Here is a 115343-nt window from a genome sequence, read left to right on the forward strand (position 1 = left end):
CGACGGCGGCAACCGCGCACGACGCCAAACCCCTGCCGGTGCATTCCGCATCAATCCAATAGCCCAGATTGGCGTTCTGGAAAGGACCGCGGACAATGCCGGTCAGTGTGATCATTCCTTGAATGCCCCGGCTGCCGGTGACGACCCATGGCACTTCGCTGCCAGCGGCATAGAGGCCGAGCTTGGCCTGTATCGAAGCCTCCTGGCCTCCCACGGTGAAGAAGTCATCTCCACGGGTGGGCTCCCATTGCTCCAAATGCCTTCGATTACGCAGATAAGCAGCAGCCAGGTCTTTCGCGTCTGAAAGCTCAACAGGGCGCAGGTTCACCCGTTCGCCGCCCGCTCTGCCCGCGCCTGGGGAGACGTATCGTGTGAGATTCATCCCCAGACTCTACCGGCGCCTGCCCAACAATTGCGCAGGTGCCTACAGAGTGATAACTTTTCGCGTGATCGTGAACTTTCGACAGGAGGTGAGCCCCATGAACGCAGTATCCATAGTGGGCGCTCCCTGCAGTCCACGATCCCGCGACTGAGCTGGTCGCGAGTGGGAGCGTCCGTCACGCACTTCGCGAAAGGCGACTCCCATGGACACATCAACTACTTCATCACTTAACGCCAGCCCGACGACGGCGCCCGGGTTACCGGCGCCCGTCCAGTCCCAGCCACATGTCGACGCCGATTCGGCCGTCACGGGACCGGCAACGCCCCGACGGGCCTTGGTCCTCGGTGGCGGCGGCTCAACCGGCAACGCGTGGCTGATCGGAATTATCGCCGGCCTGTTCGACGCCGGGCTGGACGTCACCACCGCAGACCTGACCATTGGCACCTCAGCAGGGTCCACCGCCGCAGCCCAACTCGCCGGCGCCACCCCAACCGAGCTGTTCGATGCCATCGTTGCCGCATCCCCGCCGGAACCGGCGAAGAATGTACGGGCTGGCCGGGTTGGGGCTGGCGTGGCCGGGTTTGGCGTGGTTGGGTCTGGCGCCAGGCCAGTAGCGGACCAGATGGAACGGACCGGCAACATCATGAGTGCTTCCACGGACATGGCCGATATGCGCCGGCGATTGGGGGCAGCAGCCATTGACATGGCCGAAGCCCTGGAAGGCTGCAGCGCACGATGGCGTGACACAGTGGCAACCCGCTTGCCCCAAGCGCAGTGGCCGGAACGGACAATCCTCCTGACCGCGGTGGATGCCCGGACGGGTGATCCGGTGGTATTCCACCGCCACAGCGGAGTGGATCTGGTAGACGCAGTTGCCGCCAGCTGCGCCAGCGGCTTCGCCTACAGCATCGGCAGCAACCAGTACATCGACGGCGGATACCGCGCCAACGCCGAGAACGCAGATCTGGCAACTGGGTACTCACGGGTGCTGGTGTTGGCCCCTTTCGGCGGCCGTACGCGGACTCCGTTGGAGTGGGGCATGCACCTCGCTGGGCAGGTGGACGCGCTGCATGCCAACGGCAGCCAGGTTGAAACAATCTTTCCTCACAACGAATCCCAGTACATGTTCGGCGTCAGGGCGATGGATTTGTCCTTGCGTCCGTCAGCGGCCCGAGCAGGATTTCAGCAAGGCAAAGCGCTGGCGCCCCATGTGGCCGATTTCTGGAGCTCACCGGATCTTCCCGGTTGATGGATGCTTTGCCTCGTTTAGGGGTTGGGTGGTTAAAGGGGAAGAGCCCCGACCTGTGGTCGGGGCTCTTGCCTTAATGGTTGTCCGGCGGTGTCCTACTCTCCCACACCCTCCCGGGTGCAGTACCATCGGCGCTGTGGGTCTTAGCTTCCGGGTTCGGAATGGGACCGGGCGTTTCCCCCACGCTATGACCGCCGTAACTCTGTTACCCGTCCCGGCCCCCTTGTTTTTGGTGGGGGTGGGTGGGAAATCTTTGTGGTTACAACTGTGGTGTTGTTATTTAGTTGTTGGTTCCGGCAACCCTTGGTGCGGGTTGTTGTTCGGGAACCACATAGTGGACGCGTGCAGTGTGTTGTGTGGTGTAAGTTGTTGGCCTATTAGTACCGGTCAGCTTCACGAGTCTTTAGTCCTCGCTTCCACATCCGGCCTATCAACCCAGTGGTCTGGCTGGGGGCCTCTCACACATAAATGTGTATGGAAATCTCATCTTGAAGCGAGCTTCCCGCTTAGATGCTTTCAGCGGTTATCCCATCCGAACGTAGCTAATCAGCGATGCACTTGGCAGTACAACTGACACACCAGAGGTTCGTCCGTCCCGGTCCTCTCGTACTAAGGACAGCCCTTCTCAAATTTCCTGCGCGCGCAGCGGATAGGGACCGAACTGTCTCACGACGTTCTAAACCCAGCTCGCGTACCGCTTTAATGGGCGAACAGCCCAACCCTTGGGACCTACTCCAGCCCCAGGATGCGACGAGCCGACATCGAGGTGCCAAACCATGCCGTCGATATGGACTCTTGGGCAAGATCAGCCTGTTATCCCCGAGGTACCTTTTATCCGTTGAGCGACGGCCATTCCACAATGTACCGCCGGATCACTAGTCCCGACTTTCGTCCCTGCTTGAGATGTCTCTCTCACAGTCAAGCTCCCTTGTGCACTTACACTCGACACCTGATTGCCAACCAGGCTGAGGGAACCTTTGGGCGCCTCCGTTACTTTTTAGGAGGCAACCGCCCCAGTTAAACTACCCATCAGGCACTGTCCCTGACCCGGATCACGGGCCGAAGTTAGATGTCCAAAGTGACCAGAGTGGTATTTCAACGATGACTCCACCCGAACTGGCGTCCGGGTTTCAACGTCTCCCACCTATCCTACACAAGCCACTCCGAACACCAATACCAAACTATAGTAAAGGTCTCGGGGTCTTTCCGTCCTGCTGCGCGTAACGAGCATCTTTACTCGTACTGCAATTTCGCCGAGTTTATGGTTGAGACAGCGGGGAAGTCGTTACTCCATTCGTGCAGGTCGGAACTTACCCGACAAGGAATTTCGCTACCTTAGGATGGTTATAGTTACCACCGCCGTTTACTGGGGCTTAAATTCTCAGCTTCGCCACACAAGGTGGCTAACCGGTCCTCTTAACCTTCCAGCACCGGGCAGGAGTCAGTCCGTATACATCGTCTTGCGACTTCGCACGGACCTGTGTTTTTAGTAAACAGTCGCTTCCCCCTGGTCTCTGCGGCCCACACCCGCTCACGGAGAGCAAGTCTCCATCACGGGGCAGGCCCCCCTTCTCCCGAAGTTACGGGGGCATTTTGCCGAGTTCCTTAACCATAATTCTCTCGATCGCCTTGGTATTCTCTACCTGATCACCTGTGTCGGTTTGGGGTACGGGCGGCTAAAACCTCGCGTCGATGCTTTTCTAGGCAGCATAGGATCACCGGATCCCCCCATACGGGAGTCCCATCAGATCTCAGGAACGTGCTCGAAGCACACAGGAACGGATTTGCCTATCCCTGACCCTACATCCTTAGACCGGGGCAACCATCGCCCGGCCCGGCTACCTTCCTGCGTCACACCTGTTAATACGCTTACCTCCCGGGATCAGGTCCCGCGCTCGGCCAAAACCCACAACACCACAAGGGTGAGCGGGCAGGCTCCGGGCGGTTAGTATCCCCCGCTTGGCATGGGCGGTTTTTCGCCGGTACGGGAATATCAACCCGTTGTCCATCGACTACGCCTGTCGGCCTCGCCTTAGGTCCCGACTTACCCAGGGCAGATTAGCTTGACCCTGGAACCCTTGATCATTCGGCGGACGGGTTTCTCACCCGTCTTTCGCTACTCATGCCTGCATTCTCACTCGTGTAGGCTCCACCGCTGGTTTCCACCGCGACTTCACTGCCCACACGACGCTCCCCTACCACTCCACACCCCTGAACCACGAAGGCTAGGGCAATGTGTGAAATCCACAACTTCGGCGGTGTACTTGAGCCCCGCTACATTGTCGGCGCGGAATCACTTGACCAGTGAGCTATTACGCACTCTTTCAAGGATGGCTGCTTCTAAGCCAACCTCCTGGTTGTCTTCGCAACTCCACATCCTTTCCCACTTAGCACACGCTTAGGGGCCTTAGTTGGTGGTCTGGGCTGTTTCCCTCTCGACTATGAAGCTTATCCCCCACAGTCTCACTGCTGCGCTCTCACTTACCGGCATTCGGAGTTTGGCTGACGTCAGTAACCTTGTAGGGCCCATCGGCCATCCAGTAGCTCTACCTCCGGCAAGAAACACGCAACGCTGCACCTAAATGCATTTCGGGGAGAACCAGCTATCACGGAGTTTGATTGGCCTTTCACCCCTACCCACAGCTCATCCCCTCCATTTTCAACTGAAGTGGGTTCGGTCCTCCACGACGTCTTACCGTCGCTTCAACCTGGCCATGGGTAGATCACTCCGCTTCGGGTCTAGATCACGCCACTACACTCGCCCTGTTCAGACTCGCTTTCGCTACGGCTACCCCACACGGGTTAACCTCGCGACGTAACACTAACTCGCAGGCTCATTCTTCAAAAGGCACGCCGTCACAACTACTATGCGATCACTCGCGGTTGCTCCGACGGATTGTAAGCACACGGTTTCAGGTACTGTTTCACTCCCCTCCCGGGGTACTTTTCACCTTTCCCTCACGGTACTGGTCCGCTATCGGTCATTAGGAAGTATTTAGGCTTATCAGGTGGTCCTGACAGATTCGCACGGGATTTCTCGGGCCCCGTGCTACTTGGGATACTCTCCAGGCTGCACACAACATTACGGTTACGGGGCTCCCACCCTCTCTGGCCGGCCTTTCAAGACCGTTCACCTATGCCTGCACATCACCCCAACGGTCCGGCAGAACCATCACGGAAAGTCCCACAACCCCGCCCATGCAACGCCCGCCGGCTATCACACATGGAACGGTTTAGCCTGATCCGCGTTCGCTCGCCACTACTAACGGAATCACTATTGTTTTCTCTTCCTGCGGGTACTGAGATGTTTCACTTCCCCGCGTTCCCCCCACGCACCCTATGTGTTCAGATGCGGGTCACACAATCACCTTGCAGCGTTGTGCGGGGTTTCCCCATTCGGACATCCTGGGATCAACGCTCGGTTATCAACTCCCCCAGGCTTATCGCAGATTCCTACGTCCTTCTTCGGCTCCTAATGCCAAGGCATCCACCGTGTGCCCTTAAAAACTTGACCACACAAAGATCAAAAACTTACTCGAGAGAACCACGACCACAAGGGCCAGGTTCATTCATAAGAAATTGCTGTAGAAACACACACACCAACCCCGAAAGGCCAGCCATGCATGTCTCAGATGCTCGCGTCCACTATGTAGTTCTCAAACAACAACCCCATCAACCAGACCACCACCACCCCACACAGGGACACGCGGCAGAACCGGAAGCAGGAACAAAAGAAACACCAGAACGATGCCCTCTGCATTGCTGCAAAAAGGTCCTGTTGCCTCAGGACCCAACAGTGCGCCAAACACAACCCCCACAAACCATGCACCCCGGCAGCGTTCCCAACAACACCCACCCCCACAAAAAGCAGAGACACATGCTGCCGTACTGGCACCAGGACACAACCGGTAAAGGCCATGCCAAACAAGTTTGATTCGTTGATATTCCACCCATGAGCACCCACCGCAGAACAGACGCCTGCGCAATGGGCAACACTGACAACCACCACGAACTGCATACACAGAACACGGAACAGCTGCTAGCAGCTCCTTAGAAAGGAGGTGATCCAGCCGCACCTTCCGGTACGGCTACCTTGTTACGACTTAGTCCCAATCGCCGGTCCCACCTTCGACGGCTCCCCCCACAAGGGTTAGGCCACCGGCTTCGGGTGTTACCAACTTTCGTGACTTGACGGGCGGTGTGTACAAGGCCCGGGAACGTATTCACCGCAGCGTTGCTGATCTGCGATTACTAGCGACTCCGACTTCATGGGGTCGAGTTGCAGACCCCAATCCGAACTGAGACCGGCTTTTTGGGATTAGCTCCACCTCACAGTATCGCAACCCTTTGTACCGGCCATTGTAGCATGCGTGAAGCCCAAGACATAAGGGGCATGATGATTTGACGTCGTCCCCACCTTCCTCCGAGTTGACCCCGGCAGTCTCCTATGAGTCCCCGCCATAACGCGCTGGCAACATAGAACGAGGGTTGCGCTCGTTGCGGGACTTAACCCAACATCTCACGACACGAGCTGACGACAACCATGCACCACCTGTAAACCGACCGCAAGCGGGGCACCTGTTTCCAGGTATTACCGGTTCATGTCAAGCCTTGGTAAGGTTCTTCGCGTTGCATCGAATTAATCCGCATGCTCCGCCGCTTGTGCGGGCCCCCGTCAATTCCTTTGAGTTTTAGCCTTGCGGCCGTACTCCCCAGGCGGGGCACTTAATGCGTTAGCTACGGCGCGGAAAACGTGGAATGTCCCCCACACCTAGTGCCCAACGTTTACGGCATGGACTACCAGGGTATCTAATCCTGTTCGCTCCCCATGCTTTCGCTCCTCAGCGTCAGTTACAGCCCAGAGACCTGCCTTCGCCATCGGTGTTCCTCCTGATATCTGCGCATTTCACCGCTACACCAGGAATTCCAGTCTCCCCTACTGCACTCTAGTCTGCCCGTACCCACTGCAGAACCGGAGTTGAGCCCCGGTCTTTCACAGCAGACGCGACAAACCGCCTACGAGCTCTTTACGCCCAATAATTCCGGATAACGCTTGCGCCCTACGTATTACCGCGGCTGCTGGCACGTAGTTAGCCGGCGCTTCTTCTGCAGGTACCGTCACTTTCGCTTCTTCCCTACTGAAAGAGGTTTACAACCCGAAGGCCGTCATCCCTCACGCGGCGTCGCTGCATCAGGCTTGCGCCCATTGTGCAATATTCCCCACTGCTGCCTCCCGTAGGAGTCTGGGCCGTGTCTCAGTCCCAGTGTGGCCGGTCACCCTCTCAGGCCGGCTACCCGTCGTCGCCTTGGTAGGCCATTACCCCACCAACAAGCTGATAGGCCGCGAGTCCATCCAAAACCACAAAAGCTTTCCACCACCTGACATGCGTCAGACGGTCATATCCGGTATTAGACCCAGTTTCCCAGGCTTATCCCAGAGTCAAGGGCAGGTTACTCACGTGTTACTCACCCGTTCGCCACTAATCCCCCAGCAAGCTGGGATCATCGTTCGACTTGCATGTGTTAAGCACGCCGCCAGCGTTCATCCTGAGCCAGGATCAAACTCTCCGTTGAAAAAAACAAATCAAACAGACACAACCACACCCACCGGAAATAACGGCCGGCACGGCTGCACAAAATTCGAAACCAGCTGAAAACCAGACCACCACACACGGGGGTGCGCAATGATCCAGCCATAATTTCAACCAATCAATAAAACAATCGGTATCAACAAACTTGGCACACTATTGAGTTCTCAAACAACAGACCCCCCAAAACATCACCCACAGCACACCACACAAAGCAGCGCACCCAACAGGGCCATTGGAAAAGAAGAGTTATTTTTGGCCGCCTACCGAACCGTACACACCTTCCGGCTTTCCGTTTCGCACCCGGCGACTCAGAAAACAATACACGCCCCCAACCCCCAACGCAAATCCACCCCCACACCCAACCCCACCCACACCAAACCCACCCCCCAAAACCCCACCAAACCGCCGTCGGGCGCTGGCTCCTAACGCGTCATCAGCTCCCGCAACGCAGCGCTGACGGCACCGGGATTTTCCTCGGCCATGAAGTGGCCGCCGTCAAAGGTCATGTGACGGAGGTCAGGCGCCCAGGCGCCCCAGAGAGCGGCAGCGTCATAGCCCAGCACAGCTCCCCAATCCTGCTGCATCACGGTGACGGGCATCTCCAGAGTGCGTCCGGACTCACGGTCGGCCCGATCATGCGTTACATCGATGCCGGCAGAAGCGCGGTAGTCCGCAACGATCGATGCCACAGCCCCACGTGATGCCCTCAGATACTCCTCCCGATAAGACTCCGGAATCGCGTCAGGGTCAGCGGTCCACCCATCCAGGAATGAGGCGAAAAACGCATCGGCCGTAGCTTCAATCATGGACTCCGGGATTCCGGCAGGCTGGGCCATGAGGTACAGGTGCCACGCCACCTTGGCATCGGCACCCCGGAGAATGTCCCACATGTCCAAGGTTGGCAGCACGTCCAGTGACAAAAGATGGGTCACTGCGTCAACGTGATCCAGCCCAGCGCGAATGGCAACCAGCGCACCGCGATCATGACCGGCGAGGGCAAAACGCTGATGGCCCAGGGCCCGTGCTGCTGCAACGACGTCAGCCGCCATGGTGCGTTTGGAGTAGGTCTCTTCTCCGTCCTCCAGGGGCTTATCACTCGCACCGTATCCTCGAAGGTCCGGGCAGATGACTGTGTAATCCGCCACCAGGTCGGCGGCGACGTGACGCCACATCAGATGCGTCTGCGGGAAGCCATGCAAAAGTACGACGGCGGGTCCACTCCCCGCGACGGCAACGTTCAGTTCCACATGGGGTGCTGCAGGGACGCGATGGTAGGTAGCTTCAGGCAGCAATTTCAACGTCATGGGGGTCTCCTTCTCCGGATGTGTTCCCCTACTATCCCGCCACCGAATCAGCGGCGAATCAGCCGACTCTGCCGGTTGCTTGTCGGGGCCCGTGACTACGATTGACCCGTGAGTACGCCGCAGATCCGAGTCCTCGGCCCCATCGAGGTGAGTGTTGACGGGGTCCGGTTGGAACTGTCCAAGCGCAGGCATCGGGAGATCATCGCGATCTTGGTCGCGCTGCGGGGCCGGGCCATTCCCACCGCGGACCTTGCCGAAGAACTATGGGATGGCATGCCACCGAACGGAGCAGTGGGAGCCATCCGAAGCTTCGTTGGCGAGCTGCGGCGAATCCTTGAACCACACCGGAAGCCCCGAACCTTGGCCTCCGTCCTGGTCACGGTTGCTGACGGCTACGCGTTGCGGCTCGACGCCGACGCGGTGGACGCCTGGCGCTTTGAAACGACCGTAGCCAGGGCAGTTGGGGCCGATCCCGCCGACGCTGATTCACGTTTGTCTGCTGCCCTCGCGGAGTGGAACGGAAGCCCATACCAGGAATTTTCCGAGCGTCCCTGGGCGGTACCTGAGGCGACGCGGCTGAGCGGGCTGCGGCAGACCGCCGTCGAACGCTGTGCCGAAGCCCGCCTCGCAGACGCCCGGCCAAACGAGGCTGCGGCCATCCTGGAAACGCATGTCACGGCCAACCCGTGGCGCGAGGAAGGATGGCGATTGCTGGCTCTGGCTCTGTACCGGAGCCGCCGCCAAGGCGACGCTCTTGCCGTGCTTCGCAAGGCACGACGTCAGCTGTCCGACGAACTCGGGCTGGACCTCAGCCCCGCCCTCGCAGATCTGGAGACCCGGATTCTCCGCCGGGACCCACAATTGGATCGGCCAGAGCCAGCCAATTTGGCCCCGATTGCCAGCGCCTATTCCAGTGGCGGCGTGCGGGCCCAACTGGAGGCTTCGAATGCGGTGTTGGGCAGCCTTGCGGTCGCCGGCGATCTCCAGACAGCCCGTCAGCAACGTCTTGCTGCCATCAAGGCGGCCGCCGGCCTCAACGATCCCGAACTCGCCGCGAGAATCATCGGAGGTTACGACGTCCCCGGGATATGGACTCGAACAGACGATCCCGCGGCTGCTGCCGCTGTGGTCGCCGCAGCTGAGGCTGCCTTGGCTCCACCCGCCCACCTCAGCGACCGCAGCCGGGCCCGCCTTCTCGCGACGATCGCCATGGAGTCCCGCGGAACGGCGAGCAGACAGGCCGAAGCGGCCGAGGCCGTTGCGTTAGCCCGAAATGTAGGCGACAGCCACCTTCTTTGCTTTGCCCTGAGCGCCCACTTCATGCAGGCATTCGCCTACGCAGGCCTGGCAAAGCACCGCGATGACATCGGCCGGCAGCTGATAGCAACAGCGTTCGACGCCGATTCACCCACCTTTGAGATTAACGGGCGCCTGATTCGGATGCAGGCCCTGTGCGCTTTGTCCGACGTTGATTCCGCCCTTCGTGAAGCCAATGCAGTGGATCAACTGGCCGTGCGGCACGAGCGCCCCTTGGCAGCGGTCTTCACCCAATGGTTCCGCTGGACGTTCCTCGACGGCGGTGCGACGCCTCCTGTACCTGAGGAAATGCCAGGCTTCAGCGAGGGAATCCTTGCGTTTGCGTCGTTCACCCGACAACTACGCAACGGGGAGGAACTGGTTGACGGGGACTTCGGCCCCTACGAACCATGGGTGCGTCCCCTTCTGTTGCTGCGCTCCGGTCACCAAACCATGGCAGCAACCGCACTTCGGCAGCTATCGGATCCGCCCCGGGACCTCTTGTTGGAGGCAACTTGGTGTGTGATGGCCCAGACTGCCTGCGAACTGCGTGAACCATCCATGATCGGCCGGGCCCTTACGGCACTAACGCCAGCCAGCGGAGAACGAGCAGCCGGGAGTGGTGTGGTTGATGCCGGCAGCGTTGACCACTATCTGGGAATGCTCCGGGCTGCAGGGGCTGGCCCGGGGTAGGCCCTGGTGGGGTGTGTGGGGTGTGTGGGTGGTGGTTAAAGGGGAAGAGCCCCGACCTGTGGTCGGGGCTCTTGCCTTAATGGTTGTCCGGCGGTGTCCTACTCTCCCACACCCTCCCGGGTGCAGTACCATCGGCGCTGTGGGTCTTAGCTTCCGGGTTCGGAATGGGACCGGGCGTTTCCCCCACGCTATGACCGCCGTAACTCTGTTACCCGTCCCGACCCCCTTTTTGGTGGGGGTGGGTGGGAAGACTTTGTGGTTACAACTGTGGTGTTGTTATTTAGTTGTTGGTTCCGGCAACCCTTGGTGCGGGTTGTTGTTCGGGAACCACATAGTGGACGCGTGCAGTGTGTTGTGTGGTGTAAGTTGTTGGCCTATTAGTACCGGTCAGCTTCACGAGTCTTTAGTCCTCGCTTCCACATCCGGCCTATCAACCCAGTGGTCTGGCTGGGGGCCTCTCACACATAAATGTGTATGGAAATCTCATCTTGAAGCGAGCTTCCCGCTTAGATGCTTTCAGCGGTTATCCCATCCGAACGTAGCTAATCAGCGATGCACTTGGCAGTACAACTGACACACCAGAGGTTCGTCCGTCCCGGTCCTCTCGTACTAAGGACAGCCCTTCTCAAATTTCCTGCGCGCGCAGCGGATAGGGACCGAACTGTCTCACGACGTTCTAAACCCAGCTCGCGTACCGCTTTAATGGGCGAACAGCCCAACCCTTGGGACCTACTCCAGCCCCAGGATGCGACGAGCCGACATCGAGGTGCCAAACCATGCCGTCGATATGGACTCTTGGGCAAGATCAGCCTGTTATCCCCGAGGTACCTTTTATCCGTTGAGCGACGGCCATTCCACAATGTACCGCCGGATCACTAGTCCCGACTTTCGTCCCTGCTTGAGATGTCTCTCTCACAGTCAAGCTCCCTTGTGCACTTACACTCGACACCTGATTGCCAACCAGGCTGAGGGAACCTTTGGGCGCCTCCGTTACTTTTTAGGAGGCAACCGCCCCAGTTAAACTACCCATCAGGCACTGTCCCTGACCCGGATCACGGGCCGAAGTTAGATGTCCAAAGTGACCAGAGTGGTATTTCAACGATGACTCCACCCGAACTGGCGTCCGGGTTTCAACGTCTCCCACCTATCCTACACAAGCCACTCCGAACACCAATACCAAACTATAGTAAAGGTCTCGGGGTCTTTCCGTCCTGCTGCGCGTAACGAGCATCTTTACTCGTACTGCAATTTCGCCGAGTTTATGGTTGAGACAGCGGGGAAGTCGTTACTCCATTCGTGCAGGTCGGAACTTACCCGACAAGGAATTTCGCTACCTTAGGATGGTTATAGTTACCACCGCCGTTTACTGGGGCTTAAATTCTCAGCTTCGCCACACAAGGTGGCTAACCGGTCCTCTTAACCTTCCAGCACCGGGCAGGAGTCAGTCCGTATACATCGTCTTGCGACTTCGCACGGACCTGTGTTTTTAGTAAACAGTCGCTTCCCCCTGGTCTCTGCGGCCCACACCCGCTCACGGAGAGCAAGTCTCCATCACGGGGCAGGCCCCCCTTCTCCCGAAGTTACGGGGGCATTTTGCCGAGTTCCTTAACCATAATTCTCTCGATCGCCTTGGTATTCTCTACCTGATCACCTGTGTCGGTTTGGGGTACGGGCGGCTAAAACCTCGCGTCGATGCTTTTCTAGGCAGCATAGGATCACCGGATCCCCCCATACGGGAGTCCCATCAGATCTCAGGAACGTGCTCGAAGCACACAGGAACGGATTTGCCTATCCCTGACCCTACATCCTTAGACCGGGGCAACCATCGCCCGGCCCGGCTACCTTCCTGCGTCACACCTGTTAATACGCTTACCTCCCGGGATCAGGTCCCGCGCTCGGCCAAAACCCACAACACCACAAGGGTGAGCGGGCAGGCTCCGGGCGGTTAGTATCCCCCGCTTGGCATGGGCGGTTTTTCGCCGGTACGGGAATATCAACCCGTTGTCCATCGACTACGCCTGTCGGCCTCGCCTTAGGTCCCGACTTACCCAGGGCAGATTAGCTTGACCCTGGAACCCTTGATCATTCGGCGGACGGGTTTCTCACCCGTCTTTCGCTACTCATGCCTGCATTCTCACTCGTGTAGGCTCCACCGCTGGTTTCCACCGCGACTTCACTGCCCACACGACGCTCCCCTACCACTCCACACCCCTGAACCACGAAGGCTAGGGCAATGTGTGAAATCCACAACTTCGGCGGTGTACTTGAGCCCCGCTACATTGTCGGCGCGGAATCACTTGACCAGTGAGCTATTACGCACTCTTTCAAGGATGGCTGCTTCTAAGCCAACCTCCTGGTTGTCTTCGCAACTCCACATCCTTTCCCACTTAGCACACGCTTAGGGGCCTTAGTTGGTGGTCTGGGCTGTTTCCCTCTCGACTATGAAGCTTATCCCCCACAGTCTCACTGCTGCGCTCTCACTTACCGGCATTCGGAGTTTGGCTGACGTCAGTAACCTTGTAGGGCCCATCGGCCATCCAGTAGCTCTACCTCCGGCAAGAAACACGCAACGCTGCACCTAAATGCATTTCGGGGAGAACCAGCTATCACGGAGTTTGATTGGCCTTTCACCCCTACCCACAGCTCATCCCCTCCATTTTCAACTGAAGTGGGTTCGGTCCTCCACGACGTCTTACCGTCGCTTCAACCTGGCCATGGGTAGATCACTCCGCTTCGGGTCTAGATCACGCCACTACACTCGCCCTGTTCAGACTCGCTTTCGCTACGGCTACCCCACACGGGTTAACCTCGCGACGTAACACTAACTCGCAGGCTCATTCTTCAAAAGGCACGCCGTCACAACTACTATGCGATCACTCGCGGTTGCTCCGACGGATTGTAAGCACACGGTTTCAGGTACTGTTTCACTCCCCTCCCGGGGTACTTTTCACCTTTCCCTCACGGTACTGGTCCGCTATCGGTCATTAGGAAGTATTTAGGCTTATCAGGTGGTCCTGACAGATTCGCACGGGATTTCTCGGGCCCCGTGCTACTTGGGATACTCTCCAGGCTGCACACAACATTACGGTTACGGGGCTCCCACCCTCTCTGGCCGGCCTTTCAAGACCGTTCACCTATGCCTGCACATCACCCCAACGGTCCGGCAGAACCATCACGGAAAGTCCCACAACCCCGCCCATGCAACGCCCGCCGGCTATCACACATGGAACGGTTTAGCCTGATCCGCGTTCGCTCGCCACTACTAACGGAATCACTATTGTTTTCTCTTCCTGCGGGTACTGAGATGTTTCACTTCCCCGCGTTCCCCCCACGCACCCTATGTGTTCAGATGCGGGTCACACAATCACCTTGCAGCGTTGTGCGGGGTTTCCCCATTCGGACATCCTGGGATCAACGCTCGGTTATCAACTCCCCCAGGCTTATCGCAGATTCCTACGTCCTTCTTCGGCTCCTAATGCCAAGGCATCCACCGTGTGCCCTTAAAAACTTGACCACACAAAGATCAAAAACTTACTCGAGAGAACCACGACCACAAGGGCCAGGTTCATTCATAAGAAATTGCTGTAGAAACACACACACCAACCCCGAAAGGCCAGCCATGCATGTCTCAGATGCTCGCGTCCACTATGTAGTTCTCAAACAACAACCCCATCAACCAGACCACCACCACCCCACACAGGGACACGCGGCAGAACCGGAAGCAGGAACAAAAGAAACACCAGAACGATGCCCTCTGCATTGCTGCAAAAAGGTCCTGTTGCCTCAGGACCCAACAGTGCGCCAAACACAACCCCCACAAACCATGCACCCCGGCAGCGTTCCCAACAACACCCACCCCCACAAAAAGCAGAGACACATGCTGCCGTACTGGCACCAGGACACAACCGGTAAAGGCCATGCCAAACAAGTTTGATTCGTTGATATTCCACCCATGAGCACCCACCGCAGAACAGACGCCTGCGCAATGGGCAACACTGACAACCACCACGAACTGCATACACAGAACACGGAACAGCTGCTAGCAGCTCCTTAGAAAGGAGGTGATCCAGCCGCACCTTCCGGTACGGCTACCTTGTTACGACTTAGTCCCAATCGCCGGTCCCACCTTCGACGGCTCCCCCCACAAGGGTTAGGCCACCGGCTTCGGGTGTTACCAACTTTCGTGACTTGACGGGCGGTGTGTACAAGGCCCGGGAACGTATTCACCGCAGCGTTGCTGATCTGCGATTACTAGCGACTCCGACTTCATGGGGTCGAGTTGCAGACCCCAATCCGAACTGAGACCGGCTTTTTGGGATTAGCTCCACCTCACAGTATCGCAACCCTTTGTACCGGCCATTGTAGCATGCGTGAAGCCCAAGACATAAGGGGCATGATGATTTGACGTCGTCCCCACCTTCCTCCGAGTTGACCCCGGCAGTCTCCTATGAGTCCCCGCCATAACGCGCTGGCAACATAGAACGAGGGTTGCGCTCGTTGCGGGACTTAACCCAACATCTCACGACACGAGCTGACGACAACCATGCACCACCTGTAAACCGACCGCAAGCGGGGCACCTGTTTCCAGGTATTACCGGTTCATGTCAAGCCTTGGTAAGGTTCTTCGCGTTGCATCGAATTAATCCGCATGCTCCGCCGCTTGTGCGGGCCCCCGTCAATTCCTTTGAGTTTTAGCCTTGCGGCCGTACTCCCCAGGCGGGGCACTTAATGCGTTAGCTACGGCGCGGAAAACGTGGAATGTCCCCCACACCTAGTGCCCAACGTTTACGGCATGGACTACCAGGGTATCTAATCCTGTTCGCTCCCCATGCTTTCGCTCCTCAGCGTCAGTTACAGCCCAGAGACCTGCCTTCGCCATCGGTGTTCCTCCTGATATCTGCGCATTTCACCGCTACACCAGGAATTCCAGTCTCCCCTACTGCACTCTAGTCTGCCCGTACCCACTGCAGAACCGGAGTTGAGCCCCGGTCTTTCACAGCAGACGCGACAAACCGCCTACGAGCTCTTTACGCCCAATAATTCCGGATAACGCTTGCGCCCTACGTATTACCGCGGCTGCTGGCACGTAGTTAGCCGGCGCTTCTTCTGCAGGTACCGTCACTTTCGCTTCTTCCCTACTGAAAGAGGTTTACAACCCGAAGGCCGTCATCCCTCACGCGGCGTCGCTGCATCAGGCTTGCGCCCATTGTGCAATATTCCCCACTGCTGCCTCCCGTAGGAGTCTGGGCCGTGTCTCAGTCCCAGTGTGGCCGGTCACCCTCTCAGGCCGGCTACCCGTCGTCGCCTTGGTAGGCCATTACCCCACCAACAAGCTGATAGGCCGCGAGTCCATCCAAAACCACAAAAGCTTTCCACCACCTGACATGCGTCAGACGGTCATATCCGGTATTAGACCCAGTTTCCCAGGCTTATCCCAGAGTCAAGGGCAGGTTACTCACGTGTTACTCACCCGTTCGCCACTAATCCCCCAGCAAGCTGGGATCATCGTTCGACTTGCATGTGTTAAGCACGCCGCCAGCGTTCATCCTGAGCCAGGATCAAACTCTCCGTTGAAAAAAACAAATCAAACAGACACAACCACACCCACCGGAAATAACGGCCGGCACGGCTGCACAAAATTCGAAACCAGCTGAAAACCAGACCACCACACACGGGGGTGCGCAATGATCCAGCCATAATTTCAACCAATCAATAAAACAATCGGTATCAACAAACTTGGCACACTATTGAGTTCTCAAACAACAGACACTACCGGCACCACCCACACCCACAAGGGTCCAGGATCGCTCCGGAGCAACTTTTCAAACTTACCCGAACAACCAGATCTTGGCAAATCATCGTTCCCGCGATTCCCGATCCAATCTTCGGCCCCACCCTGCACAGGAACGCTCGAAAGCGAACCATTTTTCAGGCTGTTATCAAAGGGGTTCGGCCTCCGCGGCTCTCAGCTCCAGGCTGTCTCACTCGCGGCGACTCAGAAGACATTACACGCCCACCGGCCCCGGCACAAATCACCATCGGTACCAGCCAAAACCCCGCCCACACGGGCCAAAAGGCCCCATCGAGGCCTCAAACCAACCAAAATCCGCCGGAAACAACCCGAGTGAAGCCCGTCACACCATCAAGATCCGCCAAGGCCTCCGCCCCGACACAAAGCCGACAACCGCCGTCGAACATTCGACCGAACCCGAGGGAAGTGAGAGAGCGACAGCGTGAACCCCGAGGGAAGTGAGAGAGCGACAGCGTGAAACCCGAGGGAAGTGAGCGAGCGTCCACCCCAAACCCGAGGGAAGTGAGCGAGCGTCCACCCCAGCCAACGCCCGCACCCAGCCATGCAGTCTTCGCCACACGCCAGGAAGCAGGCTTAAACGCAGAAAAGGCCAGCAACCATGACGGTTGCCGGCCTTTTCAGAGCTTCGTGATTACCAGGAAGACTTGGTGATGCCCGGGAGCTCACCGCGGTGAGCCATGTCGCGGAAGCGAACACGGGAGATACCGAACTTCTGGAGCGTGCCGCGGGGACGGCCGTCGATCTGGTCGCGGTTACGCAGACGGATCGGGGAGGCGTTGCGGGGCAGCTTCTGCAGGCCGAGGCGTGCAGCTTCGCGTGCTTCGTCAGTCGCGTTGGGGTCAACCAGGGTCTTCTTCAGTTCGAGACGCTTGGCAGCGTAACGCTCAACAATGACCTTGCGCTGCTCGTTGCGAGCAATCTTTGACTTCTTTGCCATGTGTTTAGCGCTCCTCTCGGAATTCGACGTGCTGGCGGATCTTGGGGTCGTACTTCTTCAGGACCAGACGGTCCGGGTCGTTACGACGGTTCTTGCGGGTTACGTAGGTGTAACCCGTGCCCGCGGTGGACTTCAGCTTGATGATGGGACGTACGTCCTTGTCCTTTGCCATTAGAGCTTTACTCCTCGTGCCAGGATGTCGGCGACGACTGAGTCGATGCCGCGGACGTCGATTGTCTTGATGCCACGGGCTGACAGGGTCAGCGTGACATTACGGCGCAGGGACGGAACCCAGTAGCGCTTCTTCTGAATGTTCGGGTCGAACCGACGCTTGTTGCGACGGTGCGAGTGCGAAATGCTGTGTCCAAAGCCCGGCTCGGCTCCGGTCACTTGGCAGTGTGCTGCCATGACTCTCCTCCAAAGATTGAATGTAACGGCGTGCAGATGTTCCTGCGTTACCGTGCGAAAGGCAGCGTCCGCATCCGATTCCAAACCATTTCGGTAGTTTCCGCAGCAAGTGCGGCGAAGAAGGTTGGCCTCAGGACCGGGCAGTGATGAACACTGGAACAGGTCCTGGGATACCGGGCGAATACAGGAATGCACGCAACTTGAGCCCCTAACTACCGGCCACCGGGATGTCGGAAAAACCGACAGTCACCACCAACCGGAGCAATTGCACACGAACCGCACTACCTAGCGCCTAACTATTCTACGGGCCAGGCCAAATTAAGACCAATCCGGCATCATAAGCCCTCCACGCCCACCGCCCGGACCACCGCGCCAACACTGGCGGGTCGCCCGCAAGACCGGGCTAGAGCGGCCTGATCAATTCGGGATACTTAGGGCTCAAACCGTCGCCGGAGGAGACACCTCGGACGCGGCGGGCCACCCACGGCGCCGCGGATTCCCGGAACCAGCGCGCATTGGCCTTGAGTGCTTCAACCCGGTTCATCAGACGCGCCGGCGCCAGTTCGGGGACCTCGATGACGTGCTCGTGCTCAAGGACATCAAGCACCCGCTTCGCCATGTTGATGTGGCCGGCGGTGGACATGTGCATCCGGTCCTCGCCCCAAAGCCGCCAATCGTCGTATTCGTCAAAGCGCCAATAGTCCACCAGTAAGGCGCCGTGGTTCTCGGCTATTTCGCGCACCAGTTCGTTGTAGATCGCGGTTCGGCCGCGCATGGCGCTGAAGACTTTGGAGCCCTTTGCGTCAAAGCCGGTGAAGAGGACAACCGTGGCGCCCGCCGCACTTAACTTGGCGATACCGGCGTCGTACTCCTCAAGAAGCGAGTCAATATCGATCTTGGGCCGCAGGATGTCGTTCGCCCCTGCGTACAGGGTCACCAACGTTGGATTCATGGCGATGGCGGCGTCCACCTGTTCTGCCATGATCTGGCGGAGCTTCCGGCCGCGGATCGCGAGATTCGCGTAGCCGAAGTCCTCGTTGCTGCTTGCCAGCTGCCCGGCTACGACGTCGGCCCACCCTCGAACGCCATTGGGACGGTGGGGATCGTCGTCGCCGACGCCTTCAGTGAAGGAGTCGCCCAGGGCAACGTAACGGGCAGAAAAATCCATGCCGTCAGTCTGCCACCTCAACGCCCGAGGCCACAAAGCACTCTTACGAGTCCCGAAGGATCCAGTGGTTGTTGTCCAGGCGGGCCACAATTTTCTCACCGATCCGGGCGAGGTCTGCGACGTCGTCCGGGGTCAGCGAATCAAGCATCAGCGTACGCACGGATTCCACGTGTCCCGGGGCAAGGGAAACAATGGTGGACATGCCGGCCTCGGTGAGGTGCGCAACGGTCACACGGGCGTCGCCGGGGTGCGCCTGCCGCTCTACCCAGCCACGCTTCTGCAGCTTGGTCACCACATGCGACAGGCGCGACAAGGAGGCACTCGTTCGCGCAGCAAGCTCGCTCATGGGAAGGTATCGGCCTTCGGTTTCGGAGAGCATCGCCAAAACGTTGTAGTCGAAAAGAGACAGTTTACCGACCGACTGAAGCTGGGTGTCCAACGCCGAGGGAAGCAGGGTGTTGATGCTCAGCAGGGCCAGCCAGGCACGGCGTTCGTCGGCGTTCAGCCAGCGGGGTTGAGTCATGAACCCATCTTAGGAGAATTCACAGCCTCCTTAGGTCCGGGCAGCGGCCCAACCGATAGGCTGGCGGCATGTTCGTAGTCTCGTTGACCTACAAAGTTCCCGACGAAATTGTCGACTTCCACCGTCCGGGCCACATGGCCTGGCTTAAGGACGCTTTCGACGGCGGCATCTTCCTTGCGTCCGGACGCCGCGTCCCAGCCACGGGCGGCGTGCTGCTGTCCAAGGTGGACCGGGCCACGTTGGATGCATCGTTGGCCAAGGACCCGTTCTACAGCAATGGTGTGGCCGAGTTCGAGATCATCGAATTCACGGCAACCAGCGTTGCTGAGGGTTACGAAAACCTGCTGGACAGCTGAGGCGCCGGCGCCTTCGCAGTACCCAGTCGTTCGGGCAGCACCACCGGCATGAGTTCCGGCCAGCGCGCTTCCACGTGGTCGCCGCTGGATACGCCGCGAAGCCGACGCGAAAGCCAAGGTCCGACGTCGCGCCTCAGCCAGGCGACGTCGTCGGCGATGCTTTCGGCGCGGGTCCGCGGACGGGGAGCCGCGAGCCTGGGCGACTGGAGTGAGTGCCGCGCTCCGAGCACTTCGAGGACCTTTTTGGCCATGTAGCTGTGGCCGCGCGTGGACATATGCAGGCGATCGGGTGCCCACATCCGCGGGTCCTGGAATTTCTCGAAGCACCAGTAGTCCACCAGGAGCGCCTGGTATTTCGCGGCGATGCGCCGAATATTGCGGTTGTAAATTGCCGTGCGGACTTTGAGCGGCTCCAGCAGGGGTGACAAGGGAACGTTGTAACCCGTGAACAGCAGCACCGTGGCCCCACTGGCTGTGATCCGTCGGACGGCATCTTCATAGTCCTTGATCAGTTTGGCCATGTTGGGCCGGGCCATCAGCAGGTCATTGCCGCCGGCGTAGAAACTGACCAACGTGGGATTCATGGCGAGGGCGGGCTGGATTTGTTCGTCGGCGATCCTTTGGAGGCGCCTGCCGCGGATGGCCAGATTGGCGTAGCGCACTGTTTCGTCGTGCCGTGCCAGTTCTTCTGCCACCCGGTCTGCCCAGCCCCGGCAATGGTTGGGAAGCCTGAGGTCGTTGTCACCAACACCCTCAGTAAAGGAATCGCCGAGTGCCACGAATCTGGTTTGTTCCTTCACTGGGTGGCCTTTTCCATGAGCTTCTTCAAGCCACCCTTGCGCGGGACCTTCACAGGTTGGGGCCAGCGTGGGCTGAGCGCGTCGCCCAGCGTGACGCCCCGCAGTTTCCGTCCGAAGAGCGGGACCACCCAGTCATTGACCCAGCGACGCTGCCGGCGTTCCCATTCGCGTATGGACAAACGCGTGGGCGGGTCCCAATCCTTGGGCGAGAATTTGTGGGGGACGTTGAGATGGTCCAACACCTGCGCGGCCAGGTACTTGTGGCCCGCTTTGGACATGTGGAGGCGATCCGGGGCCCACATCCGCTGGTCTTTGTAAGCGTCAAAGCACCAGTAATCAACCAGGACTGCGCCGTACTTGGCGGCGACCTCACGGACCCTTTGGTTGTAGAGGGTGTTGCGCTTTTTGAAAGGCTCCAAAACCGCTGAGACTTTCACGTCAAACCCAGTGAACAGCACCAGCGTTGCCCCGGTTTCACTCAGCCGGGCCACCAGCAGCTCATAGTCGTTGAGGAGCGCCTCCATGTCCGTACCAAAGTCCAGAATGTCGTTGCCGCCCGCGTAGAGCGTGATGAGCGTCGGCTCCATGGCCACCGCAGGCTCGAGTTGTTCGTCAATGATGTGGCGGAGTCTTTTGCTGCGCACTGCCAGGTTGGCGTACTCCCAGCCCGGCTCTGCTTTCGCCAACTTCTCGGCCACCCTGTCCGCCCATCCGCGGACCCCGTTGGGCAGGACCTTGCTCGGGTCCCCGACGCCCTCGGTGAAGGAATCCCCGATGGCGACAAACCGCCGTCGAGCCTTAACTCCGTCCCCGAATTCCTCCCGCACCCCACCGAAGCTACCCGCTCCCGGTTACACCAGAACCAACCCCAAATGAACAAGCCCGAGGGATGTGAGAGAGGATCACCCCCCAAACCCGAGGGATGTGAGAGAGCGACGAAGGAGCAGCACGCCGAGGATGGCCGGCCATCGGCCACCCAGTGGCGGACTAAGCGATCAAGCCGGCCTTAGCCCTCTGCTTTGCCCCGGCGCCAGTAGCCCATGAAAGCCACCTGCTTACGATCGATGCCAACGTCCCGCACCAGGTAGCGCCGCATTTCCTTGATGACAAAGGCTTCACCGGCGATCCAGGCATAGAACGGCAGGGCACCAGCGGGAAGGGTGGGGTTCTTGGTTGCTTCGATGGCTGCCGAGTCCATGCGCTGCGGCGTTTCCCAGAGGATGTCCTGGTCCACGTTGACGTCTTCGGGCTCGGGGCCGGCTGCGGTCCCGGCACCCTTGATGCCTACCCAGCCCGGCACGGGAACGGCCTTGGCGACGGCTTCCTTGAGGAGTTCTCCGTGAGGACGTGCGCGTCCGATGGCCGCACCGCGTGCAAGCCAGGTGATTTCGATGTCGGCTGCGGTGTTGATGTCCTGGAAGTCGCCGGCTTCTGGTACTTCGAGGAAGGCGTGGCCGGTCATGTCCGCGGGGAGGCTCTCGAGGATGGCGCTGATGGCCGGGACCGCGGTTTCGTCGCCGGCCAGGAGCACGCGCTGGGCCATGCCCGGACGCCATTCGATGCCACCATATGCACCGGCTGTGGTGCACTGGGCTGCGCGGTTGTTTGGGCCGATGATGGTGAGGGCGTCTCCCGGTTTTGCGGCGAGAGCCCAGTTGGCGGCTGGTCCGCCGTGGCCGGCGTCGTCGAAGTGCATGACGAAGTCGATGTCGATCTCCGGGTACACGGCGTCGAGGCGCTCGGAACGCACGGTGTAGGTGCGCATGTCACCGCGGACGGAGGGGTCCATGGCGAGCCATTCCTGGTACCAGCCGGCTTCTTCCATTTTGAAGGGAGGCAGCGGAATGACGTTTCCGGACGCGTCAAAGGACGGGATCATCAGCTTCACGCGGAGATCCAGCGTGTCTCCGGCAACGCCGAAGCCGCGCAGTGAGTAACCGCCGAAGGTGATGCGGCGGAAGTTCGGGCTCAATTCCTGCACTGCCGTCACGGTGACGTCGAAGGCGAGGGTCATGGGCTCCACGGCGGCGCTTGCTTTTGCCTGGGTCGGTTGTGCACTCATGAGGCGATCTCCAGTTCGTTGGTTGAAGCGGGGCGTGCGTGGTGGCGTCCGATGGGGACGATCAGCGGCGTGCCTGAAATGGGGTCCGGAACCACACGGGATTCCAGCCCGAACACGTTGTAGACAAGTTCTTCGGTGACAACGACGGGCGCCGGCCCTTCGGCCACGATGCACCCGCCCTTCATGGCGATGACGTGGTCCGCGTACCGTGCTGCGAGGTTGAGGTCGTGGAGCACGATTGCCACGGTGGTTCCCCGGCTGCGGTTGAGGTCCGTGATCAAGTCCAGGACTTCCACTTGGTGCGCGAGGTCCAGGTAGGTGGTGGGCTCGTCCAGCAGCAGGACTTCCGTTTCCTGCGCCAGGGCCATGGCGATCCATACGCGTTGACGCTGTCCGCCGGATAGTTCATCGATGCTGCGGTCAGCGAGTTCCAGCGTGGAGGTGGCGTCGAGCGCGCGCTGCACGGCGGCGTCGTCGGCTGCGCTCCAGCTGCGGAAGAAGCCTTGGTGGGGGTACCGGCCGCGGCCCACGAGGTCGCGCACGGTGATGCCGTCCGGAGCGGTGGGGTGTTGCGGGAGCAGGCCGAGCGTGCGGGCGAGTTCGCGGGCGGGGCGGGTGTGGATGTCCTTGCCGTCGAGGGTCACCGCGCCGCCGGCGGGCTTGAGCAGGCGGGACAGTCCGCGCAGGAGGGTGGACTTTCCGCAGGCGTTGGCTCCCACGATCATGGTCACTTTGCCCTCGGGAATCTCGGTGCAGAGTCCCTCCACCACTTTGCGTGCCTCGTATTGGAGCGTCAGGTCCTGGGCATTAAGGATGGCCATGTCAGGCCTCCTTTCGGTTCGACGTGACCAGCAGCCACAGCAGGAAGGGAGCACCGAGGGCGCCGGTGATGACGCCGACCGGGAGGACGGTTCCGTCGAGGATGACGGGAGCGATGTTGGAGGCGAAGAAGTCGGCCAGAAGCACGATCAGCGCACCGGTAAGGGCCGACGCCGGGAGGCTCGGTTTGCGGACGAGCCGGCGGGCGATCGGACCTGCAAGGAACGCGACGAATGCAACGGGACCGGCAGCGGCGGTTGCGACGGCGGCAAGTCCGACGGCGGTCAACACCAGTCCCAGCCGGGCGGCATTGACCTTGATCCCAAGGCCCGCAGCGGCGTCATCGCCAAGCTCGAGAATGCGCAAAGGGCCTGCCAGGGCAATGACGGCGGGAATCAGGACGAGCAAAGAGACCGCCAGGACACCTGCCCTGTCCCAGGTTGCGGAGTTCAAAGATCCGTTGAGCCAGATGAGGGCATCGGCTGCGGTACGGATGTCAGCGCGGGTCATGAGGAAGTTGACCACTGCGTGCAGGGCTGCGGCGATGCCGACGCCTGCCAGGATGAGACGGTTGCCGGCGGCATTGCCGCGGCTGCCTCCACCGGCGCCCGAACCACCGCGCGAGATTGCGTAGATGATGGCTGCGACCCCCAGCGCACCGCCGAGCGCAGCCCCCGAAACGACGGCCCCGGAAGCGCCGAAGATGACGATGGCCGTCACGGCTGCCGCGCTGGCACCGTAGCTGATGCCGATGATGTCCGGGCTGGCCAGCGGGTTCCGCAGCATGGTCTGGAAGAGCGCACCTGCCAAGCCGAAGGCAATGCCGATCATGGTTCCCACTACCGCGCGGGGCAGTTTGTGCTCCATGACGATGAAGCTTGCACCGGGGATCTTCTCCCCACCGGTCAGGTGGTTGATGACGATCTTAAAGAAGTCCGGAATGGTCACGGTGTAGCTGCCCAGAAGCACGTAGACCGCGAACATGACCACTACAGCGAGCCCGAGCACAAAAGTGGGGCCCAGCACCCGCCGAAGTGACAAGTGATGGTTATGTTTGCCGGCATTATTGGCATTAAGTGCCAGCTCGGTGGGTAATTGATGAACAGTTGTCACAGCCCGGCCCCCTTGCCGCGGCGGATGAGCCACACGAACACAGGGGCCCCGATGATGGCCGTCATGATTCCTGCGGGGACTTCGCCGGGGAGAAGGATCACGCGGCCAATGATGTCGGCGCTGATCAGCAGGATGGGGGCCACAACGGCGGAGAACGGCAGGATCCACCGGTAGTCCGGCCCGGTCAGCGAGCGGACGGCGTGCGGAATGACGAGGCCCAGGAAGGCGATCGGTCCGGCCACGGCAGTGGCGGATCCACAAAGCAGGACGATGCCCAGCCCGGTGATGCCACGGGCCAAAGCAACGTTCTGGCCGAGGCCACGGGCAATGTCGTCGCCCAGTGCCAGGCTGTTCAAAATGCGACCGCCGGCCAGGATGATCAGGGCCCCGGTGGCGAGGAACGGCAGCGCGGGAAGGAGGACGGACCAGTCACGTCCGCCGATGGTACCCACCTGCCAGAAGCGGAAACGATCGAACGTGTCCTGGCTCGAAACCAGGATGACGTTCATCAGGGAGAACAGGCCTGCGCTCAGGGCCGCACCCGCGAGGGCGAGTTTGACCGGCGTCGCGCCATCACGTCCCAGGGAAGCAACGGCGTAAACCACGACGGCGGCCACCGCGGCGCCGATGAAGGCGAACCAGATGTAGCCGGACAGCGAGCCGATACCGAAAACGTAGATCCCCACGACCACGGCCAAGGCAGCGCCGGCATTAAGTCCCAGGATCCCGGGATCGGCAAGCGGGTTGCGGGCCACGCCCTGCATGGCTGCGCCGGCAAGGCCAAGTGCCGCTCCGGCAAGCAGGCCCAGGACGGTGCGGGGAATCCGGGCAATGACCACGGCGTGGTTGCCGTCTGCCGGATTGAAGTCGGTGAGTGCTTCCCAAACAGTGGTGAGCGGAAGCCCGCGGGCGCCGATCGCCAAGGATGCGGCGCAGACAGCGGCGAGTACGACGACGGCCGCCAACAGCCAAGCGGTGCGCTTGCCTGCGGTGCTGCGGGAACCGGTTCCCCCTCCGGTTCCAGCAGTTTCAGGGGCGATGCCTCCCGGGCCCGGCACCGAAGTGCCGTTGCCCCGCCCCTGGACTGCCGTCGTCGTACTCAGTTTCATTGCAGTTACTTGCCCGCTGCGTCTGCTGCTTTACCCAGCTGCGGCAGGAACGTATCCAGTGCCCACGGCAAGCTCAGCGGCGATGAGGCGGAGATGGAGAGCGTCAGAGTGTTGTCCGAATCGGCAACCAGGGCGCCCTTCTTGATGGCCGGGATCTGTCCGAGCAGCGGATCAGCCTTGATGGCATCTGCCGTGGTGGCGTCCGGAACCCAGGTGACGAAGATGTCGGACTCGAGCTCGTTGGCCTTCTCAGCGGACCACGGGATGAAGAACTCAGTAGTCGACTTGGTGTTCTGCTCAACCACGGGAGCCAGCTTCATGCCGATTTCGGAGAGGAAGCGGGGGCGATTGTCGATAGCCGTGTAAACGTTGGCGCCGTCGCCCTTGGCGGGCTCGAGGTTGCCGTAGATGAAGGTCTTGTCCTTGATCTGCGGGAACTTGGAGACCTTGTCCTTGACGGTGGTCTCAGTGTCTTCGATCAGCTTCTTGGCTTCGGCTTCCTTGCCCAGTGCCTTCCCGATCAAGGTGGTGCTTTCCTGCCAGGGGGTGCCGTAGGCGAGCTCCGGCTGTGCCACGACGGGGGCGATTTCGCTGAGCTTCTTGTAGTCAGCTTCTTCAAGGCCCGAGTATGCAGCCAGGATAACGTCCGGATTGAGCTTGGCGATCTCGGTGAAGTTGATGCCGTCTGCTTCGGAGAACTGGACCGGAGCCTTGTCGGTGCCAAAGCCGGCGCCGAGCTTCTCCAGCGCTGCGTCCTTCCACGGGGTGGAGCCTTGCTCGTTGTTGCCCCATTCGTTCTTCGGGACACCTACGGGAACAACACCCAGGGCGATCGCGATATCGTCATTGACCCACGAGACAGTGACTACACGCTTGGGCTGCTCTTTGATGGTGGTCTCACCAAAGACGTTCTTGATGGTCACGGGGAACGCCGAAGACGCTGCCTGCTCAGAAGCCGGAGCGGACGTTGCCGGACCAGTGGAGCAGCCGGTGAGGGTAAGAGCGACGGCGGCCAAAGCGGCCGTCGCGGTTCCTGCTGTTTTCAGCAGGGCGCGGCGTGGGAGAAGGGAAGCCACGGGACTCCTTAAGTAAGTGATGCGAACCTAAGTAAGGCTAGCCTAGCCTGCCGATAATTAAGAAACGTTTGCGTCACCTAATCCGGCATCCTTCTGAATTGGGACGCAGATCACACGCTCTCTCACATCCCGCGTCCTTCAACCGAACCCTCTCTCACATCCCGCGCCCTTCAACCGAACCCTCTCTCACATCCCGCGCCCTTCAACCGAACGCTCTCGCAGTGGACAGCTGCCCGAAAATTTTGAAAGTATGGGCGACAGCGGGCTACCGCTTCTTACGGATATGAACGAGGGGATGAGCGTGCGCACTGTTTCAGTTGCTGCAGCCATGGTTGGCGAGGTGGCCGCATTGGCCTGCTTGGCACTCCCCCACACGTCGGCATCTTTTTAGGCACTAACCCAGCCCTCATTTTGGGGTCTCTTTGCAGTGCCCTCCTTCTCCGATGACCGACGTCTTCTGCCCATTCCCGCGCGCCCTCCAGAAGCGCGCGGACGTCGACCATTTCCGAAAGAAGCTTTGCCATGCAGAAAATCACTGCCCAACAAATCCGTTCGTCGTTCATCAACGCCAGTCGCTCAGAGGCTGCCAAGGTCAATCTCCCCCGCGACTTCGAAATCCTCGACTGGGACAATCTGGAGTTCCTGGGGTGGCGGGACGAAAAGATGCCCCAACGCGGCTACCTCGTGGTTCCACATCGGGGCAAGCTCACGGGGATCCTGCTCCGGACTCCTGAAGGTGGTTCCGGCAAGAGGCGCGTTGTCCTCTGCGAACTATGCCGTGACGTTTTCTCCAAAGACGACGTCTACCTGTGGGTTGCCAAGAAGGCCGGACAATCCGGCAAGGACGGCAACACCGTGGGGACATTGATCTGCGCCGAGTTCGGCTGCAGCACCAATGTACGCAAAGAACCGCCCGTCAACGAGATCAACCCGGACCCGGCCGCCGTCGTTGTTCGGCAGATCGCCGGGCTGGAGTCCAGGACCGAACAGTTCCTGGACCGCGTCCGGGCTAAGTAACTCGATCCAGCTGGCAGTAGTGGTTGCTATGTGAGCTCATACCAACCACTACTGCCAGTCAGTTGGGCTGGCGTCGTCGTAGAGCGCGCCTAGCGCAGGACGATGTCCACCGGGTTGGCTTCGGACCGCCATGCACCAGGCTCGGCCGGTCCGGCGATCACCGGAGCCGTCAGCACGCCGGAACGGTTGGTGCGCTTGTCGCGGAGGATTTCCGTGACGGATCCAAGGTGCCGGGACAGGTCAATCACGTTTTCGGGGGCAGCAAGCAACAACTGGAACCCGAATTCGTGAAGCGCCTTGATGCCTGCACCCGCGAATTCCTCGGACGCCAATACGAAGGCTTCGTCCATCATCACCGTGCCGTACGTCGTGAAGCCCTGCTCGGCGATGCCCAGCTGGTAACTCAAGGCCGCGGCCATGATGAACGCCGTGAAACGCTGGCGCTCACCGCCGGACATGGAGCCGGTATCGGCATGCATGAAGACTTCGGTCTTCCGCTTGGCTGCCTTGCCGGTGCCGGCTTTGCCCGATTTCGAAGCAACTTCACGGTGCTCCTTGCACTGGATGAACAGGTGCCCTCGGACGTCCAGCACTTCGGCACGCCACCGGCGATCCTCAGGCGTCTGCGATCCAAGCCGCTTCACCAGCGTTTCCAACGACTTGTAACGCGCGGTGAGTTCGGCGTCGTCGTCCATTTCTGTGGCTGAAGCAGCGCCACGCGAGGGGCGAGCGTGCTTCGCCTTCAAGGCGTTTTGAATCGCATCCTTGAACTGTTTGGCGGTGGCCGGGAGCGTCTGTTTGATGTCCAGTTCCAGGAAGCTGCCCTCGTGGAAATTGACCTGCGACAGAATGCCGTTGAGGGGCAGGATACGACTGGTGATGCTGCGGCGTTCCTCGTCCAACAAGTGCAGGAGCGTGCTGAACGACTCGTGGGTGCGCTGGTTGAAGAACAGCCGGAACTCGGCCTCCTGCGCGGGCAAGCCATCGCTCACAATCGCGTGATACCGGGATTCGAAGTCTCCGGCAGCACCGATCGACGTACCGTGGTCGGCGCTGATGGCACTTCCCCAGTCCCGCACGAAGGCTTCAAACAAGCGGGTCAATCGCTCGGCCGTCGCCTGTCCGCGCGATTCCGCGGAATGCAGTTCGTCGAGCAGCTTGTTGCGGACACTGTTGGCCAGGTTGTCGAGCTCGTACAGTTCAGAGACCTCACCGACACCCTCAAAGTACGGTTCCAGCGCGGTGACGGTAGAGGCCGACGGCGGTGCTTGCTCGAGCTTCAGCCTCGCCGCATCGAGCAGGCCGTCAGCCGTGGTCATCTTGTGGTCGAGTGCTTTGTATTCGCTCTGCAGGACGGCGGCGGTACCTGTGGAGGACTGGTGCTTCTCCCGCACGGCTTCGATGTTGGCACGCAAAGGCTCAAGGTCCGCCTGCGCTGCCAAAGCATCCGTCAGGCGCTGTTCAATCCTGGCAAGTTCGTCCGCTGCGACGGCTGCGGAAACTTGCTCCCACGGCCGCTCATCCTCAGCCACACGGCGGAGCGCCTCGAGCTGCCGGGCCATGCCCTGGTGCGAATCCTCACGGCTCTGCGCAAGTTCCGCAGCTTTCGCGAGCTCGTTCTCCAATTCGCCCACGCGGGCTGCCACAAGCTCCAATTTGGAAGCGTTGTCGAAGCCCAGGACGTAATCCTGCCGGCTCGTGAAACGGTCGTCTTTCTCAACGGTGTGACGGTTGCGCTTAACTACGCCACCAAGGCTCAGGCCCTTGTCCATCGACGCAAGCTGGTCGGGATCCTCCACGCACGGATAGGCGAAGTCCACGGCGATCCGCTCGCGGATCCACTCTCCGGCGTCCGCGTTGGCCCCTGAGGTGAGGATGCTCAACTTCGTCAAGAGGTCGCCGTCGGACACGTCTTCCACAGCCAACGCGCCGCCGGCCAGCGGCTTGGACACATCAACGGCGCGGAGGGCGCCACGGACGGCGTTGTCGTTCAGGTACCGAGTGACTGCGGCGAAATGCTCACCCGGAACCAGCAACGTGGTGGCAAGGTTACGGAGGGCTCGCTCGGCGGCCGGACGCCATTGGTCCTGGCCCTCGGCGAGGTCGATCAACTCGCCGCCAAACGGCATCCGCTCTTCCGGGACGCCGGTTGCGGCCGCGATGGCAGCGCGGTTTTCAATACTCGACGGCGGCAACAGGGACTTGCGCGACCGCAACGACAGGAGTTCCTGCTGGGCCGCTGCGAGTTCACGCTTTTTGGTGGCGTGCCCGTCGAACGCCTCAAAACGAAGCTCCTTCAGGGCCTCCGAATCGTCCTTCAGCTCTGCTGATCGGGTGGCTGCCTGCTCGTGTGCCTGGTCCCACCCTTCGGCGGACCACTCCAGGTTCAACCCGGCATCGGCCAGCGCCTTCCGGGCCGAATCCTCCACCTGCTGACGGAGCTTCAGCCCAACCCTGGCGTTCTCCAACGACTGCTCAATGGCCGAAATCGCGTTGCCGCCACGGTTGTTGTAATCCAGTTCAAGATCACGGAGGTCCTTCGCCAAGGCGTCACGCACCGTGCGTTCGGCGGCGAGTTCCTGCGCTTTGGACTGGGCCAGCTCCTTGAACCGCGCCAGCGTCTTGGCATGAACAGTAACCGCGAGCTGCTGCTTGTAGGCCTCGAACTCCTCGCCAGCCAACTCCCGGAGGCGATTCGCGTCCAGCAGAGCTTGCGCATACTCCTTATTCAGCCCCGGAACGGGTGCCAACTGGTCGCGCTGCTGCCGCACATCCTCCAACCGCTGCCGGATGGACATCAGGTTGCTGAATTCCTCCACCACATCATCAGCGGCAGCCAACGTGGCCGGAGCATCGAGTACCTGATCGCGGAAGAACGTATTCACGCTGCCGCCCAAACCCTTACCGGCCTGGATCACGCGAAGCAGTGGCAGCGCCTGGTCCGAGTTGATACCCAGGAGCCTCCGGAAACGCTCGGCGAACGCCTTGTGGACGTCGAAAACCTGGCCATCCGGGAAGATCGATTCCAGCGCGCCCTTGGTGAACCGCTTCTGCGCGATCCCTTCAATGGCTTCAAGGTCCAACGGCTTGCTGTCGATCACATAGAAGCGCCCGACGCTCGACTCCGTGCCGTTCTTGGGAAGATCGAACAGCGCCGACACCGTCACCTTCGTGCCGGCCGCGTTATCAAACGTCAGTGCGACGGCGGACCACGTGGCACCCGGGCGCTGGAAGGCACTGGCCGAGCTGTCGCCCACCGCTTTATCACCCACCTTGCCGCGCATGTAGGTGAATGTGGTCCTCTTGTCCTCCACAGCACCACCGGACCGCTGGGCAGCAGCCTCATTCGAGCGCGGACGGGCATCAAACACGCGAAGCATCGCATCAAAGAGCGTCGACTTACCTACGCCCGAGTTACCCGTCAGGAGGGTACCTTTGCGGTCCACATGCATGGTGTGGGCCCCGTGGAAGGTGCCCCAGTTGACCACCTGCACAAGTGCCAAACGCATTTGGCCCGGGTTTGTGAGCTCACCGAGCGGGAGCATGCTTGCGATGGTCACTTCGTGGTCCCTTCAGCGTCGGTTGCATCGCTGTCCGCGGCGGCACCGGACCCGTCACCGTCAGGGTCCTCGTCCAGGTCGTCACTTGAGGGCGTGGGTTGGTTGGAGTCGGAGTCCAGGTCCAGGAGGGGTTCTGTTCCGGACTCGTCGGCGGCTACTGCTATCAGGGCCTCGATTTGGGCTGGGATGTCGCCGATGTTCTCGAAGGGGAGGGCCAGCGGCAGGGCGTTGCTGATGGTGTAGCTGTCGTCCAGCGGCGTGGGAAGGAGGAGTTGTCGGGCCAGGAGTTTGGTGATGGTGCGGGTGACCACGTCGGAGTCTCGGAGGGCGTCTTGTTGGCCGGCCGGGGTGTAGTTGGCCACCAGGTCCGAGATTTCTTCACGCGTAATCGTCGGGTCCGTCTGGGCAGTGACGTGGCGATCCAGCAGCAGGCGAAGCCGGAGCAGGACGATGGTCTCCACGCGGCTCAGGGCACGCTGCTGCCGGAGGATGCTCGACCGGGAGCTTGCACCGATGATGTCGGGATCGACGGGACGGAGGACCGCAATTTTGCGGTCGTGATCAAGCTGGAGGGTGAGGAACAGTTCGGACAGGCGACTGCGGAGGATCAGCTGGTTGTCCAAGAGGGTGGTCCACAATTTCTCGTCGCGACCGCCGTCGATGTACGGGCCCTTAAGAAGCTTCACCAGTGCATGCCGCACCTTCATGGGGAGCACGCCGGTGTCGCCGGGGAACAGCGCTGCACCGTCAACGAAGGAGTCCCGCGGTGTTACCCGGAACGGATCCGCATGGCTTATTTCGGCCGCCGGTTCAGCGGACTCTGCCGGCCCGGTCAAAGGCTCAGCCGTCTCAACACCAACCTCAGCCACCTCCTCGGTGACCTCGTCCGCTTCGGCGCCATCCGCCGTCGTGATTTCCTCTGTTGTGATTTCCTCAGTCATCAGAATCCTCATTCAGCGTGACGACGGGCAGGTATGCCGAGCGGATGCTGCCGTCGATTTGTTCGAAGTCGATGTGTTCCCAGGCGGCCCGGTCGAAGGCGGCGCCGCCCTGTAATGCCATGGACAGCAGGGTGCGTACTGTGTTGATGTGCCGTTCCTCGGCGGGCAGGTTTTCCCAGGCGTCGCCCAGGGTGGCCGCGCCGGCCATGGCTGCACGGATAACGGCAGGCTTGGCCTTGCCGGTGCGCGCAGACCGCACCCGGTCGGAGTCGCTGAACGCGATGGGGTCCGCCAGGCGCGGGGGTGTGGCGAATTCGTCGGGGTCGAACAGTTTGACCATTGCCAGCGACTCGAACCCGGCGTTGAACAGGACTGGCCCTGGGATCAAGCCGGGCCGGTCCCGCTCGTACGGCATGGAGCGGATGGCTTGCTCGGCTTCGGCCAGCACCTTGCGGAGGCTGACGGATTGCCGGACGTCGTCGCTCTGGATATACGTATTCAGGCTCTCGGAAAGCTTGCCGTAGATACGTTGGATCTGGCTGTGCTGCGTTCGCAGTTCAGCCACCAGGTTCTTGAGCGTCTCGCGGTCTTCGTGGGAGAGGTCGTCGGCGAATTGCCTGCTCAGGACTTCGCCGATCGCCGAGCGGAAGCGCAATTGTTGCTGTGGGTCTTCCAGGAAGGCCGTGAACGACCGGAAGGTGCGGCCCTCGGGGCTTTGGCGCAGCCGCTTGTCGGCCTCCAAAACCTGGGCCATGGTGGCACCCTTGCTCAGGGACTCCTCAATGATCTGGTTGCGGAGCTCGCCGACCAATTCCTCGATGCGGTCCCGCATTTTCTTGTAATCCGCGGGCAGGCTGGCGGCGAGGTCCAGGATGTTGCCGGCAGCTTCCACAGCATCTTCGTCGTCCAGAAGGCCATCGAATTCGCCCGAGCTGATGTCCTCCACCAACTGCTGCCGCTCCTGGATTTCCTCCTCCAGGGCTTCCAGCCGCGCGCTCTGGTCCGGATTGGTTTCGTTGGCCAGCTTCTCCACATCTCCCAGAAGCGTGCCGAGCCGCGATCCATTCAGCGTGGAACGCTCGCTGGAAAGGCTGTCCAGGAACGCCAGCACGCGGGCGGCGGGTTCTGTGACTTCGTAGACGATCTGGCCGGACTGGTTGCGTCGGGTCAGGAACTGCTTGCGCGTCCATTCGTCGCCGAACAGCTTGCCGTTCTGCTGACCGCCCAAGGCCGGGTCCTGGCGCCGAAGCTGCTCAAGGAAAGCGTCGACGTCGGCATGGAACTCTTCGAGCGGAAGCTGCGGCCGGGTGCGGGTAAAGGATGCCTGCAGCACGGCGATCACCCACGGCGCCGATCGGGTCAAAGCCCACGCAGGGCCTTTGGTCAGCTGTTCGAGGTCACGGAGCCTCGCGCTGATGGCGTCGGCGGAGGACATGGCTGAACGGGACAACTACTCTCCTTCAGCTGCTGCGAAACCTGGCTGGCAGCGGAAACTGCCCCGTACAAGGTTAACGCAGAGCGTCAGAGCCTCCCCACCGCAACCATTTCGTAACCTACCGTGCGGTATGGTTTCGATCCCGTATCAACGGCTTCGGGAGGCGTTTCGCCTCTGGCCGGAAAGCCCGCCCACCCCTAGTGTCAGAACATCGACGCAGCCACGCCGCGCCGACCCACGCACCGTCGCTCCGGGGGGAACCATGGATTTCGATTTCACTGCGCTGGAAACAGGCACCTACGTAGTTATTGGAACGCTGGTCTTTGCTGCACTGTTGGTGGCATTCATCGCAGCAGCAGCAATGGCCACCATCATTCTCGTTGGCACCATGGGTATGGTCTGGTATGCCGTCAAAGGCATTCTGGGTGGCCTTGTCCATGGCATTAATTTCGCGTGGGACCGTCTGGTCCACCACGCAGGACAAGTGGAAATTCCGGCCGAATTCCAGCCCCAGATTTCCTCTGGCACGGGTAGCTACCCGCGGGTAGCATTGAGGGACAGCTGAAGGGTTCCCACCCACGGCGGACCCTGGCTCCATCCGGCACAACCGGCTAGAGGAGTTATTCCATGACGTCCGCCACTGACAACAGTCTCGCCGCCGCAAGCGTCAACGCCACCGCAGAAGAAGCCCGCGCCGTCGCCGAGGCCGCGCGGGAAACCGAATGGAACCGGCCCAGCTTCGCCAAGGGGCTTTACCTGGGCAGCTTCGACCTCAGCCTGATCCACCCGTGGCCTCAAGCACGGGCAGACGATGTGGAGCGGGGCGAGGAATTCATGGGCCGGCTCCTCACGTTCGCCAAGACCATGTCCGGACGCGTGATTGAACGCGACGCCAAAATTCCCGACGAGTACCTCCGGGGGCTCGCCGATCTGGGCGCTTTCGGTATGAAAATTCCGCGCGAATACGGTGGCTTGGGTTTGTCCCTTGTCTATTACGGCCGCGCCCTCGCCCTGCTGGGATCGGTACATCCAAGCCTCGGCGCCCTCATTTCTGCACACCAGTCCATCGGCGTCCCTGAGCCTGTGAAGGAATTCGGCACACCGGAACAGAAACAGGAATACCTGCCGCGCTGCGCCGCCGGTGCCATTACCGCATTCCTCCTCACAGAGCCCGACGTCGGCAGTGACCCCGCCCGCATGGGCGCCACAGCCGTGTTGTCCGACGACGGCGGTTCTTACCTTTTGGACGGCGTCAAACTGTGGACCACCAACGGTGTGATCGCCGAACTGGTGGTGGTCATGGCCCGGGTCCCATCACACACCGATCCTGATGGGACCGAGCACAAGGGCGGGATCTCTGCGTTCGTTGTGGAAATGGATTCCCCCGGCATCACGGTGGAGAACCGCAACGCTTTCATGGGGCTGCGTGGAATCGAAAACGGCGTGACCCGTTTCCACCAGGTCCGGGTCCCCGCGGCCAACCGGCTCGGCCGAGAAGGCCAAGGACTCAAAATTGCTCTCACCACTCTCAATACGGGGCGGCTCTCCATCCCTGGCCTGTGTGTTGCTGCCGGAAAGTGGAGCCTGAAGATTTCCCGCGAATGGTCCAACGCCCGGACCCAGTGGGGGCGTCCAGTGGGCCAACACGAGGCAGTGGGAAAAAAGATCGCGTTCATCGCCGCCACCACTTTTGCACTGGAAGCGGTGTTCGAATTGTCCGCCGAGATGGCCGACGCCGGCCAAAAGGATGTGCGCATCGAGGCTGCGCTGGCCAAGTTGTGGTCCACGGAATTGAGCTGCCGGATCGCCGATGAACTTGTCCAGATCCGTGGCGGCCGGGGCTTCGAAACCGCCGACTCCCTTGAGGCCCGGGGCGAGCGTGCTGTTGCCGCCGAGCAACAGCTCCGGGACCTCCGCATCAACCGGATTTTCGAGGGTTCCAGCGAGATCATGAAACTCCTGATCGCCCGCGAAGCCGTGGACGCACACCTTGCCGCCGCGGGCGACCTCGCCTCAGCGGATGCGAGCCTGCAGGACAAGGCGAGGGCCGCCGTCGGGGCCTCTGGCTTCTACGCGAAATGGCTGCCGAAACTTGTGGCGGGCGCCGGCATGGATCCCCGGTCCTATGCGGAATTCGGGCGCTTGGCCAAACAGCTGCGATTCGTTGAGAGGTCCTCGCGGCGGCTTGCACGGCAAACCTTCTATGGCATGGGCAGGTGGCAGGCGAAGCTCGAGCACAAGCAGGCGTTCCTGGGCAGGATCGTGGACATCGGCGCCGAGTTGTTCGCTATGGCCGCGTGCTGCTCGCGGGCTGAAATGCTGCTCCGCAAGCACCCGGAACAAGGCGCCACCGCATTCGAACTGGCCGAGGCCTTCTGTGAGCAGGCCCGTGTGCGGGTGGACGAATACTTCGACCAACTGTGGAGGAATACTGACGACGGCGATCACGGTCTCTCGCGCAAAGTCCTCGCCGGTGACTACGCCTGGCTGGAGGCCGGAGTCATGGACCAGTCCGAAGGTACCGGACCGTGGATCGGCGATGCGTCGCCCGGGGCCTCAACCAAGGAGAACCTGCACCGCAACTATCGGTGACGCGTTAGCGGACGTCCCCGTCCACGTAGAACCATCGTTTGCCTTCCCGGACAAAGCGGCTGACTTCGCGCTGGACGCCGCGTTCGCCGTCGAGCCTGTAGTGCGCAGCGAACTCTACGGTGCCCGTCGTGTCCAAGGGGCCGCCCTCCGACGTCGAGACGATGTCCAGCCTGCGCCACAGCATGTCCGCATCGAGGTCGATGGATTCCGGCCGGGTAGAGGCGTGCCAGGTACTCAGGATGTAATCGGGGTCCAGGACAACGAAGGCCGAATAGCGCGAACGCATGAGTTGTTCGGCGGTGGGCGCATCGGCGTCACGGCGGTGGAACCGGGCGCAGCAATCGACGTATTGATCCCCGGAGAGGCAGGGGCACGCGCTGTTGTGGAGTCTGGCAAGGTCAGGGGTCACGAGGTCCCAATCTGGGGCTGTAAATGAGAGCTGGGCAACATATTTTCCCACGCCATATAACAGCTTTGAAACAACCCCGCCAGAGTAGGGGGCGGCGCGTGATTCCGTCGGTGCTGGACCTTAGGCTGGATACGCAAGCTGGGTGGGCAATGCGCGCATCACAAAACGACAGCCAGGGGAGGCTACGTGGAGGATCCGACAACACTCGCCATCAACCTGACGTATTTGGGAACATTGGGACTCGCTGTCCTCATGTTCCTGGGTCTCGGGTTGATCATCATCATCACTCTGGTAATAGCCGGAGTTGGGCGACTGCTGTCGATTGTGCTCCTGGCCATGGTGGGGATCTTCCCCAAGAAGGAAACCACTCCCATCGTCCAGTTGCCCCCACGCCCGGCGCGCGTCCCTGATCCTGTGACCGGCGTCGAGTCTCCAGCAGCTGTTGCATCGCCTCTGGATGACCTCGCCTATCTTGAAACTGGATCTACCGCGGCGCAGGCTCCCACGGCGGTCGCTACGGCAAAGCCTGCTGCCTCTGCGCCGGCAGCTCCGCCAGCGGCGAAGCCCGCCGAGGCCGCCACCCCTGCCGCACCTTCCGCTCCTGCCCAGCCCGCCGCCCCCAAGCGCGACCTCCTGGGAGATGTTCGACGGCGGCTCTCGGGTGCGTCAACCGCTGTCAAGGACGGCGCGTGGAAGGCCAAGGTAGACCCCCGCAACCTTCCCAAGCCGGCGGAGGTCAAGTCGGTGGTCGAAAACCAGGCCGCCCACCATCCGATTCTCGTGGCAGCCACCAAGGAACCGCCGGTTTTGGCGAAAGACTGGGCTGATGCCGTGGCCGAGGCCGACCGCCGTGCAGCCGCCCGCGCGCAGGCTGAGCAGCCTCCCGCCATCAAGGTGACTGTCCGCGACGTCGGCGAGCCCACGCCGTCGCCGTCCAATGGGAAAACGCCAGACCCCAACACGCCGGATGCTTCGGCAAAACTGGCTGGCGGTGGCAGCGACAAAAACGGCTCCAGTAACGACGGTGGCGGCTCCACCGGCAGTGGCACCGGCAACGGCGCAAAGAAATCGGGCCCGAACACTTCCAAGAATGGGAAGTCTCCGAGCCCGATCCGAAAAGGTTCGCTCAGCAGCGCCAGCCGCAACTCCTAGTTACGGCTACGCGGCCAACTGCCGGAAAGACGCGCCGTGGTAAATCAGCGGCTTGGACTCCGGGTTGATGGTGGTCGCCTTGACCTCCAGCACCACGATCGCGTGGTCCCCTGCGGGCGTCTCCGAGACAACTTCGCATTCGAAGCCCAGCACGGCGCCGTCGATCAGCACTGCTCCTGAGTCGCTGACGCTGGTGTCCAGCCCGGCAAAACGGTCGCGGGTCTTCGACGCCAGCTGGAGTGCGGCGCCTTCCTGCCCCTCGGCAAGGACCGAGACACCCAATCGTTGGGCCTGGCGGAGCTTCGGCCAGGTTGTGGAGGAGTTCTGCACGGCAAACATCACCAGTGGCGGTTCCAACGAAACACCCACGGTGAAGGACGAGGCCACCAAGGCTTCCGGCGTGAAGTCCACCATGGCGCTGAAGGCAGCAACTCCGGACGGGAACTGCGCAAATGCAGCCTTGATGGCCGCCGTTTCTTCCACTGTGGTCTGTGTCATTCCGCTGTCCCCTATTCGTGCGTTGCTTGAGTTCCTCTCCCATAATTCACCTGCTTCCGGGAAGGGCAATATTTGTTGATTTGAAAGACATTTGTGTTGCCGCGTGTCAAGAAATGTCGCGAAGTAAGGCCTCTTCCGTTACTTCGCAAGACGAAAAACGAAGAAGTTCTACCGCTTGCATTTATGCCGCAGACGGCCGTGTGTAGCCTCGATTGAACATCCCGTCCGTGGCCACCGACTCACGCCTGGACACCAGCACCGCCCATCAGCACCGTCCCACCACAGGAAGCCGACATGAGCCTCAACGAGCTACGAACGCTTGGACGCACTGGCGCCCTGATCAGCCCGCTCACGCTGGGCACCCTCAACTTCGGCACCGGCGCCGCACCCACGGGTCCCGCCGAGAGCATCCGCATTATCAAAGCGGCGCTGGACGCCGGCATCACCAGCGTCGACACCGCGGACATCTATTCCCAGGGCGAGGCCGAAACAGTGGTTGGCCAGGCCATTCACAGCCGGCGCGACGACGTTTTCCTCGCCACCAAGTTCCACGGTCAGATGGGTTCCAACCCGGCGCATGCAGGCAACTCGCGCCGTTGGATTGTCCGGGCTGTTGAGGACAGCTTGCGGCGGCTGAACACAGACAGGATCGACCTCTACCAAGCGCACCGCCCGGACTACAACACCGATCTCCTGGAAACCATCACTGCGCTGAACGACCTCATCCGGCAGGGAAAGATCCTGTACTACGGCACGTCCGTATTCAGCCCCGCCCAACTTGTTGAGGCCCAGTGGATCGCCAACACCAACCACCTCACGCCGCCCGTAGTTGACCAGGTGCCCTATTCGCTTCTGGTGCGTGCCAACGAACGTGACGTTTTCCCCATCACCCAGCAGTACGGCGTCGGGGTTCTGAGTTATGGACCGCTCGACGGCGGCTGGCTGGCCGGCGGCTACCGCGTGGGTGCGGGCCAGCCTGAAAGTTCGCGGTTCTCCGCTCTTCCCGGCCGGTTCGACGTGAATGCGCCGTTCAACCAGGGCAAGCTGCACGCGGCCGACGCCCTCGCGCAGCTCGCGTCCCGGCATGGGCTGACCCTGATCCAGCTCGCTGTGGCTTTCGCCCTGAATCACCCGGCCGTCACCAGCGTCGTCATTGGGCCGCGCACCGAAGAACATCTGACGGACTATTTGAAGGCCGCAGACGTGGTCCTGAGCGAGGCCGTTCTGGATGAAATCGACGACATCGTCGCACCGGCCGTGAACTTCCTTGAACGCGACGCCGGCACAGTTGCCCCGCACCTTGAGTACCCGGAACTACGACGCCGGTAGCCTCGTTCAGTTGTGAGGCCCGCTCTGCATGCTTTGGGCTTCCTTTTGTGCGCAGAGCGGGCCTCGCAACAGACTCTTGACGGGGTTCGGCCGCGGCGTGATCCTTGTCCTAAGTGCTGCGGCACTCCGCAGCGTCTAGCTTCCAGTAGAACGCCGCCGTCCCATGTCCAAGCACCATCTCAAGCAAAGTGCAGCGAAAGCCGCCACTCCAGGGCAGCCGACCGAAGGTCCCCTGACCCACGAAGAACTGCAACTCTCCGGCCGGAACCATTCCATGCCGTTGGAGGCCCTGCACGACGACATCACGCCGGCCGGGCTGCACTACCTGCTGATCCATTTCGACATCCCGCACGTTCCCGCCGACTCGTGGCGGTTAAGGCTTGGCGGGGCTGTGGATCACAACCTCGAACTGAGCCTTGAGGACATCAAGGCCAGGCCCGCCGTCACCATGCCTGTGACCATGGAATGTGCAGGGAACGGCCGGTCCCTCTTGGAACCGCGGCCGTTGAGTCAGCCGTGGGTCCTCGGCGCTGTGGGCACCGCGGAGTGGACCGGAACTCCCTTGGCACCCCTGCTGGAGGAGGCAGGTTTGGCGAGTGACGCCGTCGAGCTGGTCTTTACCGGCGCCGACGTCGGTGTCCAGGGCGGCGTCGAAGAGCCGTACGCACGCAGTCTTTCGATCGCAGAGGCAATGCATCCCGAGGTCATGCTTGTCTACGCCATGAACGGAAGTCCCCTGCCAATCCAGCACGGTTTCCCGCTCAGGCTGCTGGTGCCCGGGTGGTATGGCATGGCCAGTGTGAAGTGGTTGACGTCGATCGAGGCTGTGACGTCGCGGTTCATGGGTTTCCAGCAGGCGGTTGCTTACCACTATCTGCAAGGGCCCGATGGGCCTGGGCTGCCCGTCACACACATCCGGGTTCGATCGCTGATGGTGCCTCCCGGGATTCCTGATTTCTTCACCCGGCGCCGCATTGTCGACTCCGGTCCGGTCATGCTGCACGGCCGCGCCTGGTCAGGCCACGGCGAGGTGGAACGGGTGGAGGTAGGGATCGACGGCGAGTGGATGCCCGCCCATGTGGACCCGCCCGTGGGTGATTTCGCGTGGAGGTCGTGGTCCATGGTGTGGGTCGCGAGTCCGGGCGAGCACGTGCTGCGCTGCCGGGCTATGGATACGTCCGGCGCGCTGCAGCCCACCGACCAAGTGTGGAATTACCAGGGCATCGGGAACAACATGGCACAACGGGTTGAGGTGACGGTTCGGTAGCTTTTCCTCGTGGGCCCGCTCCGAGCTCCGAGCTCCGTCGCGCCGAGAACGCTGGAACGCTGCGTAATCGCCGGAACTTTCCCTACGATCTCGCCGCTTTCGTGTGTTCTCGCGGGGCAGGCGGACCCCGGTTAGACTCGTTCCAATCATGAGTATCCCGTCTTCCTCCCCAGCGAACGTCCGCGTCGACGCCTGGTTGTGGGCGATCCGCGCCTACAAAACCCGCTCCGCCGCCACGGCCGCCTGCCGTGCCGGACATATCCGCATCAATGGGAACCCTGTCAAAGCGTCGCAAAGCGTGATCATTGGCGACACCATCCGGGTCCGGGAATCAGGCTGGGAGCGGATCCTCGAAGTCCGGCGCCTCATCGCCAAACGTGTCGGAGCCGAAGCCGCCTCACACTGCTTCACCGACCACACTCCCCCGCGCCCAGTCGCTCCCAAACTCGGCCTTCCCCAGCGCGACCGCGGCGCCGGCCGGCCCACCAAGAAGGACCGCCGGGATATGGAGAAGCTGCGGGGGTAGGTGGTTGCTGGCCGCAGCTGGCACTTATCCACAGGTCGCTCTTTCTGACATGAAACTTTCCCAGCCCGCTGCTTAGACTGACCGGCACACCGCCAAAACAGCTGCTGGGGAGCCTGTCATGCCACGCCTTTCGTCTGCCACTTTTCCGTTAGTCCTGGCCCGGACGGGAGCTATAGCAGTTGGACTGGCGCTGCTCCTCACGGGTTGCCAGGGCGGCACCACACCCAGCGCGCCACCCTCCGAACCGAGTTCGACGACGGCGTCGCCCACCACCAGCGCTTCGGTTCCTGCGGCTTCGGCTACTCCGGAAAGTCCGCCGACATCCGCCGTGTACAAACCCGCGGACGCCAAGGGGAAGGCCGAGAATGTGCCTGTTCCCGTTATGCCGGAGTTGGCGAAGGAGAACTCGAAGGCTGGGTTGGAGGCGTTTATTGGGTACTGGTACGCGACCTTGAGCTATGCCTACGAAACTGGGACAACTGAAAAGTTGGTGCCTCTTAGTAGTCCCACCTGCGCGCTATGCACTTCCCTCCGTCAAGGCATCGATGCCGGCTGGAAAGACGGGAAGTGGATCGCCGGAGCCACCATCAGATCGGCGACGGTTGAAGCTACTTTTGATCCATCCGCGTCTACGCAGATCGCCGCCATTCAGGTTATCCAGGAACCAATCGAAATAAGGGATGAAGACGGGTCTCTGTATCAAGACCCGACCGGTGCAACGAACTCCGCGAGCCGTGCGGCGATGACGTTTGATGACCAGCGCTGGGTGCTCGTCGACCTTGGTCTGATTCGTTAGTTCATGCAGAATTTCACTCGGAGCATCGGCGTTCTTGTGAGTGCTGCCTGCTTGATGGTCCCGCTTCAATGCGTACCTGCCCTAGCTAAGGAGCCGAGAATTGACATCGGCTACGTCGAGAACGGGCTGGAACTTACTGGCACTCAGTGGACCAGGGACCCTGTCACTGGCGAGTTCACTCCCAACATCAACGGTTCGCCTGCCGCAGCCGACGACCCAAATCAGTACAAGGCCGACTTTCGCTGTCGCCTCGGCGGACCCGGCGCACGTGAGATGGGCTGTCTGACTCTGGAATGCCCGCCCACAACACCCGACGGCGAAAAGGGCTCACCGGTCATCTGGTTAATGGCTCCAAAAGGTATCTCGAATCCGACGTTCACTGACTGGCAACCAGTCGACGGTAAACCTGCGTGCCTGTATGACGTCGAGCCGGAAGATGCCATGGCCAACATCGCCGCCCGCATCCTGACCGACTTCCAACAACTACCCGTCAACCCAGGAACCCTCGAAGCCCAACCGTTCCCGCACACCCTCAAAGGCGGACCCACCAACTTCTACACCACCACCGCTGAACAAGGCTTCGACGTCACCATCCTCGGCCAAGCAGTCCACCTGACCGCAACACCGGCCAACTACACCTACACCTTCGGCGACGGCACCGCGCTCGGACCCACCCCGGTGGCCGGCTACTCCATCCCCGCGGCCGACTGGCTCACCAGCGAGACCCGCACCAGCCACACCTACACCGAAACCGGCAACTACCAGGCCACCCTCACCACCAGCTTCACCGGCACCTACTCCGTGAACAACGGCCCACCCCTACCCATCAACGGAACCCTGCACATCACCACACCAGCCAAAACCATCCACGTCTGGAAAACAGAAAGAGCACTCGTCGCCGACACCTGCCAGGAAAACCCCAACTCCTGGGGCTGCCCCGGAGCAACGCGCTAGTCACAGCCAGGCGCCGCCCCCAAACGGGACGACGTGTCATGACGCTGTGCCCGAATTCGCGGCATTTCAAAGGTTTGCACGCCGCACTCTCACCCGTCGCCGAGAGTCGCTCAGAACGATATCCATAGGTGCTGGCGCATCACTACGACCCGTTCGAACAGCCAACCTAGGCTGTTCGAAACACCACCCAACTCACAGGGAGATCCCAAATGACACGAGCCCTATTTGTCCGCAAATCAGCCCCCGCCGGTCTACGCGCGGCGATCTTGGCTGTGTCAGGAGCGCTTCTCTTAACTGCTTGCCAAGGTGGAGGGGCTGCGTCCGACGCAGCCTCAGCCGATGCCTCGTCGGCCTTGCCGACGTCCACCATTCCGGAGTTGACGCAGGGTTCCATCGTTTCGGTCGACGGGTTGTACCTGCTCATGCCGGACTTCCACTGCCGGGATGATGGCCCCGGCTCCGAGGACACAAGATGCCTGACGCTCGAGTGCCCACCCACCGCTGACAGCGCAGCAGAAGGGCGGCCGGTTATCTGGAAGCGAGCCTTGAGAACAATCTCCAATCCTGGATGGCACGACTGGGTTCCCGTGAGCGCCCCGACCTGCTTTTATGATCCCCATGCCTGAGGGCTGCCCCGGCGCAGAGATGAAGTAAGCCGCGAGGTCTAGCCGCAGGTTACGAGAACCAGGTCCCCGGAGGGCCCATGAACAAGAGGAAGCTGAACACTGCACCCACGGCCACCAGCGTGACAACAACTGCAAGGATCGGGTTCCGCAGGACCCAAGCCTGGGCTTTCTCGAATCCACCTCGCGGCGATTCTCCCCCGGCTGCCAGACGCCAACCGCCGGCGAGGAGGCCACGACGGTCGAGCGACTTCTCCATCGGGATGGTGGCATAGGGGATGACGGCTGAACCTATGGCAAGGAGGCCGGTGCGCGTTGACCACTTCTGGTTGATCCAAGTGAAAGCAGCAGTTGCGGCATAGCAAAGGAAGACGAAGCCGTGGATTCCGCCAGCGATGCTCACTCCGACATCGGTGGTTCGCGTGACGTACTTAAGGAACAACCCGATCAGCAGCAACGTCCAAGTCACGGCCTCGGCAAAAGCAACGGTTCGGAACAAGGTGCGGGGCTGCATGGAGGTCCTCAGGTAGAAAACAGGAGACACGTAGTATTTTACCGGCCGTAGAACTTCCCTCGCTTCACGGCAACGGAAGTGCCTCCCGGTTCCGGATACGGGAATCGCCAAACTCGATGGCAACGGGCGCGATTTCCACCTCGGGTTCGTGCCGCGTGCGGGCTTTCCCGACAGCAATATGCGGAACCCAGCGGGGTGACCTGTAACCGAGGGCAGGTGAGCTCAGGATGAAGTCGTCAATATTGTCGAGCCCCAGGTCATCCAACAGAAGGTGCAACCCATGCAGCAGGAGCGCCTGGTAGTCGTGAACTTCTTGAGGAACATCCACTTCCAAGCCCATAACCCGTCCGCCACCCAAGGGAATCAGCCGGTCCGATTTACCAAGGAATCCGGCCAAAACAGGCAGTTCCGTCAACCAACTGGCAACTTCAGGGAGCACATGCTCAGGCTTCGCCGCTCCTTTGGTCCACGCCGCGATGTCCTGGGCCAGGTCGTCGAGAATCCCCACGTGAAGCAGTGTCAGGTGCAACCCCGAAGGATTGCGGAGGGCATCAACGAACCGGGCCAGGCCGTCATAGTCGGAGACTCCGTCGCCGATGCGGAGAACGGGCACCTCAATTGTGATGCGAGGTCCATGCGTTGTGCTTCCAGTGCGGTTGCTGGCCGTCATGGTTGCCATTATGCGCCGAACGCCAAGCGGGCGGGAGGCCGACGGCGGAACTCGCCTGCCGCCGTCGTGCTGGTGTCTTTACTTCTTGGAGCGGGCCTGGACGAGGTTGGCGAACGGAAGCCTTCCGAAAGCCGCAACAAACTCGGCGTGGTAGGTCGCTTCGGCGGCATTGACGTCGGAGGCGGGGAACTCCTTCCAGGCAACAATGAGGTCCAAAGCATCCCGCAGCTGCCAGATGAGCCGGGTATCCCAGACAACGGTGGGCCGTCCGCGGCCGTAGTCCAGGAATTCCTGGATCTGCTTGCGAAGCCCCCGGTTACCTTGGCTGCCGGCGCTCGCTTTGCCTATGTACAGCACGGAAGCATCCGCAATCCACTCGGCCTCCAAGGCTTCCCGCTTGAGCGAAGGGTCCTTCTTCTTGAACGTGCCGGCAGTGCTCTTGCTGAGGAATATGGGGTCGAAGTCAGCGGGGCACAGGATGGCGAAGACGCCGGGGCCTTGTGGAATCCTCATGGGATCGAGTTCGTCGAGCGGCCGGAATCCGGTGAAACCGTCCTGCGTGAGGGACTTTTTGGTGAAGAGCATGGTTCATTGTGTCAAGCTCTTAGGAAAGACACCCCTCCTGCGGGTACCTTGAAGCAGCCCCGGCCCGGGACATGCGGGGTGAGCGAGGGCCGGCCAGAGTGGCTATAAGACGCCAAACCGTGAAGCGGTTCTTTCAGCGTTGACAGCCCCTTGTGACCCGTGCCATATTCAAAGCGTGAACCTGTCAGACAGCCGGACAGCCGGACAGCAAGAGCCCCAGGGTGGGCATATGCCCATTTCCCGCATCTCCGCAGCTGAAGCGGTCTTCGCGGCACTGAGGCGTGCGATCGAGGGCGGCCAGTTCGATATCGGCACCAAGCTGAGCTCGGAGGCGACCTTGGCGGGCCAGTACGGCGTCAGCCGCTCCGTTATCCGGGAAGCGTTGCGATCCTGCAACACCCTGGGCCTCACCGTGACCAAAACGGGCAAGGGCACGTTCATTGTGGCCAACAAGGTCGCTAATGACCTTACCTTGGGTCAGTACAGTGCGCGTGATCTCAACGAAGCCCGCCCGCACATCGAGATCCCGGCAGCCGGGCTCGCCGCGCAACGAAGGACGGACGAGGAACTTGAGCACCTCAAGGAGATCGTCCAGGAAATGCTCAGCGAGAACGACCCCGAGGCCTGGGTGAACCTGGACGCGAGCTTCCACTCCGCCGTCGCCCGCGCCAGCGGAAACCGGGTGTTCGCCAGCGTCGTCTCGGACATCCGTGAGGCTTTGGCCCACCAGTCCGAGACCCTCAACCTGGTCGCTGACCGGCAACACCGTTCGGACGAGGAACACGTCGCCGTGCTCAATGCGATCGAAGCCGGAGACTCTGAAGCCGCAAGCAAAGCGATGGCCGCCCACCTGCAGGCCGTCAGCGTGGCACTGGACACGATCCTCAGCAAATGAATATTCCAAAGGACACCATGCCCGCCCCCGCAGCACCGGCCCACCAAACCGCGGCACAAAACCTCAAAGCGCCGCACCACGTCCCCCTCGTCGAAGTAACCCGCGACGGCCTGGTGGAGAGCATCCACTACGGCTCGCTGATTGCCCTCACAGAAGACGGCACCACCGCCGTGGAAGCCGGCGAACCGGACGCGCCGATGTACCCGCGTTCAAGCCTGAAGCCGCTGCAGGCCGTAGCGCTGCTCAAGGCCGGTTTGGACATCCCCCAAAACCTTCTGGCACTCACCGCTGCCAGCCACTCGGGCGCACAGATGCACCGCGACGGCGCCACTGAAATCCTGAAGCTGCACGGCCTCACCGAGGCCGCACTGGCCAACAGCACGGACCTGCCGTACGGCGTTCAGGAGCGCGAAGAATGGCTCCGTGCCGGTAACGGTCCCACCCAGATTGCACAGAACTGTTCCGGCAAGCATGCTTCCATGGCCGCAGTTTGCGTCATCAACGGCTGGCCTGTGGAGGGGTACTTGCACCCCGGGCACCCCTTGCAGGTCCTGGTCCGCGACACCATCACGGACCTCACCGGCGAGGATGCAGCAGCGGTCAGCACCGACGGCTGCGGGACCCCGCTCTTTGCGCACTCCTTGCACGGCATGGCCCGCGCTTATGGCCGCCTCGCCGCCGCCGACGAAAGCACCAACGAGGGCAAAGTCGCCCACGCCATGCGCCGCTTCCCAGAGATGGTGGCCGGCGAAGGCCGCGACGTCACCGCCCTCATGCGGGCCGTACCCGGGCTTCTGGCGAAGGACGGTTTTGAGGGCCTCCAGCTGGTGGGCTTCCCGAACGGCACCGGTGTGGCCGTCAAGATTTCCGACGGCGGCGATCGTGCCCGCATGCCTGTCACCGTTGAGGTTCTTCGCCGGTTGGGCGTCGACGGCGGCAGCCTGGGCACGCTTCAGAGCCCACCCGTGCTGGGCGGCGGCCTTCCGGTCGGCGAGCTCCGTGCGGCCCACATTTTCAGCAACTAAACCAAGGACAGCTATGACCACCGTCGATCAGGCGATCCCCCTCCGTTCCGAACACGACCTCTTGGGCGACCGTAATGTCCCCGCGGATGCCTACTGGGGCGTCCATACCCTCCGCGCAATCGAGAACTTCCCCATCACAGGGCAGCCCCTCTCCACCAACAAGCACTTGGTCCGTGGACTGGCCGCAGTGAAGCAGGCCGCGGCCCGCACCAACCAGGAACTCGGACTCCTGGATGCTGAGAAGGCGGACGCCATTGTGCAGGCCTGCCAGGACATCATGGATGGCATGCTCCACGAGCAGTTCATGGTGGACGTAATCCAGGGCGGCGCCGGCACCAGCTCCAACATGAACGCCAACGAGGTCATCGCCAACCGTGCACTGGAAATCCTGGGCCACCCCAAGGGCGACTACTCCAAGCTGCACCCGAACGACCATGTGAACCTGAGCCAGTCCACCAACGACGTCTACCCGACGGCGGTTAATCTGGCCACGATCTTCTCAGTCAAGGAACTCCTGGAAGCCCTCGAAGAACTCGAGCTGGCCTTCGCTGAGAAGGGCCGCGAGTTCCGGACTGTCGTCAAGATGGGCCGCACCCAGCTGCAGGACGCTGTTCCCATGACCCTCGGACAGGAATTCGGCGGCTACGCCGTGACCATCGGTGAGGACCGGGCGCGGCTGGACGAGTCCCACATGCTGATCCACGAGATCAACCTTGGCGCCACAGCCATCGGCACAGGGTTGAATGCCCCGGCGGGCTACGCCGAGGCTGCCTGCCGCCATCTGGGCGAAATCACCGGCCTTCCCCTCCTCACAGCCGCTGACCTCATTGAGGCAACTCAGGATGTGGGCGCGTTTGTTCACCTGTCCGGCGTGCTGAAGCGCGTGGCAGTGAAACTCTCCAAGATTTGTAACGACCTCCGCCTGCTGTCTTCCGGACCGCGTGCGGGTTTGGGCGAGATCAACCTTCCGGCCGTGCAGTCCGGTTCGTCGATCATGCCCGGCAAGATCAATCCGGTGATCCCGGAAGTGGTCAGCCAGGTGGCATACGAAGTCATCGGCAACGATGTCACCGTCACCATGGCCGCGGAGGCCGGCCAGCTTCAGCTGAACGCCTTCGAACCGATCATTGTGCACAGCCTGCACAAGAGCATCTCCCACCTGGAAGCAGCGTGCCGCACCCTTACGGCGCGCTGCGTCCGGGGCATCACTGCAAACACCGAACGGCTACGGCTTACCGTGGAGCAGTCGATCGGTCTCGTCACGGCATTGAACCCCCATATCGGTTACGCCTCCGCCACCGCTATCGCGCAGGAAGCGCTGGCAACGGGCAAGGGCGTTGCGGAACTCGTGCTGGAGCACGGTCTTCTGACCGCCACCCAGCTGGAGGAACTGCTGAGCCCCGAGCGTCTGGCAAATCTCAGCAAATAGGCCGACACTGGCCTGTAAATCCTCCAACCAGCCGTCCCGCCCCATGAGGCATACCCCCACGAGGCTTTGTTCTGCGTGCCCGGACTTCCAACCGGACGCGCCCAGGACACCCCCAACAGGACACCCCTAAGGATTCCAATGACCAACCCCATCACGGACCACACGGTCCCGGCCCAAGCGCACGCCAGCGAGAAAGCCCTCCACAAGGAGGACTCCGGCTACCACAAGGACCTCAAGCCCCGCCAGATCCAGATGATCGCGATCGGCGGCGCAATCGGTACCGGACTGTTCCTGGGCGCCGGCGGCCGGCTCAACGCAGCTGGCCCCTCCCTCGTTATCGCATACGCAATCTGCGGCTTCTTCGCTTTCCTGATCCTCCGCGCTCTCGGTGAACTGGTTCTGCACCGCCCGTCGTCGGGTTCCTTCGTTTCCTACGCCCGCGAGTTCTACGGCGAAAAGGCAGCCTTCGTTTCGGGCTGGTTCTACTGGATCAACTGGGCCACCACCACCATCGTGGACATCACCGCGGCAGCGCTTTACATGGAGTTCTTCGGCAAATATGTCGCATGGATAGGCGCCGTTCCGCAGTGGGCGTGGGCGCTCATTGCATTGGTTGTGGTGCTCGGCCTCAACCTGGTCTCCGTGAAGGTCTTCGGTGAAATGGAGTTCTGGTTCGCGCTGATCAAGGTGGCAGCACTGGTGGCCTTCCTTCTGGTGGGCACCTACTTCGTCATCTTCGGCACCCCGGTGGAGGGCCAGGAAGTCGGCTTCAGCCTCATTGCAGACAACGGCGGGGTCTTCCCCAACGGCGTGCTTCCCATGATCATCCTCATGCAGGGTGTGCTCTTCGCTTACGCATCGATTGAACTCATCGGCACCGCAGCCGGCGAAACTGCCAACCCGGAAAAGATCATGCCCAAGGCCATCAATTCCGTGGTCATCCGCATCGCCCTCTTCTACGTTGGCTCCGTGATCCTGCTGGCTCTGCTGCTGCCGTACACCTCTTACGAGAAGGGCGTCAGCCCGTTCGTGACGTTCTTCGGTTCCATCGGCGTAGAGGGCGTGGACGTCATCATGAACCTTGTGGTTCTTACCGCAGCACTGTCTTCGCTGAACGCCGGGCTCTACTCCACAGGCCGCATCCTCCGCTCCATGTCGGTGGCCGGCTCTGCCCCGAAGTTCGCCCAGCGCATGAACAAGGCAGGCGTCCCCTACGGTGGCATCGCCATCACGGCCGGCGTGTCCCTCCTCGGTGTTCCGCTGAACTACCTGGTCCCGGCCGACGCTTTCGAGATCGTCCTGAACGTCGCTTCCGTGGGCATCATCGTCACCTGGGCCACCATCGTCCTGTGCCAGATGCAACTCAAACGCTGGGCCGACAAGGGGTGGCTCAAGCGCCCGTCCTTCCGGATGTTCGGCGCCCCCTACACTGGCTGGTTGTCCCTGATCTTCCTGGCGGCCGTGCTGATCATGGTGTTCATCGAGTCCCCGTTGACCATGCTGGTCACCGCGATTGCCTGCGGACTCATGGTCTGGGGCTGGTTCCTGTGCCGCAAGCAAATCCACGAGCTTGCTGCCACCCGCGACGGCTACACCGGCAGCGCGCCCGTGATCGCCAACCGCCCGCTGCCCGGCGGCGACAAGTAACAAGCAACAACCGCTGAATCACGACGGCGGCACCCGGGTTCCGTAACAATCGGACCCAGGGTGCCGCCGTCGTCGGTTAACGCCCCCAACTGAGTAACAGCAAACGTCCCAATGACTGCTCAGTAGAACATGTGCTGTTACTCAGTTGGGTGGGGGCGGGGCGGAGGCAGACATCGGATCATTCGTGGCTACTATTGGTCCATGGCTGTCACAGACGAGGCGATCAGCAAGATCAAAGGCATGCTGATCCGCGGGGAACTCAAGGCCGGCGATCGACTTCCGCCGGAAAAGGAACTGAGCGAGCGGCTTGGCCTCTCCAGAAGTTCCCTGCGCGAAGCGGTCAAAGCCCTCGAACTGATCCGTGTGCTGGACGTCCGCCGCGGTGACGGAACCTATGTGACCAGCCTCGACGCCAAGCTGCTTAACGAAGCCGTGGCATTCGTTGTGGACCTGCACCAGGACAGGTCCATTCTGGAACTCTTCGAGGTCCGACGAATACTGGAACCGGCCACCGCACACTTGGCAGCGGGCAAAATGACGCCTGAGCAAATACTGGCCCTCCGGAGCACCATGGACGGCATCGACGAGAACACGGACGTCGAGGAACTTGTGGCCCATGACCTCGAATTCCACAGCATCATCACTGAAGCCGCGGGAAACGACTACCTCGGCAGTCTCTTGGAGGCCCTGTCCAGCAGCACTGTCCGGGCACGGATCTGGCGCGGACTGACACAGGAAAAAGCTGTGGCCCACACCTTGGCGGAGCACCACGCAATCGCCGACGCGCTGGAGCGGGGCGATGCCGAACTGGTGCGCGCGCTGGTGACGGTGCACATCAGTGGCGTGGAGAACTGGCTGCGGCAGGCGCTCTAACCCTCGGCCAGAGGGGTGACTGCCAGGCCGTAGGTCCGGATCGCGGTCTCTTCGAGCACGGCGTCCTGCTCTGACGGGCTCAGGGACGACACCAATTCCAACAACACATCCAGCGTCCTGCCATAAGGAGCCCCGAGTGTACTGACCGGCCAGTCGCCGCCGATCATCAAGCGCTCTGGCCCGAAAGCCTCCAACGCGGCTTCGAACAGCGGCCGCAACGCATCCGCGGTGTATTCAGTGCCTGGCAGATGCAGCCCGGAAAGCTTGGCCACCGAGTTCGGTTCCCGCCCAAGCGCGCTGAAGTCGGCGCGCCACGAGTCCATGAGCTGAGGGTCAGCCAGCGGTGGTTTTCCCAAGTGATCCAGCACCACTGTCAGTTCCGGCATCTCACGGGCAAGTCGGACCGCAGATCCCAGATGCCGCGGGAAGGCATCCGGAACATCAAAGGTGAGCCCGCGCTCTGCCACCATCATCAAGGACTCGCGAACTGCGGGGAGGTCCAGGAAGTCGGACCGGGGGTCGTCGTGCACCAGGTGCCGCACTCCCCTGAAGACGGGCTGGGCTGTGAAGCGGTGCAGCTGCTCTGCTGCTTCATCGGGTGCATCCAACCGGACCCAGCCCACCACACCCAGCACCCAAGGATTCTGCGCAGCTACCGCCAGCATGGCTTCGGTGTCGGCAAGGGTATCGTCGGCCTGGACCAGCACCGCTCCCCGAACACCGGCGGCCTCCAGCGTCTCGCGGGCTTCGTCTCCGCCGAAACTCCGGTAGAGCGCACCGTGCTGCGGGCCGAGCCATCCATAGGGACGCACTCCGCCAGTGACGAAGGAATCCACCGTCCAGAGGTGCAGATGCGAATCAATCATGCCCGGCTGCCTCCAACGCGTCCCAGAGCTCCTCCGGCACAGGCGCCTCCATCCGCGATGCGTTCGTGGCCACCTGTTCAGGAGAAGTGGCCCCGGCGGTCACGTTCACCACCGCGGGATGCCGCAGCGGGAACTGGAGGGCCGCCGTCGGAAGTTCCACGCCAAAGTCGCGGCAGACCGCCGCAAGGCGACGCGCACGCTCCAGCACGTCCGGCGGTGCCTGCTGGTAGTTATAGTGCGCGTCCTCGGCGACATCGGGCCGGGCCAGGAGGCCCGAGTTATAGGCACCCACGCTGACGACGCCGGTGCGGCGCTCCACACAGCGATCAAGCAGCGGAACGCCGGGCTGCTCAAGCAAGGTGTATCGGCCAGCCAACATCACCAGATCCAGGTCAGCTGCGTCGACGCATTCCAGGGCAGCCTCGGCTGAATTGATACCCACGCCAACGGCCTTGACCAGTCCCTCCGAGCGCAGCTTTTCCAACACGGGCAACGCTTCGGAGATGCCGGCTTGGAGATCGTGGACATCGGGATCGTGAAGGTAGGCAATGTCCACGTGGTCCAGGCCAAGCCGTTCCAGTGACTCCTCGATGCTGCGCCGGATCCCCTTCTCGGAGAAGTCCCACACTCGACGTGCAGCAGCGGGAACATCGAATCCCTCAGGGTCCTGCCCGCCGCCGGAGCTCGGTTCCAACAGCCGGCCTACCTTGGTGGAGATGACAAATTCATTCCGTGGTTTGTCCCGAAGGACCGCGCCCAGCCGCTGTTCGGAGAGGCCAAGCCCGTAGTGCGGGGCGGTATCGAAGTAGCGGATGCCGGCGTCCCAAGCGGCCAGAACGGTGGCGAGCGCTTCACCGTCCGGAATGGCCCGGTACAGGTTCCCAATGCCCGCACCACCGAAGCCAAGCTTGCCCAGCTCAAGTGAGTTCATGGCAGTTCCCATACCTTCTGGATACCCGCATCCTCCCCCGAGTAATCATCCTGGACCGCTAAAAGTTCAGCCATCCGTGCCTGCCACGGAACGTTTGCGGGGTGGTCGGCGAGCGCGTGCCGCATGGCTTGGTAGTTTTCGACGTCCACCACATGGAAGAGATCGAGACCGCTTCGCCAGATTCGCCAGTTCTTAACCCCGGCCTCTTTGAGGGCTGCCACCAGTTCAGGCGGGATGTGCGCGTGGGCGTCGGCGTATTCGTCCGCGGTTCCCGGCTTGAGCTTGGTGTGAAGGGCGATGCTCTCAGCCATGGGCGGACTCTTGGCGGAGGGCTGACGGTTTCAGGAAAAGTTCCAGCACTGGCACCGCCACGTCGGGTTTTTGAACGGGCAGCTTGATGGTGAGCGTTCCGGGTGGCTGGCCGCCCGGGGTCATGTTCATGGCCTGCTGGGCGGGATCCAGTTCCCGCAGGAACACCTCCGAGGCGTCATTCAGCAACTGGGCGTATTCCACCTTGCCGGCGAGGTCCGGCAGGTGGACGTACTCGAAGGGCCACGCGAAGAGATGGACGTACAGCTTGTCACCACGCTGCGTGTAGCGGGTATCCGTCGGTGCGGGATAGGACGAAGCTCCGGCCCCGTAGATGGCGCGCGAGTGCAGCTTCATCCATTCGCCAATGCCCTCCAGCGAACCCAGCGCCCGCGGATCCAGGCTGCCCCTTCCTGTGGGGCCCACGTTGAGCAACAGGTTGCCGCCCTTGGACACGCCATCCACCAGCATGCGGATCAACAAGTCAACGGGCTTGTAATTCAGGTTGTCCCGGTCATAGCCCCAGCTGCCATTCAACGTCTGGCAGGCCTCCCAGGTGGCCGGTTCGCCGTCGACCATCATGGGACCGGCTGGCTGGTACTGCTCAGGGGTGACCAGGTCTCCCGGGATTTCCAGCCGGTCGTTGACCACAATGGCTGGCTGCAGCTCCCGCACCATGGCGAGCAAGGCTTCCGAGTCCCAGTCTTTCCGGCCTTTCCCGCCCCAATATTCCTCTTGGTGTCCGCCTGTATAGGAGAAGTCGAAGAAGAGGTAGTCGATAGTGCCGTAATTGGTGAGGAGCTCACGCACCTGGCCATGCAGGTACTGGCGGTATCGGTCCATGTCGCGTCCGGCATTCAAGCTTTCGACGTCGGCCGCGTTGCGTTGGGGATGGACCCCGTCCACAGTGAAGTCGGGGTGGTGCCAGTCGATGAGTGAGTGGTAGAAACCGACCTTCAATCCCTCGGCCCGGAGCGCTTCAACAAAGGGGCTGATCAAGTCGCGGCCGGCGGGAGTGTTGGTGGCTTTGTAGTCCGTCAGGGCGGAATCCCACAGGCAGAAGCCGTCGTGGTGCTTGGTGGTGAGGACCACGTACTTCATCCCGGCGTTGCGGGCTGCCCGGGCCCACTCGCGGGGGTCGTAAAGGTCCGGATCGAAGCGCCGGAAGTACTTGGAGTACTCCTCCACCGTTGTTTCCTCTTGGTTCATCACCCACTCGTGGCGTGCTGGAAGGGCGTATAGGCCCCAATGCACGAACATGCCAAAGCGTGCTTCCTCGAACCAAGGTGCGTGCTGGATCAACGGGATTCCTTCCATACGGGGCCGTTCGGAAAGCTGTACGCGGCCAGTGTTTCACGGAGCATTTCGTTTCCGGCGCCAGGGTTCGACGGCGGCCAGTAGGCGCCGCTGTGGACGTCCACGGGAGTGGTGAAGTGTTCATGGAGATGATCCACGAACTCGATGGTCCTGCCTTCCTTGGTGCCGGACACGGCAACGAAGTCCAGCATGGACAGGTGCTGAACGGCCTCACACAAGCCAACGCCACCGGCATGCGGGCACACCCTGACGCCGAACTTCGCAGCGAGCAGGAGGATGGCGATGTTCTCGTTCACCCCTGCTACCCGGGCGGCATCGATCTGCAGGACCTGCAGTGATCCGGCCTGCAGCATCTGTTTGAACACCACCCGATTCTGCACGTGTTCGCCGGTGGCCACGGGAATCGGGGCTACCCCGCGGGCGATGGCGGCGTGGCCCAGGATGTCGTCCGGGCTGGTGGGCTCCTCAATCCAGGCAATGTCATACGGGGCAAGGTGGGCCATCCAGTCGATGGCTTCCTGGACATCCCAGCGCTGGTTGGCATCCAGGGCAATCCTGACGTCGGGACCCACTGCTTCACGGGCAGTCCGTACACGGCGGATGTCGTCCTCCAGGGAGGCCCCCACCTTCAACTTGATCTGGGTGAAACCATCTGCAACGGCTTCCTTGGCCAGCCGCGCCAGTTTCCCGTCGCTGTACCCCAGCCAGCCCGGCGTCGTGGTGTACGCGGGGTAACCCTCGGCGCGAAGTGCCGCCTTCCGGGCTTCCCTGCCAGGTTCGGCCGCCCGAAGAATGCCCAGCGCTTCCGCGGGAGTAAGGGCGTCCGTGAGGTAGCGGAAGTCCACCAGGGCCACGAGCTCTTCGGGCGTCATTCCTGCCAACACTTCCCAGAGTGGCAGCCCGGCACGTTTGGCCTTCAAATCCCACAGCGCATTGACCACGGCTCCGATGGCCATGTGCATGACACCCTTTTCGGGACCCAGCCAACGGAGCTGCGAATCGTGGGCCAGCAGCTTCCACGTGGCCCCCATGTCAGCCAGCAGCGTCTCAACATCAGCGCCGAGGAGGTGATCGCGGAGCGCGTTGATCGCCGCCGTTTCCACCTCGTTCCCCCGGCCGATGGTGAACACAAAGCCGTGGCCCTCGTGTCCGTCCCCGGCGTCAGTGTGGATTATCAGGTATGCCGCGGAGTAGTCCGGGTCCGGATTCATGGCGTCAGAGCCATCCAGCTCAAGGGATGTTGGAAAGCGGATATCGAACGTATCCATTGCAGTGATGGTGCTCATGCGGCTCCTGAAGTCCGTTACGATTCTGCACCGAGCCTAAACATCCGATGTCTCCCTTGTCAATGGGTCACATTTCCGTATTATGGGGTGAAACACCACACTAGAGCTCGGATGTTAGTCCCGAACACGGAGGAAGCCATGACCTTGAAATTCGCCAGGCTGGGTACGGCCGGAAACGAACAACCGGCCGTCATCGCCCAGGACGCCGACGGCACCGAGAAATACTTCAGCCTCACACCCTTGACCCAGGATATCGACGGCGGATTCCTCGCCTCGGATGGCATCGAGCGCACCCAGGAAGCCCTGAACAGCGGGGATCTTCCCGAAATATCCCCTGCGGGCCTGCGCATCGGTGCGCCGGTTGCCCGCCCGGGTGCAGTAGTGGCCATCGGCCTCAACTACACCGCCCATGCTGCCGAGTCCGGTGCCACACCGCCCGAGGTTCCCGTGGTCTTCCTCAAGCCCACCAACACCATCGCCGGACCGTTCGACGCCGCTCCCATCCCGCCGTCGTCGGAAAAGTACGATTGGGAAGTGGAACTGGCCATCGTGATCGGCCGGGAAGCGTCATACCTTTCATCTGTCCCGGAAGCCGAAGCCTGCATCGCCGGTTACGCCGTGGCGAACGACCTCTCCGAGCGCGATTACCAAATTCCCGGTGCTGCGGGACAGTGGACCAAAGGCAAATCTCTGCCCGGCTCCACTCCCCTGGGCCCGTGGCTGGTCCCGGCCTCCGAGATCGACGCAAGCAACCTGCGCCTCCAGACCTTGGTCAATGGTGAAGCCCGCCAGGATTCAAGCACGTCGGACATGATCTTCGACCCGGCCACCATCGTGCACCACCTGAGCCAATACATGGTTTTGGAGCCGGGAGATGTGATCATCACCGGGACCCCCGAGGGCGTTGCATTGTCCGGCCGCTTCCCCTTCATCCAGCCCGGCGACGTCGTGGAGTTGGACATCGAGGGATTGGGACGCCAGCGCCAGGAGTACTTCAGGGCGCAGCCTGGTTCCGCGACAGGCGACCGGGCCGGCGCAGCCGCTGCCGCCCACGTCAACGCCTGATGGCAGCCGCAGCGCCCTCGGTGGGCAACGACTTTGAGGGCCTCGCGGCCCTCGTCACCGGCGGCGCGTCCGGCATCGGGGCGGCCATCGCGGACCGCCTCGCTGCCGGAGGCGCGCAGGTCGCCGTCCTGGACCTCGCCCCGGAAACCAGCCCGCACTTTGGTGTCCAGTGCGATGTGGCCGATGATGCATCGGTGCGTGCCGCCGTCGACGCCGTTGTGGAGCAATTTGGCCGGCTGGACATCGTGATCAACAACGCCGGAATCGGCGCCCAAGGCGACATTGCCGCGAACGACGACGACGAGTGGCTGCGCGTCCTCAACGTCAATGTGGTGGGCATCGCCCGCGTCAGCCGCGCAGCTCTGCCGTACCTCCGTGAGTCACCGGCAGCAGCGATCGTCAACACCTGCTCCATCGCAGCGACCGCGGGACTGCCGCAACGTGCGCTGTACTCGGCGTCGAAAGGTGCAGTGTTGTCCCTGACGCTCGCCATGGCAGCAGACCACGTCCGTGAGGGGATCCGCGTCAACTGCGTCAATCCCGGCACCGCAGACACTCCCTGGGTGGGACGTCTGTTGGATTCCGCTGCCGACCCCGCCAGCGAGCGCGCCGCCCTCAACGCCCGGCAGCCCCACGGCCGGCTGGTTGACGCCGCTGAGGTGGCCGGTGCCGTCGCGTACCTTGCGAGCCCGCTGTCAGGCTCGACGTCGGGAACCTCGTTGGCGGTCGACGGCGGCATGCAGGGTTTGCGGTTGCGTCCGATGCAGTAGGAGTTTCGTAACGCTACGGGCCTGCAACGTCCGGCACCGGTGGTTCGCCTATGCTCAACCTCAAGGAATCAACGGCGACTCACTTAGCAAACTCAGGAGCATTACCCATGAGCAACTGGCGCATCAGGGACTTCCACTCATCCGACCTCGATGGCATCCTCCACCTCTGGGAGTCACTCAAAGCCGACGGCGTGGAGCCGGTGTACGCGTTGTCCGAGGTCCTGGCATCGTGCGAAAAGGACCACGCGGTGGTGGCGGTGCAGGGCGACCAAGTGGTGGGCGCCGCCGTCGGACGCGCCGCACACGACCAAGGCTGGATCGTGTTCCTGGCCACGCTGACGGAGTTCCGCGGCCGCGGAATCGGCACCTCGCTGCTGTCCGCCGTCGAGAACCGCATGGCCCCGCACGGCCTCAACAAGCTGTCTGCACTCATGCCTGAAACTGAAACCCGGGTGGAAGCCTTCCTGGGGCGAGGCTTTGTGGTCAAGAAGAACCTGCGCTATTTCGAGCGCACCATCCCTGTGCAGCGGCAGGAATTGGAGCCATTGAGCCTGCTAGGTGGCCGCATCCTTGCACGGGATCTGTGGGAGAACGTGGCCGGCATGCGCCGCGAGAAGGAACTGCTGGAACGCCGTCTGGTGCTTCCCCTGGCCGAGGCGGACCTCGCCGACGAATACGGCGTAGTGCCGCCCCGGGCTGTTGTGCTGTTCGGCCCGCCAGGTACTGGAAAGACCACGTTTGCCAAGGCCATTGCGTCGCGTCTGGAGTGGCCGTTCGTAGAGGTCTTCCCGTCGCGATTGGCCGCTGACCCCAAGGGCCTGGCCGGTGCGCTGCGCGAGACGTTCCTGGAAATCGCCGAACTGGAGCACGCCGTGGTGTTCATCGACGAGGTGGAGGAAATCGCGTCGCAGCGTGCCGGGGATCCGCCGTCGCCGCTGCAGGGCGTCACCAACGAACTCCTCAAGATCATCCCGGCCTTCCGCGAACAACCGGGCCGCCTCCTGGTGTGCGCCACCAACTTCATCCGCGCCCTGGACACCGCGTTCCTCCGCCATGGCCGGTTCGACTACGTCATCCCCATCGGCCTCCCGGACGTCCACGCCCGCGAAGCCATGTGGCAGCGTTTCATCCCCGCCACAGTGGTGGACTCCGTGGACATCGCCCAGCTGGTGGAACGGACGGAAGGCTTCTCGCCCGCCGACATCGAGTTCGCGGCCCGCAGCGCCTCCCAGCGTGCCCTGGAAAAAGCAGTGTACGACGACGGCGCTGCTTTAGGCGGATCAGCCGGAGCTGCGTCCGGGGCCGGGTCCAACGGGCGCAAGGGACCCGTGACGCAGGACTACCTCGACGCGATTGGTGACACCCGCACCACCGTGAGTCCCGAAGTACACCAGGACTTCCTCGAGGACATCGACGTGCTGGGGCGGGTGTAACTCCTTCCCGCGAGATCGCCGGAACGCTGCGGGATCGCCGGAACTTTCCGGGCGGTCTCGACGCGTTGCGGCGGTCTCGGCGTGAAGGCAGGGGCAGCGGTAATCTTTGAGCCATGTCCTCGAATCCCCTTCGCCATGCGCTGTCCCGCATGGGCGGCCGCGATCCCCATGAAAAGCACCGCACAGCAACCCCGCTGGAGCTATTCTTTGACCTGACCTTTGTCATTGCCTTCGGTGTTGCTGGCAGCCAGTTCGCCCATGCGGTGGCGGAGGCGCACTTCTGGCCTGGGCTGCTGGCCTTCTCGTTCGCCATGTTCGCGGTGATCTGGGCCTGGATCAACTTCACGTGGTTCGCCAGCGCCTACGACACCGATGACTGGGTGTTCCGTGTGGTCACCATGATCCAGATGGTGGGCGTGCTCATCCTGGCCATGGGCATCGAGCCGATGTTCCACTCGATCATCGAGGGCAGGCACGTGGACAATGTCACCATCGTGCTGGGCTACATCATCATGCGGGTGGCCCTGATCTTCCAATGGCTTCGCGCTGCCCGCCAGGATCCCGAACGCCGGGAAACCTGTTTGCGCTATGCAAAGTACGTGGCCATCGTCCAGATCGGCTGGGTTGTTGTGCTGTTGGTGGACGCGAGTGTCCTCACCACGTTCCTTGTGGCAACTCCGCTGTTCATCATGGAGATGGCGGCACCCTACTTCGCGGAACGGGAGATCCGTACCCCGTGGCACGCCCATCACATCGCGGAAAGGTACGGGCTCCTGGCCATCATCGCCTTGGGCGAATGCTTGATTGGCGCCATTGAAACCTTGCGTGCCATTGTTGCTACCCATCAGTGGTCCGTGGATGCAGCACTGGTCGGGCTGAGTGGCACCGGGTTGGCCTTCGCCATGTGGTGGATCTACTTCATCCTGCCCTCCGGCCCGGCATTGCACGTCCAGCGGCATCGTTCGTGGGTGTTTGGCTATGGGCACATGCCGGTCTTTGCCGCCATTGCCGCCACAGGTGCGGGCCTGCACGTTGCCGCGTACTTCATTGATCATGAAGCACACATTCCCGCGGCTGCCGCTGTTGCCTCGATTGCCCTGCCGATTATCTTGTTCAAGATCTCGCTCACAACGCTGTACAGCATCATGCTCGGGCTGGAACGCGAACACCTCGTGAGCTCAGCTTTGGTGGTTTTGGGCTTGGCTGGAAGCATAGCCCTGGCTGCCGCCGGAGCATCAGTCCCGGTGTGCATGCTGGAGATGATGCTGGTTCTGGGCCTGTCGATCGCCTACGACGAACGACGCGGCCACAAGGGCCGGGCCGCCGCGCTCCGAAGGCTGGAAAACGCCGCGGGCTAGGAGCTCGCGTTACGGGGCATTGCTGGGGCTTTTGCACCAAATCCCGTCGCTGCGGGGCCCGCTTTGCGCGCCTTTTCGTCCCCGAGGCACGCAGAGCAGGCCCCACAACGGGCGCGGAGGGGTTACTCGGGAACGATCTCGTCCAGTTCCTGGAGCAGGTATGGGTTGATCCGTTCCAGGATCATCCTGACCTCGTCGCGGGGAACGGCCGTGTACAGCACAGGTCGGGCATCGGCGTAGCGGGTGACCGGCGGCTTGTCCGGCCACTTCTCCGCAAGGGCCTGAACCCGTTCCGGGAGCGAGTTGTGGGCGTTGTCCGCGATCTTCACCAACGTGGCGTCGTGATCCTCCGCAACAAAACGGATGCCGGCGTCGTAGTCATCCGGGTCGTCGTGGAAGCGGCGGGTGACACGCTCGATAATGTCTACCGCACGCTCGGACACGCCCATTTCCAGCAGTGCCTGCCGGGTGATGGGAGTGTCCTCGGCGATGTCATGAAGGTAGCCGGCGATCTGGATGTCCTCATCAAAGTCGGCCAGAGCATCGCCCACTGCCAGGACGTGCTCGCGGTAGGGGCGCTTGAGCTTGTCCTTCTGCCGGTTGTGGGCCACCTCCGCCAGGACCTGGGCTGTTTCTACAGTGAAGTGTGGTTCGGTCATGCTGGCCTCCGGGTTGAACATGGGATCAACGGCGATCGATCCCATGTTCAGGCTATCGGTTGTTCCGGGACGGCAAGCGCGTGGGGGGATCTACCAGTCCTGTACGGCGCGTGCGGCGATGGCGACGGTGACTGCCCTGGGCAAGCGCTGCGCAAACCCAGCCGTCACCCGGTTGACCCACCCGGAGACAACGCTGCCGGGCGTGTCCTTGCGACCCAGGGCTTTGATCGCTGTTCCAACAACCTGTTCGGAGGTCTGCATCTTGCCCACCGCTGCGGACTCGCCACCGAGGACGTCGAAGAACTCAGTGCGAGTGGCGCCGGGACAAAGGGCCAGGACGTTAAGTCCGGAGTTCTTGGTTTCGTGGGCCACGGCTTCAGTGAAGCTCAGGACGAAGGCCTTGGTGGCACCGTAAACGGCCATGCCGGGAATGGGCTGGAAAGCGGCAGTACTGGCCACGTTCACCAGGGCACCTTTTCCGGAGTCGAGCAGTTGCGGCAGAAAAGCCCGGGTGATGTCCACCAAGGCGGCCACGTTCAAGGAAATCTCAGACGCAATAGTGTCCGGATCTTCCTCAACCAAAGGCCCATGGGTGCCGAAGCCCGCGTTGTTGATCAACGTGTCCACGGTGATCCCGCGCCCGGCCAGTGAATCGAAGAGCTCGCGCCCCACCCCTGCACGGCCCAGGTCCATGGGGAGCACGGTCACGGTGACCCCGTGGCGGGAGCGCAAGTCCTGGGCCAACTTCTCCAGACGGTCTGCGCGCCTGGCCACCAGGACGAGGTTGGAGCCCCGGGCAGCAAATTGTCCGGCGAACTCAGCGCCGAGGCCGGAGCTGGCACCTGTAATGAGTGCAGTGGTACCTGCGTAGGTCATGGTCATGGCGGAATCCCATCGGTTGAGTAAGAGACTGATGTAGTCGCTGTCTACATGGTAGGCAGTGTCTACTTTGTTGTCAATGACTACATTGGCTTAGACTTGAGTCATGACTGACCAGCCCTACCACCACGGCAAACTCCGGGAGGCGCTCCTGGAGCGCGCCATGGAGACCATTGAGGAAGCCGGCGTGGAAGGACTTTCCCTGCGGCAGCTGGCCCGTGATGTCAACGTCAGCCACGGCGCTCCGGCCAAGCACTTCCGTGACAAGCAAGCCCTGATCGACGCCGTGGCGCTGGCTGGCTTTGAGTCGATGAACCGCCTGATCCGGGATGCCACCCAGTCCAGCGATGACCTCCATGGCCGTTTCGTCCGCGTCGGCAAGGCATACGTCGACTTTGCCGTTGAGCACCCCGCCCTGCTGACGGTGATGTACTCCACCAAACACCACCCCGATTCCAGCGAGGAACTGCGGAACACTGGCGCCCAGGGAATACATGTTGCCCAAGCCATGATCGCCGAGGCCCAGGAAGCCGGCGTCCTGGCCGAAGGCGACCCCGGGACACTGGCCATGGTGTGCTTCGTCAGCCTTCATGGGACTGCCCTCCTTGCGGCCGGCGGACACTTGGACGGCACTTCAGTGGATGACGTAGTCACCGCTGCCACCGACACCCTATGGGCAGGCATGGCGGCCGGAGTCCCGGCTGCCCAGCCCAGCTAAGCCGCGAGCCCAGCGATCACTTCCCGCACCGCCGCGCTCAGCTGGAAGTTGCGACAGCCCACTCCCCCGGGCTCCGCCTGCTGCGGCACGTACCCAAAGCCGAGTTCATACACAGGGTCCGCGAATCCCAGAGATGCGCTGGCGCCGTCGTGCCCGAATGCGCGGTAGCTGCCGAACGGCATCCGAGTGTGGGACTTCATGAACACCGTGGCAAAGCAGCCGGTCTCTCCAAAGACGCGGTCGATCCCGAAAACCTGCTCGCGGGTTACCGCACGAATGGTCTCCTCCGTCAGGAGAGGGGGAACGGCGGGTTCGCCTTCCAACCCTGTCAGCGCTGCAGCGTAGATTCTTGCCATCCCATCCGCACTCGCCACTCCAGCAGCCGAGCTCAACCCCGCGGCCCGCACCTCCCGGATGTTGGGCAAGTCCAGGATGTCGCCCACGGCAGAGTTGGCCGCCAGTCCGGCGTGGCTGGCAGGATCCACCCACGGCCACGCCGGATCGGCCGCCCAGCGGAAGGGAGCGAAGCGGGCCTCTTCGGCGTCAGGCAGGCCAAGGTAGAAGTGCGCTCCGGTTGCGGCCCGGATCCGCTGTTCAAAGACGTCCTGGAGGGTGGAACCGGTGATGCGGCGGCACAGCTCCTCCATGAAGATACCGATGGTCAGTGCGTGGTAGCCGAAGGCAGTGCCGGGTTTCCATAGCGGCGGCAGTTTGGCGAGCTTGGCGGCTGCGAGCCCGGAGTTGTTGACCTCGTGGAGGGTGAGGCCGCCTTCCACTCCAAGGAGCCCGGCCTGATGCGAAAGAAGCTGGGCAACGGTGATCGAAGCTTTCCCCTCGGCACCAAACTCCGGCCAATACTTGGTCACCTCGGCATCAAGGTCCAAGGTGCCGTCCTGAACCAGCAACGCCATGACCAGGCCCGCCATGCCTTTGGAGCAGGAGAAGACGCCCGTAACCGAGTCCGGGCGGATATGCGGTCCGCCGCTGAGGTCCAGCACTTTGACGCCGCGATGGTAGGCCGCGACTTGCGCCGAATACTCCGGATCCTGATCGAGGAAACTGCCGAAGAGCTCGGCGGCGGGTTCGAAACCTGGGGCGATCACCTTTGCATGCATCCAGACAGCCTACGTGGTGGGCGTTTCAGGGCCGGGGGTTTTCCACACCCATGGCTCCTTGGGGAGGCTCCGGGGGCGGAAGTGCGGCAACGCCTCCTCCAGGGTTCCGGCAGGCAGGCCCACCGATTCAAGGATCATGTCACGGACTCTTCCGGCAGGAATTCCGACGGCGGCGAGGTCGCCCAGCGTGACCGCACCGTCGCGCTTTGCCAGCCTGGCGCCGTCGTGGTTTACCACCAGTGGCACGTGGGCATATTCGGGAACGGGCAGGCCCAGCAGCGTCGCCAGGTAGGCCTGCCGCGGGGTGGAAGGGAGGAGGTCGTCGCCGCGCACCACCTGGTCGATTCCCTGGGCGGCGTCGTCCACCACCACTGCCAGATTGTAGGCGGTCACTCCGTCATTTCGACGCAGCACAAAGTCGTCCACCATGCCCCTATAGATGCCGCACAACTGGTCCTCAACAGCCCACTCAACAACGTCCGCCTGGAGGCGTATCGACGCCGGGCGTGACGCGCGCCGGATCTCCCGTTCAGCGTGGGACAACCGTCGGCACGTCCCCGGATACGCGCCCTGCGGCGCATGCGGCGCCGACGCTGCTTCCTGGATTTCCCGGCGGGTACAGAAGCATTCGTAGGTGCGGCCCTCAGCAGTGAGGCGCGCAATCGCTTCGTCGTAGAACGCCGCGCGTTCAGTCTGGCGCACGACGCCGGCGTCCCACCTGACGCCGACGGCCTCCAAATCGCGGAGCTGCTCCGCTTCGGCGCCGGACCGGGTACGGTCCAGGTCCTCGACGCGCAGCAGGAAGTCCCTTCCGCTGGACTTCGCGAAGAGCCAGGCCAGGATGGCCGTACGGAGATTGCCGACGTGTAGTTGGCCGGAAGGGCTCGGGGCGAAACGGCCAGCTGAAGTCATGCTCCAAGCCTATGTGGCCGTGCTCCGCGGCGTCCGCCGGGACGGGGCAATGCAAGAGCCCCTCAGCTACCGCAACGATCCGGTGGCTCAGGGGCTCTTACTGTGCTGCCCGCACGATACGGGCGAGTGCAGAATGACAATGCTGTGAACAAGAGTCAATCAGCGGCTGCTTCCTTGCGGGAAACCTGTGCAGGGATCCGGGTGGTGTTCCGGATGCCTGGTGCCTGCGGGGTCCGGCGGTAGCCTTGCCCTGCTTCGTTGTCACCATTTGAGCAGGAGACATACAGTTGGTGCAACGGACACAAAAAAGAATGGTCGATCTGACCAGTCTGCTCGGAAAACTTGGACAGGAAGTGGTCACTTTGCAAGAACTCGACGCGACGGACCGGCGAATCCTGGCCGCCCTCGACAACGATCCCCGTGTGCCCATCATGGTGCTGGCCCAGAAGCTCCATCTCGCGCGGGGAACTGTGCAGTCCCGCTTGGAACGGATGACGGCCGCCGGAGCCCTGCGACCGAACAGCAGCCGCGTCCTGCCGGCGGCCTTGGGGCGTGGCGTCGCGGCTGCGGTCAGCGCCGAACTGGACCAAAGCCACTTGAATGAAGCCATCGCCGCACTCCGGGACATCCCCGAAGTCCTCGAGTGCCACGCACCCGCCGGCGATACCGACCTCATCATCAGGGTGGTAGCCAAGAGCCCGGACGATCTTTACCGCGTGTCCGAGGAAATCCGCCTATGCCCCGGAATCGTGCGCACGTCCACCAGCATGTTCCTCCGCGAAGTGATTCCCTACCGGACAACTGGGTTGCTTGCCGAGTAGGCCGGGACTATACGGGCGGGCCGATGTTGGTTTTCAAGTTCTTCATCACCAGGGTTGACGTCAGTCGTTCCACGGCTGGAAGAGCCGCGAGTTCGTCGTCGTAGAAGCGCTGATAGGCAGGCAAGTCTGCGGCAATGACCTTCAACAGATAGTCGGGGGAGCCAAACAGCCGCTGCGCCTCCACGATGTTGGGACTGGCTGTCACGCGCTCCTCGAATTCGGCCATGATGGTGCGCTCCACCTGCTTGAGGGTGACAAATACTATCGCTTCGAAACCCAGCCCCACGGCAGCAGGATCGATGTCGGCACGATAGCCGCGGATCACCCCTGACGACTCCAAATCCTTCAGCCGCCGATGGCATGGAGCCACGGTCAACCCCACCTTGGAGGCCAAGGCTGTCGACGTCATTCGGCCATCCTCTTTGAGGTGGCGCAAAATACTTCTATCGATTCCGTCAATCACGCAAGAATCTTACCCAAAATGCCGGATTAAGGGCTAAATCCGGGAACACTTATGGGCGGATTTTTCCTAGAGTTTTCCTACCAACTACCTCTGGAGAGATCGTGAATCCGCAGCTGTTCCTCGCCTTCATGCTGGTGGCCGTCAGCTTGGCGTGCACCCCCGGCGTCGACTGGGCGTATTCAATCTCGGCCGGCCTACGCCAACGCAGCTTCGTTCCCGCAGTGGCGGGCCTGTGCAGCGGGTATGTCATCCACACATTGCTGATGGTGGCCGGCTTGGCCGCTCTGCTGGCAGGAGTCCCGGGACTCCTGGGATGGCTGACCATCGCCGGTGCGGCCTACTTGTTGTGGCTCGGCGGCTCGACCATCCGCTCGTGGCGAGGTGCGAGCTTCAGCGCGGAAGCCGGCGTCGTGCAGTCCGGAAACCAGCTCCGCACCTTCCTTCAAGGCATGGGTACCAGCGGCATCAACCCCAAGGGCCTGCTCTTTTTTATCGCGCTGGTACCGCAGTTCGTCAGCCCCGAGGCAGCACTGCCCGTTCCGGTCCAGTCAGGTTTGCTGGGCCTGACCTTCGTGATCCTGGCAGGGGCGGTCTACACCGGCGTGGCCCTGACGTCCCGGAAGTTGCTGGCTTCCCGGCCGGGTGCCGCGCGGGTTGTGACGCTGACCAGCGGGATCATCATGATCGGACTGGGAACAGTGCTGTTGTCCGAGCAACTCCTCCCTCTGCTGCTGCAGTTGCAGCCGGCGGGCGCTTAGGCAGCAAGCAGTTCGTCCAGCCGCTCGTATCCTTCGATCACGCCGTAGTCCATTCCCGTTGCAAGGGCCATGTCGCGGGCTTCCACGGAGGGGTAGACCTCGTGGGCGACCATCCGGGTCCTGCCGTCGATTTCCTCGAAGGTGGTGGTGCTGATGACTACCTGGTTGGGTGCGCCCTCGAACTCCACTGTCTGGATGATCAGTGCCTCGGCTTCAACGGTGTGGAAGACGCCGCGGAAGCCATACATTCCGTTGTCGTCACCGCTTTCGTAGCGCCAGCTGCCGCCGGTGGTGGCGTTGTACTCGGTAATTTTGGTGACCGTGCTGCGCGGGCCCAGCCATTTGGCCAAGAGGTCCGGGTCAACATGGGCCTTGAAGACCGCACTGACGGGAGCATCGAATTCGCGGACTGTATCAACGAACGGGACGCCGCTGTCAGCGGTGATTGTTGTTGGATTGCTCATTTCAGTTCCTCTTTCTTCTTTGCTGTTGTGTTCTCGTGTTCTTGGTGGGAGATGCCCGCACCCAGCAGTTCGTCCAACTGCCGGAAGCGGGATTCGGCGATCAGCCGGTACTGGTCAATCCAGGCCGTCAATCTCTCCAAAGCTGCTGCATCCAAATGAACCGGCCTGCGCTGGGCATCCCGGGATCGGGTCACCAGGCCCGCATGCTCCAGGACCTGAATGTGCTTGGAAACCGCCTGCTTGGTGATGGCGAATGGTTCCGCAAGCTCATTGACAGTGGCATCTCCCCGGGACAGCCGGGCCACCATGGCCCGCCGCACCGGATCCGCCAACGCCATAAAAGCCCTGTCCAGGGTGTCCGACCCCGGGGCATCGTGTTCCATCGCCGCTTCAACCCTTCGTCCTCAACCAAACCTAATTCAATCAATTAATTGATCAACTGTTTGGTTGATTAAGAGAATACGCTTCCTCCCCCGAGGACGCAATGGTTTTTTATTCGCCGCCCAGCTGCCTGAAATCGTTCTCCCAAAGGCGCCGCATTTCAGCGTCTTTCCGGATGACCTCCAGCGTCTCCAGCTCAGCCGGAGGGGCAGGACGCCTGGACCGCGGAGTCAGGGTTCGGCGGCCTTGGTCAAGCGCGAGGAGTGCCCTGTCTGTCAGTGCATCATTCTTCAACGCCAGGTTGGTCTTCCGCCGCCGGAGGACTTCCTTCAAGGCCAGCTGCGCGGATTCGATGTCACCCCGGGCCCGCTGGGAACGCGCACGGATCAGCAACAAGGCAGCCGATAGGTCGTCAGTGTTCAGCAAACCTTCGGTCCACAGCACCACGTCCCGGTGCCGCTCCAGCGAATACGCCGCGGTGCAGCGCGCCAGGGCAGAAGGCAATGACGGCGGCAAGCCGACCACTGCTTCCAATGCCGACTCGGTCATCCCCATCTCCCGCAGGCAATGGGCCAGCGCCAAGAACACGGATTCCTCACTGAACAGAACCGGAACCTCGATGCGTTCGGCTACCTCGACTTTGGTGACCACCTGCCCAAGGTACGTAGCCGAGAACTGGCTGGCGTCGTCGTCGATCCTTGTTGTTAAACCGCGCTGCAGCAGCTCCGAAGCCCGCAGGAACCCGCCATGCTTGTATGCGAGCAGGCCTGCCATAACGTGGCATAAGCCGGCCCACCCCGGATTCATACGGCCAAAAGCGAGAAGCCCATCCGGCTCCGTGGAGGTGAACACGGCTTCGTGCATCGCCTTGGCCGTCTTGGAGGAAAGCATCTTCAACCGCGGTACGTTGCCCACCACGGACAACCTCGCGTGGTCACGTCCGCTCAGCACGCCGGACAGCACGTCATTCACACCGTCGGCCAGGCCACGGACCGGGGTGCGGACGTAGCCCTCGCGGAAGGGCGTGAGATCGCGGGTGTCGTGGAAGATCGTGTGCACACGTCCGTTCGGAGCTTGGCTCATAAATCCATGCTAACCGCCGCTGAACTGGGCACATCCCCTGCTATCGGAGGCATTTCAGGAGTATTATGGCGGCGTCGGCAAGGTTTTGCCACACCCCTTGCCGCAGGTCGGCTCTCCATGAGAAGAGCCGGGTAACCGCGTGAAAGGGAGGACTGATGACCACCGCTTCGCACCCCGCCGAACACCACCACATGATGGGGTTGACGCTTCGCAACACCGCCATGGGCGTTGGCATTGTATTTCTGCTGGTAGGCGTCCTGGGGTTCATCCCGGGAATCACCACCAATTTCGGCGCCATGACCTTTGCTGGACATGAGTCAGGCGCCATGCTGCTTGGAATCTTCCAAGTGTCCATACTCCACAACATCGTTCACCTGCTGTTTGGCGTGGCCGGCTTGGCCATGGCAAGGAACGCACGCATGGCCCGCCTGTTCCTCCTGGGCGGCGGCGCCGTGTACATCGTTCTTTGGATCTACGGCCTGGTCATCAACCAGGAAACAGCTGCCAACTTTGTCCCGTTCAACACGGCTGACAACTGGCTGCACCTGATCCTCGGCGTTGCCATGATCGGCTTGGGCGCCTGGCTGGGCAGGGATGCCATGGACGAAACCACAACGGCCCGACGGAAGATGTAAACCTTCCCACACGCGTTGTGAACAAACGACGGCGACCGCTCCCCCTGAGGGGACGGCCGCCGTTTTTCTTTTCACATCCAGGCCATTTTCGTCCCTCTCTCACATCCCTAGCCCATCACCCGCACGCTCTCTCACTTGGCTGAAGAAGGCCGCCCACCGTTAGGCAACCCAACAAGTGCCAATGCCGCAGCCAGGGGCGGCCACGGCAGCGCCCCCAAGCACGAGTGATGTGAGAGAGGGACCCACCCGAAATACGAGGGACGTGAGAGAGGGACCCGCCCAAGCACGCGGGATGTGAGAGAGGGTCCGCCTCAAGCCCGAGGGACGTGAGAGAGGGACCCGCCCAAGCACGAGGGACGTGGGAGAGGGACCCGCCCAAGCACGCGGGATGTGAGAGAGGGTCAGAGGACCTTGCGGATGGTCTCTTCGAAGCTGACCACGTGGTGCAGGGCTAGCTCGGCGGCGCGGTCTTCGTCGCCGTCGGCGATGGCCGTGAGTAGGTCGGCGTGCTCGGAGATGTGACCGGACACGGAGGGCATCTTCTCGAGCATGTGGCACCAGATGCGGGTGGCGAGGTTGTCGTACCGGATCAGAACGTCTTCGAGGTGCGCATTGGCGGAGGCTTTGTAGATGAGCCGGTGCACCTGGATGTCATAGCGCATGAGTTCCTGGGAGGAATTGTCCTGGCCTTCAAGATCACGGATGGCCGCTGCGACGCCGCGAAGCTCGGAACGCATGGCGGGGCTGGCCATGCGGGCAGCCTTCCTGGAGGCGAGCGGTTCCAGGAGCTCGCGGATTTCGGAGACTTCGGCGAGCTGGGTGATGTCCACGCCGGTTGCGAAGGTGCCGCGCCGCGGGTACGACACCACGAGATGGTCGCTTTCAAGGCGCTTGATGGCTTCGCGGACGGGGGTGCGCCCGATTCCCAGTTCTGCAGCAATCTGGCCGTCATTAATGGGGTCGCCGGGCTTGATGTCCAGCATGATAAGCCGGTCGCGCAGCAGCAAGTAGGCGTTCTCCGCCAGGGACGTGCCCTGCGGAACTGATTCCAGTGCTTCCAGTGCTGCGCTCATTAGTCTCTCCCGTTAGTCGCATTCATAGTCTGCTGGATGAGTTACCGCTGACCTGTTGACGACTATGTGATCTCCAACATACTATGGCAATAGTTCTAATATATCAGTTGCCTAACAGTCGGCCACTAGACAAGCTTTGAAGGAGAACACCATGGTTGAACCGCTGATCCGCCCGCTCGCCCAGGCGGACCCGGAGGTCGATCAGGCGATCGCCCAGGAACTCATCCGCCAGCAGTCCACGCTGGAAATGATCGCCTCTGAGAACTTCGCTCCCACGGCCGTCATGGAGGCCCAGGGATCGGTGCTGACCAACAAGTACGCCGAGGGCTACCCGGGCAAGCGGTACTACGGCGGCTGTGAGCACGTAGACGTGATCGAACAGCTGGCCATCGACCGTCTGAAGTCCTTGTTTGGTGCAGAGTTCGCCAACGTCCAGCCCCACTCCGGAGCCCAGGCCAACGCCTCGGCCATGCACGCGCTGATCACCCCCGGCGACACCATCATGGGCCTGAACCTGGCACACGGTGGCCACCTGACCCACGGCATGCGCATCAACTTCTCCGGCAAGCTCTACAAGGTTGTCCCCTACGGCGTCCGCGAGGACACCCACACTGTAGACATGGCTGAGGTCGAGCGCCTGGCTCTTGAGAGCAAGCCGCAATTGATCGTCGCCGGCTGGTCTGCTTACTCCCGCCAGTTAGACTTCGCCGAGTTCCGCCGAATCGCCGACCTGGTGGGTGCCTACCTCATGGTGGACATGGCCCACTTCGCGGGTCTCGTAGCCGCGGGCCTGCACCCCAGCCCGGTGCCCCACGCCCACATCGTCACCAGTACCACGCACAAGACCCTCGGCGGTCCCCGCGGTGGCGTGATCCTGACCAACGATGCCGACATCGCCAAGAAGGTCAACTCGGCAGTCTTCCCCGGCCAGCAGGGTGGTCCGCTGGAGCACGTGATCGCCGCCAAGGCCGTGGCCTTTAAGATGGCCGCTGAGCCGGAGTTCCAGGAACGGCAGGTCCGCGTTCTTGAAGGCTCCAAGATCCTGGCCCAGCGCCTCCTCCAGGACGACGTAGCTGCAGCCGGCATCTCCGTTGTCAGCGGCGGCACCGACGTCCACCTGGTCCTTGCCGATCTCCGCCATTCAGTGCTCAACGGCCAGCAGGCAGAAGACACGCTGCACCGCATCGGCATCACGGTCAACCGCAACGCCGTTCCCTTCGACCCCCGCCCGCCGATGGTTTCCTCGGGCCTGCGCATCGGCACTCCCGCCCTCGCCGCCCGCGGTTTCAAAGCTGAGGACTTCACCGAAGTCTCGGACATCATTGCGACGGCGTTGATCGCCGCAGCGAACAGCGGCACCAAGGCCACAGGCTCAGAGACAGGCACCGAAGGTGACGTCACCCTGGACGAGGCCACCGCCGTCGAACTTCGCCGCCGCGTGACCGCGCTGGCAGACAAGTTCCCGCTTTACCCGCACCTGAACAACAACGGCAATGGCGCCGCAACCGAAGCAGAACTGATTGGAGCAGCCCAGTGAGTGCAGACCACCTCCCCGAACACCCGGACTTCCTCTGGCGCAACCCGGACCCGAAGAAAAGCTACGACGCCGTAATTGTGGGCGGCGGCGGGCACGGCCTGGCCACCGCGTACTTCCTGGCGAAGAACCACGGCATGACCAACATCGCCATCCTGGAAAAGGGCTGGCTGGCCGGTGGAAACATGGCCCGCAACACCACCATCATCCGTTCCAACTACCTTTGGGACGAGAGCGCCGCCATCTACGAGCACGCCCTCAAGCTCTGGGAAATCCTCCCGGAAGAGCTTGAGTACGACTTCCTGTTCAGCCAGCGCGGCGTCATGAACCTGGCCCACACCCTGGGCGATGTCCGCGAAAGCGTTCGCCGCGTGGGTGCCAACCGGCTCAACGGCGTGGATGCTGAGTGGCTGGACCCTCAGCAGGTCAAAGAACTCTGCCCCATCCTGAACATCAGCGACAACATCCGCTACCCCGTCATGGGCGCCACGTACCAGCCACGCGCAGGCATTGCCAAGCACGATCACGTGGCGTGGGCCTTTGCACGCAAGTGCGACGAACTGGGCGTGGACATCATCCAGAACTGCGAAGTCACCGGCTTCATCAAGGACGGCAACCGCGTCACTGGAGTCCAGACCACCCGCGGCACCATCAACACCGAAAAGGTGGGCCTCTGCGCCGCCGGCCACAGCTCAGTCCTGGCAGAAATGGCCGGCTTCCGCCTGCCGATCCAGTCGCACCCGCTCCAGGCATTGGTCTCCGAACTGCACGAGCCGGTCCACCCCACAGTTGTCATGTCCAACCACGTACATGTGTACGTGTCCCAGGCCCACAAGGGCGAACTGGTAATGGGCGCCGGCGTGGACTCCTACAACGGCTACGGCCAGCGCGGCTCGTTCCACGTGATTGAGGAGCAGATGGCAGCAGCTGTTGAGCTCTTCCCGATCTTCGCCCGGGCCCACGTGCTCCGGACCTGGGGCGGCATTGTGGACACCACACTGGACGCCTCGCCGATCGTGGGGCTGAGCCCCGTGGAGAACATGTTCGTCAACTGCGGTTGGGGAACCGGCGGCTTCAAGGGCACTCCGGCGGCAGGCCTGACCTTCGCGCACACCATTGCTACCGGCGCACCGCACAAGCTGAACAAGCCGTTCGCGCTGGAACGCTTCGAAACCGGCGCCTTGATCGACGAACACGGCGCCGCAGCCGTAGCCCACTAGCCAGGACAGGACTGAAAAGACATGCTCCTCATTTCATGCCCCAACTGCGGGCCACGCGACGAAACCGAATTCCACTACGGCGGCCAAGCACACATCGCCTACCCGGAGAACCCGAACGACCTCACGGACCGCGAATGGGCTGAATACCTGTTCTACCGCGAGAACACCAAGGGCACCTTCGCCGAGCGCTGGGTCCACAGCACCGGCTGCCGCCAGTGGTTCAACATGCTCCGCGACACCGTGAGCTACGAAATCCACTCCATTTACGGGATGGGCCAGCCCCGCCCGGACCTCACAGTGAACAGCCCGAAGAGCGAACCGGACAAACCAGGGGAGTTCACCCAGTCCGGGGACTTCGGCCAGGCCGGCGAACCCGGGCTCGCCCCCGGAGCCACAGCCCCCACGGCAACCACCCCCATCTCCTCGGAAGGAGTCTAGAAGTGACCAACAAGAACGCACGCCTCGCCACCGGCGGACGCATCGATCGCAGCATCTCTTGGCGCTTCACCGTGGACGGCCAGGAATTCACCGGCCACCCTGGCGACACCATCGCTTCGGCGCTGCTCGCCAACGGCCACATCAACGCCGGCAACTCCCTCTACGAGGACCGCCCCCGCGGCATCATGGCCGCCGGCGTGGAAGAGTCCAATGCCTTGGTCAAGATCGCGCCCCGCTTCCGCGGACACGTTGCCGAGTCCATGCTTCCCGCCACCGCAGTGTCCTTGGTGGACGGCATGAACATTGAGCTCCTGTCCGGCCTTGGCAAGCTTGATCCCAACGAGGACAAGGCTGAGTACGACAAGAAGTATGTCCACACGGATGTCTTGGTCGTCGGCGGTGGCATCGCCGGCTTGGCAGCCGCCCGCGAAGCTGTCCGCACCGGGGCCCGCGTCATCCTGATCGACGACCAGCCCGAGCTCGGAGGCTCCCTGCTCTCCGGTTCCACCGCCCCGGAGCTGGCCGAACTGATCGAAGGCAAGCCGGCCCTGGAATGGGTTGCTGACGTCGAAGCCGAACTGGTTTCCGCCGGCGAATGCACGGTGCTGAACCGCACCACTGCTTTCGGTTCCTACGACTCCAACTACTTCATCGCAGCCCAGAACCGCACGGACCACCTCAGCGTCCCGGCAGCATCGGGTGTCTCGCGCCAGCGTATTTGGCACATCCGTGCCAAGCAGGTTGTCCTGGCTCCGGGCGCCCACGAGCGTCCGTTGGTGTTCGAGAACAACGACCGCCCCGGCATCATGCTCGCCTCGGCTGCCCGCACCTACCTGAACCGTTACGCCGTGGCGGCCGGTTCACGCGTGGTCATCACCACCACCAACGATTCCGCTTACGCGCTTGCCGCGGACCTGAAGGCAGCAGGCGTGGCGGTTGCCGCCGTCGTCGATGCCCGTCCGCAGATCAGCGCAAAGGCAGCCGCCGCCGTCGAGTCCGGTATCCGGGTCCTGATCGGCAGCGCCGTGGCTGACACGTCGGCGGACGAGAATGGCCGCCTGAATGGCGTCACCGTCCGCAGCATTAACGACGACGGCGACCTCACCTCAGGCGTCGAACAGCTCGCTGCCGATTTGCTCGCCGTTTCCGGTGGTTGGAGCCCGGTGGTCCACCTTCACAGCCAGCGCCAGGGCAAGCTGCGTTGGGATGATGAGCTCGCTGCCTTCATTCCCACCAAGCCGGTCCGTGACCAGCAGGTGGTTGGCGCCGGCCGTGGCAGCTTTGAACTGCAGGACTGCCTGGCAGAAGGCATCTCGGCGGGAGCGGCAGCGTCCATCGCCGCTGGCTTCGAATCCGCCACCACCCCAGTGGAACTGCAGGCACCTGTGGCCAGCGCTCCAAGCCGCCAGCTCTGGCTGGTCCCCGGCCAAACCGGTGAGCCCGGCGAATGGCACCACCACTTCGTCGACTTCCAGCGCGACCAGTCCGTGGCCGATGTCCTCCGCTCCACCGGGGCCGGCATGCGCTCCGTGGAGCACGTCAAGCGGTACACCTCCATCAGCACGGCCAATGACCAGGGCAAGACCTCCGGCGTCAACGCAATCGGCGTCATCGCCGCGGCGCTGAAGTTCGGCGGAGCTGAGAACATTCCGGGCGTCGGCGAAATTGGCACCACCGCTTACCGTGCGCCGTTCACGCCGGTGGCCTTCGCAGCGTTGGCAGGCCGCCAGCGTGGCGAACTGTTCGACCCCGCCCGCGTCACCTCCATCCACCCGTGGCACGTTGCCCAGGGCGCACTGTTCGAAGATGTTGGTCAGTGGAAGCGCCCCTGGTACTACCCGCAGGCCGGGGAAGACATGGACACGGCAGTCCTGCGTGAGTGCGCAGCGGTCCGCGACTCCGTGGGCTTCATGGACGCCACCACTTTGGGCAAGATCGAGATCCGTGGCAAGGACGCCGGCGAATTCCTGAACCGTGTGTACACCAATGCGTTCAAAAAGCTCGCCCCGGGATCCGCCCGCTACGGTGTCATGTGCACCTTGGACGGCATGATCTTCGACGACGGCGTAACCCTCCGCTTGGACGAGGACCGCTACTTCATGACCACCACCACCGGCGGCGCAGCCAAGGTGCTGGACTGGCTGGAAGAGTGGCACCAGACGGAGTGGCCGGAGCTCGATGTGGTCTGCACGTCCGTAACGGAGCAGTGGAGCACCATCGCCGTGGTTGGCCCGAAGTCCCGCGCAGTGATCGCCAAGGTTGCTCCCCAGCTCGCCGAAAACGGTGGCCTGGACGCTGAAGCCTTCCCGTTCATGACGTTCCGCGAGACCACTCTGGCCTCCGGAGTGCAGGCACGCGTTTGCCGTATCTCCTTCTCCGGCGAACTGGCCTACGAAATCAATATCCCGTCCTGGTACGGACTCAACACCTGGGAAGCTGTTGCTGCCGCAGGTGCGGAGTTCAACATCACCCCGTACGGTACCGAAACCATGCATGTGCTCCGCGCCGAGAAGGGCTACCCGATCGTTGGGCAGGACACCGACGGCACGGTCACCCCGCAGGACGCCGGCATGGACTGGATCGTCTCCAAAGCGAAGGACTTCATCGGCAAGCGCTCCTACCTTCGGCAGGACGCCAGCCGTGAGGACCGCAAGCACCTGGTGAGCGTCCTTCCCGTGGACCACTCGCTGAGGTTGCCGGAAGGTACGCAGCTGGTGGAAAAGGGCATCCCGGTCAACCCGGCCTCCGGACCCGTCCCCATGGAGGGTTTCGTGACCTCCAGCTACCACAGCGCCGCGCTGGGCCGTTCCTTCGCCCTGGCACTCATTCACAACGGCCGCAACCGCATCGGCGAGACCCTGGTGGCCTCGCTGGGAGACCAATTGGTGGACGTGGTTGTTGGCGAAACCGTACTTTTCGATGCTGAAGGGACCCGCAAAGATGGCTGAAACAGCAACACCAGCAGAAACCGCACACGTCGACCGCGTCCGGGGCGCCCGCCGCAGCCCGGCCGAGCACCTGGCTGAGGCCTTCACCTCCGGCTCCGTGCCGGGCACGGTGACGCTCACCGAAATCCCTTACCAGGCCATGGTGGGCATCCGGGTTCACCCAGCGTCCGACGCCGGTGCCCGCGTTGCGTCCGTGACCGGCGGCTTGCCTGCCACCTGCGGTGCAGTGACGGGCGGCGCCGTTACAGACAAGGGTTCCGTTAACACCCTGTGGCTCGGCCCCACCGAGTTCCTGGTGGTAGCTCCGGAGGAAGCCCACGATTCGTTGGGTGGCTCCCTGGTCAGCGATCTGACCTCGGCGCTGGGTGGCGACGCCGGCCAGGTGGTGGACCTGTCCGCCAACCGCACCACGTTTGAGCTCTCCGGCAGCCACGCCCGCGCAGTGCTGGAGAAGACCTGCGCCTTGGACCTGCATCCACGGGTCTTCAAGGCCGGCACGGCTGTCTCCACTGAGCTCGCGCACATCCCGGTGATGCTCTGGAAGACCTCGGATGAGTCGTACCGGATCTTTCCCCGGGCCTCGTTTGCCGATTTCCTGGGACGCTGGCTCCTCGACGCCATGCGGGAGTACGCCTCGCCTGAGGTCCCCTGATGGCACTGAGTGTGCTTGATCTGTTTTCTGTTGGCATCGGACCGTCGTCTTCACACACGGTAGGCCCCATGCGCGCGGCAAAGCAGTTCACGGACGGTCTTGAATCGTCCGGCCAGCTTCCGGCTACGGTGCGCGTCCAGGCAGAGCTTTTCGGCTCCCTGGGCGCCACCGGCCGGGGCCATGGCTCAGACAAGGCCGTGGTGCTGGGGCTGCAAGGCCACTCACCTGAAACCGTTAATACCCACACAGCCGATGACCAGGTTGCGGCCGCGGCACTCGACGCGGAATTGCACCTGGCCGGCAACCACCGGGTGGACTTCAACTGGGACGAGGACGTGGTCCTGCACCGCCGCAAGTCGTTGCCCGCCCACCCCAACGGGATGACCTTCCGGGCGCTGGACCACACGGGCACCGTACTCCGGGAACGCAGCTTCTACTCCATCGGGGGTGGCTTCGTAGTGGACGGTGACGTCTCCGGAGCCGACAAAGTGGTAGCCGATGACACCGTCCTGCCCTACCCCTTCACCACGGCAGATGAACTGCTGGCCATCTGCCTACGCGAAGGCAAGTCCATCTCGGACATCATGCTGGCCAACGAACTCGTGTGGCGTTCCGAGGAAGAACTCCGCGAACGGTTGCTGGGGATTTGGGCCGTCATGCAGGAGTGCGTGGACAACGGCTGCTCTGCCGAGGGAATCCTGCCGGGAGGACTGAAGGTCAGGCGACGGGCGCCGTCGTTGTTCAAGACGCTTGCCGCCACTGACGCCGCCAACAAGGCCGACGGCGCTGCCTCCAATCCTTCGGACCCGCTGCTCGCCATGGAATGGGTCAACCTGTTCGCTCTGGCCGTGAACGAGGAAAACGCCGCGGGCGGCCGGATTGTCACCGCACCCACCAATGGTGCCGCCGGAATTGTCCCCGCCGTGCTGCACTACTACACCAAGTTTGTTCCGGGAGCCAACGACGACGGTGTCGTGCGGTTCCTGCTGGCGGCGGCCGCCGTCGGGATCCTGTTCAAAATCAACGCGTCCATTTCCGGTGCCGAGGTCGGCTGCCAGGGTGAGGTTGGCTCCGCCTGCTCCATGGCTGCCGCCGGCCTCTGCGAAGTCCTGGGCGGAACGCCTGGGCAAGTGGAAAATGCCGCCGAAGTGGGCATCGAACACAACCTGGGCCTCACCTGCGATCCCGTGGGCGGGCTGGTGCAGATCCCCTGCATCGAACGCAACGCGATCGCCAGCGTCAAAGCCATCAATGCCGCCCGCCTTGCCCTGCACGGCGACGGCAGCCACAAGGTGTCCCTCGACAAGGCCATCAAGACCATGCGCGAGACCGGCGCCGACATGAAATCCAAGTACAAGGAGACCTCCCGTGGAGGCCTCGCCGTCAACGTAGTGGAGTGCTAGCCATGACTGCCATCCAAACTGAAACTGCTGCCGCCGCCTCCCCGGAGACGACTGTGGAACACGTCCTCACCCTCGACTGCCCCGAAGGTCCGGGCATCGTGCACGCTGTGTCCGGCTTCCTGCTGGACCACGGCTGCGACATCATCGACAACAAGCAGTTCGGCGATCGTGCCGAGGGCCACTTCTTCATGCGCGTGCATTTCGCGTCCGACGGCGATGCCTCCACGGTTGATACCTTGCGGAAGGACTTCGCCCCGGTAGGTGATAAGTACAGCATGAACTGGCAGCTGCAGCCCCAAGGGTACAAGCGACGTGTGCTGATCATGGTCTCCAAGTTTGGGCACTGCCTGAACGACCTCCTGTTCCGCGCACGGATCGGCGAGCTGCCCATCGACGTGGTGGGCGTTGTGTCCAACCACACCGACCACCAGGGGTTGGCGGAGTGGCACGGGATCCCGTTCTTCCACGTTCCGGTCACCGCGGCTACCAAGCCGGACGCCGAGGGGCGCCTTCTGGAGATCATCGATGAACTGGACGTTGAACTCATTGTCCTGGCCCGCTACATGCAGGTGCTCAGTGATGATCTGGCCCGCAAACTGGATGGCCGCGCGATCAACATCCACCACTCGTTCCTGCCCAGCTTCAAGGGTGCCAAGCCCTATCACCAGGCATACGCGCGTGGTGTGAAAACTGTGGGTGCCACCGCCCACTACGTGAATGGTGAGTTGGATGAAGGTCCCATCATCGCCCAGCAGGTAGTGGAGGTGGACCACACGTTCGGGCCGGACGATCTCGTAGCCGCCGGCCGGGACACCGAATGCAAAGCCCTCAGCAACGCCGTTCGCTGGCACTGCGAGGGGCGGATCATCCTGAATGGGAACAGGACAATCGTGTTGAAGTAGGGCTTGCATACCCGATTCGACGGCTTGCTGCGTGACAGATGGTTCCAACCATCCAACCCGCAGCGGGCCGTCGAATTGGCGTTTAAGGGCTTAGCCGTTCACCGCGTTGATCCAAACGCCGATAATCCACGTGCTCGCCGCGGCACACGCCAACCCGAACTCCACGAGGATCCCGATGCCCGTTGCCTTGAGCGCGGCACCACTGGATCGGACGGCTGTACGGAAGTCCCGCGTCCGTTGGACTTCGCTGAGCAGCAGCCCTACGGCAAACCCCACAAAGAGCCCCACTACGGGAATGACGAACATGCCCACCACGCCCAGCACCACGCCGATGAGCACCGACCGGTTGGGGATGCCGTGTTGCTTGAGCTTCCGTCCCGTGAGCACGGCACTGGCGGCCATACCGGCCACCACAAACACCATGCCGATGGCGAAGATCACCCAGCCGAGTGGACCGGCGCCTCCCCAGATGGCCCAGGCCAGCAGGCTCGCACCGATGAGGATGCTGCCCGGGAGTACAGGAATGATGGTCCCGGCGACACCTACCGCAATGGCCAGGCCGCACAGGATGGTCACGATCAGTTCGGCGTTCATGCCCCTCAGTCTATGCACAGCAACGCGGGGTCACTTATGGCCCCTTGAGCGCGTCATGGCGGCACGTAAGTGACCCCGCGTTGCCCTTAACCACAAACGACGGCGACGCTCCCCAGCACGGGAGGCGTCGCCGTCGTCGGTCTTGCGGTGGAAACCGCTACCGGGTAACCCCTATTCAGCCACGGCGGCAGCAACTGCCGCGGTGACGGCCGGTGCCACGCGGGCATCCAGAGGGCTCGGCACGATGTAGTCCGCGGAAAGGTCTTCAGCGGCCAGCTCAGCGATGGCGTTGGCTGCGGCGATCTTCATGGCGGGCGTGATGCGGCGGGCCTTGGCATCGAGTGCACCACGGAAGATTCCGGGGAAGGCCAGAACGTTGTTGATCTGGTTCGGGAAGTCGCTGCGACCGGTGGCAACAACGGCCGCGTACTTCTGGGCAACCTCGGGGAGAACTTCCGGGTCCGGGTTGGACAGCGCGAACACAATCGACTGATCGTTCATGAGCTTCAAGTGCTCTTCGTCCAACTTGGAGGAGGAGACGCCCACAAAGACGTCTGCGCCCGTCAGTCCCTCGCCCGGGCCGCCGGTGATGCCACGGGGGTTGGTGCGCTGGGCCATGCGGGCCTTGACGCTGCCGGGGTCTGCCGCAAGATCGGCACGGTCAGCGTTGACAATGCCCTTGGAGTCGAGCAGGATGACGTCCTTGATGCCCACGGCGAGGAGGATCTCGGCAATGGCGATGCCTGCGGCACCCGCGCCGGAGACGACAACCTTGAGGCCGGCGAGTTCGCGCTGGGTCACCTTGGCGGCGTTGGTCAGGGCTGCAAGAACCACGACGGCGGTGCCGTGCTGGTCATCGTGCATGACCGGGCAGTCGAGGGCTTCGATGAGGCGCTCTTCGAGTTCGAAGCAACGGGGAGCGGAGATGTCTTCAAGGTTCACGGCGCCGAAGCTGGGGCGCAAGCGGACCAGGGTCTCAATGATCTCGTCCACGTTGGTGGTGTTGAGGACCAGCGGGATGGAGTCGAGGTCCCCGAAGGACTTGAACAGGGCAGACTTGCCTTCCATGACCGGCAGGGAGGCGCTGGGGCCGATGTTGCCGAGGCCAAGGACCGCGGTGCCGTCGCTGACCACAACAACCAGGCGCTCGGCCCAGGTGTGGGTGCGGGCAAGCTCGGGGTTGGCGTGGATTGCGCGGCTGACCTGCGCGACTCCGGGGGTGTAGGCGATGGAAAGGTCGCGCTTGTTGTTCAGCGGCACGGTGCTGGAAATGGTCAGCTTGCCGCCTTCGTGGGCTGCGAAGATCTCTTCTTCGGTCAGTACCAGGGCGTCGTTGTCTGTAGCAATTGTCTCAATGGACACGTCTTTGTCTCCTCAGGCTAGCCGTGGACCCACGGCATGGTTCGGGCAGGAACAGAACTGCTGTAGCGGACCAAGGATGGCTGGTCCGGCGTTGCTTCTGCAGGTAGGGGGCTGCTAGCCGCTTCGGTGTTTCCAGCCTAGGGAGCCTGAGGAGGTACAAGATTCAATACCAAGAGAGACGATTCGAGAGTAAAACGTTCAACCAGCTCTAATTGTGATCCACGTCATGCGAAAAACCGTGTTCAGAAGCCCTGCTGGTCTAGACCAGAGTCCACATTCCGTCATTCTCCGGTCAGCAGGGAGCAGGCTTTCTTCAGATCTTTTTCGGCTTCAAAGAGCGACAACCGTCGGCATCGAACGGCTTGGACAAGTCCACTAACGAGGTGGAGCAGGATCCTGGCACGCACGGAATCCTGGCCGGTGTCCTTGCTGAGCGAACCCACCACCTCCTCGGACAACGCATCGATCTCGCGCAGCAACTGTGCGGTGTCGTCGTCCTTGCCTGCAGGACGGATCAAGCAGTGCTCCACCCCCGGCTGCATGACCCTCAGATGGAAGATTTCCATCATCAAACCCGCGAGCGCGTGACCTTTACCTTCGCGGCGGCGGACGCCATCCCGGAGCTCCCGCAGCTGCTGCCTGTACACGGCCAGCATCAGGTGGGCTGTGGAGGGAAAGTAGCGGTACAGCGTGCCGAGCGGGATATCAGCCCTGGCCGCGACGTCGGAAAGGCTCAGCGTATCGAACTGCCTTTGGGCAAAACCCGCAGCAGTCTTCAGGATGCGGGCATAACGCAGCTGCTGCCGCGGGGTGGTGGGCGCGGCAGCCATACGGGGCAACCCCGTGGTCAGGTCAAGGGAATACGGTTCCAGTGAGTTTGAGGCGGGCATTTCCGGCGATCTCTTGGCAGGCTGACAAGGAAGCGGCCGGCTGGGGTCATAGACCCTCGGCTGGCCGATCGCATCAATGATACGGGAGCTATATGACCGTTTCCTGAGAGCTCTCCAGCCAAGAAAGCGCGCATGCCGCTCCCTGCCATTGGCGCTCCGCGCACATACACTGCAGGCAGGTCTGGATCACGGGAGGAACGCATATGGGGACATTTCGACGCCGGATGGCAGCAGCGCTGCTGACCGCAGCTGTGGCGGCCATGGCACTGAGTCCGCTCCCGGCGTCGGCCGCCCAAAGCAGCGGACCCGATCCCGTCCTCAGTGGAGAGGCGTTCGTCGGCGGCAAGCTCACCGTAGACATCGGCCCGTATACGTTCTACGGCTGCGGCGGCGGCAAGGGACCGGACTTCACCATCTACTGGACCAGGGACGGATTCCTGGTGGCCGGCGAGACAGCCCGGACTTACGCGCTGCAGCCCGACGACACCGGGGCCCGGATGGCCGCCCATGTCACCGCCAGCAAGACGGCCTGCAGCGGCGATTCCCTGCACAGCGACGAAACCAAACCCGTGGGCGCCGCCAACCGGGCGGCCGGGTTCACGGGCAGGAGCTACGAGTTGCTGGCCCGCGGCACCGACGGCGCCTTGCAACTCTACGGCCGCAAGGGAAGCGCATGGGAAGCGGCACGGACGGTGGGCTGGGGTTGGAACATCTTCAACCTGACCTTCTCGCCGGGCGACTTCAACGGCGACGGCAAGGGCGATGTGATCGCCAAGGACTCTGCAGGAACCCTGTATCTCTATGCCGGCGACGGAACCGGTGGATGGAAACCGGCACAGACCATTGGCAAGGGCTGGAACGTCTTCGACACGATCGTGAGCCCCGGAGACTTCAACGGCGATGGCCACAACGACGTCCTGGCCCGCGAACCCGGCGGCGCTCTTTACCTGTACCCGGGCAATGGTTCGGGGGGCTGGTTGGCGAGGACCGCCGTCGGGCAGGGCTGGCAGATGATGGATGCGCTGCTGACGCCGGGGGACTTCAACGGCGACGGCAACGTGGACGTACTGGCCCGGGACCGCAGCGGATATCTCTACTTCTACGGCGGCAACGGTGCCGGCGGATGGACGAGGTCATGGTTGATCGGGGTCGGCTGGAACGCGCTGAAAGCAGCGGGTGCCGCCGGGGACTTCGACAATGACGGTTTCAACGATGTTTATGGCGTCGATCAGCAGGGTCGATTGGTGATCTACTACGGCAACGGGCGCACCGGATGGCGCGGGTCTGAGATCGCCGGTCATGGTTGGAACGGATTCACAGCGATCTTCTAGAGAAAACCCCTGCGCGGTAGAATTAGCCCCATAAAGTCTGGGGAGGACATCATGAACGCACCAACGCGCCCTACGTCAGGTGTGCGCCGGGTGGTGGCTGGCATTGCAGCGGCGGTCGTCGCCGCACTCGCCTTCGCGCCGGCACCCGCCATGGCAACCATGGATCCCTCGAATCCCGTGGTTCACGGTGCGCCCTTTGTTGGCTCAACACTCACGCTTGAAATCGATCCTGCTTCCTACCGTGGCTGCGGCGCCGCTGCCGGCCCGGACTACGGCATTTACTGGACCCGCGACGGCGTTCGAGCCCAGGACCACTGGGCGTGGTGGACCTATACGCTCGATGAGTCAGATCGTGGCAAGACCATCGCAGCCCATGTCGTGGCCAGCCAGAATGGGTGCGAGCCGCTGGAAGTCTCCAGCGAAGAGACCGCCCCGATCTCCGCTTCCAACAGGGCGAACGGCTTCACCGGGCGCGGTGCTTTTGAGATACTCGCCCGCCGCACCGACGGCACCCTCATGATGTATCCGCGCGTCAACAACGCCTGGGAATCCGCCAGGACAGTGGGGCCGGGCTGGAACGGCTTCGGAACTGTGGTGTCCCCCGGCGACTTCAACGGCGACGGCGCCAACGACATCCTGGCCAAGGATTCGGCCGGCAATCTCTTCCTTTACGCGGGAACAGGCAACGGCGGTTTCCTCGCCGGGCGCCAGGTAGGCAGCGGCTGGAACGCCTTCAACTCGATCGTTTCCCCCGGCGACTTCAACGGCGACGGCACCAATGACCTCCTGGCCCGCGACGCCGGCGGCCTCCTCTACCTCTACCCGGGCAACGGAAACGGCGGCTGGCTTACCCGCTCCGTGGTGGGCAGCGGATGGAACGTGGTCAACAAGATCATCACCCCCGGCGACTTCAACGGCGACCACAACGTGGACATCCTGGCACGCGACGCAGCTGGATCCTTGCGCCTGTATAAGGGCAACGGCGCGGGAGGCTGGGCCGGTATGACGGTGGTCGGCCAAGGGTGGGGCGGCATGGCTACCATCGGCGCGGCCGGCGACATTGACGGCAACGGCAACGTGGACGTCTACGCGGTGGACGGCTCCGGCCAACTGCTCGCCTACTACGGCGACGGCGACGGCGGCTGGAACGGCGCCGGTGCCATCGGTTGGGGCTGGGGCGGTTTCAACGCAGTCTTCTAAGACTTGGGGGATTTTATGACATTTCATTCTTCCGCCTTGGCTTCCGGACGTGCGCTGCGGCTGGGTTTCCACCTCCTTCTGGCCATTCTCCTGTGCGCCGCCCTCGCCATCGCGGTTCCGCCGCCGGGTGCCAACGCAGCAGGACCGGCGCCGCTGCCTACCGTGGTGACGCGGACTTCACCCGCCACCGTGGTCCCCGGCAATACCATCTCCCTCTCCTTCACCCTGAGCGGGCCGGCCCGGGAAGTGGGATTCGCGTTCGTCAACGAGGACACGCTGGAGCAGGCAATTCTCTATGGACCCACCAGCGCGGCTCCGGGACCATACAGTGCGCAGGCCAAGGTGCCGGTCAACGGAAGCGCGTTCAAACGCACGGGCCGGTACAAACTCCTCAGCGTCAACATTGTGCTTCCTGCGGGGCAGGGATCCGTGCGCTACGGCCGTGACGGAAACATCCTCTTCCTGAGCCAAGGCCTCGACGCGCCAACGCAACGGCCCGGCGCCCTGGACGGCGTCGACTTCTCCGTCAACAACCCCAATTTCCCGCTCATCGACAACCCCAATACCAAAACACCAGTGGTGTCCGGAGTGGCCCGCTACGACCAAGTACTGACCACTGACAACGGCACCTGGACCTACCCGCCCACTGGCTTCGCCTACCAGTGGCTGCGGAACGGCCAACCCATCGCCGGCGCTACCGTCAACAGCTACCGGGTAGCCGAAGCCGACCTGGACCAGACCCTGTCCGTCCGCGTCACGGCCACCCGGGCAGGGTACCGGGCTGTGTCGGCATCCTCCCTGCCGCTCACCCCCACCTCCCCCATTACCGCAACTGCCCCGGCGCTCCAAGGCAAGCTGACCGTGGGAGAAAAACTCACGGGTGCTTTCAGCGAGGGCAGCGTCTCCACCGGGACGGCCGGCGGCGCCGTCAGCGTGCGGTACGAATGGGTGCGGAACGGTACCCCGATCAACGGGGCCACCGCCAAAACCTACACGCTGACCGCTGCCGACCGTGGCGCCGTCGTCGGCTTCCGCGCAGTGGTCCAGGCCGGCAATCCAGCCACGGCCACTCGCCCGTTCACGGTGTACAGCCGCACTGTGGTGCGGAACAAAGCCCACACAGCAGGTTTCGACGCCGGTGCCTCCTTGGACCTGTTCGCCCGGAACGCCGCGGCGAACCTTCTGCTCTACCCGACGGACGGCGCCGGACGATGGCAAGCGGCGAAGACCATCGGGTATGGCTGGGATGTTTTCGACCTCGTGTTCAACGCCGGCGACTTCAACGGCGACGGCTTCAACGACGTACTGGCCCGGGATGATGCCGGCACCCTGTTCCTCTATCCGGGCAACGGGACCGGCGGCTGGCTGCCGCGCAAGGAAGTCGGATGGGGCTGGGACATCTTTGACTCCGTCATCGCGGCCGGCGACTTCTCAGGGGATGGCGCCAACGACCTCCTGGCCCGCACCCCTTCAGGAGCTCTGGTCCTCTACCCCGGGAACGGCGTGGGCGGTTTCCGCTCCCCGGGCGCAGTCGGCCAAGGTTGGGATGTCCTCAGCCAGGTCTTCTCCCCCGGCGATTTCGACGGTGACGGCAACCCCGACGTCATGGGCCGCGACAATGCCGGGAACCTCCGTCTCTACGGCGGCAACGGCAGCGGCGGCTGGACCACTGCACGGTCCATCGGCACCGGCTGGAACGTCATGTCGCGCATCGGCGGCGCGGGAGACTTCAACGGCGATGGCTTAAACGATGTCTGGGCCATCGACGCCTCGGGCCAGCTGAACATGTACTACGGCAGTGGCAGCAGCGGCTGGAAGGGCGGTGGCGTTGTTGGTTGGGGCTGGGGCGGATTCACTGCGGTTTTCTAAGCCGATTTTGGTTGAGTTTTTGCTTTGACGTGCGACACATTCCTGCAAATAACGATATTCCAAACCCAATAAGTGTTACCGGGATCACGGGGCTGTATTGTCATTTCAATTGGCCTCCACAGGCCGCTCTGGTCTGCACCATTTGGGGGAATCTTGGAGTCTCATCCTGCTCTGCGCTTTCGTGCTGCGTCCACCGCTGTCCGGGCGCTCCTGCTGACGCTGGCCTTCGTTCTTGCAGCGGTGGTGGTGACGCCCGTTTCACCCGCCGTAGCCGCCACACCGGTCCTCGCCACGTTCGTGCGGACCTCCGCTGCAACGGTCGACGTCGGGGCTCCTGTCAGTTTCAACTTCACGACTTCCGTCGCGGTCAAGCGTGTTGAGGTGGGGCTGCACAGTGTTGCCGGGAAGCATACGTTGGCGTGGACAGCTGGTGCCGGCGGTGCCGCGGCTGCTGGTGCGAGCGCCGGGACTGTTGCAGGCGTCGCCTCCCCGTCGTCCTGGCCCAACGGTGCGATCGAGGTCAGTTACGTCCAGGTCATCACCACGGCGGGTGCTTCGCAGGTGTATTACCGCGGTGGCGGCGTCTATCCGCCGGGCACCGGCGCCGCGCCTTTTGGTGACCCCGCCGCACAGGACTTCAAAGTCAGGAACCCTTCGTTGCCCTACGCAGCGCCCGTTCCTACATCGTTCCTGCCGGCCAAAGCCACGTTCGCGCCAGGACAGACCGCAGGGGTGCAGGTCAAGCTCTCCCAACTTGCCCAGGCGGTCCGGCTGGTCTACCGGGATGCTTCAGAGGTCACCCCCTTCGAGCTGACGTGGGCGGGTAACCCAGCGCCTGGCCCCCAGACCATCACGGCCACCGGGGCCATCACGGCAGCGCAGGCTTCGGGAAAGTACACCCTGGAGCGTGTGGAAATCTCCTACTTTGACGGTCTGGCCAAGGACTCCTACCTTCGGGATGGGACGATGGAGCGAACCTCACCGGTGCCGTTGGGCACGGCCGTTCGGGCAGGACTGGCAACAGGTGACATCACGGTGAGCAACCCGGCCAAGGTGCTGCAGAAACTGAGTCCCTCGGTGGCGCCACGTGTCGCGGGGGACCTGGTTCCCAATACGATCCTGACCATCCAGCCAGGAACGTGGCCCGTAGAACCGTCATTCTCGGAAATCCAGTGGTACCGGAACGGCACTCCCATCGACTACTCCACCAAGGACACCTACCAGTCCAACATGTACGACGATCCCGCAAACATGATCTGGGTCAAGATGACCGCGCGGGCTGCCGGATACCTCCCCACCAGCGTCTCAACGTTGGCATTCGGGCCGATGCCCCGCCGGGTCTGGGTCAGCAACCTGCGCATCACCGGTGACGCGTCAGTGGGCGGCGTCCTCCATTTGGAGCATGGTGCCGCCGGCGTCGACCCCGAGGGCGGCCAGGCCAGCTACACCTACGTCTGGAAACGCAACGGCACTCCTATTCCAGGCGCCACCTCCCGGGACTACCGGACCACCCTGGCGGACAAGGGAAACATCATCACTGCAGGGGTAACAGCCCGCTTCGATGCAGGCTCGGCCATTACCGAGGTTGTTGACCTTGTGGGACCGTTGGCAAACAAGACCCGCGGCAAGGGCTTCAACGCAGACGGCACGGGGGACATTTTCGCCCGAGATACCGGCGGTAACCTGTGGCTGTACCCCAGCAACGGCAGCGGCGGCTGGTTGCCCGCCCAAAAAATCGGCCAAGGCTGGAACGGGTTCAACTCGCTCTTCTCCCCTGGCGACTTCGACGGCGACGGAAACGTTGACGTCATGGCCCGCGATGGTGCCGGACGACTCTTCCTCTACCAGGGCAATGGCCAGGGCGGCTGGCTTCGATCGTTCCAGATCGGTCAAGGCTGGGGGTCGGTCAAGGACATCGTGGCACCGGGCGACTTCAACGGTGACGGCACCGCAGACCTTATTGCCCGGGATGCTTCGAACACCATGGTGATGTATCCCGGAAATGGACGTGGCGGCTTCCTGACCCCTTACACACTCAGTGGCGGGTGGGGCGATTTTAATGCCTTCATCTCTCCGTCGTCGCGTTCCATCTTCGCCCGTGACAACTCAGGCAACCTCCGGTCCTATAGCGGCTCCGGAAATGGATACTTCCACGAAAACGCATGGACGCCCAACGTCTTCGGCGCTTATGCGGGCTATGGCTGGGAAGGTTTCAGCAGGATCGGCGCACCCGGAGATTTTGACAGTGACGGGGTCCCTGAGGTGTACGGGATCCACCCCGATGGACGGCTCACCATGTTCTACGGGCTGGGCCATATCGCCCTCAAGCGCCAAGCGACCATCGGCTGGGGCTGGAACTCCTTTAACTCCGTCTTCTAGCCATGCCCACAACCACTTCACACCATTCGGGGGAAGACGTCATGACCACTCGCACCGTTGCAGGGCTAAGCCCCACCAAACTCCGCCCTCTTGCTGCCTTGCTGGGAGTCCTCCTGGCTGCGATGCTGTTGGCGCCGGCCTCGCTCCAGCCTGCGGAAGCGGCTGAAGACCCTGTACCAAAAATCGTTGCCGCCCAACGGGTATCCACCCCCACGGTTGCTGTGGGGGCCACCGTGAAGATCGCCTTTACCCTGGCGCAGCGGGCCCAACGCGTCGAGTTCCGCTACACCGACGAATCCCATGTCACCGAACACCGCGTCATTTGGTCGGGGACACCCGCAGCCGGGCCACTGACAGCGACCGCCTCGGCCGCCGTGGCAGCCGATACCTACTTCAACGGCACCCACACGCTGCAGAGTGTGATCATCACCTACGGCCAACGAATGCTCACCTACAACCGTGGCTCCACCTACGAAGAGGTGCTCCCTGTTGCCTGGGAAACCCTGGACTTCACGGTCAGCAATCCCGCCAACGTCCTTGTTCCCAACGACAACATCACCCTGCCGGCTCTCGGGATCCGGAAAGAAGCGGGCTACTCCTATCCTGCCTTCGACGTCAACCACGGAACGTGGTCCGCGCCGCCGTCGTCCTATACGTACGAATGGTTCCGCGACGGCGTCTTCAAGTCCTCCGGCAGCAACTGGTTCGATGTTTCGGGCAAGTACGCCGGAACCGGGTCCGGGCTCACGCTTAAACTCACCGCCCTGGCAGCCGGGCACCTTCCCGAGACCGTCGAGACCAAACCCTTCTACCTGGCGGCCGCCGCGGACCCTGTGATCGCCGGTTATCCAGGGGTGCGGGGGTCCGTGAAGGCAGTGTTTGATCCCTCCACCATCAAGGGACTCCCCGCGGGAGCGAAACCAACTGTCAGCTACCAATGGCTCCTGAACATTGCCGATCCCATCCCTTCGGCCACAGGGGCAAGCTACAGCCCCAAGCCCTCAGATGCCGGCAAGAAACTCGGGGTGACGGCCGTTGTCAGCTACGACGGCAGCGTCGTAGGCCTCTTCCGCAGCGCTGATGTGATGGTCAAGCATCAGTCACTCCTCCGGGACTTCGACGGCGACGCCAAACCGGATGTCATCACCAGAAAACCCAACGGCACACTGACCCTTTTCCGAGGGGACATCTATGGCCAGTTCAAAAGCGCCACCAAGGACATCGGCTGGGGATGGGCCGGCTTCACTGCGCTGATGTCTCCCGGTGATTTCGATGGCGACGGCGCAATGGATGTGATGGCCCGCGATAAGTCCGGTCAGCTGTGGCTTTACCGCGGAAATGGATCCGGCGGCTGGCGCGGCTCTTCTGTCATCGGGACCGGCTGGGCAGGTTTCAGCGAGATCATTCCGGCCAGCGATTTCAACGGTGACGGGACCAGCGATGTCCTGGCGCGTGACCCTCAGGGGCGCCTCTTCCTCTACCCCGGCAATGGGAGGGGCGGATGGCTTACCCCAACGCAGGTTGGACAGGGGTGGCAGTCCTTCAACAAGGTCTTCACTCCCGGCGATTTCAGTGGCGACGGAGTCTCCGATTTCCTCGCCCGCGGGACAGACGGGAAGCTCAGCGCCTACTACCCCAACGGTAAGGGTGGATGGTTGTCGTCGAGGACGCTGACAGGAAACTACTCATCCAGCATCTACCTGGGTGGATTGGGCGGATTTAATCATTCCGACCGCTACAACTACTTCTTCAGCGTCTCTGACCAAGGCGTGTTCACCACCGAGGCACTGGGCAGCGACTGGAACAGCTACTATCGCCAGACCAGCCAGGCGGGGACGGGATGGGGTTACCTCACTGCCGTTTTCTAAGCTGATTTCGGTTGATTTCAGGGTTTGACTTGTCTTTTCGTTGAACATTTGCCAGCAAATTCCCAGACTGTCGTTCCCGCGTTGTACCCTCAAGACACTTATACCCGCCGGCCATCCGGGACCGGCTTGATTTGGGGGAACAATGGGGATCACTCCTATGCGCCGCGTGCGCACCTGGCTCGCCGCACTGACTAGCTGCATCGTTGTGGTTGTTGGCCTGGGACTGGCTCCTGCCGTGCAGGCTGACGACACTTTTGCACCGGTTCCGGTAGCGGTCTCCACGACGCCCCATTCGATCGCTGCCGGAGGACAGGCCTCCTCCAGGGTTACCCTCCAAGCCTCCGGCCCCATCAGCGACGTCTATGTCCTATTCAGGAACACGGCCACTGGAAAGCTGCACACACAGATGACCCAGGGTTCCTACAGCGCGGCTGATTCGACCTACACGTTCGAGATCTTCTTTGCCCAGGGCACTCCGCCGGGAACCTACCTGGCCCAATACCTGCAGATCCAGACCACCGCAGGCCAGGAGTTCGGATACTGGCGCGACGGTTCGCTGATCCACAATCCAGGCAACCTGCCAGACTCCGGCACTGCCGCTGTTGCGCTGAATGCGTTGGACTTCAACTACATCACTCCGGTGGACCTGGACCGGCCCCATACTTCCGGTTCCTACCGCGCCGAGTACTGGGATCCGTACACCATGAGCCTCTTCATTCGTGATTCCTGGGGACGCCTGGGGCTCTTCCCCACGGGTGGAAATGGGACGTGGAAGCAGGCCTACGAAGTTGGTTCCGGGTGGAACATCTTCAATCTGATGTTCTCGGCCGGAGACTTCAACAATGACGGAGAGAACGACGTCATTGCCCGTGACGGCGCGGGGTCGCTCTTCCTCTACCCCGCGGACGGGCAGGGCGGCTGGTATCCCCGCCAGCAAATCGGCTGGGGCTGGGGTATCTTCACGTCCGTTTTTGCTGCCGGCGATTTCAGCGGCGACGGCAACAACGACCTCCTCGCACGCAAGCCTTCCGGCGAACTCGTCCTGTATCCGGGCAACGGGTCCGGCAGCTTCCTGGGGGCGACAACCATTGGTTGGGGTTGGAGCGGCATGACGTCCGTCTTCTCCCCCGGCGATTTCAACGGCGATCACAAGCCCGATGTCCTGGCCCGCGACGGGGCAGGCAACTTGCACTTCTACGGCGGTAACGGCTCCGGAGGATGGACCACCAGCGGCACGATCGGCCAGGGGTGGAACGCCATCACCAAACTGGGCGGCGCCGGGGACTTCGACGGCGACGGCGCCAACGATGTCTGGGGCATCGACACCTCAGGCCAGATGCGCATGTACTACGGCAACGGCTCCGGAGGCTGGAAGAGCTCCGGAGTTGTTGGATGGGGTTGGGGCGGGTTCAACGCGGTCTTCTAGGCCCTCCTCACGGCTTTTGATTGAGGGCCTCCTCCGGGTTTCTTCGGGGAGGCCCTCCTTCACAATGACTTCGATTTCACGGAACCATTTACCGGGCAAAGCCGAAAATGTAGTGTCATCTCAATTGATCTCTGCTGGCCCTCCGGCCAGTCACTTCTTGGGGGAATCCTTGGACCTTCTTACTGCCCTGCGGTGGACCGCGCCCAACCCTGCGCGGCGGCTGCTGACCGCTTCCCTGCTGGTGGGCGCCCTGAGCAGTGCGCTGCTGGCGGCTCCTGCCTATGCAGCGCCGGACCTTCAGAACTCCGGCCAAGAACTCATGGTGCAGCCAGCTGCTGCCCGAACTGTCTATATGGGGCAGCCAAAACTGACTGGCGACCCCACCGTAGGGGGCCTCCTCAAAGCGGAACTTGGCGGATACGCTCCGTTCGTCATCCCCGAGGGTGGCACGCCTTCGTTCACCTACAAGTGGACCCGGGACGGTCAAGCCATACCAGGCGCCACAGGCTCGACCTACCGGGCCACCCCAGGGGACCGCGGCAGGGTAGTCGCCGTCTTCGTCACGGTCTCCTACGACGCCGAGTCACGGCTCACCCTGCAGGCGGACTACCCGCTGAGGATCGCTGCCAAACCCCGGGCACGCGGATTCAACAGCGACGACACCCTGGACATCTTTGCCCGCGATGCCGCAGGCCGCCTGCTCCTCTACCCCACTGACGGCCTGGGCAACTGGCGTGCAGCCCAAGTACTCGGAACAGGATGGAATGTCTTCAACACCCTGTTCTCTCCGGGCGACTTTGACGGTGACGGCACAGTGGACGTCATTGGCCGCGATGGACAGGGACGGTTGTTCCTCTACCAGGGCAACGGAACCGGCGGCTGGAAGAGTGCCTTCCAGATCGGCCAAGGCTGGCAGGATTTCCGGACCGTGTCCTCGGCGGGTGATTTCAACGGCGATGGAAGCAACGACCTCATTGTTGTGGACCGCTGGTACCAAGCCATCCTCTACCCCGGCAACGGCAGGGGTGGCTTCCTTCAGCCCTACGGCGTTGACACCTATTGGGTCAACGGCGATCCGATCTTCACAGTGGGCCACTTCGGCGGGACGAACAACCTGGGAATTGTCAGCCGAAACTACGGCTATCTCCGGCTTTATGAAGCCAGCCGGAGCGGCCGGCTGGATGGCAGCCGTACCGATATCGGATGGGGGTTCAATGACTTCCCGTTCGTGGGTTCAGCGGGTGACTTTAATGGCGATGGCACGGTGGACATCTTCAGCGTTGACACCGCAGGACGGCTGACGATGTATTACAACAAGGGCGCAGAGTACCTGAACAGCGGCCGCCCGGACATCCGATGGTACGGACAATCCACCGTCGGGTGGGGCTGGGGTGGCTTTACTGCCGTCTTCTAGGCCTAGTCAACGCTCTTGATCTTCACCACAAACACCGCTCCCAGGAGCCCAATGACCGCGGCGGCGACGTACAGCGAGACGTAGCCGCCCCAGTAAAGGACAAACGGAGAGGCGATCAACGGGGCGATCACCTGCGGTAAAGAGTTGGCAATGTTGATAACGCCCAAGTCCCGGCCGCGGTCCATTCCCGTGGGAAGGACCTGCGTGATGAGGGCGAAGTCGACGGCGAGGTAGGCTCCAAACCCGATCCCCAACACCACTGCACCGGCAAGCCCGCCGATCCACGTTGGTGCGAAGGCGAGGATCAGCGAGGCCAGCGCAATGATGACCGACGACGCGATCACCAGTGGCTTCCGTTTGCCCATCTTGTCGCTCAGCCGGCCACCAAGCACGCTGGTAATGATGACCGAGACCGCGTACAGCCCGGTGAGAATGAGGACACCAAAGGAGGGATCGATTCCCTCAGTTTCCTTGAGCCGCACAGCATCACTCAGGAAAAACAACAAATACAACGTGACCATGTGGTTGCCTGTACTTACCAGCAGACGGGTCAGCCAAGCCCACGCGAAATCCGGATACCGTTTGGGCGAGACCCAGAAGCCCTTGAGGAAGTCCGCCAGGTTGAAGGGCGGGCGCTCAGTTGGTGGAAGCTGCTGATCGTCATTCTTGAAAAGGTAAAGCACGACGCCGGCCAGCAACGCCGCAGCGCACAGCCAGTACCCGGCCGCAAAGTTCCCAACGACGACCGCTGCGATCACCGCGCCGATCAAAATGCCTACTGTCTGTCCCATGGCGGCGAGTCCGCCTACAGTTCCGCGCTGTGGCACCGGGACGCGGTCAGGTACGGCGGCCGTAATAGCGGCGTACATGGCGTTGGCTCCGGCCTGCACAAGGCACCAAAGCAAAGTCATTGCTGCAACGTTGGGAGCACCGGCCAAAGCAACGAGCGCAACAGCTCCCAGGATGGCGCCCATCAGGACCCAAGGAACACGGCGACCAAACCGGGACGTCGTGCGGTCGCTGAACGCCCCGAAAAGTGGGTTTGCCACCATGGAAACGGCCGCTCCACAGCCAGTGACCAAGGCAAGGATCGCTTCTTTCTGGCCTTCATCAAAGTGGGCTGCCTGCAGCCCCAGGAGCACTTGGAGGGGGCCAAAGAACGCTGCGTTGATGCCGAGGTTGACCAGCACAACGCCGGTAACCCAGATCGGCCTTACCCTGGCAACAGGTTCGGCAAGCGCCGTGGTGTTTCCACCGCGGACGATTGCAGGATCCGGCACAGGACCCGGCAGGTCAGACAAGCTCATGGCAGGTTCCCCCTCATTGAATGTTTGGATTCAGCCTAGCGCGGCGAAGCGACACTGAACCGCCGTTAAGCCCTTTATCCACATAGGCCGCTGCCAGCGCTGCTTTAGCCCCCTCGCGAGCGCTAGTGTGGCCTCACAGCAATCGAGGAGAAGCACTGTGAGCAAGCAAATAAATACGGCCGATCTCTACGACGAGCGCGGCGAGGAACTGGAGTCCATAGCCGTTCAGTTCCTCAATCTGGGAGGCCAAACCCATTTCAGTGGGCCGGTCCGCACTATCCGGTGCTTTGAGGATAATGCGCTGGTGAAAACGGTCCTCAACACACCCGGTGAGGGTGCCGTGCTGGTCATTGATGGCCAAGCATCTCTGCGGACGGCACTCATGGGAGACCTCATTGCCGCGAGCGCTGTGGCCAACGGCTGGTCCGGTGTGGTGATCAATGGTGCCATCAGGGACCGGGAGGCCATCGCCCGCCTGCCCCTTGGCGTCAAGGCACTTGGGAGCAACCCGAAGAAGAGCGCCAAGACGGGAGTTGGCGAAGTGGACGTAGAGCTGGTGATCGATCGCGTCCGCATCCAACCCGGCGTGATGATCTACTGTGACCCGGACGGCATCCTGATCGAGCGCTGACTCTTCGGTGGGGCCCGACTTAGAGCAAAAGTGGAAGAAATATTCTCCCGGCGGGAATCAACTTGGTCGTAAGATAGTTACTGAAAGCAACTATCCTGCTTAATCCACTTTTCTGCCACCTCTGGAGAAGATATGTCCAAAACCACGCCCGTCCGGGCCGCCGGCGAGGTTCTGACCCACCGTCAGACACTCACCGTCATGGTGGGACTCATGCTCGGCATGTTCCTGTCCTCGTTGGACCAGACCATCGTGTCCACGTCCATCTACACCATTGCGAACGATCTCGACGGCCTCTCGCTTCAGGCCTGGGCCACTACCGCATACCTCATCACCTCAACGGTGAGCACGCCCCTGTATGGCAAGCTCAGCGACATCTTCGGTCGCCGCCCGCTCTACCTCGTGGCCATCGTGATCTTCCTGGTGGGGTCTTTGTACGCGGGATCCGTCCACTCCATGACGGAGCTTGCCATCGCCCGTGGCATCCAAGGCCTGGGAGCCGGTGGCTTGCTGGCTTTGGCGCTGACCATCATCGGCGACATCGTGGCGTTGAAGGACAGAGCCAAATATCAGGGCTATTTCATGTCCGTCTTTGGCATTTCCTCCGTACTGGGCCCTGTGATCGGTGGAGCCTTCGCCGGCACGTCCAATATTCTGGGCTTCGACGGCTGGCGCTGGGTCTTCTTCATCAACTTGCCCATTGGGCTGGCCGCTCTTGTGGTGGTCTTCATGTATCTGCATCTGCCTGCGAGGCACGTAAAGCAGAAGATCGATTATTGGGGTGCTGCCGCTATCACGCTGGCCATTGTGCCGCTGCTGCTGGTAGCAGAACAGGGCCGCGTGTGGGGTTGGGCGTCGGCTGCGTCCTGGCTCTGCTACGGCCTCGGCGTCATCGGCATCGTGGCGTTCCTGCTCGCAGAGAAGCGGGCGGGTGACTACGCGCTCATTCCGCTGCGTCTCTTCAAGAACATGACGTTCGGTCTGTCATCGCTGCTGAACTTCATTATCGGCATTGGCATGTTCGGTGCCATCGCCATGCTGCCAATGTACTTGCAGTTGGTAAAGGGCCTCACACCCACCGAGGCCGGCCTGATGATGATCACGTTTACAGTGGGCATCCTGTTCGGTTCCATTTCGGCCGGCCGCACCATCTCGTCGTCCGGTATCTACAGGGTCTTCCCGATCATGGGCACAGCCATCCTGGCAGGCGCTGCCACCGTCATGGGCTTGGTGCTCGGCGTGGATACCGGTTTATGGGTACCGGGCCTGATCGCCGTGTTCTTCGGCGTGGGACTGGGATTCTGCATGCAGCCACTCACCCTCGCCATGCAGGTGTCCGTTCCGCCCAAGGACATGGGCGTAGGCACGTCCACGGCCGCCTTCTTCCGTTCGATGGGTGGCGCAGTAGGCACTGCCGTATTCATCTCCATGTTGTTCAGCGTCGCGGCCGACAAGATCGCTGACGGTATGAAGACCGCTGCTTCCAGCCCGGACTACCAAGCGGTCATGAAGGACCCGGCCGTAGCATCCGACCCCGCCAACGCCAAGCTGTTCGACTTCTTCAAGAACGGCGCCAACAACGAGTCCTTGAACGACACCAGTTGGCTCCACACTGCCAACAGCACGCTGACCAGGCCCATCACCGAGGGCTTTGCCCAGGCGATCGATATCGTCATGCTCACGGCAGCCGGACTCATGCTCATCGCGTTCCTGATCAGCTTCGCGCTGCCCAACAAGAAACTCACCGACCCGAAGGCTGCAGCCAAGGAATCGGTGCCCGCACACTAATTGCCGGCTCATCACGAGTTGGTCGGTCACGAGTTGGTCCGCGAAGAACGGCAGGCAGTCCTCGGACTGCCTGCCGTTTTCCTTGAGCTGCCGGATTCGTCTATTTCGGTCGATTGCTTCTAGTGCGAAGCCCTCATGATCTCGATGGCCTGCTCCAGATCCCCGCGGAGGTCGCGGTCCTCCACCTCGGAGGGCAGGGTGAAACCCGCCCGCATCATGGCGCGCAGGCGGCCGCTGGCAAACTCTTCGGGCCGCCGCCCCTGCAGGCGAAGAGCCCGTGAAGCGCACACAAGCTCGCTGGCGGCGACAGTGGCGAGTGCGTCCGCCGTCGACTCCAACCGCGCTGTGGCGACGCTTGCAAAGCTGGCATCCTCCTCAGCGCCTAGCGAGAGCACCACGGTCTGCAGGCTAACCGGTTGGACGTCGGCACGAATCCGGCCGACGGCGGCCGCGGCCACATATTCGAGCATCATCAGCCCTGACTGACCTGAACCGTCCTCAGCCAGGAACGGGTGCAGGCCCGTGTATTTGGGGTCGCACAGGAGGTCGATCCTCCGCAAGTGGGTTGCACACGCCGCGCCGATAGCCAGTTGCAACGCGTCCACCCGGCGGGCGAGGTTGGTCATTTGGAAGAGCCCGTGGTGGGCCACATCATTGCTGCCGTCGGACGGCGAGCCGTGTACGAGCGGATTCTCATGTCCTGCTGTGACAAGGCGACTCAGCAGAGCACCCAAGGACTTGAGTTCCTCTGTTTGGGACCCGAAGACCTGCGGCAGCGTCCTCAAGCAATAGGGATCTTGGATCCGGGCTGGCTGGCCGCTGCCTTGGACCATTGAATGAAGAGTGTGTGCGGCATCGGCTACGGCGGACGTGTCGGCCGCTGCTGCCACGGCCGGACTCAGAGCTTCGGAATTGCCGGACATCGCAATGAACGAGAGTGCGGCCACCGACGCTGCGTTGTCCAAAAGCGTCGACAGTTTTTGTTGCGCCAGGACCCCTTGAGCAATGGTCAGCGCACTGGAACTGATGAAGGGCAGGGCATCAGCCGTGGCCCACCCCTTAAGGCGAACCGGAACCTCACCCCTGCCCAAGGGGGGACGTTCGCCCAGCATCGTCAGCGCCGTTCCGGCTAGTGCCTGCAGGTCCGCAGTTCCGATTCCACCGAACTCCCGGATTTCAGGAACCACGTCGGAGTTGATGAGTTCCACCAAGGCTTCGGCAATGACGGGGTTGATTCCAGATCCACCGGCCGCCAGCTGGCTGAGCCTGACCACCAACATCGCCCGGACGGTCCTGCGGGCAAGAGGCTTGCCGGCGTCTACAGCGTGGCTGCGCAGAAGCTTCAGTCCGTGAGTGTCCCCGCCGTCGGCTTCCATCAGGGAAACCGCGCGGTTCGCTCCGACGCCGGTGGAGCGGCCATAGACGGGACGCTGCAGCGCCGTAGCTTCCGCAGACTTCCGCGATTCATCCATTCGGACCACGGCTTCCGGAGCCAAGGTGACGTCCTCGCCGTCGGCTACTGCGGCGACGTCAGCCAAGTCCAGTGTCAAGCCATCGATCACGATCATGAACCGATCCTTTCTCTTCAGTTGCGTGGGCTCATCAGCCTCGTGCACTAATCAGTTTCCGGCGCAGTGCAGTAGAAGCAGTCCTCCGGACAAGATAACTGGGTTTGTCCTACGCCTGTATTGGCTCGGTGCGGGTATTCCTCCCGATCCCGAACATGAATCCCGGCATCAGGCTGGAGGGCCAGAGGCGAAAGTTGTGCTGTCATCGTCCACCAGGGGTCAGATGAAACCCATCCCCTGCGTGGAAAAGCTTCCGAATCCCAGTACTGGAAAGGACCCAAAGAATGGTTCCATCGGCGGTCCTGTCAGCGACAATCCCCCGAAACGGATGGTGGCCCTGTTTTGTCATGGTCACCGGTGCTCCGATAGCGGCTGATGCCCACACCGCCGGGCTTTGCCTGTCCATGGTGCGTCTCCTCGCTCTCAGAAAGTGTGTTTGGACTTTGCATACAAGCTGATGCTTGCGGTTTGTCCCAGGGCGGCCACGCAAAATGCTGTGCATAGCCGCCCTGGGATTCCTGCGAGATCCGCTAGCGCGTGCCAGCAGCCTCGTTCATGGGGATGCGGACGCCGCGTTCGTTGGCGACGTCGATGGCGCGGTCGTAGCCGGCGTCGACGTGGCGGATGACGCCCATACCGGGGTCGTTGGTCAGGAGCCGTTCCAGTTTCTGGGCTGCCAGTTCCGTGCCGTCAGCGACGGAAACCTGGCCAGTGTGGATGGACCGGCCAATACCAACACCACCACCGTGGTGGATGGACACCCACGTAGCGCCCGAGGATGCAGCAGTCAGTGCGTTCAGCAACGGCCAGTCAGCAACCGCGTCCGAGCCATCCTTCATCGACTCGGTCTCCCGGTAAGGGGACGCCACGGAACCCGAATCCAGGTGGTCACGGCCGATCACGATCGGAGCCTTGACCTTGCCCTCGGCGACGAGCTGGTTGAAGAGCAGACCAGCCTTATGGCGTTCGCCGTACCCGAGCCAGCAAATACGGGCCGGCAGGCCTTCGAATTCAACCCGGTCGGCCGCAGCGTCAATCCACTTGTGGAGGTGCTTGTTCTCCGGGAACAACTCCTTGATGGCCTTGTCCGTCACCGCAATGTCTTCCGGATCGCCCGAGAGCGCGACCCAGCGGAACGGGCCCAGACCCTCGCAGAACAACGGACGGATGTATGCCGGGACGAAGCCAGGGAATTCAAACGCACGGTCATACCCACCCTTGCGGGCCTCGTCACGGATCGAGTTGCCGTAATCAAAGACCTCAGCTCCGGCGTCCTGGAATTCCACCATCGCCTGGACCTGGCGGGCCATCGACGCCTGGGCCTTCTTGGTGAACCCCTCCGGATCAGCCTCAGCCTCGGTGTGCCACTCGGCCACCGTGATGCCCTCCGGCAGGTAGGACAACGGGTCATGAGCGGAGGTCTGGTCCGTGACCACATCGAACGTGACTTCGCCGGCCTTGTGGCGGCGCAGCAATTCGGGGAAGACTTCAGCGGCGTTGCCCACGTAACCAACGGACCTGCCGCGGCGCTCGTCCTTCGCGGCCTGGACTTTCGCGATCGCAGCATCCAAATCGGTTTCGACCTCGTCCAGGTACCGCTTACCCACACGCCGACGCAGCCGGGACTCGTCCACATCAACAATCAAGCACGCACCATCATTGAGCGTCACCGCCAACGGCTGCGCCCCGCCCATGCCACCACAACCACCAGTCAACGTCAGGGTCCCTGCCAGCGGCCCCTCCGTGGAACCGGCTGCCGCCGGTGCCGGGTGGCGGCCCTCCGCGGCGAGCTTATTTCCGACAGCAGCGAACGTTTCATACGTGCCCTGCAGGATGCCCTGGGTACCGATGTAAATCCATGACCCAGCAGTCATCTGGCCATACATCATCAAACCCTCAGCCTCGAGCCGGCGGAACTCAGGCCACGTCGCCCAATCCCCCACCAAATTCGAGTTCGCCAGGAGCACCCGGGGAGCCCACTCATTCGTGCGGAAAACACCCACCGGCTTCCCCGACTGCACCAGAAGCGTCTCGTCCTTCTCCATGGACTCCAGCGTCCGGGTAATCGCATCAAACGCAGCCCAGGAACGCGCTGCACGGCCCGTGCCACCGTAAACCACCAAATCATCAGGACGCTCAGCGACCTCAGGATCCAGATTATTCATCAACATGCGCAGCGGCGCCTCGGTCTGCCAGGACTTGGCAGTCAACTCCGTACCCCGGGCAGCCTTGACCGGGCGGGCTCCAGTAGTGAAATCGGCAGTCATTCTTTACTCCTCTAAAAGCAACCGGCAAAAGCGAACAGCTGGATTAGCCCAGGTTCTTTGTCTTGAGCCATTCCTTGGCGATTTCGCCGATGTCCTCGAACTTGGCCACACGGCCGTTCATCTTGATGAGATCCTCGGTGGTCAAGGCAGCGGAGACCTTATCCAGCGTTTCCTTGATGGTGTCCGTGGACTTCTTCTCGTTGATGACCGGCACGATGTTTTCAGAGAGGAAGAGGTTCTTGTTGTCTTCAAGCGCCACGAGGTTGTTTTCCGCCAGTGCAGGATCGGTGCTGAAGAGGTCGGCTACCTGTACCTGACCGGAAAGGAGAGCGTTCAGCGTGAGCGGACCACCGGCGTCGAGCGCTGAAAATTCCTTGAACTCCAGGTTGTAGACAGACTTAAGGCCGGCAACGCCGTTGAGGCGGGTCTTCCACTCCGGCGGGCCGCCCAAAACGAGTTCCTTGGCAACGGGCTGGAGGTCTTCGATGGTCTTCAGCTTGTACTGTTCGGCGATTTCCTTCTTAACCGTGAGGACATCCTTGTCCTCCGCTTCGGAAGGAGTCAGTACTGTCAGGCCGGCCGGGATCTTGGTGGCCAGTTCCTTGGCGACATCCTCGGATGAAACGGCCTTGGTGGCGGAGTCGAGGTACTGCAGGAGTGCGCCGCCGTATTCCGGCATGAGGTCGATGGAACCGTCCTTCAGTGCGGGGATGGTCACCTCGCGGCTGCCGATGCTCGGCTTCTCGGTAACCTCGACGCCTTTGGCCTTAAGTGCTTCGGCGTAGATCTTGGCGATCAGCTGGCTTTCCGGGAAGTCCGCGGAACCGACGATAATGCTGTCCCCCGAAGCACCCGCTGCGGCGGTATTTGACGAGCTCATGGGGTCCCCGCCGCCACAGGCGCTCAGGGTGATGGCAGCAACGGCTGCCAGGGTGAATCCGGTGAGGTACTTCTTCATGTCAACTCTCCTGGGATGGGTGCTGCAAGGCATGCAGCGGCCAGATGGGGGTGGGGTGGAGGTGAATCCGCGCGGAACCACGCGCGCGGGTGTTGATTAGACCGTGACGGGGGTCTTCACGGGTTCGGCCACAGCGGCCGACTTAATGGTGCGCCGGGTCAATCCGGGTGAGACAACGCGGCGGGTGATGAAAGCGAGAAGCTGGTCGAAAAACAATGCCAGCAGGGCGACAAGGACCGCCCCGGCCACCATTTGGCCGTAATCGTTCTGGGCCTTGCCGTCGATCAGGAGGCGACCCAGGCCGCCAAGTGAAATGTACGCGGCGATGGTTGCCGTTGAGATGATCTGCAACAGCGCGCTGCGGACACCGGACAAAACCAGCGGAAGGGAACACGGCAACTGGACATCCGTCAGGATTTTCATGGTGCGGAAGCCCATGCCCTTTGCGGCGTCGACGGCGGCAGCATCCACTGCGCGGACGCCGGCATAGGTGTTGGTCAGGATTGGCGGAACTGCCAGCAATACCAGCACGATGAGGCTGGGAAGGACGTAGCCCATGCGGGAAGGGAAGGCGGGCGAAATGAGCAGGACCAACAGGATCAGCAGACCCACATTTGGAAGTGCCCGGAGGGCGTTGGCAAGGCCGGCGATCATGAACACACCCTTGCCGGTCACTCCAATGTAGATACCCAAGGGCACCGCGATGATGGCCGCAATGGCCAAGGCAATAAGCGAGTACAGGAGATGCTCAGCGATCAACGTTGGGATGCCGTCTGCGCCGCTCCAGTGCGCGGGGTCGAACAAGTAGTTCACGATGCCACCACCTTGGGGGTCCACGGTGTCAGCCACCGGTTGATGAGGATGATCAGTCCGTCCAGGATCATGGCCAGGACCACGCACAGCACGATGCCGGCGATGATCGGGGTGTAGAAACGGAGCTGGAAGCCCTGCGTGAAGAGCGAACCAAGCTGCGGAATGCCCAGCAGCGCAGCCACGGAGACGAGACTGACGTTGGAGACGGCGGCGACACGCAATCCTGCGCAAATCACCGGGACACCGACGGGAAGTTCAACCTTCAGGAGGCTTTGATAGCCCCGGTAGCCCATGGCTTTGGCTGCCTGGACGGTGTCTTCAGGAACGGAATCCAAGGCATCGGCGACTACGCGAACCAGCAGTGCCACAGTGTAGATGGTCAGTGCAGCCACAATGTTGAGCGGGTCCAGGATTTTGGTACCCAGGACCAGCGGGAGCAGTACAAACAGCGCAAGGGAAGGAACGGTGTACAGCAGACCGGCGACACCCACCAAGAGTGGGTAGATACGCCGGCTTCGGTGCGCCCACCAGCCAAGGGGCAGCGCGATGAGAAGCCCCAGGATCAGCGGGGTGACGGCCAGCAGGACATGCCAGCCGAGCAGGAAAACGATGTTGTCGAACTGGCGGCCCAGCCATTCGAAGTTCATCAGATCGTCTCCAAGTGGGGCTCGGCCTCGATGGCTTTGACCACGTCTGTTGCAGAAACGGTCCCGACCAGTTCGCCATGCTCGTTGACAACCACGCCGCGGCGGCTCGGGGAGGAAAGGGCGGCATCCAGCAGCTGGCGCATGGTGCCCGATGCTGCTGCCGGGATCCCGCTGAGATTCAGGTTCTCCCGCTTCACCTCACCGTTGAGAAGCTGCGGCTGAGCCCAACCTACAGGCTTCCGGTCGCCGTCGACTACCAACACCCAAGCACCCAGCGCCTTGGCGCGGGCTTCATCCGCGGAAGCACCGAGCTGAACTACAGCTTCCTCGCCAATGGTCACCGTGCCTGCTGTTTTCGTAAATCCGAGCGATCGGTAGCCACGGTCACGGCCTACGAAGTCGGCCACGAACTCGTCAGCGGGGGCGGTCAGCAGTTCGGAGGGGGACGCCATTTGCGCCAGCTTGCCGCCCACGCGCATGACGGCAACCTGATCCCCGAGCTTGAGGGCCTCGTCGATGTCGTGGGTGACCATGATGATGGTCTTGCCGATCTCGCGCTGCAGGCGAAGGAACTCCTCCTGGAGCTGGGCGCGGACTACAGGGTCAACTGCGCTGAAGGGCTCATCCATCAGCATGAACGCAGGGTCCGAGGCGAGCGCCCGGGCAACACCAACGCGCTGCTGCTGTCCGCCGGAGAGCTGCCAGGGATAACGCTTGGCGAAGCTGGCGGGCAATCCAACGCGCTCCATCAATTCGAGCGCCTTGGTGCGGGCCTTTTGGCGGCTTTCCCCTAGAAGGAGCGGCATGGTGGACACATTGTCAACGATGGTCTTGTGCGGGAAGAGTCCGGCGTGCTGGATGACGTAACCGATCCTGCGGCGGAGCAACGCTGCGTCCATGCCGGAAGTCGGCTGATCATCGAGGTAGATGGTGCCGCTGGTGGGTTCGATGAGGCGGTTGATCATCCTCAGGGAAGTGGTCTTGCCGCATCCGGAAGGACCAACCAGAATGGTCAACTTTCCGGTGGGAGCCTCCAGGTTGAGGCCGTCGACTGCCACCGTACCGTCAGGGTACGCCTTGGTGACATTTTCAAATTTGATCATTTCTTTTCCATGCTTTCCTGGGGCACTTCATGGTTTCCGTCGGGTTCCACGAGGATGTTGTCGGCAACCTTCACCAGTTCCTCGCCAAATGTCTGCGCCTTCGCCTCGTCCAAGCGGTAGCTGGGCACCACGATGCTGAGGGCTGCCACTGTTCGGCCGCCGATCACAATGGGTGCGGCGACGGCCGTGATGTCGTCTTCAACGCCGCTCCGCACAATCGCGTAGCCGCGGCCGTTCTGCCCGCCGGTCAGCACCTTGCCGGCGGCGGAGCCCTCCAGCGGGATGCTCCTGCCGACCCAACTGGTGTGCCGGACAGAGCGGGTACCTTCTACGATGGCGATGTAGATTCCGGTGTCCCCAGCACCGGGAATGCTCAAGTAGCAGGATTCGCCCGTATCAGCCACAAGCCGCTTCATGTGCGGCGTGCAGAGCGACACCAGGGACTCCTGCCCCAAAGCCAGCGCTCCCAACTGAATGACACTTGCTCCCGGGCGGAAATTGCCCCCGGGATCCCGCGTCACGAATCCGCTGCCTTCGAGGGTTCGGAGGAGGCGGAGCGCGGTACTGGCTGACAGATCAACCACTCGCGCTGCGTCACTCAGGCTGATGGAGCCGTCAGTGCAGACTGCACTGAGGAGGGCCAATGCCCTCTCGACTGTTCGGGTGGAAGAATCCGCTGCCACTGCCTGACCTGCTTTCAAGTGGTCTACATCACCATGTCTTGCCACTTAGTAAAAATCAATTTTCATCAAATGGCAAGAGTTTTTTGAAAAATGAGAGACAGGGCCGGTTACATGACGCCGAATGCCCCGCAGGAGGGCGGGGCATGTTTCCGCGGTGTAAATACTCGCGCGAACCCTTGCCATGGGTTGGCATCTGGTTTTTACTTGGTGGCAGTCTTCAATCGGAGGAAAACGTGGAAACCGTCAATCAACTCTTGTCCTCAATCCAGGATGTGGGCCGCGACGCGGTGCGCGGAGGATACTCAAGGGCCGTCTTCACGACGCCTGAACTGGACCTCAGGCAGTGGTTCGTCGAACAAGCACAACACCGCGGCCTCGACGTCGAGACGGACCGCAACGGGATACTGTGGGCCTGGTGGGGCCAACCCCAAGAGGGCGCACTTATCACTGGAAGCCACCTCGATTCAGTACCCGGCGGCGGAGCATTCGACGGACCTCTCGGCGTCGCCTCCGCATTGGCCGCCATCGATATCCTCAAATCCCGGGGGCTCCAGCCCCCAAGGTCACTGGCAGTCACCGTTTTTCCTGAAGAAGAAGGATCACGCTTTGGCGTTGCCTGCCTGGGATCGCGACTCCTCACGGGTGCGATAGACACTGACAAGGCCCTGAACCTGCGGGACGTGAACGGTGACACCTTTGCCGACGTCGCCAGCGCCAACGGCTTGGATCCCCGTCACATGGGCCCGGATCCGGACGCCATGGCGCGCATCGGCGACTTCGTCGAACTCCACGTCGAACAAGGAAAGGGGCTGGGGCAGAATGGCCCCGCCATCGCTGTAGGGAGTTCCATCCTGGGGCACGGTCGCTGGAAAATCAGTGTCAGCGGTCAAGGAAACCATGCCGGCAGCACGCTTATGACGGACCGCGCCGACCCGATGGTCGCGGCCGCGCAGACCGTCCTCGCCATTCGCGAAACGGCAGCCAGGCAGCCGGACGCCCGAGCCACCGTAGGCCGCTTGACGCCGGTTCCAGGCGGAACCAACGTCATCGCTTCGCGCGTGGATCTTTGGCTGGACGCCCGTCATCCCGACGACGCCGTGACTGCTCAACTCATCGAGGGAATCCACCGTGCAGCCCAGGATGTCGCAGCCGCGGAAGGTTGCACCGTAACGCTGACGGAAGAGTCGTACAGCGACACTGTGCACTTTGATGCCGGCCTAAGCCGTCGCATCACCGAGTTACTGCCAGGCGCACCCGTCCTGGCAACCGGCGCGGGGCATGACGCAGGTGTGCTGGCCGGCTACGTTCCCTCCGCCATGGTTTTTGTCCGCAATCCCAGCGGCATTTCGCATTCACCGGAGGAATACGTGGCCGATGAGGACGCCTCAGCCGGTGCCGTCGCGCTCGCTGATGTTTTGGAGGGACTCCTGTGAACGCCTTCTGGTGCGAGACCGCCATCACCACAAGCGACGACGGCAACAGCGACGGCGGCCGTAGACTTCCAGAGGTTGCCACCGGCGTACGCGTCGAAACCAGCAATGGCCGCATCTCTGCCATCCACACCGGCGTTGAGCCCCTGCCCGGTGACACAACTCTGGCGGGCGTCGCCTTTCCCGCAGCAGCCAATGCGCATTCCCACGCCTTCCACAGGATCCTTCGCGGAAGAACCCATGATGGACATGGAGATTTCTGGGTGTGGCGGGAGCAAATGTACCGGAGCGCGTCCGAGCTGACTCCGGAGAAGTACCAGAAGCTTGCCACTGCCGTCTTCGCCGAAATGGTGGTCAGCGGATTCAGCAGCGTGGCCGAATTTCACTACGTTCATCACCAACCCGGAGGCACGCCCTATGCGGAGCCTCATGCCATGGAGCTGGCCCTTGCCCGGGCGGCCGTGTCTGCCGGGATCCGCCTGACCCTTCTGGACACGCTGTATCTGACGGGCGGAATTGGCACCCCCCTGAGTCCCGACCAAGCCAGGTTCGGGGACGCGGATGCACAGGCCTGGCTGGACCGGCTGGCTTCCCTTCGGACTGCGATAGCAGAGGAGTTTCCGCCCGACGTGGTGGGCGTCGGCGCTGCCCTGCATTCCGTCCGGGCGGTGCCGGAAGAGGCCTTGAGGATCGTTGCCAAGCATCTGCCCAGGGACATTCCGCTTCACATCCACCTGAGCGAACAACCCGCTGAAAATGACGCATGCATGGCGGCCTATGGCACCACTCCGACCGGACTCTTGGAACGCCACGGCCTCTTGTCTTCCAGACTTTCAGCTGTCCATTCCACGCACTTGACTCAGGAAGACATAACTTTGCTCGGCGGAGCATCCACCACCGTGGTGATGTGTCCGAGCACGGAAGCCGATCTCGCAGATGGGATCGGCCCTGCCCGGGAACTCTGCGACGCCGGAGCCACCATCGCCCTGGGCACTGATCAGCATGCAGTGATCGACCCCTGGATTGAAATGCGCACCTTGGAACATGGGGAACGGCTGGGCAGCGGGCAGCGCGGAAGGTTTTCGCCCGGGGAACTGCTGGGCGCGGCCACTGAAGGAGCCACTCGTTCCATGGCCACCCCCGTAGCCCCGCAGGCCCTTCAAGTGGGTGGGGTCTGCGACATCATGGTCATCAATCCCGCCTCCACCCGGACCGCGGGATCCCGGCCCATGCAACTGGCTTTCAGTGCGACGGCGAGTGATGTCACGCAGGTAGTCATCGGTGGCGAACTGATCGCCTCGACCGGGGTGCACGCACGCCTTGGGGCTCCAGGGGCCCTCCTGACTGAAGCACTTAAGGAGTTCTCCTAACGCTGCCGGTACGTCCGGAAGGTGGCGACGGCGGGGCGTCATTTAGCCCCATAAGGGGACGGCCCGTCGTCGCGCATTGCGTTCAAGTAGTTCCGCCAATAGCGCCCTTTTTCGGACCAAAGGGCACTCGGAGGAGCCGCCCAGCAAACACACAGCCACCAAACAGGCGCACATACGTTAATTACCTGAATGCATGTCACGTCGGTCACTTGACTGGAACTGGAGCGATATGACGTGCCACACTGTGTAGCGCGAGTGCACCGGCGTCCCCGTCGGAACAGCCGACGACGTCCCGCACCTCGCTCCCACAACACCATTCCCCAAGGGAGACCCATGTCCAGTTCCAGCACCGAAGGCGCGCCCCCCGTTTCGCGGAAAGTGATCGGCCTGGCCGTCGCCGGCGCGGTGGGCGGATTCCTCTTCGGCTTCGATTCCTCCGTGGTCAACGGCGCCGTGGACGCGATGGCGGACGAGTTCGTCATGAGCGAGGCATTAACCGGCTTCGCCGTTGCTGTTGCGTTGCTGGGGTGCGCCGCCGGCGCCTATTTTGCCGGCAAGATCGCCGACCGCTACGGACGCATCCCGGCCATGAAGATCGGCGCCCTGCTCTTCCTGGTGAGCGCCGTCGGCACGGGCCTCGCCTTCAGCGTATGGGACCTGATTTTCTGGCGGCTCGTCGGCGGTCTGGGCATCGGCCTTGCCTCGGTCATTGCTCCCGCCTACATCTCCGAGATTTCGCCCCGCCACGTGCGCGGGCGTCTGGCTTCGCTCCAGCAGCTCGCCATCACCACAGGCATCTTCGCTGCGCTGCTCTCTGACGCAGTTCTTGCCAACTCGGCAGGCGGCGCCGGCGGCACACTGTGGCTTGGTATCGAGGCGTGGCGTTGGATGTTTATCGCCTGCGCCCTTCCGGCGGCCGTCTACGGCTGGATCGCTTACCGTTTGCCCGAGTCCCCTCACTTCCTGGTGCTCAACGGCAAGGAAGACCAGGCCCGTACCATCTTCAACAAGCTGATCCCCGGCGACGACATCGAGCGGCACATCCGCGAGATCCGCGAATCCATCCAGCAGGAAAAGCTGTCCACCAAGAAGGGCTCCCTGCGCGGCAACAGGTTCGGCCTGCTGCCAGTCGTGTGGATCGGCATCATCCTGTCCGTGCTGCAGCAGTTCGTCGGCATCAACGTCATCTTCTACTACTCCACTACGCTGTGGAAGGCTGTCGGGTTCCAGGAAAAGGACTCCCTCACGATCTCCGTCGCCACATCCGTGACCAACATCCTGGTGACCCTCGTGGCTATCGCTTTGGTGGACCGCATTGGACGACGACCCATCCTGCTCACCGGCTCCATCGGCATGGCTGCTTCCTTGGGCGTCATGGCGCTGGCCTTCTCTTCGGCAACCGGTTCCGGCTCGGAGATTACTCTTCCCGGCGCTTGGGGCCCTGTTGCCCTGGTTGCCGCCAACGTGTTCGTGATCAGCTTCGGCGCCTCGTGGGGTCCGCTCGTGTGGGTGCTGTTGGGTGAGATCTTCCCATCCCGCATCCGCGCCCGCGCACTCGGCCTTGCTGCCGCCGCTCAGTGGATCGCGAACTTCGCCATTACGCTCAGCTTCCCCATCATGGCAGCAGGTTCACTCCCCCTGACGTACGCCATGTACGCTGCGTTCGCTGCGGCGTCGTTCTTCTTTGTAATGTTCAAGGTTCCTGAGACGAACGGCATGTCGCTGGAGCAGGCCGAAACGTTGTTCGTTCCCAAAGGCGCGCCAGTGGCGCCGTTGCCTGTCGCTTCCGACGAACCCAAATAGACGCACAAAAGGCCCGGCGGATTGATTCCGCCGGGCCTTTCCGTGTCTGGGATTTTCGTTGAGGCGCAGGCCACTACACGAGGTGTGGCTCGTGCGATGTCAGGTACCCGCGACCACTGACGGAGATGACGATCGCGATCACCATGGCCAGCGCGCCGGCAAAGAACGGAACCTGCGGTCCGAAGTGCTCACCGAGCTGCGCAGCCGCGAAGGGAGCCAGTGCACCGCCCATCCAGCGCACAAAGTTGTAGCCCGCGGAAGCAACCGGACGTGGCGAATCAGAAACGCCCATGGCCAGTTCCGTGTAGACCGTATTGTTGATGCCCAGCAGGGCTCCCGCCACGATGACAAGCACGACGACGGTAGTCACCGACTGCCCCGCAGCAAGTCCCAGCCCGATCAGGTCAAGCATGAGGACAGGCAGCGTGCCGGTCAGGACCTTCACGGCGCCAAAGCGCTTCTGCAGAACGGGAGCAACGAATACCGAGAATACGGCGACTGCGACACCCCATCCGAAGAACACTCCCCCAATTCCGTAAGCGTCCATGCCCAGGATGAAGGGTGTGAAGGCAAGAATGGTGAAGAACCCGTAGTTGTAGAAGAGCGCACTGGCTGCTGTGGTGCGGAGTCCTTTGTGGCCCAATGCCAGGAGCGGGTCACGCAAGCGGGACTTCTTTGCCGGGGCGGGCGTCTTTGGCAGGAGGGCCAGAAGTGCCACGAAGGCTGCCGCCATGAGGACCGCGGTACCAAAGAACGGGGCGCGCCACTGCCACCCGCCCAGGAGTGCGCCCAACAGTGGGCCGAGCGAGATACCCAGGCCCAGGGCTGCTTCGTAAAGGATGATGGCCGTACCGGTTCCACCGCTGGCCACACCGACAATCACGGCAAGGGCTGTCGCAACGAACAGGGCATTACCGAGACCCCAGCCGGCACGGAACCCGACCAATTGTTCAACGCTGCCGGAAAAGCCGGACAACGATGCGAACACCACGATGATAGCCAGGCCGATCAGCAGCGTTTTCTTGCCACCGATCCTTGACGACACGAAACCACTGATCAACATGGCGATGGCCGTCACCAGGAAGTAGCTGGTGAACAGCAGCGACACTTCACTGGTGGACGCCTCAAGGTTTTTGGCAATTGCCGGCAGGATGGGGTCCACCAAGCCGATGCCCATGAAGGCAAAAACGGCGGCGAGCGCGGTGGCCCACACGGCCTTTGGCTGCTTGAGGAAGGAGGCTTTTTCAGCCTCCAGCGTGGTTTCGAGGGTTGTTTCGGCGCTTGCTGAAGCGTCAGCCAACTGGCGTGACATTCAATGGCTCCTTGTCGGTGCTGGTTTTCTGGTGGTGCTGGATTTTCTTAGTTCTGGAACGAGCTGTTGAGCTTGGCGATCACGGGCAATGCCGAGGCGAGACGCTCGATTTCCTCACTGCTGAGGTCCTGAAGCAGTTCGGCCACCATGGCGTTGCGCCGCTGATTGGCAGACTCGACGGCGGACGCCCCGGCTTCGGTGATGACCACCTGGACTGCTCGCGAATCGTCCGGATCCTGCTGGCGGGTGACCAGGCCGGTTCGCTCAAGCTTGATGATTTGCTCGGTGGCGCTGGGGACCTTGATGCCCAGGTTCTTGGCGACGTCGCCCACTCGGAGGCCACCGTCGGAGATCATGGACAGCAGGCTGAGCTGCGCGGCGGTAAGGTCGCCTTCAGGATCGAGGCGGCGGAACATGTAGACGCCGAGTCGTAGTGACTCGCGAAATTCCTGTGCGAGATCAAGTAACCGGGGATCAAAAGAACTCATATTTAGGTATCCTAATAGTTAGGTAACCTAAGAGTCAATACAGTGGTCTGCTTGAGCCAAATTCTCCCGCCCAGCCCCGGATTCGAAGTCCGGCAACTTCACTGATCGGCTGTGCCCTGGGAGGGGCGGCGCTGTTGATCGGTAGCTATGCCCTGTTGGCGTGCTGATTTCCAACGTGTGGACGTCGCCAGGCAACTGCTGCGCCGCCCAGCCAGGGTTTTCCTTGGTGTGGTTGCAGGCTTCGCAGAGTCCCGCACTGTTGGTCACGGTGGTAGTGCCACCGGATTGCCAAGGGACGATGTGATCGATATGCCTAATGGGCGCGTCGCAGTAGGGCGTGCGGCAGGTATCGTCCCGGACTTCGATGAAACGCCTCAACCTAGGGGGAAAGAGCCGCGCCTTGGAGTCCATGGTGATGAGCTCCCCTGTGGACGGCACCGTGTAGAGGCGGCGAAGCCAGACAGTGAACTCCGGATCCTTCGTTGGCGGCGGACTATCGCCCGTTGCAGACGGCCACCCCCCACGGGACTCGTCCGACGCGGCTGTTCCGGCGCCAACCAAGGCTCTCGCCCATGCCGCCGGGACGATTCCGTAGCCCTTGAGACGGGCTGGCTCACTGTCCCCCTGCAAAAGCGTACGGTCCGTCATGATGATCTCGAGGTCGACTCCACTGATTCCGCCGCGCCTGCCGGTAATGCGTTCGACGAGGGTATCTGCCATGACTTGGCCCCTGTTCCGTGATTCACCAGCGGAACGCACAGAATCTGCTTTCCGGGTGAGCGCAGCATAGACGGCAACCCCATGTGCGACCGGAAGCAGGGCGGTCAGGTACGTCATGGCATCCGGCGCGGGGCGCAGGCTCACGTTCCGCTCCGTGGCAGCCTGGCTGGCGCGCTGGGCAACAGTTCGGGGATCGCGCCGATAAGCGGCGGCTTTCGCTGCGGCGATGAGGGTTTTGTCGCCGACACCGTCGAAGGTGCCTGCGTCAGGTGCGAGTTCCTCGTCCACGACGCGCCGATCTTCCAAGGAGAGGCAGGCCGTCTCTTTCACGAGCAAAGTGGCGCGCCATTCATTGAGCTGTCCGGATTCCAACGCAGCCATGGTGCGCGGCATCTCCGTCACCAACGCTTTCGCCAACCCAAGGAGACGTGAGCCCCGGCTTGGTGATTCGCGACGCGCCAACGCTACCTGCGCCCCTACGCCCTGCCCTTGCTCGGAGATGGGAATGCCGGCCGACGCTTGCTCACGGCGCTGCGCGAGGTCGAAGGCTACGGCCGCCCTGGCCTGGACACTTGCGATAGCGGACTTCATATCCTCCAAACCACGCAGTTGGTCAATCAGCTCACCGCTGCTCGACCCGAGGCAAAGAGCCTTCAGCAGCCCTGTGAGGGCGGAGACACTGGGCACGGAGCCGTCAGAGCGAAACCCCAACAGCAGGGCATGTGCGTCCGAATCAATCGCTGGCCGCTCCCGAATCTTCTCCATGGCCCAACTTTTCCAGCGGGCTACGGGCGCCATAAGGCCGAAATCTCCCTATGTGGAAAACAACCGCATCCCGGGTCCAGCAAACTACCGCAGGCGCGCGTCCCCCTCAGAGCGTCAGCTTCATGCCCTCATGGCTGGCTACAAAGCCGAGCCGCTCGTAGAAACGGTGCGCTGCCGTACGGGATTTGTCGGTGGTGAGCTGCACCAGGGAGCAACCCCGCTCCCGGGCCTGCTCAAGTGCCCACTCGATCATCAGCGCCCCGACGCCTTGGCCACGCAGCACGTCGGACACCCGAACCGCCTCGATCTGGGCACGCCAGGAACCCTTACGGGACAAGCCGGGCAGGTAGCTGAGCTGGAACGTGGCCACCACTTCGCCCGCGAGCTCGCCCACCACCAGGAGGTGGGCCGGGTCGGCGTCGATCGCGTCAAAAGCCTTCTGGTAGGGCACTAAATCGGCGGCATCTTCGCGGGTGGCACCCAGCTGATCATCTGCGAGCAGCGCGAGGATCCGCGGCAGGTCGGCTTTGGTGGCGCGTCGAAGGCTGAAGGCACCAAGCCCGACGTCGGCGGTCATCAACGTGGGCGAGGTACCAGATTCTGCAGTCACCACCCCAGCATGCCATTTAGACCAGAACTCAGTATTGCTAAGTACCGGTACTTAGTTCTACTATGTAGTGGTAGCTAGTAATACTGAGTACTAAAGGAGGTGTCCAATGGGCAAGCAGATGACGGAGATGCTCAAAGGCACACTGGAGGGCATTGTGCTGGCCCTCCTGACCGGAAAGGCAGCGTATGGATACGAGATCACCACGTTGCTCCGGGAGCAGGGCTTCACCGAGATTGCTGAGGGCACCGTTTACGCGCTGCTGGTCAGGATCGAACAAAAGGGGTTGGTGGACGTTGAAAAGCGGCCTTCCGAAAAAGGACCACCCCGCAAGGTGTACACGCTCAACCCCCAGGGCCAAAAAGAACTGAATGAATTCTGGAACACCTGGAGCTTCTTGTCCGAACGGCTTGAACAGCTCCGCAAGGAAGGAAATTAACATGGCAGCAAAATGGATCGAACTGGTCACCGGATCACTCGAACAGAAGAAGCAGTACAAGCAAGCCAAGGCGCGGTTGGATTCCTTGCCCGAGCCCTACCTGACCGTGGCCGCCGCCTTCAACCGGTACTTGATGTACTACGGCGGCGTCACCGAGGGCGACACCATGGTTCAGATGTTCACGGACCTCGCAGACCTTTGGGAACGCGCCGCAATCGACGGCACGCCCGTCAGCGAAATCGTGGGCGAAGACCCCATCGAATTCGCTGAAAGCTTTGCCCAGGCCTACGGCGGAAAGCGCTGGATCGACAAGGAACGCGATCGCCTTAACAAGGCCATCAACACAGCGAAGGAGGCGGAATCATGACCGCTGCAGCAATCAGGGTGGAGGGCATTGAGAAGTCCTACAAGGATCTCCACGTCCTGCGTGGCGTTGACTTCGAGGTGGCGTCGGGCAGCATTTTTGCCCTTCTCGGCTCGAATGGC

At 62.2% G+C, this 115343-nt stretch carries 98 protein-coding genes and 6 rRNA genes (2 of these 104 cut by a window edge); 47 read left to right on the forward strand and 57 right to left on the reverse strand.

Translation table 11 applies throughout. The features are described from left to right. Positions 1 to 382 carry the 5' portion of a GNAT family protein gene (locus tag QEH68_RS18980; protein ID WP_280624168.1) on the reverse strand. Its footprint begins 182 nt before the window's first position, so the window shows 382 of its 564 coding nt (coding positions 1–382); the start codon lies at positions 380 to 382; its stop codon lies off the left edge, out of view. Positions 383 to 584: 202 nt separating this feature from the next. Here QEH68_RS18980 and QEH68_RS18985 point away from each other — a divergent pair, with 202 nt between their 5' ends. Continuing rightward, positions 585 to 1631, forward strand: a complete 1047-nt coding sequence (locus QEH68_RS18985) for a patatin-like phospholipase family protein (RefSeq protein ID WP_280624169.1) — start codon at positions 585 to 587, stop codon at positions 1629 to 1631. Between the two features lie 82 nt (positions 1632 to 1713). On the opposite strand, the gene rrf (QEH68_RS18990) is transcribed toward QEH68_RS18985, so the two are convergent. The 4 genes from rrf (QEH68_RS18990) to QEH68_RS19005 all read right to left on the reverse strand — a co-directional run bounded on the left by rrf (QEH68_RS18990) (position 1714) and on the right by QEH68_RS19005 (position 8526). Further along, a 5S ribosomal RNA gene (gene rrf / locus QEH68_RS18990) occupies positions 1714 to 1830 on the reverse strand. A 157-nt stretch (positions 1831 to 1987) separates the two neighbouring features. Then, positions 1988 to 5145: ribosomal RNA gene (locus tag QEH68_RS18995) — 23S ribosomal RNA — on the reverse strand. 540 nt (positions 5146 to 5685) lie between these two features. After that, positions 5686 to 7205 (reverse strand): 16S ribosomal RNA (locus tag QEH68_RS19000). Together the 16S, 23S and 5S rRNA genes form the textbook arrangement of a ribosomal RNA operon. Positions 7206 to 7644: 439 nt before the next feature. Beyond that, positions 7645 to 8526 (reverse strand): alpha/beta fold hydrolase, encoded by an 882-nt coding sequence (locus QEH68_RS19005; RefSeq protein WP_280624171.1) that lies wholly within the window; start codon positions 8524 to 8526, stop codon positions 7645 to 7647. A gap of 108 nt (positions 8527 to 8634) precedes the next feature. Here QEH68_RS19005 and QEH68_RS19010 point away from each other — a divergent pair, with 108 nt between their 5' ends. Continuing rightward, a complete protein-coding gene (locus tag QEH68_RS19010) occupies positions 8635 to 10515 on the forward strand; it encodes a BTAD domain-containing putative transcriptional regulator (RefSeq protein ID WP_280624173.1) in 1881 nt (626 codons plus the stop codon). Positions 10516 to 10600: 85 nt separating this feature from the next. Here QEH68_RS19010 and rrf (QEH68_RS19015) read toward each other — a convergent pair. The 8 genes from rrf (QEH68_RS19015) to QEH68_RS19050 form a co-directional block, all read right to left on the reverse strand. Continuing rightward, positions 10601 to 10717, reverse strand: a 5S ribosomal RNA gene (gene rrf, locus QEH68_RS19015). A gap of 154 nt (positions 10718 to 10871) precedes the next feature. Beyond that, positions 10872 to 14029 (reverse strand): 23S ribosomal RNA (locus QEH68_RS19020). 540 nt (positions 14030 to 14569) lie between these two features. Beyond that, positions 14570 to 16089 (reverse strand): 16S ribosomal RNA (locus tag QEH68_RS19025). Positions 16090 to 16958: 869 nt separating this feature from the next. Continuing rightward, complete coding sequence (gene rpsN, locus QEH68_RS19030; protein WP_011776360.1) at positions 16959 to 17264, reverse strand: 30S ribosomal protein S14; 306 nt, start codon at positions 17262 to 17264, stop codon at positions 16959 to 16961. A gap of 4 nt (positions 17265 to 17268) precedes the next feature. Further along, positions 17269 to 17436: a 50S ribosomal protein L33 gene (gene rpmG / locus QEH68_RS19035; RefSeq protein WP_003798558.1), complete on the reverse strand. Its 168-nt coding sequence runs from the start codon at positions 17434 to 17436 to the stop codon at positions 17269 to 17271. Next, positions 17436 to 17672, reverse strand: a complete 237-nt coding sequence (rpmB, locus tag QEH68_RS19040; protein ID WP_011776361.1) for a 50S ribosomal protein L28 — start codon at positions 17670 to 17672, stop codon at positions 17436 to 17438. Before rpmB ends, rpmG begins: the two co-directional genes overlap by 1 nt. Positions 17673 to 18075: 403 nt before the next feature. Next, positions 18076 to 18840 (reverse strand): SGNH/GDSL hydrolase family protein, encoded by a 765-nt coding sequence (locus QEH68_RS19045; protein ID WP_207595232.1) that lies wholly within the window; start codon positions 18838 to 18840, stop codon positions 18076 to 18078. Between the two features lie 43 nt (positions 18841 to 18883). After that, a complete protein-coding gene (locus QEH68_RS19050) occupies positions 18884 to 19363 on the reverse strand; it encodes a MarR family transcriptional regulator (RefSeq protein ID WP_089596480.1) in 480 nt (159 codons plus the stop codon). A 68-nt stretch (positions 19364 to 19431) separates the two neighbouring features. Between QEH68_RS19050 and QEH68_RS19055 the strand changes: the two genes are divergently transcribed. Then, complete coding sequence (locus tag QEH68_RS19055; protein ID WP_011776364.1) at positions 19432 to 19719, forward strand: YciI family protein; 288 nt, start codon at positions 19432 to 19434, stop codon at positions 19717 to 19719. Here QEH68_RS19055 and QEH68_RS19060 read toward each other — a convergent pair. From QEH68_RS19060 to QEH68_RS19090, 7 genes are all read right to left on the reverse strand, one after another. Then, positions 19695 to 20519, reverse strand: a complete 825-nt coding sequence (locus tag QEH68_RS19060) for an SGNH/GDSL hydrolase family protein (RefSeq protein ID WP_280624207.1) — start codon at positions 20517 to 20519, stop codon at positions 19695 to 19697. The two genes, QEH68_RS19055 and QEH68_RS19060, sit on opposite strands and share 25 nt — an antisense overlap. After that, positions 20516 to 21346, reverse strand: a complete 831-nt coding sequence (locus tag QEH68_RS19065; protein WP_207595234.1) for an SGNH/GDSL hydrolase family protein — start codon at positions 21344 to 21346, stop codon at positions 20516 to 20518. The genes QEH68_RS19060 and QEH68_RS19065 overlap by 4 nt, the downstream gene beginning before the upstream one ends. Positions 21347 to 21525: 179 nt before the next feature. Beyond that, positions 21526 to 22581, reverse strand: a complete 1056-nt coding sequence (locus QEH68_RS19070) for a siderophore-interacting protein (protein WP_280624210.1) — start codon at positions 22579 to 22581, stop codon at positions 21526 to 21528. After that, on the reverse strand, positions 22578 to 23402 hold the full coding sequence (locus tag QEH68_RS19075; RefSeq protein WP_207595236.1) for an ABC transporter ATP-binding protein: 825 nt from the start codon (positions 23400 to 23402) through the stop codon (positions 22578 to 22580). Before QEH68_RS19075 ends, QEH68_RS19070 begins: the two co-directional genes overlap by 4 nt. A gap of 1 nt (position 23403) precedes the next feature. Then, on the reverse strand, positions 23404 to 24513 hold the full coding sequence (locus QEH68_RS19080) for an iron chelate uptake ABC transporter family permease subunit (RefSeq protein WP_280624214.1): 1110 nt from the start codon (positions 24511 to 24513) through the stop codon (positions 23404 to 23406). Continuing rightward, a complete protein-coding gene (locus QEH68_RS19085; RefSeq protein ID WP_207595238.1) occupies positions 24510 to 25622 on the reverse strand; it encodes an iron chelate uptake ABC transporter family permease subunit in 1113 nt (370 codons plus the stop codon). The genes QEH68_RS19080 and QEH68_RS19085 overlap by 4 nt, the downstream gene beginning before the upstream one ends. A 5-nt stretch (positions 25623 to 25627) precedes the next feature. Then, complete coding sequence (locus QEH68_RS19090; protein ID WP_207595239.1) at positions 25628 to 26698, reverse strand: iron-siderophore ABC transporter substrate-binding protein; 1071 nt, start codon at positions 26696 to 26698, stop codon at positions 25628 to 25630. 522 nt (positions 26699 to 27220) lie between these two features. On the opposite strand from QEH68_RS19090, the gene QEH68_RS19095 reads away from it, so the two are divergent. After that, positions 27221 to 27715 (forward strand): FBP domain-containing protein, encoded by a 495-nt coding sequence (locus tag QEH68_RS19095; RefSeq protein WP_280624218.1) that lies wholly within the window; start codon positions 27221 to 27223, stop codon positions 27713 to 27715. A gap of 89 nt (positions 27716 to 27804) precedes the next feature. Here QEH68_RS19095 and QEH68_RS19100 read toward each other — a convergent pair whose 3' ends face one another. From QEH68_RS19100 to QEH68_RS19110, 3 genes are read right to left on the reverse strand one after another with little or no spacing between them, the layout of a single operon-like run. Continuing rightward, positions 27805 to 31275, reverse strand: a complete 3471-nt coding sequence (locus QEH68_RS19100; RefSeq protein ID WP_280624220.1) for an ATP-binding protein — start codon at positions 31273 to 31275, stop codon at positions 27805 to 27807. Next, entirely contained in the window at positions 31272 to 32216 is a 945-nt protein-coding gene (locus tag QEH68_RS19105; RefSeq protein WP_280624222.1) for a DUF4194 domain-containing protein, read from the reverse strand. The genes QEH68_RS19100 and QEH68_RS19105 overlap by 4 nt, the downstream gene beginning before the upstream one ends. Beyond that, positions 32209 to 33666, reverse strand: coding sequence for a DUF3375 family protein (locus QEH68_RS19110; RefSeq protein WP_280624224.1), 1458 nt, complete (start codon positions 33664 to 33666; stop codon positions 32209 to 32211). Before QEH68_RS19110 ends, QEH68_RS19105 begins: the two co-directional genes overlap by 8 nt. Before the next feature lie 247 nt (positions 33667 to 33913). Here QEH68_RS19110 and QEH68_RS19115 point away from each other — a divergent pair, with 247 nt between their 5' ends. After that, positions 33914 to 34216, forward strand: a complete 303-nt coding sequence (locus QEH68_RS19115) for a hypothetical protein (RefSeq protein ID WP_207595242.1) — start codon at positions 33914 to 33916, stop codon at positions 34214 to 34216. A 62-nt stretch (positions 34217 to 34278) separates the two neighbouring features. Continuing rightward, the gene (locus QEH68_RS19120; protein ID WP_280624226.1) at positions 34279 to 36243 is read left to right on the forward strand and encodes an acyl-CoA dehydrogenase family protein; all 1965 of its coding nucleotides are present in this window, start codon (positions 34279 to 34281) and stop codon (positions 36241 to 36243) included. A 4-nt stretch (positions 36244 to 36247) separates the two neighbouring features. Here QEH68_RS19120 and QEH68_RS19125 read toward each other — a convergent pair whose 3' ends face one another. Then, positions 36248 to 36652, reverse strand: coding sequence for a YchJ family protein (locus QEH68_RS19125; RefSeq protein WP_242703424.1), 405 nt, complete (start codon positions 36650 to 36652; stop codon positions 36248 to 36250). 186 nt (positions 36653 to 36838) lie between these two features. Here QEH68_RS19125 and QEH68_RS19130 point away from each other — a divergent pair, with 186 nt between their 5' ends. After that, positions 36839 to 37804, forward strand: a complete 966-nt coding sequence (locus tag QEH68_RS19130) for a hypothetical protein (RefSeq protein ID WP_280624230.1) — start codon at positions 36839 to 36841, stop codon at positions 37802 to 37804. A gap of 6 nt (positions 37805 to 37810) precedes the next feature. On the opposite strand, the gene QEH68_RS19135 is transcribed toward QEH68_RS19130, so the two are convergent. After that, positions 37811 to 38302 carry a flavin reductase family protein gene (locus QEH68_RS19135; RefSeq protein ID WP_280624231.1) on the reverse strand — a complete coding sequence of 164 codons (492 nt, stop codon included), beginning with the start codon at positions 38300 to 38302 and terminating at the stop codon, positions 37811 to 37813. 294 nt (positions 38303 to 38596) lie between these two features. Between QEH68_RS19135 and QEH68_RS19140 the strand changes: the two genes are divergently transcribed. The 5 genes from QEH68_RS19140 (at position 38597) to QEH68_RS19160 (ending at position 43174) form a co-directional block, all read left to right on the forward strand. Beyond that, on the forward strand, positions 38597 to 39631 hold the full coding sequence (locus tag QEH68_RS19140) for an aldo/keto reductase (protein ID WP_207595247.1): 1035 nt from the start codon (positions 38597 to 38599) through the stop codon (positions 39629 to 39631). Positions 39632 to 39794: 163 nt separating this feature from the next. After that, complete coding sequence (locus QEH68_RS19145; protein WP_207595248.1) at positions 39795 to 40898, forward strand: sulfite oxidase; 1104 nt, start codon at positions 39795 to 39797, stop codon at positions 40896 to 40898. A 148-nt stretch (positions 40899 to 41046) separates the two neighbouring features. Next, positions 41047 to 41424, forward strand: coding sequence for an RNA-binding S4 domain-containing protein (locus QEH68_RS19150; protein ID WP_018779945.1), 378 nt, complete (start codon positions 41047 to 41049; stop codon positions 41422 to 41424). A gap of 328 nt (positions 41425 to 41752) precedes the next feature. Next, positions 41753 to 42220, forward strand: coding sequence for a DUF6318 family protein (locus QEH68_RS19155; RefSeq protein WP_280624238.1), 468 nt, complete (start codon positions 41753 to 41755; stop codon positions 42218 to 42220). Between the two features lie 3 nt (positions 42221 to 42223). Continuing rightward, positions 42224 to 43174 carry a PKD domain-containing protein gene (locus QEH68_RS19160; protein WP_280624240.1) on the forward strand — a complete coding sequence of 317 codons (951 nt, stop codon included), beginning with the start codon at positions 42224 to 42226 and terminating at the stop codon, positions 43172 to 43174. 675 nt (positions 43175 to 43849) lie between these two features. Here the strand turns inward: QEH68_RS19160 and QEH68_RS19165 are convergent. The 3 genes from QEH68_RS19165 to QEH68_RS19175 form a co-directional block, all read right to left on the reverse strand. After that, on the reverse strand, positions 43850 to 44311 hold the full coding sequence (locus tag QEH68_RS19165; protein WP_216659694.1) for a DUF3817 domain-containing protein: 462 nt from the start codon (positions 44309 to 44311) through the stop codon (positions 43850 to 43852). 64 nt (positions 44312 to 44375) lie between these two features. Next, on the reverse strand, positions 44376 to 44981 hold the full coding sequence (locus QEH68_RS19170; RefSeq protein WP_280624249.1) for a hypothetical protein: 606 nt from the start codon (positions 44979 to 44981) through the stop codon (positions 44376 to 44378). 78 nt (positions 44982 to 45059) lie between these two features. Then, complete coding sequence (locus QEH68_RS19175) at positions 45060 to 45566, reverse strand: hypothetical protein (RefSeq protein WP_280624251.1); 507 nt, start codon at positions 45564 to 45566, stop codon at positions 45060 to 45062. Positions 45567 to 45741: 175 nt separating this feature from the next. Between QEH68_RS19175 and QEH68_RS19180 the strand changes: the two genes are divergently transcribed. The 5 genes from QEH68_RS19180 to QEH68_RS19200 all read left to right on the forward strand — a co-directional run bounded on the left by QEH68_RS19180 (position 45742) and on the right by QEH68_RS19200 (position 51435). Continuing rightward, the gene (locus tag QEH68_RS19180; RefSeq protein WP_280624253.1) at positions 45742 to 46461 is read left to right on the forward strand and encodes a FadR/GntR family transcriptional regulator; all 720 of its coding nucleotides are present in this window, start codon (positions 45742 to 45744) and stop codon (positions 46459 to 46461) included. A 17-nt stretch (positions 46462 to 46478) separates the two neighbouring features. Next, on the forward strand, positions 46479 to 47486 hold the full coding sequence (locus tag QEH68_RS19185) for an asparaginase (protein WP_207597667.1): 1008 nt from the start codon (positions 46479 to 46481) through the stop codon (positions 47484 to 47486). A gap of 13 nt (positions 47487 to 47499) precedes the next feature. Further along, on the forward strand, positions 47500 to 48915 hold the full coding sequence (aspA, locus tag QEH68_RS19190) for an aspartate ammonia-lyase (protein WP_207595260.1): 1416 nt from the start codon (positions 47500 to 47502) through the stop codon (positions 48913 to 48915). Positions 48916 to 49053: 138 nt separating this feature from the next. Further along, a complete protein-coding gene (locus QEH68_RS19195; protein ID WP_207595261.1) occupies positions 49054 to 50562 on the forward strand; it encodes an amino acid permease in 1509 nt (502 codons plus the stop codon). A 201-nt stretch (positions 50563 to 50763) separates the two neighbouring features. After that, positions 50764 to 51435, forward strand: coding sequence for a FadR/GntR family transcriptional regulator (locus tag QEH68_RS19200; RefSeq protein ID WP_207595262.1), 672 nt, complete (start codon positions 50764 to 50766; stop codon positions 51433 to 51435). On the opposite strand, the gene QEH68_RS19205 is transcribed toward QEH68_RS19200, so the two are convergent. Genes QEH68_RS19205 through QEH68_RS19225 form a run of 5 tightly spaced genes read right to left on the reverse strand, consistent with a single transcriptional unit; the run spans position 51432 to position 56144 of the window. Then, entirely contained in the window at positions 51432 to 52301 is an 870-nt protein-coding gene (locus QEH68_RS19205) for an amidohydrolase family protein (protein WP_280624257.1), read from the reverse strand. The genes QEH68_RS19200 and QEH68_RS19205 overlap by 4 nt on opposite strands. Further along, the gene (locus tag QEH68_RS19210) at positions 52294 to 53232 is read right to left on the reverse strand and encodes an aldo/keto reductase (protein ID WP_280624259.1); all 939 of its coding nucleotides are present in this window, start codon (positions 53230 to 53232) and stop codon (positions 52294 to 52296) included. The genes QEH68_RS19205 and QEH68_RS19210 overlap by 8 nt, the downstream gene beginning before the upstream one ends. Then, positions 53229 to 53543 (reverse strand): L-rhamnose mutarotase, encoded by a 315-nt coding sequence (locus QEH68_RS19215; protein ID WP_280624261.1) that lies wholly within the window; start codon positions 53541 to 53543, stop codon positions 53229 to 53231. Before QEH68_RS19215 ends, QEH68_RS19210 begins: the two co-directional genes overlap by 4 nt. Next, positions 53536 to 54843: an alpha-L-fucosidase gene (locus QEH68_RS19220; RefSeq protein ID WP_280624263.1), complete on the reverse strand. Its 1308-nt coding sequence runs from the start codon at positions 54841 to 54843 to the stop codon at positions 53536 to 53538. The genes QEH68_RS19215 and QEH68_RS19220 overlap by 8 nt, the downstream gene beginning before the upstream one ends. Beyond that, positions 54840 to 56144 carry an L-fuconate dehydratase gene (locus tag QEH68_RS19225; RefSeq protein WP_280624265.1) on the reverse strand — a complete coding sequence of 435 codons (1305 nt, stop codon included), beginning with the start codon at positions 56142 to 56144 and terminating at the stop codon, positions 54840 to 54842. The genes QEH68_RS19220 and QEH68_RS19225 overlap by 4 nt, the downstream gene beginning before the upstream one ends. Positions 56145 to 56282: 138 nt before the next feature. Between QEH68_RS19225 and QEH68_RS19230 the strand changes: the two genes are divergently transcribed. The 4 genes from QEH68_RS19230 to QEH68_RS19245 all read left to right on the forward strand — a co-directional run bounded on the left by QEH68_RS19230 (position 56283) and on the right by QEH68_RS19245 (position 60770). Next, complete coding sequence (locus QEH68_RS19230; RefSeq protein WP_280624267.1) at positions 56283 to 57209, forward strand: fumarylacetoacetate hydrolase family protein; 927 nt, start codon at positions 56283 to 56285, stop codon at positions 57207 to 57209. Beyond that, positions 57209 to 57979, forward strand: a complete 771-nt coding sequence (locus QEH68_RS19235) for an SDR family oxidoreductase (protein ID WP_280624269.1) — start codon at positions 57209 to 57211, stop codon at positions 57977 to 57979. The genes QEH68_RS19230 and QEH68_RS19235 overlap by 1 nt, the downstream gene beginning before the upstream one ends. Positions 57980 to 58086: 107 nt before the next feature. After that, positions 58087 to 59412 carry a GNAT family N-acetyltransferase gene (locus tag QEH68_RS19240; RefSeq protein WP_089596512.1) on the forward strand — a complete coding sequence of 442 codons (1326 nt, stop codon included), beginning with the start codon at positions 58087 to 58089 and terminating at the stop codon, positions 59410 to 59412. Positions 59413 to 59525: 113 nt separating this feature from the next. After that, positions 59526 to 60770 carry a low temperature requirement protein A gene (locus QEH68_RS19245; protein ID WP_280624272.1) on the forward strand — a complete coding sequence of 415 codons (1245 nt, stop codon included), beginning with the start codon at positions 59526 to 59528 and terminating at the stop codon, positions 60768 to 60770. 122 nt (positions 60771 to 60892) lie between these two features. On the opposite strand, the gene QEH68_RS19250 is transcribed toward QEH68_RS19245, so the two are convergent. Then, positions 60893 to 61474 (reverse strand): HD domain-containing protein, encoded by a 582-nt coding sequence (locus QEH68_RS19250; RefSeq protein WP_242703428.1) that lies wholly within the window; start codon positions 61472 to 61474, stop codon positions 60893 to 60895. A 45-nt stretch (positions 61475 to 61519) separates the two neighbouring features. Then, positions 61520 to 62311, reverse strand: coding sequence for an SDR family oxidoreductase (locus tag QEH68_RS19255; RefSeq protein WP_207595271.1), 792 nt, complete (start codon positions 62309 to 62311; stop codon positions 61520 to 61522). Between the two features lie 103 nt (positions 62312 to 62414). Between QEH68_RS19255 and QEH68_RS19260 the strand changes: the two genes are divergently transcribed. Continuing rightward, a complete protein-coding gene (locus QEH68_RS19260) occupies positions 62415 to 63026 on the forward strand; it encodes a TetR-like C-terminal domain-containing protein (protein ID WP_207595272.1) in 612 nt (203 codons plus the stop codon). Here QEH68_RS19260 and QEH68_RS19265 read toward each other — a convergent pair. Together QEH68_RS19265 and gluQRS are read right to left on the reverse strand one after the other, a co-directional pair. Next, complete coding sequence (locus tag QEH68_RS19265; protein WP_280624277.1) at positions 63023 to 64141, reverse strand: serine hydrolase domain-containing protein; 1119 nt, start codon at positions 64139 to 64141, stop codon at positions 63023 to 63025. The genes QEH68_RS19260 and QEH68_RS19265 overlap by 4 nt on opposite strands. A 9-nt stretch (positions 64142 to 64150) precedes the next feature. Beyond that, positions 64151 to 65053: a tRNA glutamyl-Q(34) synthetase GluQRS gene (gene gluQRS / locus QEH68_RS19270; protein ID WP_280624279.1), complete on the reverse strand. Its 903-nt coding sequence runs from the start codon at positions 65051 to 65053 to the stop codon at positions 64151 to 64153. A gap of 362 nt (positions 65054 to 65415) precedes the next feature. On the opposite strand from gluQRS, the gene QEH68_RS19275 reads away from it, so the two are divergent. After that, positions 65416 to 65874, forward strand: coding sequence for an Lrp/AsnC family transcriptional regulator (locus QEH68_RS19275; protein WP_280628050.1), 459 nt, complete (start codon positions 65416 to 65418; stop codon positions 65872 to 65874). A gap of 7 nt (positions 65875 to 65881) precedes the next feature. Here the strand turns inward: QEH68_RS19275 and QEH68_RS19280 are convergent, their stop codons facing one another. Beyond that, complete coding sequence (locus QEH68_RS19280) at positions 65882 to 66337, reverse strand: Lrp/AsnC family transcriptional regulator (RefSeq protein WP_280624280.1); 456 nt, start codon at positions 66335 to 66337, stop codon at positions 65882 to 65884. Positions 66338 to 66438: 101 nt separating this feature from the next. Between QEH68_RS19280 and QEH68_RS19285 the strand changes: the two genes are divergently transcribed. Next, the gene (locus QEH68_RS19285) at positions 66439 to 67095 is read left to right on the forward strand and encodes a LysE family translocator (RefSeq protein WP_207595276.1); all 657 of its coding nucleotides are present in this window, start codon (positions 66439 to 66441) and stop codon (positions 67093 to 67095) included. Here QEH68_RS19285 and QEH68_RS19290 read toward each other — a convergent pair. The 3 genes from QEH68_RS19290 to QEH68_RS19300 all read right to left on the reverse strand — a co-directional run bounded on the left by QEH68_RS19290 (position 67092) and on the right by QEH68_RS19300 (position 69023). Then, positions 67092 to 67559, reverse strand: coding sequence for an SRPBCC family protein (locus tag QEH68_RS19290; RefSeq protein ID WP_280624284.1), 468 nt, complete (start codon positions 67557 to 67559; stop codon positions 67092 to 67094). The two genes, QEH68_RS19285 and QEH68_RS19290, sit on opposite strands and share 4 nt — an antisense overlap. Next, on the reverse strand, positions 67556 to 67942 hold the full coding sequence (locus tag QEH68_RS19295; protein ID WP_280624286.1) for a metalloregulator ArsR/SmtB family transcription factor: 387 nt from the start codon (positions 67940 to 67942) through the stop codon (positions 67556 to 67558). Before QEH68_RS19295 ends, QEH68_RS19290 begins: the two co-directional genes overlap by 4 nt. Before the next feature lie 109 nt (positions 67943 to 68051). After that, on the reverse strand, positions 68052 to 69023 hold the full coding sequence (locus QEH68_RS19300) for a hypothetical protein (RefSeq protein ID WP_280624288.1): 972 nt from the start codon (positions 69021 to 69023) through the stop codon (positions 68052 to 68054). A gap of 155 nt (positions 69024 to 69178) precedes the next feature. Here QEH68_RS19300 and QEH68_RS19305 point away from each other — a divergent pair, with 155 nt between their 5' ends. Further along, positions 69179 to 69658: a DUF4383 domain-containing protein gene (locus QEH68_RS19305; protein ID WP_207595280.1), complete on the forward strand. Its 480-nt coding sequence runs from the start codon at positions 69179 to 69181 to the stop codon at positions 69656 to 69658. A gap of 401 nt (positions 69659 to 70059) precedes the next feature. Here QEH68_RS19305 and QEH68_RS19310 read toward each other — a convergent pair whose 3' ends face one another. Then, positions 70060 to 70731: a GntR family transcriptional regulator gene (locus QEH68_RS19310; protein ID WP_089596525.1), complete on the reverse strand. Its 672-nt coding sequence runs from the start codon at positions 70729 to 70731 to the stop codon at positions 70060 to 70062. 151 nt (positions 70732 to 70882) lie between these two features. Here QEH68_RS19310 and glyA point away from each other — a divergent pair, with 151 nt between their 5' ends. From glyA to purU, 7 genes are read left to right on the forward strand one after another with little or no spacing between them, the layout of a single operon-like run. Next, positions 70883 to 72268, forward strand: coding sequence for a serine hydroxymethyltransferase (glyA, locus tag QEH68_RS19315; RefSeq protein WP_242703429.1), 1386 nt, complete (start codon positions 70883 to 70885; stop codon positions 72266 to 72268). Beyond that, a complete protein-coding gene (locus QEH68_RS19320; protein ID WP_011776430.1) occupies positions 72265 to 73485 on the forward strand; it encodes a sarcosine oxidase subunit beta family protein in 1221 nt (406 codons plus the stop codon). Before glyA ends, QEH68_RS19320 begins: the two co-directional genes overlap by 4 nt. Positions 73486 to 73506: 21 nt before the next feature. Then, positions 73507 to 73923 (forward strand): sarcosine oxidase subunit delta, encoded by a 417-nt coding sequence (locus QEH68_RS19325; RefSeq protein WP_280624293.1) that lies wholly within the window; start codon positions 73507 to 73509, stop codon positions 73921 to 73923. Between the two features lie 2 nt (positions 73924 to 73925). Then, positions 73926 to 76871: a sarcosine oxidase subunit alpha family protein gene (locus QEH68_RS19330; protein ID WP_280624296.1), complete on the forward strand. Its 2946-nt coding sequence runs from the start codon at positions 73926 to 73928 to the stop codon at positions 76869 to 76871. Further along, positions 76864 to 77523, forward strand: a complete 660-nt coding sequence (locus QEH68_RS19335) for a sarcosine oxidase subunit gamma family protein (protein WP_280624298.1) — start codon at positions 76864 to 76866, stop codon at positions 77521 to 77523. The genes QEH68_RS19330 and QEH68_RS19335 overlap by 8 nt, the downstream gene beginning before the upstream one ends. After that, positions 77523 to 78926: an L-serine ammonia-lyase gene (locus QEH68_RS19340; RefSeq protein WP_280624300.1), complete on the forward strand. Its 1404-nt coding sequence runs from the start codon at positions 77523 to 77525 to the stop codon at positions 78924 to 78926. The genes QEH68_RS19335 and QEH68_RS19340 overlap by 1 nt, the downstream gene beginning before the upstream one ends. A gap of 2 nt (positions 78927 to 78928) precedes the next feature. Then, complete coding sequence (purU, locus tag QEH68_RS19345; RefSeq protein WP_280624302.1) at positions 78929 to 79828, forward strand: formyltetrahydrofolate deformylase; 900 nt, start codon at positions 78929 to 78931, stop codon at positions 79826 to 79828. 90 nt (positions 79829 to 79918) lie between these two features. On the opposite strand, the gene QEH68_RS19350 is transcribed toward purU, so the two are convergent. From QEH68_RS19350 to QEH68_RS19360, 3 genes are all read right to left on the reverse strand, one after another. Beyond that, positions 79919 to 80422 (reverse strand): DUF456 domain-containing protein, encoded by a 504-nt coding sequence (locus QEH68_RS19350; RefSeq protein WP_280624304.1) that lies wholly within the window; start codon positions 80420 to 80422, stop codon positions 79919 to 79921. Positions 80423 to 80593: 171 nt separating this feature from the next. Then, on the reverse strand, positions 80594 to 81784 hold the full coding sequence (locus QEH68_RS19355; protein WP_280624306.1) for an NADP-dependent malic enzyme: 1191 nt from the start codon (positions 81782 to 81784) through the stop codon (positions 80594 to 80596). 281 nt (positions 81785 to 82065) lie between these two features. Continuing rightward, positions 82066 to 82674: a TetR/AcrR family transcriptional regulator gene (locus QEH68_RS19360; protein ID WP_207595291.1), complete on the reverse strand. Its 609-nt coding sequence runs from the start codon at positions 82672 to 82674 to the stop codon at positions 82066 to 82068. 203 nt (positions 82675 to 82877) lie between these two features. Here QEH68_RS19360 and QEH68_RS19365 point away from each other — a divergent pair, with 203 nt between their 5' ends. From QEH68_RS19365 to QEH68_RS19395, 7 genes are all read left to right on the forward strand, one after another. Then, positions 82878 to 84005, forward strand: coding sequence for a VCBS repeat-containing protein (locus QEH68_RS19365; RefSeq protein WP_280624308.1), 1128 nt, complete (start codon positions 82878 to 82880; stop codon positions 84003 to 84005). A gap of 51 nt (positions 84006 to 84056) precedes the next feature. After that, positions 84057 to 85205, forward strand: coding sequence for a VCBS repeat-containing protein (locus QEH68_RS19370; protein WP_280624310.1), 1149 nt, complete (start codon positions 84057 to 84059; stop codon positions 85203 to 85205). A 15-nt stretch (positions 85206 to 85220) separates the two neighbouring features. Next, on the forward strand, positions 85221 to 87074 hold the full coding sequence (locus QEH68_RS19375; protein ID WP_280624312.1) for an FG-GAP-like repeat-containing protein: 1854 nt from the start codon (positions 85221 to 85223) through the stop codon (positions 87072 to 87074). A gap of 153 nt (positions 87075 to 87227) precedes the next feature. Beyond that, positions 87228 to 89453, forward strand: coding sequence for an FG-GAP-like repeat-containing protein (locus tag QEH68_RS19380; protein WP_280624313.1), 2226 nt, complete (start codon positions 87228 to 87230; stop codon positions 89451 to 89453). A 41-nt stretch (positions 89454 to 89494) separates the two neighbouring features. Further along, entirely contained in the window at positions 89495 to 91321 is a 1827-nt protein-coding gene (locus QEH68_RS19385; RefSeq protein WP_280624315.1) for a VCBS repeat-containing protein, read from the forward strand. A 142-nt stretch (positions 91322 to 91463) separates the two neighbouring features. Next, positions 91464 to 92747, forward strand: coding sequence for a VCBS repeat-containing protein (locus tag QEH68_RS19390; RefSeq protein WP_207595297.1), 1284 nt, complete (start codon positions 91464 to 91466; stop codon positions 92745 to 92747). Between the two features lie 169 nt (positions 92748 to 92916). Beyond that, the gene (locus QEH68_RS19395; protein WP_280624319.1) at positions 92917 to 94161 is read left to right on the forward strand and encodes an FG-GAP-like repeat-containing protein; all 1245 of its coding nucleotides are present in this window, start codon (positions 92917 to 92919) and stop codon (positions 94159 to 94161) included. A 2-nt stretch (positions 94162 to 94163) separates the two neighbouring features. On the opposite strand, the gene QEH68_RS19400 is transcribed toward QEH68_RS19395, so the two are convergent. Beyond that, entirely contained in the window at positions 94164 to 95468 is a 1305-nt protein-coding gene (locus tag QEH68_RS19400; RefSeq protein ID WP_207595299.1) for an MFS transporter, read from the reverse strand. Between the two features lie 157 nt (positions 95469 to 95625). Between QEH68_RS19400 and rraA the strand changes: the two genes are divergently transcribed. Beyond that, the gene (gene rraA / locus QEH68_RS19405; protein WP_207595300.1) at positions 95626 to 96099 is read left to right on the forward strand and encodes a ribonuclease E activity regulator RraA; all 474 of its coding nucleotides are present in this window, start codon (positions 95626 to 95628) and stop codon (positions 96097 to 96099) included. 132 nt (positions 96100 to 96231) lie between these two features. Beyond that, positions 96232 to 97884, forward strand: coding sequence for an MDR family MFS transporter (locus QEH68_RS19410; RefSeq protein ID WP_207595301.1), 1653 nt, complete (start codon positions 96232 to 96234; stop codon positions 97882 to 97884). A gap of 119 nt (positions 97885 to 98003) precedes the next feature. Here the strand turns inward: QEH68_RS19410 and QEH68_RS19415 are convergent, their stop codons facing one another. The 7 genes from QEH68_RS19415 to QEH68_RS19445 all read right to left on the reverse strand — a co-directional run bounded on the left by QEH68_RS19415 (position 98004) and on the right by QEH68_RS19445 (position 105968). After that, on the reverse strand, positions 98004 to 99452 hold the full coding sequence (locus QEH68_RS19415; RefSeq protein WP_280624324.1) for an aromatic amino acid lyase: 1449 nt from the start codon (positions 99450 to 99452) through the stop codon (positions 98004 to 98006). A gap of 530 nt (positions 99453 to 99982) precedes the next feature. Further along, complete coding sequence (locus tag QEH68_RS19420; protein WP_280624326.1) at positions 99983 to 101719, reverse strand: urocanate hydratase; 1737 nt, start codon at positions 101717 to 101719, stop codon at positions 99983 to 99985. A 43-nt stretch (positions 101720 to 101762) separates the two neighbouring features. Next, on the reverse strand, positions 101763 to 102677 hold the full coding sequence (locus tag QEH68_RS19425) for an ABC transporter substrate-binding protein (protein ID WP_280624328.1): 915 nt from the start codon (positions 102675 to 102677) through the stop codon (positions 101763 to 101765). 96 nt (positions 102678 to 102773) lie between these two features. Then, positions 102774 to 103526 carry an ABC transporter permease subunit gene (locus QEH68_RS19430; RefSeq protein ID WP_280624330.1) on the reverse strand — a complete coding sequence of 251 codons (753 nt, stop codon included), beginning with the start codon at positions 103524 to 103526 and terminating at the stop codon, positions 102774 to 102776. After that, entirely contained in the window at positions 103487 to 104137 is a 651-nt protein-coding gene (locus QEH68_RS19435; RefSeq protein ID WP_014923069.1) for an ABC transporter permease, read from the reverse strand. The genes QEH68_RS19430 and QEH68_RS19435 overlap by 40 nt, the downstream gene beginning before the upstream one ends. Beyond that, a complete protein-coding gene (locus QEH68_RS19440) occupies positions 104137 to 105240 on the reverse strand; it encodes an ATP-binding cassette domain-containing protein (protein WP_280624337.1) in 1104 nt (367 codons plus the stop codon). Before QEH68_RS19440 ends, QEH68_RS19435 begins: the two co-directional genes overlap by 1 nt. Continuing rightward, on the reverse strand, positions 105237 to 105968 hold the full coding sequence (locus tag QEH68_RS19445) for an IclR family transcriptional regulator (protein WP_280624339.1): 732 nt from the start codon (positions 105966 to 105968) through the stop codon (positions 105237 to 105239). The genes QEH68_RS19440 and QEH68_RS19445 overlap by 4 nt, the downstream gene beginning before the upstream one ends. A gap of 188 nt (positions 105969 to 106156) precedes the next feature. Here QEH68_RS19445 and QEH68_RS19450 point away from each other — a divergent pair, with 188 nt between their 5' ends. The 3 genes from QEH68_RS19450 to QEH68_RS19460 all read left to right on the forward strand — a co-directional run bounded on the left by QEH68_RS19450 (position 106157) and on the right by QEH68_RS19460 (position 110526). Next, a complete protein-coding gene (locus tag QEH68_RS19450) occupies positions 106157 to 107356 on the forward strand; it encodes an allantoate amidohydrolase (RefSeq protein WP_280624341.1) in 1200 nt (399 codons plus the stop codon). Further along, the gene (locus tag QEH68_RS19455) at positions 107353 to 108723 is read left to right on the forward strand and encodes a formimidoylglutamate deiminase (protein WP_280624343.1); all 1371 of its coding nucleotides are present in this window, start codon (positions 107353 to 107355) and stop codon (positions 108721 to 108723) included. The genes QEH68_RS19450 and QEH68_RS19455 overlap by 4 nt, the downstream gene beginning before the upstream one ends. 333 nt (positions 108724 to 109056) lie before the next feature. Next, the gene (locus tag QEH68_RS19460) at positions 109057 to 110526 is read left to right on the forward strand and encodes a sugar porter family MFS transporter (protein ID WP_280624345.1); all 1470 of its coding nucleotides are present in this window, start codon (positions 109057 to 109059) and stop codon (positions 110524 to 110526) included. Positions 110527 to 110599: 73 nt separating this feature from the next. Here the strand turns inward: QEH68_RS19460 and QEH68_RS19465 are convergent, their stop codons facing one another. The 4 genes from QEH68_RS19465 to QEH68_RS19480 form a co-directional block, all read right to left on the reverse strand. Beyond that, entirely contained in the window at positions 110600 to 111838 is a 1239-nt protein-coding gene (locus QEH68_RS19465) for an MFS transporter (protein WP_280624347.1), read from the reverse strand. 47 nt (positions 111839 to 111885) lie between these two features. After that, a complete protein-coding gene (locus tag QEH68_RS19470; RefSeq protein WP_207595311.1) occupies positions 111886 to 112326 on the reverse strand; it encodes a MarR family transcriptional regulator in 441 nt (146 codons plus the stop codon). A 27-nt stretch (positions 112327 to 112353) separates the two neighbouring features. Further along, positions 112354 to 113811: an HNH endonuclease signature motif containing protein gene (locus QEH68_RS19475; protein WP_280624350.1), complete on the reverse strand. Its 1458-nt coding sequence runs from the start codon at positions 113809 to 113811 to the stop codon at positions 112354 to 112356. Positions 113812 to 113917: 106 nt separating this feature from the next. Continuing rightward, on the reverse strand, positions 113918 to 114388 hold the full coding sequence (locus tag QEH68_RS19480) for a GNAT family N-acetyltransferase (protein WP_280628051.1): 471 nt from the start codon (positions 114386 to 114388) through the stop codon (positions 113918 to 113920). 139 nt (positions 114389 to 114527) lie between these two features. On the opposite strand from QEH68_RS19480, the gene QEH68_RS19485 reads away from it, so the two are divergent. The 3 genes in view from QEH68_RS19485 to QEH68_RS19495 are tightly spaced (at most 1 nt apart) and all read left to right on the forward strand, a layout consistent with a single transcriptional unit that may run on beyond the window. Beyond that, positions 114528 to 114857, forward strand: a complete 330-nt coding sequence (locus QEH68_RS19485) for a PadR family transcriptional regulator (RefSeq protein WP_089596554.1) — start codon at positions 114528 to 114530, stop codon at positions 114855 to 114857. A gap of 1 nt (position 114858) precedes the next feature. After that, positions 114859 to 115224, forward strand: coding sequence for a DUF1048 domain-containing protein (locus tag QEH68_RS19490; RefSeq protein ID WP_207595314.1), 366 nt, complete (start codon positions 114859 to 114861; stop codon positions 115222 to 115224). Then, on the forward strand, positions 115221 to 115343 hold the 5' portion of the coding sequence (locus QEH68_RS19495; RefSeq protein WP_207595315.1) for an ATP-binding cassette domain-containing protein. Its footprint extends 675 nt past the window's final position; 123 of the gene's 798 nt are visible here — the first part of the coding sequence; it begins with the start codon at positions 115221 to 115223; its stop codon lies off the right edge, out of view. Before QEH68_RS19490 ends, QEH68_RS19495 begins: the two co-directional genes overlap by 4 nt.

The organism is Paenarthrobacter sp. OM7 (assembly GCF_029873575.1).
GTDB lineage: Bacteria > Actinomycetota > Actinomycetes > Actinomycetales > Micrococcaceae > Arthrobacter.

Bases quoted from the DNA above. Each gene is read 5' to 3' on its own strand.
- QEH68_RS18985 (WP_280624169.1), top strand. From the start codon at position 585: ATGGACACATCAACTACTTCATCACTTAACGCCAGCCCGACGACGGCG.
- QEH68_RS19005 (WP_280624171.1), bottom strand. From the start codon at position 8,526: ATGACGTTGAAATTGCTGCCTGAAGCTACCTACCATCGCGTCCCTGCA.
- rpsN (WP_011776360.1), bottom strand. From the start codon at position 17,264: ATGGCAAAGAAGTCAAAGATTGCTCGCAACGAGCAGCGCAAGGTCATT.
- rpmG (WP_003798558.1), bottom strand. From the start codon at position 17,436: ATGGCAAAGGACAAGGACGTACGTCCCATCATCAAGCTGAAGTCCACC.
- rpmB (WP_011776361.1), bottom strand. From the start codon at position 17,672: ATGGCAGCACACTGCCAAGTGACCGGAGCCGAGCCGGGCTTTGGACAC.
- QEH68_RS19045 (WP_207595232.1), bottom strand. From the start codon at position 18,840: ATGGATTTTTCTGCCCGTTACGTTGCCCTGGGCGACTCCTTCACTGAA.
- QEH68_RS19050 (WP_089596480.1), bottom strand. From the start codon at position 19,363: ATGACTCAACCCCGCTGGCTGAACGCCGACGAACGCCGTGCCTGGCTG.
- QEH68_RS19055 (WP_011776364.1), top strand. From the start codon at position 19,432: ATGTTCGTAGTCTCGTTGACCTACAAAGTTCCCGACGAAATTGTCGAC.
- QEH68_RS19070 (WP_280624210.1), bottom strand. From the start codon at position 22,581: ATGAGTGCACAACCGACCCAGGCAAAAGCAAGCGCCGCCGTGGAGCCC.
- QEH68_RS19075 (WP_207595236.1), bottom strand. From the start codon at position 23,402: ATGGCCATCCTTAATGCCCAGGACCTGACGCTCCAATACGAGGCACGC.
- QEH68_RS19085 (WP_207595238.1), bottom strand. From the start codon at position 25,622: ATGAAACTGAGTACGACGACGGCAGTCCAGGGGCGGGGCAACGGCACT.
- QEH68_RS19095 (WP_280624218.1), top strand. From the start codon at position 27,221: ATGCAGAAAATCACTGCCCAACAAATCCGTTCGTCGTTCATCAACGCC.
- QEH68_RS19105 (WP_280624222.1), bottom strand. From the start codon at position 32,216: ATGACTGAGGAAATCACAACAGAGGAAATCACGACGGCGGATGGCGCC.
- QEH68_RS19115 (WP_207595242.1), top strand. From the start codon at position 33,914: ATGGATTTCGATTTCACTGCGCTGGAAACAGGCACCTACGTAGTTATT.
- QEH68_RS19120 (WP_280624226.1), top strand. From the start codon at position 34,279: ATGACGTCCGCCACTGACAACAGTCTCGCCGCCGCAAGCGTCAACGCC.
- QEH68_RS19135 (WP_280624231.1), bottom strand. From the start codon at position 38,302: ATGACACAGACCACAGTGGAAGAAACGGCGGCCATCAAGGCTGCATTT.
- QEH68_RS19140 (WP_207595247.1), top strand. From the start codon at position 38,597: ATGAGCCTCAACGAGCTACGAACGCTTGGACGCACTGGCGCCCTGATC.
- QEH68_RS19145 (WP_207595248.1), top strand. From the start codon at position 39,795: ATGTCCAAGCACCATCTCAAGCAAAGTGCAGCGAAAGCCGCCACTCCA.
- QEH68_RS19150 (WP_018779945.1), top strand. From the start codon at position 41,047: ATGAGTATCCCGTCTTCCTCCCCAGCGAACGTCCGCGTCGACGCCTGG.
- QEH68_RS19160 (WP_280624240.1), top strand. From the start codon at position 42,224: ATGCAGAATTTCACTCGGAGCATCGGCGTTCTTGTGAGTGCTGCCTGC.
- QEH68_RS19165 (WP_216659694.1), bottom strand. From the start codon at position 44,311: ATGCAGCCCCGCACCTTGTTCCGAACCGTTGCTTTTGCCGAGGCCGTG.
- QEH68_RS19170 (WP_280624249.1), bottom strand. From the start codon at position 44,981: ATGACGGCCAGCAACCGCACTGGAAGCACAACGCATGGACCTCGCATC.
- QEH68_RS19175 (WP_280624251.1), bottom strand. From the start codon at position 45,566: ATGCTCTTCACCAAAAAGTCCCTCACGCAGGACGGTTTCACCGGATTC.
- QEH68_RS19185 (WP_207597667.1), top strand. From the start codon at position 46,479: ATGCCCGCCCCCGCAGCACCGGCCCACCAAACCGCGGCACAAAACCTC.
- aspA (WP_207595260.1), top strand. From the start codon at position 47,500: ATGACCACCGTCGATCAGGCGATCCCCCTCCGTTCCGAACACGACCTC.
- QEH68_RS19195 (WP_207595261.1), top strand. From the start codon at position 49,054: ATGACCAACCCCATCACGGACCACACGGTCCCGGCCCAAGCGCACGCC.
- QEH68_RS19200 (WP_207595262.1), top strand. From the start codon at position 50,764: ATGGCTGTCACAGACGAGGCGATCAGCAAGATCAAAGGCATGCTGATC.
- QEH68_RS19205 (WP_280624257.1), bottom strand. From the start codon at position 52,301: ATGATTGATTCGCATCTGCACCTCTGGACGGTGGATTCCTTCGTCACT.
- QEH68_RS19210 (WP_280624259.1), bottom strand. From the start codon at position 53,232: ATGAACTCACTTGAGCTGGGCAAGCTTGGCTTCGGTGGTGCGGGCATT.
- QEH68_RS19215 (WP_280624261.1), bottom strand. From the start codon at position 53,543: ATGGCTGAGAGCATCGCCCTTCACACCAAGCTCAAGCCGGGAACCGCG.
- QEH68_RS19225 (WP_280624265.1), bottom strand. From the start codon at position 56,144: ATGAGCACCATCACTGCAATGGATACGTTCGATATCCGCTTTCCAACA.
- QEH68_RS19230 (WP_280624267.1), top strand. From the start codon at position 56,283: ATGACCTTGAAATTCGCCAGGCTGGGTACGGCCGGAAACGAACAACCG.
- QEH68_RS19235 (WP_280624269.1), top strand. From the start codon at position 57,209: ATGGCAGCCGCAGCGCCCTCGGTGGGCAACGACTTTGAGGGCCTCGCG.
- QEH68_RS19240 (WP_089596512.1), top strand. From the start codon at position 58,087: ATGAGCAACTGGCGCATCAGGGACTTCCACTCATCCGACCTCGATGGC.
- QEH68_RS19245 (WP_280624272.1), top strand. From the start codon at position 59,526: ATGTCCTCGAATCCCCTTCGCCATGCGCTGTCCCGCATGGGCGGCCGC.
- QEH68_RS19250 (WP_242703428.1), bottom strand. From the start codon at position 61,474: ATGGGATCGATCGCCGTTGATCCCATGTTCAACCCGGAGGCCAGCATG.
- QEH68_RS19255 (WP_207595271.1), bottom strand. From the start codon at position 62,311: ATGACCATGACCTACGCAGGTACCACTGCACTCATTACAGGTGCCAGC.
- QEH68_RS19260 (WP_207595272.1), top strand. From the start codon at position 62,415: ATGACTGACCAGCCCTACCACCACGGCAAACTCCGGGAGGCGCTCCTG.
- QEH68_RS19265 (WP_280624277.1), bottom strand. From the start codon at position 64,141: ATGCATGCAAAGGTGATCGCCCCAGGTTTCGAACCCGCCGCCGAGCTC.
- gluQRS (WP_280624279.1), bottom strand. From the start codon at position 65,053: ATGACTTCAGCTGGCCGTTTCGCCCCGAGCCCTTCCGGCCAACTACAC.
- QEH68_RS19290 (WP_280624284.1), bottom strand. From the start codon at position 67,559: ATGAGCAATCCAACAACAATCACCGCTGACAGCGGCGTCCCGTTCGTT.
- QEH68_RS19295 (WP_280624286.1), bottom strand. From the start codon at position 67,942: ATGGAACACGATGCCCCGGGGTCGGACACCCTGGACAGGGCTTTTATG.
- QEH68_RS19300 (WP_280624288.1), bottom strand. From the start codon at position 69,023: ATGAGCCAAGCTCCGAACGGACGTGTGCACACGATCTTCCACGACACC.
- QEH68_RS19305 (WP_207595280.1), top strand. From the start codon at position 69,179: ATGACCACCGCTTCGCACCCCGCCGAACACCACCACATGATGGGGTTG.
- QEH68_RS19310 (WP_089596525.1), bottom strand. From the start codon at position 70,731: ATGAGCGCAGCACTGGAAGCACTGGAATCAGTTCCGCAGGGCACGTCC.
- glyA (WP_242703429.1), top strand. From the start codon at position 70,883: ATGGTTGAACCGCTGATCCGCCCGCTCGCCCAGGCGGACCCGGAGGTC.
- QEH68_RS19325 (WP_280624293.1), top strand. From the start codon at position 73,507: ATGCTCCTCATTTCATGCCCCAACTGCGGGCCACGCGACGAAACCGAA.
- QEH68_RS19335 (WP_280624298.1), top strand. From the start codon at position 76,864: ATGGCTGAAACAGCAACACCAGCAGAAACCGCACACGTCGACCGCGTC.
- QEH68_RS19340 (WP_280624300.1), top strand. From the start codon at position 77,523: ATGGCACTGAGTGTGCTTGATCTGTTTTCTGTTGGCATCGGACCGTCG.
- purU (WP_280624302.1), top strand. From the start codon at position 78,929: ATGACTGCCATCCAAACTGAAACTGCTGCCGCCGCCTCCCCGGAGACG.
- QEH68_RS19350 (WP_280624304.1), bottom strand. From the start codon at position 80,422: ATGAACGCCGAACTGATCGTGACCATCCTGTGCGGCCTGGCCATTGCG.
- QEH68_RS19360 (WP_207595291.1), bottom strand. From the start codon at position 82,674: ATGCCCGCCTCAAACTCACTGGAACCGTATTCCCTTGACCTGACCACG.
- QEH68_RS19365 (WP_280624308.1), top strand. From the start codon at position 82,878: ATGGGGACATTTCGACGCCGGATGGCAGCAGCGCTGCTGACCGCAGCT.
- QEH68_RS19370 (WP_280624310.1), top strand. From the start codon at position 84,057: ATGAACGCACCAACGCGCCCTACGTCAGGTGTGCGCCGGGTGGTGGCT.
- QEH68_RS19375 (WP_280624312.1), top strand. From the start codon at position 85,221: ATGACATTTCATTCTTCCGCCTTGGCTTCCGGACGTGCGCTGCGGCTG.
- QEH68_RS19385 (WP_280624315.1), top strand. From the start codon at position 89,495: ATGACCACTCGCACCGTTGCAGGGCTAAGCCCCACCAAACTCCGCCCT.
- QEH68_RS19390 (WP_207595297.1), top strand. From the start codon at position 91,464: ATGGGGATCACTCCTATGCGCCGCGTGCGCACCTGGCTCGCCGCACTG.
- QEH68_RS19400 (WP_207595299.1), bottom strand. From the start codon at position 95,468: ATGAGCTTGTCTGACCTGCCGGGTCCTGTGCCGGATCCTGCAATCGTC.
- QEH68_RS19410 (WP_207595301.1), top strand. From the start codon at position 96,232: ATGTCCAAAACCACGCCCGTCCGGGCCGCCGGCGAGGTTCTGACCCAC.
- QEH68_RS19415 (WP_280624324.1), bottom strand. From the start codon at position 99,452: ATGATCGTGATCGATGGCTTGACACTGGACTTGGCTGACGTCGCCGCA.
- QEH68_RS19420 (WP_280624326.1), bottom strand. From the start codon at position 101,719: ATGACTGCCGATTTCACTACTGGAGCCCGCCCGGTCAAGGCTGCCCGG.
- QEH68_RS19425 (WP_280624328.1), bottom strand. From the start codon at position 102,677: ATGAAGAAGTACCTCACCGGATTCACCCTGGCAGCCGTTGCTGCCATC.
- QEH68_RS19435 (WP_014923069.1), bottom strand. From the start codon at position 104,137: ATGAACTTCGAATGGCTGGGCCGCCAGTTCGACAACATCGTTTTCCTG.
- QEH68_RS19440 (WP_280624337.1), bottom strand. From the start codon at position 105,240: ATGATCAAATTTGAAAATGTCACCAAGGCGTACCCTGACGGTACGGTG.
- QEH68_RS19460 (WP_280624345.1), top strand. From the start codon at position 109,057: ATGTCCAGTTCCAGCACCGAAGGCGCGCCCCCCGTTTCGCGGAAAGTG.
- QEH68_RS19465 (WP_280624347.1), bottom strand. From the start codon at position 111,838: ATGTCACGCCAGTTGGCTGACGCTTCAGCAAGCGCCGAAACAACCCTC.
- QEH68_RS19470 (WP_207595311.1), bottom strand. From the start codon at position 112,326: ATGAGTTCTTTTGATCCCCGGTTACTTGATCTCGCACAGGAATTTCGC.
- QEH68_RS19475 (WP_280624350.1), bottom strand. From the start codon at position 113,811: ATGGAGAAGATTCGGGAGCGGCCAGCGATTGATTCGGACGCACATGCC.
- QEH68_RS19480 (WP_280628051.1), bottom strand. From the start codon at position 114,388: ATGACCGCCGACGTCGGGCTTGGTGCCTTCAGCCTTCGACGCGCCACC.
- QEH68_RS19485 (WP_089596554.1), top strand. From the start codon at position 114,528: ATGGGCAAGCAGATGACGGAGATGCTCAAAGGCACACTGGAGGGCATT.
- QEH68_RS19490 (WP_207595314.1), top strand. From the start codon at position 114,859: ATGGCAGCAAAATGGATCGAACTGGTCACCGGATCACTCGAACAGAAG.